93 protein-coding genes and 2 pseudogenes are annotated in these 105,308 nt (G+C 59.9%); 52 read left to right on the top strand and 43 right to left on the bottom strand.

Going from position 1 to position 105,308, the window contains the following annotated elements:
• The 10 genes and pseudogenes from GZ093_RS01115 to GZ093_RS01070 all read left to right on the top strand — a co-directional run.
• Window positions 1-975, top strand: a pseudogene (locus tag GZ093_RS01115) (hypothetical protein); the annotation flags it as partial.
• 66 nt (window positions 976-1,041) lie between these two features.
• The gene (locus GZ093_RS01110; RefSeq protein WP_296480874.1) at window positions 1,042-2,256 is read left to right on the top strand and encodes a hypothetical protein; all 1,215 of its coding nucleotides are present in this window, start codon (window positions 1,042-1,044) and stop codon (window positions 2,254-2,256) included.
• 3 nt (window positions 2,257-2,259) lie between these two features.
• Window positions 2,260-3,333 (top strand): hypothetical protein, encoded by a 1,074-nt coding sequence (locus GZ093_RS01105; protein ID WP_296480871.1) that lies wholly within the window; start codon window positions 2,260-2,262, stop codon window positions 3,331-3,333.
• Window positions 3,330-3,725 (top strand): hypothetical protein, encoded by a 396-nt coding sequence (locus tag GZ093_RS01100; RefSeq protein WP_296480868.1) that lies wholly within the window; start codon window positions 3,330-3,332, stop codon window positions 3,723-3,725. Before GZ093_RS01105 ends, GZ093_RS01100 begins: the two co-directional genes overlap by 4 nt.
• Window positions 3,726-3,739: 14 nt before the next feature.
• A complete protein-coding gene (locus tag GZ093_RS01095) occupies window positions 3,740-5,629 on the top strand; it encodes a hypothetical protein (RefSeq protein WP_296480867.1) in 1,890 nt (629 codons plus the stop codon).
• Window positions 5,622-5,852 carry a hypothetical protein gene (locus tag GZ093_RS01090; RefSeq protein WP_296480864.1) on the top strand — a complete coding sequence of 77 codons (231 nt, stop codon included), beginning with the start codon at window positions 5,622-5,624 and terminating at the stop codon, window positions 5,850-5,852. Before GZ093_RS01095 ends, GZ093_RS01090 begins: the two co-directional genes overlap by 8 nt.
• 99 nt (window positions 5,853-5,951) lie before the next feature.
• The gene (locus tag GZ093_RS01085) at window positions 5,952-6,251 is read left to right on the top strand and encodes a DUF6127 family protein (protein ID WP_296480861.1); all 300 of its coding nucleotides are present in this window, start codon (window positions 5,952-5,954) and stop codon (window positions 6,249-6,251) included.
• Window positions 6,248-6,724: a hypothetical protein gene (locus tag GZ093_RS01080; protein WP_296480858.1), complete on the top strand. Its 477-nt coding sequence runs from the start codon at window positions 6,248-6,250 to the stop codon at window positions 6,722-6,724. The genes GZ093_RS01085 and GZ093_RS01080 overlap by 4 nt, the downstream gene beginning before the upstream one ends.
• Window positions 6,721-7,191: a lysozyme gene (locus tag GZ093_RS01075; protein ID WP_296480855.1), complete on the top strand. Its 471-nt coding sequence runs from the start codon at window positions 6,721-6,723 to the stop codon at window positions 7,189-7,191. Before GZ093_RS01080 ends, GZ093_RS01075 begins: the two co-directional genes overlap by 4 nt.
• A gap of 79 nt (window positions 7,192-7,270) precedes the next feature.
• Window positions 7,271-7,561 (top strand): hypothetical protein, encoded by a 291-nt coding sequence (locus tag GZ093_RS01070; RefSeq protein WP_296480851.1) that lies wholly within the window; start codon window positions 7,271-7,273, stop codon window positions 7,559-7,561.
• A 6-nt stretch (window positions 7,562-7,567) separates the two neighbouring features.
• Here GZ093_RS01070 and GZ093_RS01065 read toward each other — a convergent pair whose 3' ends face one another.
• Genes GZ093_RS01065 through GZ093_RS01030 form a run of 8 tightly spaced genes read right to left on the bottom strand, consistent with a single transcriptional unit; the run spans window position 7,568 to window position 19,318 of the window.
• Entirely contained in the window at window positions 7,568-8,509 is a 942-nt protein-coding gene (locus GZ093_RS01065; RefSeq protein WP_296480849.1) for a COG2958 family protein, read from the bottom strand.
• 11 nt (window positions 8,510-8,520) lie between these two features.
• Window positions 8,521-9,297: a nucleotidyltransferase gene (locus tag GZ093_RS01060; protein ID WP_296480848.1), complete on the bottom strand. Its 777-nt coding sequence runs from the start codon at window positions 9,295-9,297 to the stop codon at window positions 8,521-8,523.
• 4 nt (window positions 9,298-9,301) lie between these two features.
• Window positions 9,302-9,823: an SLATT domain-containing protein gene (locus tag GZ093_RS01055; RefSeq protein WP_296480846.1), complete on the bottom strand. Its 522-nt coding sequence runs from the start codon at window positions 9,821-9,823 to the stop codon at window positions 9,302-9,304.
• 25 nt (window positions 9,824-9,848) lie between these two features.
• Window positions 9,849-12,845, bottom strand: a complete 2,997-nt coding sequence (locus GZ093_RS01050) for a type I restriction endonuclease subunit R (RefSeq protein WP_296480843.1) — start codon at window positions 12,843-12,845, stop codon at window positions 9,849-9,851.
• Window positions 12,832-14,211, bottom strand: a complete 1,380-nt coding sequence (locus tag GZ093_RS01045) for a restriction endonuclease subunit S (RefSeq protein WP_296480840.1) — start codon at window positions 14,209-14,211, stop codon at window positions 12,832-12,834. Before GZ093_RS01045 ends, GZ093_RS01050 begins: the two co-directional genes overlap by 14 nt.
• Window positions 14,212-14,246: 35 nt before the next feature.
• A complete protein-coding gene (locus tag GZ093_RS01040) occupies window positions 14,247-16,640 on the bottom strand; it encodes a class I SAM-dependent DNA methyltransferase (protein WP_296480838.1) in 2,394 nt (797 codons plus the stop codon).
• Complete coding sequence (locus GZ093_RS01035; RefSeq protein WP_296480834.1) at window positions 16,640-18,400, bottom strand: DUF262 domain-containing HNH endonuclease family protein; 1,761 nt, start codon at window positions 18,398-18,400, stop codon at window positions 16,640-16,642. Before GZ093_RS01035 ends, GZ093_RS01040 begins: the two co-directional genes overlap by 1 nt.
• 18 nt (window positions 18,401-18,418) lie before the next feature.
• On the bottom strand, window positions 18,419-19,318 hold the full coding sequence (locus GZ093_RS01030; RefSeq protein WP_296480831.1) for a WYL domain-containing protein: 900 nt from the start codon (window positions 19,316-19,318) through the stop codon (window positions 18,419-18,421).
• Between the two features lie 220 nt (window positions 19,319-19,538).
• Here GZ093_RS01030 and GZ093_RS01025 point away from each other — a divergent pair, with 220 nt between their 5' ends.
• The 4 genes from GZ093_RS01025 to GZ093_RS01010 are packed head-to-tail and all read left to right on the top strand — an operon-like array spanning window position 19,539 to window position 25,939.
• Complete coding sequence (locus GZ093_RS01025; protein ID WP_296480828.1) at window positions 19,539-23,249, top strand: ATP-binding protein; 3,711 nt, start codon at window positions 19,539-19,541, stop codon at window positions 23,247-23,249.
• Window positions 23,236-23,904 carry a hypothetical protein gene (locus GZ093_RS01020; RefSeq protein WP_296480825.1) on the top strand — a complete coding sequence of 223 codons (669 nt, stop codon included), beginning with the start codon at window positions 23,236-23,238 and terminating at the stop codon, window positions 23,902-23,904. The genes GZ093_RS01025 and GZ093_RS01020 overlap by 14 nt, the downstream gene beginning before the upstream one ends.
• Window positions 23,901-25,145, top strand: a complete 1,245-nt coding sequence (locus tag GZ093_RS01015) for a hypothetical protein (RefSeq protein WP_296480823.1) — start codon at window positions 23,901-23,903, stop codon at window positions 25,143-25,145. The genes GZ093_RS01020 and GZ093_RS01015 overlap by 4 nt, the downstream gene beginning before the upstream one ends.
• Complete coding sequence (locus GZ093_RS01010) at window positions 25,142-25,939, top strand: hypothetical protein (RefSeq protein WP_296480821.1); 798 nt, start codon at window positions 25,142-25,144, stop codon at window positions 25,937-25,939. Before GZ093_RS01015 ends, GZ093_RS01010 begins: the two co-directional genes overlap by 4 nt.
• Window positions 25,940-26,177: 238 nt before the next feature.
• Here GZ093_RS01010 and GZ093_RS01005 read toward each other — a convergent pair whose 3' ends face one another.
• The 3 genes and pseudogenes from GZ093_RS01005 to GZ093_RS00995 all read right to left on the bottom strand — a co-directional run.
• Window positions 26,178-27,149, bottom strand: coding sequence for a DUF3987 domain-containing protein (locus GZ093_RS01005; RefSeq protein WP_296480817.1), 972 nt, complete (start codon window positions 27,147-27,149; stop codon window positions 26,178-26,180).
• Between the two features lie 448 nt (window positions 27,150-27,597).
• Window positions 27,598-27,828: a plasmid partitioning protein RepB C-terminal domain-containing protein gene (locus GZ093_RS01000; protein ID WP_296480814.1), complete on the bottom strand. Its 231-nt coding sequence runs from the start codon at window positions 27,826-27,828 to the stop codon at window positions 27,598-27,600.
• A 68-nt stretch (window positions 27,829-27,896) separates the two neighbouring features.
• Window positions 27,897-28,907 (bottom strand): annotated as a pseudogene (locus tag GZ093_RS00995) (recombinase family protein); the annotation flags it as partial.
• A gap of 692 nt (window positions 28,908-29,599) precedes the next feature.
• Here GZ093_RS00995 and GZ093_RS00990 point away from each other — a divergent pair.
• From GZ093_RS00990 to GZ093_RS00980, 3 genes are read left to right on the top strand one after another with little or no spacing between them, the layout of a single operon-like run.
• Complete coding sequence (locus GZ093_RS00990) at window positions 29,600-30,769, top strand: hypothetical protein (RefSeq protein ID WP_296480812.1); 1,170 nt, start codon at window positions 29,600-29,602, stop codon at window positions 30,767-30,769.
• Window positions 30,766-31,098, top strand: a complete 333-nt coding sequence (locus tag GZ093_RS00985; RefSeq protein ID WP_296480810.1) for an STAS-like domain-containing protein — start codon at window positions 30,766-30,768, stop codon at window positions 31,096-31,098. The genes GZ093_RS00990 and GZ093_RS00985 overlap by 4 nt, the downstream gene beginning before the upstream one ends.
• Complete coding sequence (locus GZ093_RS00980) at window positions 31,095-31,583, top strand: hypothetical protein (protein WP_296480807.1); 489 nt, start codon at window positions 31,095-31,097, stop codon at window positions 31,581-31,583. The genes GZ093_RS00985 and GZ093_RS00980 overlap by 4 nt, the downstream gene beginning before the upstream one ends.
• Window positions 31,584-31,883: 300 nt before the next feature.
• On the opposite strand, the gene GZ093_RS00975 is transcribed toward GZ093_RS00980, so the two are convergent.
• From GZ093_RS00975 to GZ093_RS00960, 4 genes are read right to left on the bottom strand one after another with little or no spacing between them, the layout of a single operon-like run.
• Complete coding sequence (locus GZ093_RS00975; RefSeq protein WP_296480805.1) at window positions 31,884-32,255, bottom strand: transcriptional regulator; 372 nt, start codon at window positions 32,253-32,255, stop codon at window positions 31,884-31,886.
• A gap of 43 nt (window positions 32,256-32,298) precedes the next feature.
• A complete protein-coding gene (locus GZ093_RS00970) occupies window positions 32,299-32,958 on the bottom strand; it encodes a helix-turn-helix domain-containing protein (protein WP_296480800.1) in 660 nt (219 codons plus the stop codon).
• A 13-nt stretch (window positions 32,959-32,971) separates the two neighbouring features.
• Window positions 32,972-33,487: a type II toxin-antitoxin system YhaV family toxin gene (locus tag GZ093_RS00965; RefSeq protein WP_296480798.1), complete on the bottom strand. Its 516-nt coding sequence runs from the start codon at window positions 33,485-33,487 to the stop codon at window positions 32,972-32,974.
• Window positions 33,484-33,813, bottom strand: coding sequence for a type II toxin-antitoxin system PrlF family antitoxin (locus tag GZ093_RS00960; RefSeq protein WP_296480795.1), 330 nt, complete (start codon window positions 33,811-33,813; stop codon window positions 33,484-33,486). Before GZ093_RS00960 ends, GZ093_RS00965 begins: the two co-directional genes overlap by 4 nt.
• A 501-nt stretch (window positions 33,814-34,314) precedes the next feature.
• On the opposite strand from GZ093_RS00960, the gene GZ093_RS00955 reads away from it, so the two are divergent.
• The gene (locus tag GZ093_RS00955) at window positions 34,315-35,028 is read left to right on the top strand and encodes a YebC/PmpR family DNA-binding transcriptional regulator (protein WP_296480792.1); all 714 of its coding nucleotides are present in this window, start codon (window positions 34,315-34,317) and stop codon (window positions 35,026-35,028) included.
• Window positions 35,029-35,105: 77 nt separating this feature from the next.
• Here the strand turns inward: GZ093_RS00955 and GZ093_RS00950 are convergent, their stop codons facing one another.
• The 3 genes from GZ093_RS00950 to selD all read right to left on the bottom strand — a co-directional run bounded on the left by GZ093_RS00950 (window position 35,106) and on the right by selD (window position 37,992).
• Window positions 35,106-35,618: a hypothetical protein gene (locus GZ093_RS00950; protein ID WP_296480789.1), complete on the bottom strand. Its 513-nt coding sequence runs from the start codon at window positions 35,616-35,618 to the stop codon at window positions 35,106-35,108.
• A 116-nt stretch (window positions 35,619-35,734) separates the two neighbouring features.
• The gene (locus GZ093_RS00945) at window positions 35,735-36,667 is read right to left on the bottom strand and encodes an ice-binding family protein (protein ID WP_296480786.1); all 933 of its coding nucleotides are present in this window, start codon (window positions 36,665-36,667) and stop codon (window positions 35,735-35,737) included.
• Window positions 36,668-36,894: 227 nt separating this feature from the next.
• A complete protein-coding gene (gene selD, locus GZ093_RS00940) occupies window positions 36,895-37,992 on the bottom strand; it encodes a selenide, water dikinase SelD (protein WP_296480778.1) in 1,098 nt (365 codons plus the stop codon).
• A 191-nt stretch (window positions 37,993-38,183) separates the two neighbouring features.
• Between selD and GZ093_RS00935 the strand changes: the two genes are divergently transcribed.
• Window positions 38,184-38,318 carry a hypothetical protein gene (locus tag GZ093_RS00935; RefSeq protein ID WP_296480775.1) on the top strand — a complete coding sequence of 45 codons (135 nt, stop codon included), beginning with the start codon at window positions 38,184-38,186 and terminating at the stop codon, window positions 38,316-38,318.
• Between the two features lie 175 nt (window positions 38,319-38,493).
• Here the strand turns inward: GZ093_RS00935 and GZ093_RS00930 are convergent, their stop codons facing one another.
• The 8 genes from GZ093_RS00930 to GZ093_RS00895 form a co-directional block, all read right to left on the bottom strand.
• Window positions 38,494-38,793, bottom strand: coding sequence for a hypothetical protein (locus GZ093_RS00930; RefSeq protein WP_296480773.1), 300 nt, complete (start codon window positions 38,791-38,793; stop codon window positions 38,494-38,496).
• Window positions 38,794-38,807: 14 nt separating this feature from the next.
• Window positions 38,808-39,062, bottom strand: a complete 255-nt coding sequence (locus GZ093_RS00925) for a MoaD/ThiS family protein (RefSeq protein ID WP_296480770.1) — start codon at window positions 39,060-39,062, stop codon at window positions 38,808-38,810.
• Between the two features lie 11 nt (window positions 39,063-39,073).
• On the bottom strand, window positions 39,074-40,369 hold the full coding sequence (locus GZ093_RS00920) for an FAD-dependent oxidoreductase (RefSeq protein WP_296480767.1): 1,296 nt from the start codon (window positions 40,367-40,369) through the stop codon (window positions 39,074-39,076).
• A gap of 65 nt (window positions 40,370-40,434) precedes the next feature.
• Entirely contained in the window at window positions 40,435-42,282 is a 1,848-nt protein-coding gene (locus tag GZ093_RS00915) for an aldehyde ferredoxin oxidoreductase family protein (RefSeq protein WP_296480764.1), read from the bottom strand.
• A gap of 11 nt (window positions 42,283-42,293) precedes the next feature.
• A complete protein-coding gene (locus tag GZ093_RS00910; RefSeq protein ID WP_296480762.1) occupies window positions 42,294-42,770 on the bottom strand; it encodes a 4Fe-4S dicluster domain-containing protein in 477 nt (158 codons plus the stop codon).
• A gap of 215 nt (window positions 42,771-42,985) precedes the next feature.
• Window positions 42,986-44,296 (bottom strand): ethylbenzene dehydrogenase-related protein, encoded by a 1,311-nt coding sequence (locus tag GZ093_RS00905; RefSeq protein WP_296480761.1) that lies wholly within the window; start codon window positions 44,294-44,296, stop codon window positions 42,986-42,988.
• Between the two features lie 196 nt (window positions 44,297-44,492).
• Window positions 44,493-45,866, bottom strand: coding sequence for a sigma-54 dependent transcriptional regulator (locus GZ093_RS00900; RefSeq protein WP_296480757.1), 1,374 nt, complete (start codon window positions 45,864-45,866; stop codon window positions 44,493-44,495).
• Window positions 45,856-47,655: an ATP-binding protein gene (locus tag GZ093_RS00895; protein WP_296480755.1), complete on the bottom strand. Its 1,800-nt coding sequence runs from the start codon at window positions 47,653-47,655 to the stop codon at window positions 45,856-45,858. Before GZ093_RS00895 ends, GZ093_RS00900 begins: the two co-directional genes overlap by 11 nt.
• A gap of 89 nt (window positions 47,656-47,744) precedes the next feature.
• Here GZ093_RS00895 and GZ093_RS00890 point away from each other — a divergent pair, with 89 nt between their 5' ends.
• On the top strand, window positions 47,745-48,887 hold the full coding sequence (locus tag GZ093_RS00890) for a helix-turn-helix domain-containing protein (protein WP_296480752.1): 1,143 nt from the start codon (window positions 47,745-47,747) through the stop codon (window positions 48,885-48,887).
• 21 nt (window positions 48,888-48,908) lie between these two features.
• On the opposite strand, the gene GZ093_RS00885 is transcribed toward GZ093_RS00890, so the two are convergent.
• Window positions 48,909-49,670: a TOBE domain-containing protein gene (locus GZ093_RS00885; protein WP_296480750.1), complete on the bottom strand. Its 762-nt coding sequence runs from the start codon at window positions 49,668-49,670 to the stop codon at window positions 48,909-48,911.
• Window positions 49,671-49,823: 153 nt separating this feature from the next.
• Here GZ093_RS00885 and modA point away from each other — a divergent pair, with 153 nt between their 5' ends.
• The 3 genes from modA to modC all read left to right on the top strand — a co-directional run bounded on the left by modA (window position 49,824) and on the right by modC (window position 52,437).
• Window positions 49,824-50,579, top strand: a complete 756-nt coding sequence (gene modA, locus GZ093_RS00880; protein ID WP_296480748.1) for a molybdate ABC transporter substrate-binding protein — start codon at window positions 49,824-49,826, stop codon at window positions 50,577-50,579.
• A gap of 20 nt (window positions 50,580-50,599) precedes the next feature.
• Window positions 50,600-51,289, top strand: coding sequence for a molybdate ABC transporter permease subunit (gene modB, locus GZ093_RS00875; protein ID WP_296480746.1), 690 nt, complete (start codon window positions 50,600-50,602; stop codon window positions 51,287-51,289).
• A 65-nt stretch (window positions 51,290-51,354) separates the two neighbouring features.
• A complete protein-coding gene (gene modC, locus GZ093_RS00870) occupies window positions 51,355-52,437 on the top strand; it encodes a molybdenum ABC transporter ATP-binding protein (protein WP_296480744.1) in 1,083 nt (360 codons plus the stop codon).
• Window positions 52,438-52,590: 153 nt separating this feature from the next.
• Here modC and elbB read toward each other — a convergent pair whose 3' ends face one another.
• Window positions 52,591-53,271, bottom strand: a complete 681-nt coding sequence (elbB, locus tag GZ093_RS00865; protein WP_296480741.1) for an isoprenoid biosynthesis glyoxalase ElbB — start codon at window positions 53,269-53,271, stop codon at window positions 52,591-52,593.
• 137 nt (window positions 53,272-53,408) lie between these two features.
• Here elbB and GZ093_RS00860 point away from each other — a divergent pair, with 137 nt between their 5' ends.
• The 3 genes from GZ093_RS00860 to GZ093_RS00850 are packed head-to-tail and all read left to right on the top strand — an operon-like array spanning window position 53,409 to window position 55,401.
• Window positions 53,409-54,116 (top strand): AzlC family ABC transporter permease, encoded by a 708-nt coding sequence (locus GZ093_RS00860; RefSeq protein ID WP_296480736.1) that lies wholly within the window; start codon window positions 53,409-53,411, stop codon window positions 54,114-54,116.
• Entirely contained in the window at window positions 54,113-54,445 is a 333-nt protein-coding gene (locus GZ093_RS00855; RefSeq protein WP_296480733.1) for an AzlD domain-containing protein, read from the top strand. Before GZ093_RS00860 ends, GZ093_RS00855 begins: the two co-directional genes overlap by 4 nt.
• 17 nt (window positions 54,446-54,462) lie before the next feature.
• The gene (locus GZ093_RS00850; RefSeq protein ID WP_296480730.1) at window positions 54,463-55,401 is read left to right on the top strand and encodes a delta(1)-pyrroline-2-carboxylate reductase family protein; all 939 of its coding nucleotides are present in this window, start codon (window positions 54,463-54,465) and stop codon (window positions 55,399-55,401) included.
• Between the two features lie 41 nt (window positions 55,402-55,442).
• On the opposite strand, the gene GZ093_RS00845 is transcribed toward GZ093_RS00850, so the two are convergent.
• From GZ093_RS00845 to GZ093_RS00835, 3 genes are all read right to left on the bottom strand, one after another.
• Complete coding sequence (locus tag GZ093_RS00845) at window positions 55,443-56,291, bottom strand: extracellular solute-binding protein (protein ID WP_296480727.1); 849 nt, start codon at window positions 56,289-56,291, stop codon at window positions 55,443-55,445.
• Window positions 56,288-56,938: a phosphate ABC transporter ATP-binding protein gene (locus GZ093_RS00840; protein WP_296480880.1), complete on the bottom strand. Its 651-nt coding sequence runs from the start codon at window positions 56,936-56,938 to the stop codon at window positions 56,288-56,290. Before GZ093_RS00840 ends, GZ093_RS00845 begins: the two co-directional genes overlap by 4 nt.
• Window positions 56,939-57,111: 173 nt before the next feature.
• Window positions 57,112-57,852 (bottom strand): ABC transporter permease, encoded by a 741-nt coding sequence (locus tag GZ093_RS00835; RefSeq protein WP_296480725.1) that lies wholly within the window; start codon window positions 57,850-57,852, stop codon window positions 57,112-57,114.
• A gap of 50 nt (window positions 57,853-57,902) precedes the next feature.
• Here GZ093_RS00835 and GZ093_RS00830 point away from each other — a divergent pair, with 50 nt between their 5' ends.
• From GZ093_RS00830 to GZ093_RS00820, 3 genes are all read left to right on the top strand, one after another.
• Complete coding sequence (locus GZ093_RS00830; protein ID WP_296480722.1) at window positions 57,903-59,051, top strand: substrate-binding domain-containing protein; 1,149 nt, start codon at window positions 57,903-57,905, stop codon at window positions 59,049-59,051.
• A 148-nt stretch (window positions 59,052-59,199) separates the two neighbouring features.
• Entirely contained in the window at window positions 59,200-59,808 is a 609-nt protein-coding gene (locus GZ093_RS00825; RefSeq protein ID WP_296480719.1) for a TRAP transporter small permease subunit, read from the top strand.
• A 14-nt stretch (window positions 59,809-59,822) separates the two neighbouring features.
• Window positions 59,823-61,619 (top strand): TRAP transporter large permease subunit, encoded by a 1,797-nt coding sequence (locus GZ093_RS00820; protein ID WP_296480716.1) that lies wholly within the window; start codon window positions 59,823-59,825, stop codon window positions 61,617-61,619.
• 87 nt (window positions 61,620-61,706) lie between these two features.
• Here GZ093_RS00820 and dctP read toward each other — a convergent pair whose 3' ends face one another.
• The 5 genes from dctP to xseB form a co-directional block, all read right to left on the bottom strand.
• The gene (gene dctP, locus GZ093_RS00815; RefSeq protein WP_296480713.1) at window positions 61,707-62,786 is read right to left on the bottom strand and encodes a TRAP transporter substrate-binding protein DctP; all 1,080 of its coding nucleotides are present in this window, start codon (window positions 62,784-62,786) and stop codon (window positions 61,707-61,709) included.
• 388 nt (window positions 62,787-63,174) lie between these two features.
• Complete coding sequence (locus tag GZ093_RS00810; protein WP_296480711.1) at window positions 63,175-64,260, bottom strand: TRAP transporter substrate-binding protein; 1,086 nt, start codon at window positions 64,258-64,260, stop codon at window positions 63,175-63,177.
• A 181-nt stretch (window positions 64,261-64,441) separates the two neighbouring features.
• On the bottom strand, window positions 64,442-66,340 hold the full coding sequence (dxs, locus tag GZ093_RS00805) for a 1-deoxy-D-xylulose-5-phosphate synthase (protein ID WP_296480708.1): 1,899 nt from the start codon (window positions 66,338-66,340) through the stop codon (window positions 64,442-64,444).
• Between the two features lie 74 nt (window positions 66,341-66,414).
• On the bottom strand, window positions 66,415-67,380 hold the full coding sequence (locus GZ093_RS00800; protein WP_296480704.1) for a polyprenyl synthetase family protein: 966 nt from the start codon (window positions 67,378-67,380) through the stop codon (window positions 66,415-66,417).
• Complete coding sequence (gene xseB / locus GZ093_RS00795) at window positions 67,365-67,601, bottom strand: exodeoxyribonuclease VII small subunit (protein WP_296480700.1); 237 nt, start codon at window positions 67,599-67,601, stop codon at window positions 67,365-67,367. The genes GZ093_RS00800 and xseB overlap by 16 nt, the downstream gene beginning before the upstream one ends.
• Window positions 67,602-67,836: 235 nt before the next feature.
• Between xseB and GZ093_RS00790 the strand changes: the two genes are divergently transcribed.
• From GZ093_RS00790 to GZ093_RS00745, 10 genes are all read left to right on the top strand, one after another.
• Window positions 67,837-68,994, top strand: a complete 1,158-nt coding sequence (locus GZ093_RS00790; RefSeq protein WP_296480697.1) for an aromatic ring-hydroxylating dioxygenase subunit alpha — start codon at window positions 67,837-67,839, stop codon at window positions 68,992-68,994.
• A gap of 74 nt (window positions 68,995-69,068) precedes the next feature.
• The gene (locus GZ093_RS00785) at window positions 69,069-69,956 is read left to right on the top strand and encodes a DMT family transporter (RefSeq protein ID WP_296480694.1); all 888 of its coding nucleotides are present in this window, start codon (window positions 69,069-69,071) and stop codon (window positions 69,954-69,956) included.
• A 130-nt stretch (window positions 69,957-70,086) separates the two neighbouring features.
• Entirely contained in the window at window positions 70,087-70,956 is an 870-nt protein-coding gene (locus GZ093_RS00780; RefSeq protein ID WP_296480691.1) for a sulfurtransferase, read from the top strand.
• Between the two features lie 213 nt (window positions 70,957-71,169).
• On the top strand, window positions 71,170-72,366 hold the full coding sequence (locus GZ093_RS00775; RefSeq protein ID WP_296480688.1) for a GGDEF domain-containing protein: 1,197 nt from the start codon (window positions 71,170-71,172) through the stop codon (window positions 72,364-72,366).
• A 53-nt stretch (window positions 72,367-72,419) separates the two neighbouring features.
• Entirely contained in the window at window positions 72,420-73,334 is a 915-nt protein-coding gene (ybiB, locus tag GZ093_RS00770; protein WP_296480685.1) for a DNA-binding protein YbiB, read from the top strand.
• Entirely contained in the window at window positions 73,331-74,197 is an 867-nt protein-coding gene (gene cobA / locus GZ093_RS00765) for a uroporphyrinogen-III C-methyltransferase (protein ID WP_296480683.1), read from the top strand. Before ybiB ends, cobA begins: the two co-directional genes overlap by 4 nt.
• A 54-nt stretch (window positions 74,198-74,251) precedes the next feature.
• A complete protein-coding gene (locus GZ093_RS00760; protein WP_296480877.1) occupies window positions 74,252-75,505 on the top strand; it encodes an NAD(P)/FAD-dependent oxidoreductase in 1,254 nt (417 codons plus the stop codon).
• A gap of 107 nt (window positions 75,506-75,612) precedes the next feature.
• The gene (locus GZ093_RS00755; RefSeq protein ID WP_296480681.1) at window positions 75,613-77,181 is read left to right on the top strand and encodes a PAS domain-containing methyl-accepting chemotaxis protein; all 1,569 of its coding nucleotides are present in this window, start codon (window positions 75,613-75,615) and stop codon (window positions 77,179-77,181) included.
• A gap of 170 nt (window positions 77,182-77,351) precedes the next feature.
• The gene (rpsU, locus tag GZ093_RS00750) at window positions 77,352-77,564 is read left to right on the top strand and encodes a 30S ribosomal protein S21 (RefSeq protein ID WP_011465162.1); all 213 of its coding nucleotides are present in this window, start codon (window positions 77,352-77,354) and stop codon (window positions 77,562-77,564) included.
• A gap of 187 nt (window positions 77,565-77,751) precedes the next feature.
• A complete protein-coding gene (locus tag GZ093_RS00745) occupies window positions 77,752-78,198 on the top strand; it encodes a GatB/YqeY domain-containing protein (protein WP_296480678.1) in 447 nt (148 codons plus the stop codon).
• Window positions 78,199-78,215: 17 nt separating this feature from the next.
• Here GZ093_RS00745 and pmbA read toward each other — a convergent pair whose 3' ends face one another.
• Window positions 78,216-79,622 (bottom strand): metalloprotease PmbA, encoded by a 1,407-nt coding sequence (pmbA, locus tag GZ093_RS00740; protein ID WP_296480672.1) that lies wholly within the window; start codon window positions 79,620-79,622, stop codon window positions 78,216-78,218.
• Window positions 79,623-79,645: 23 nt separating this feature from the next.
• Between pmbA and yjgA the strand changes: the two genes are divergently transcribed.
• Both yjgA and mog read left to right on the top strand, forming a co-directional pair.
• Window positions 79,646-80,260 (top strand): ribosome biogenesis factor YjgA, encoded by a 615-nt coding sequence (yjgA, locus tag GZ093_RS00735; RefSeq protein ID WP_296480669.1) that lies wholly within the window; start codon window positions 79,646-79,648, stop codon window positions 80,258-80,260.
• On the top strand, window positions 80,257-80,862 hold the full coding sequence (mog, locus tag GZ093_RS00730) for a molybdopterin adenylyltransferase (protein WP_296480666.1): 606 nt from the start codon (window positions 80,257-80,259) through the stop codon (window positions 80,860-80,862). The genes yjgA and mog overlap by 4 nt, the downstream gene beginning before the upstream one ends.
• 65 nt (window positions 80,863-80,927) lie before the next feature.
• Here the strand turns inward: mog and cysE are convergent, their stop codons facing one another.
• Window positions 80,928-81,701 carry a serine O-acetyltransferase gene (gene cysE, locus GZ093_RS00725; protein ID WP_296480663.1) on the bottom strand — a complete coding sequence of 258 codons (774 nt, stop codon included), beginning with the start codon at window positions 81,699-81,701 and terminating at the stop codon, window positions 80,928-80,930.
• A gap of 9 nt (window positions 81,702-81,710) precedes the next feature.
• Window positions 81,711-82,574: an RNA methyltransferase gene (locus tag GZ093_RS00720; RefSeq protein WP_296480659.1), complete on the bottom strand. Its 864-nt coding sequence runs from the start codon at window positions 82,572-82,574 to the stop codon at window positions 81,711-81,713.
• Window positions 82,575-82,710: 136 nt separating this feature from the next.
• Between GZ093_RS00720 and GZ093_RS00715 the strand changes: the two genes are divergently transcribed.
• Window positions 82,711-83,640 (top strand): inositol monophosphatase family protein, encoded by a 930-nt coding sequence (locus GZ093_RS00715; protein WP_296480656.1) that lies wholly within the window; start codon window positions 82,711-82,713, stop codon window positions 83,638-83,640.
• Between the two features lie 537 nt (window positions 83,641-84,177).
• Here the strand turns inward: GZ093_RS00715 and GZ093_RS00710 are convergent.
• The 4 genes from GZ093_RS00710 to GZ093_RS00695 all read right to left on the bottom strand — a co-directional run bounded on the left by GZ093_RS00710 (window position 84,178) and on the right by GZ093_RS00695 (window position 95,334).
• Window positions 84,178-87,468, bottom strand: coding sequence for an EAL domain-containing protein (locus GZ093_RS00710; protein ID WP_296480651.1), 3,291 nt, complete (start codon window positions 87,466-87,468; stop codon window positions 84,178-84,180).
• Window position 87,469: 1 nt separating this feature from the next.
• The gene (locus tag GZ093_RS00705) at window positions 87,470-88,828 is read right to left on the bottom strand and encodes a TIGR03862 family flavoprotein (RefSeq protein ID WP_296480646.1); all 1,359 of its coding nucleotides are present in this window, start codon (window positions 88,826-88,828) and stop codon (window positions 87,470-87,472) included.
• On the bottom strand, window positions 88,825-92,322 hold the full coding sequence (locus GZ093_RS00700; protein WP_296480641.1) for a UvrD-helicase domain-containing protein: 3,498 nt from the start codon (window positions 92,320-92,322) through the stop codon (window positions 88,825-88,827). Before GZ093_RS00700 ends, GZ093_RS00705 begins: the two co-directional genes overlap by 4 nt.
• Window positions 92,323-92,844: 522 nt before the next feature.
• Window positions 92,845-95,334 carry a PD-(D/E)XK nuclease family protein gene (locus GZ093_RS00695; RefSeq protein WP_296480637.1) on the bottom strand — a complete coding sequence of 830 codons (2,490 nt, stop codon included), beginning with the start codon at window positions 95,332-95,334 and terminating at the stop codon, window positions 92,845-92,847.
• A gap of 136 nt (window positions 95,335-95,470) precedes the next feature.
• Between GZ093_RS00695 and trxA the strand changes: the two genes are divergently transcribed.
• The 10 genes from trxA (at window position 95,471) to GZ093_RS00645 (ending at window position 105,200) form a co-directional block, all read left to right on the top strand.
• A complete protein-coding gene (gene trxA / locus GZ093_RS00690; protein ID WP_296480634.1) occupies window positions 95,471-95,803 on the top strand; it encodes a thioredoxin TrxA in 333 nt (110 codons plus the stop codon).
• Between the two features lie 309 nt (window positions 95,804-96,112).
• A complete protein-coding gene (rho, locus tag GZ093_RS00685; RefSeq protein WP_296480632.1) occupies window positions 96,113-97,375 on the top strand; it encodes a transcription termination factor Rho in 1,263 nt (420 codons plus the stop codon).
• A gap of 188 nt (window positions 97,376-97,563) precedes the next feature.
• The gene (locus GZ093_RS00680; RefSeq protein WP_296480629.1) at window positions 97,564-97,857 is read left to right on the top strand and encodes a type B 50S ribosomal protein L31; all 294 of its coding nucleotides are present in this window, start codon (window positions 97,564-97,566) and stop codon (window positions 97,855-97,857) included.
• A gap of 68 nt (window positions 97,858-97,925) precedes the next feature.
• Window positions 97,926-99,641, top strand: a complete 1,716-nt coding sequence (locus GZ093_RS00675) for a hypothetical protein (protein ID WP_296480626.1) — start codon at window positions 97,926-97,928, stop codon at window positions 99,639-99,641.
• A 123-nt stretch (window positions 99,642-99,764) separates the two neighbouring features.
• Complete coding sequence (gene pilB / locus GZ093_RS00670) at window positions 99,765-101,498, top strand: type IV-A pilus assembly ATPase PilB (protein WP_296480622.1); 1,734 nt, start codon at window positions 99,765-99,767, stop codon at window positions 101,496-101,498.
• Window positions 101,499-101,518: 20 nt separating this feature from the next.
• Window positions 101,519-102,736 carry a type II secretion system F family protein gene (locus tag GZ093_RS00665; RefSeq protein ID WP_296480619.1) on the top strand — a complete coding sequence of 406 codons (1,218 nt, stop codon included), beginning with the start codon at window positions 101,519-101,521 and terminating at the stop codon, window positions 102,734-102,736.
• Window positions 102,736-103,578 (top strand): A24 family peptidase, encoded by an 843-nt coding sequence (locus GZ093_RS00660; protein WP_296480617.1) that lies wholly within the window; start codon window positions 102,736-102,738, stop codon window positions 103,576-103,578. Before GZ093_RS00665 ends, GZ093_RS00660 begins: the two co-directional genes overlap by 1 nt.
• Window positions 103,579-103,582: 4 nt before the next feature.
• Window positions 103,583-104,221 carry a dephospho-CoA kinase gene (gene coaE, locus GZ093_RS00655; RefSeq protein ID WP_296480615.1) on the top strand — a complete coding sequence of 213 codons (639 nt, stop codon included), beginning with the start codon at window positions 103,583-103,585 and terminating at the stop codon, window positions 104,219-104,221.
• Window positions 104,222-104,226: 5 nt separating this feature from the next.
• Complete coding sequence (gene zapD / locus GZ093_RS00650) at window positions 104,227-104,985, top strand: cell division protein ZapD (protein WP_296480613.1); 759 nt, start codon at window positions 104,227-104,229, stop codon at window positions 104,983-104,985.
• Window positions 104,982-105,200 carry a DNA gyrase inhibitor YacG gene (locus tag GZ093_RS00645; protein ID WP_296480610.1) on the top strand — a complete coding sequence of 73 codons (219 nt, stop codon included), beginning with the start codon at window positions 104,982-104,984 and terminating at the stop codon, window positions 105,198-105,200. The genes zapD and GZ093_RS00645 overlap by 4 nt, the downstream gene beginning before the upstream one ends.
• Window positions 105,201-105,308 lie beyond the last annotated feature (108 nt).

The raw sequence follows: 105,308 nt of genomic DNA, 5'->3' as shown, positions 1-105,308 counted from the left end.
ACGCAAGTTTGGTACTCGGCCGCGAATGTGGGCACCGACGGCAAGGTATTCAAACCCGCACCAGTTTTCGCCAACACCATTCGCTTCAATGCGGTGGGCTTCACCTATCTGCCGCTGGACGCTGACATCCTGGGATTGGACCCTGTCCGGCTGCCCCAGGACGGCAAGGTGTCCATCTTTCGGCCCGGTGGGTTTGCCGTGCTGGGCCACACCGCCAGCGTCACGGCCACCGTGTCAAACGGTCAAGTCGTCAACTGCGCACGCGTGCGCCTCAGTCGTGTGCGTGTCATCGGCGCAGATGGCCAAGTCATCAATACTGGCTACAGCGCCGACCTGGAGGCTGGCAAGGTTACGTTCACATCGGTCAGCGGCTACGTCCAGCCGGTGACCATTGAGCATCGCATCGAGGACATGGTGCAGGTTTCTGACGTTCAGATCAACGGACAGTTGGCGTTCACCCGGCAAGTCACCCACACCTATCCGTTTCCTGGCAGCTTCATCTCCAGTGCCTTGGTCGGGCAAGACTTAAAAGCCCGGGTCTCCGTCCTATTCGATCAGGCCACCTGGGATGCCGTCACCTACGCCGATACGGTGGTGGGCTCAGTCGCCCCGGGCACTTACAACGACATTCTGGCTCCCTTGGCCGTGACCAACAAAGGGGCCGTCACAGAAAAGTGGGCGCTGCGTTTCACCAACACCACAACTTTTGATGTCATCGGTGAGCACGTCGGCACCATTTCTAGCGCCACGATTGCGACCGACACATCGCCACTTAACCCGGCCACGGGTAGCCCGTATTTCACGATCAGAGGCATTGGCTGGGGCAGCGGTTGGGCGGTGGGCAATGTGCTGCGCTTTAACACCGTGGGCGCGCTGTTTCCAGTGTGGATTGTTCGCACGATTCAGCAGGGCCCCGAGAGCGTGATCAATGACAAATTCACCATCCTCGTCCGTGGCGACGTGGACCGTCCGTAATAAGGAAAGATCATGGCAACACTTCCAGTTAAATATTTCACATCAGGCATGCAGGGCGCGCCGCAATTGACCAACACCATCGGTGCCATGACAGCGCTGCTCGATGCCTGTTTGATTGATGGCTTCAACCTCAAGCCGATTGACACCTTGACGTTTGCAGACGGTGTGGCCACCGCCCGCATTAATGCGGGGCACCTTTACCAGGTCGACCAAGTCGTCGTTATTGCCGGAGCCAACCAGTCTGAGTACAACGGCGAGGTCAGGGTGTTGACCACAACCGCCAACAACTTCACGTTTGCGGTGTCCGGTATGCCCGTCACCCCGGCCACCGGCACGATCAGCGCCAAAGTGGCCCCACTGAACTTTGATAAACCGTTCAGCGCCACCAACAAAAGGGTCTATCGCAGCAAGAGCATTCTGAGCAACCGAGCCTACCTGCGCGTGGACGACGCGCTGGATCCGGCTTGGACGGGCACCTACGCCAAGAAGGCCAAGGTGCTAATGGCAGAAGGCATGTCAGATGTCGACACCGTCGTGGGCGCGCAGGCCCCATTTGATCCCGCTCGGCCGCTGCAAAATACGGCCGGATCGGGCTCAGGCGGCAACGCATACGACGGTTGGTACAAGTGGTACTACGCAAGGCGCACTGATGGCAACGCGGACAACGTGCCGCCTGAGGAGTTCAACCGGGACTGGGTGCTGGTCGGGGACGACCGTGGTTTTTACTTATTTAACGAGGTTGGGGCGTCCTACCGGTCGCGCAGTGGTTACTGCTTCACCGACTTCGAGAGCTTTCGCCAAGGGGACGCGTACAACACACTGCTGATGGCCACAGATGCCTACACGCCAGCCAGCACGTATCCGGGAGGCTACTACCCCGATGCAAACAACTACTGCAACAGGTCGTTGAACCACACCGGAAAAGTGCTGATGCGCGACCATCTGCAGGTGGGCGGGAACGCGCGTGCAGGCTTTCTCGGGCTGAATACGAACAATGCAGAACAGATCAGCGGCTACCGCACTGGCGTGCCATGGCCGAACGGTCCGGACTATGGCCTGATTCTGCATCCTACTTACCTGCGGCAAGAGTCCGGTGGTCACTTGCGCGGCAAGATGCCCGGCATCTTTTGGGTCCACAACGAACAGCCACTTGTTGACTTGGCTGTTGTCAGTAATGTCACTGGTTATGCGGGTCGGAAGTTCCTGATGGTCAACAGTGCTGTTGACTACTTTGGCAACGTGGCCCGCTTCGCTTTCGACATCACCGGCCCTTGGCGGTAAGTCATGGCATTGGTTTTAGATGAAACCTTTGCCAACGGCATACCTGCCAGCTTTGCCACCTTGCGGCAGCAGAGCGGCACGCTAACGGCCACCTACAACAGCACGTTGCAAGCGGTTGATCTGAGCAACAGCGCGGCAGCGCAATCCATCTGGGATGTCACCTCGCAGCAACTCAGAGTGGCCGGGGAGATGGAGCTTGACCTGGAACTAGTGGCCGATCTGAGTGGGGGTAGCAACCTTCGACATGCAGGGGCGTGGGCTGTAGCTGGCCAGGCTAGTCAGAGCAATGGTTTTCGCTTCTCCCACCTGCGCACTGATTGGCAACTGAACCAGTGGGCGGGTGCCACAACCTGGTCAGGGGACTTGGCAGGCAACTCATCCCCCCAATACTTGAGCGACCCATTCACCATGGTGGGGGATAGACGCGTACTTAATTTACGGTGGGACATGGGCAGTAAGGCCAATGCCTCCAACGTAGCGATAGAGGCCAGGGTTGATGGCGTCCTGCGCTTGGTTTGTGCATCCACATTTCCTTCGCTGCGCCCTGGCATTTTCATCTACCAGTCAACCGCACGCATTCACAGCATCAAGGTGTGGGACGCACCACAAGAGTCTCTCGCTGATCTGAGCTTTCGCGCGTTTGAGTCGACCCAAGGTCGGCGAGTTTTGATGTCCCCAGAAGCAGCCGCAACTGGTGGGCCATCATCTCGCTTGCTCACGGAAGATATTGGACGACGGGATGCTACCGTCCTGCGAGCTCGCGCAAGCGGCGGACCAGTCGTTTACAACCTGGGGCTTCCTCTGGCCCGCCGCAACCAGTATCAAGGAGGCGACGGGAGAGTTATGGGCACCGTGAAAATCAAAGGTGCACCTGACACCCCTGCACAGCGACGGGTTTGCTTGATTGACGAGACAACCCGCCTGCTGGTGTGCGAGGTATTCAGCGACCCAATTACTGGTGCTTATGCGTTCTTGGGCGTCAGCAGGGACCACAAATACACCGTGGCCAGCTATGACCACGCGAACAACTATCGGGCTGTTCTGGCCGACAACATCACAGCGGAGTATGTCGCATGACTTTGTCGGTGTCATTTGACCTTAAAAACGCCCGACTGAGTGCCGTAGTGGCGTTTCTGGATACCGGTGCGGGAGTGGCCCGGGTGCGCATCTATCCCGGCGCGCGGCCACTGGTGACTGCCGCTGCAGCCAGCGGGTTTCTGGCAGAACTTCCTTTGAGCAAGCCAAGTGGCTCCGTGCTTGATGGGATCCTGACCTTGGCCCCGGGCGAGCCGGTACTGAACGCCAACAGTGGCGTGGCGGTGTGGGCCCGCGTTGTGAATGGCAATGGAGAAACCGCCTTTGACTGTGACGTGTCTGATTTGACTGGCACTGGCGAGATCAAGATTCAAAACACGGTTCTCTTTGAAGGGGGCGAAACCCGAATGGTTAGCGGCATCCTGGGGGGCTGATTCGAAAGTGCATCATGGCTGGCGTTGATCTGTTCTTTGAGCGCACCCCTGCTGCCGGTCCACCCTGGGCGCTACTGTTTGGTGACCTGTCCGGTCCAGCACCATCCCGGACATTGGAGTTTGCGGCCAGTTTTACTGAACTGAGCTTTGTCGCCCGGGCGCGGTCCATCATTCCTTGCACTGCATCGGCCATCTTTCCCGCGATGACCTTTGCCTCCAGTGCGCTGTACCAGTCAAAAACCCAGCGACCAACAGTAGCGCGTGTCATTGCTACGTGGGAAAAAGCTTCGATTGGCGAGTTCGGCGTTGACGGACCACACCGGATGGCGGTCCGTTCACCGCTGGGCACGCAGGACAAGTGGACTGCAGGGGACAGGCTTCTATTGAAGACATCGGCTGCGCAATTCTCTGCGGTCAAGATCGATAACCGCACTGCGTCCTGGTTTGACGGTGCATTGAGCCGACACCCTGAATCGAACTCGCTGGCGTTTCAGAGCGCCGACCACGCGGTGCGCCCGAATCTGCAGTCCGACTATCAGGTTGCAGTCAGGCTGGGTGCCGCGCGCGTACGTGATTTTGTGAGTACGGGTGTCGGTCACCAAACCATGCTGGTCGTACGCTGGGAGCAACCATTTACCCGCCGATTGGGAACGGTCAACAGTGCGGGCCGTGCTTTGACGCGCGATCGTGGCTGGCAGGTGGCGTTCCAAGAGGGGATGCGCCCCAGGGCAGGGCGCTCTGCTGCAAACGTGCTGTCAATACCACCGGCGCCAGCCCCGTGCTACCTGCCCGATACCAGACTTTTATTTGATGCCGCCTGGTCAAGTTCCACAGGGCTCATTTTTATTTGCGAACGACACCCAGAGTCTGTGCCAACCGGCCAGACCGTGGTGGTGCCCATACGGAGGATTTACATGATCATCAATAACGCCAGCCTGCGCCGAGTGGATGGCAATATTCTGCTGCCCACCTTCAGCATGACTCTCGGACTGGATGCCGACTCGTGGGCCTGGAGCTTTAGCGCCACGCTTCCCGGTCGCGCATTGCTGGACCTGGAGAGCGCATCCAACGGCGCGCCAGTCGAGGTCGAGGCCCTTATCAATGGGGTTGCCTACCGCGCTTTGGTCGAGAGTATTGAGCGCAGTCGGGAGTTTGGGAGCAACGATTTACGGATTGCAGGCAGGGGAAAGACGGCATTGCTGGACGCACCCTATGCGCCGACGCTCAATTTGACCAACACCCAGGCACGCACTGCCCAACAGATCATGGGCGACGTGCTCACGGTCAACGGGGTGCCTTTGGGCTGGGACGTGCAGTGGGGACTGGTGGATTGGCTGATTCCTGCCGGTGTGTTCAGCCACCAGGGCTCTTACATCGGCGCGATCAACAAAATAGCGGCGGCTGCCGGTGGCTATGTGCAACCCCATCCATCCACCCAGACGATCAAGGTCTTGCCGCGCTATCCCAAAGCACCGTGGGACTGGCACACGATGACGCCAGACTTTCAACTGCCTGCCGACGCCACATCGCGCGAATCCCTGCGCTGGCTGGAAAAGCCAGCCTACAACCGGGTGTTCGTGTCGGGTCAGGATGTTGGCGTGCTTGGGCAGGTGACCCGTGCAGGCACAGCAGGTAATGTACTGGCCCCGATGGTGGTGGATGCCTTGATTACAGACGCGGTTGCGGCGCGCCAGCGTGGCATTGCGGTGCTGAGTGACACCGGACGCCAAATTGAGGTCAGTCTGCGTCTGCCAGTGCTGCCGGAAACCGGAATTATTGAGCCCGGTGCCATCGTGGATTACTTGGATGGCAGCCTCACTCGCCGAGGCCTGGTGCGCAGTACCAGTGTGCAGGCGGGGTTACCTGAGATTTGGCAGACATTGGGAGTGCAGACCTATGCGTAACCTGTACAGCGAGTTTCGCGCATTGATCCCCGAAGCACCCTTGCAGGTGGGGACTGTGATGCAAGTGACCGGCGGTGTCGTCACCTTGCAACTGCCTGGCGGCGGCTTGCTCAAGGCACGCGCAAATGTGGGCAGCGCCGCAGTCGGCCAGAAGGTGTTTGTGCGCGACGCAGTGATTGAAGCCATTGCCCCGAATCTGACGCTGGAACTGATCGAAATTTGATGCGCCAATCTCGCCCCTGAACTAACCCACTGATTTAACCCCGTACCCGTCCCGAGGCTGACCGCCTTTGGGCGGGTTTTTTACTTCTGGAGATTACCCATGACTGATCCTGAAAAAACCGCCCTGATTGAGAACATGCTGCTCTTTCGAAAAGAGGACTTCGATGACCTGCTGGATCGCGCTGCAGAGCGCGGCGCTGAGCGTGTGCTGGCCCACCTTGGGCTGGAGAATGGCCACGCCGCGCGGGATATTCGCGAACTGCGCGGTCTTATCGAAGCCTGGCGTGATGCCCGTCGCACCGCCTGGCAGACAGCCGTCAAGGTTGTCACCACCGGCATCTTGGCTGCACTGCTGGTGGGCGCGGCCATCAAGCTCAAGTTGGTGGGAGGTGGTCCATGATTGAAACTTTACTCGGTGGCCTCCTGGGTGGTGCGTTTCGGCTGGCCCCTGAAATACTGAAATGGCTTGATCGCAAAGGCGAGCGTGGACACGAACTTTCCATGCAAGACAAGGCCATCGAATTCGAGAAGATTCGAGGGGCTCAGCGCATGTCTGAGATTGGGGCCAGTGCTGATGCGGCCTGGAATTCCGGGGCGATTGATGCGTTCAAGGATGCCATCGCAGCGCAGGGCAGGCCAACGGGTGTGCCATGGGCGGATGCGCTGTCCTCTAGCGTGCGGCCCGTCATCACATATTGGCTGATGGGACTGTACTGCGCGGGAAAGACCGTCGCGTTTGTTGCTGCGCTCAACGCCGGAGCCGGATGGGGCGCTGCAGTGCTGGCTGCTTGGAGCGAGGCTGATCAGGCGCTCTGGGCTGGGGTACTGAATTTCTGGTTTCTCGGCCGAGTGTTTGATCGGGTTAAGTCGTGACTGTGCAGCTTCCGCAGGTCGCTGCCGAACTGGCCAAGCGCTTCGAAGGGTTTGAACGCAAGGTGAAGCGCGGGACGCAGGTTTCCGCCGTTCCATATGTTTGCCCGGCTGGATTCTGGACGATTGGCTACGGCCATCTTTGCAAACCAGACCATCAGCCAATCACAGAGAAGGAGGCCGAAGCCTATCTGGCACAAGACCTCGTGAAGGCATTGAACGCCACACTGCGTTACTGCCCGATGCTGGCCACCGAGCCAGAGGGGCGACTCGCGGCCATCGTGGACTTCACGTTCAACCTTGGCGCGGGGCGGTTGCAGACCTCGACGTTGAGGCGGCGGATAAATCAACGGGACTGGCTGAGCGCTGCGCAGGAATTGCGCAGATGGGTCTATGGCGGCGGAAAAGTGCTGCCGGGACTTGTCACACGGCGCGAGGCTGAGGCAGTTTGGCTGCTTCGCAACGCCTGATCCCGAACCACGCGGAAGAGCTTGGCTTTACCGCCGAACAGCGCGTTCATGTCATCCACGCCAACACGGAGCACAACCAATGAGCAATCAATTCAAAAAAGCAGTCATCGACGACTTATCGTCCCGCAGCATCGACGGAGCCTTGCAGGCGGGCCTGCTGGATTTTTTTGAGTACGCCATGAAAACGGTCGCGACGTCGCTTATTCGCGAGGCCAAGTTCGATACGTCCGATTTCGCTACCGCCAAAGAGCGAGGCTGCGAGGGCTTTGCCTTACTCGTGAGTCGGGCTCGAGCCGACTCACGCAACGAATGGTTTGGCGCGTTTCAGCGAGGCGAGCAGCGCCTCGATGTGATCGGCCACCTCGAGTAGCCTTCCTCAGTCCGTCGTCTCGGGTATATCCCAATCGGACAGCCTGGCTTCGCCGGTTTGATAGAACTGCTTCACCAGCTTCACGTACTCCAGAAAATCCTGGTTCTCGGTTGCCAGCCGGTTGGCCATGTCCCAATCAATCTCGTCCCGTTCACGAGCTGGAATCAAGACCTGGCTTTCTGCCGGGTTGTCGGCATCCAGTTTTATCAGGCCGATGCCATGGGCGGCGAACAGCATTCGCAGCTCCTTGAGCGTGTCCTGGCCCTCGATCTCCGCAGCAACCAGATAGCCAAAATTGGCCCATGACGAGTTTGAAACTGCCTGGAAAAAGCATTCACGTACGTTCGACCGGTTGATCAGCAACTTGGCCTCGAACGACCACAGCTTGGTGCGCTTGTCGGAATACTGATTCACGCAGTCCCGCACCTCCTGGTGCCACTCAGCGCCCAAATCCTCCATCCCGACCACGTCCGGGTACAGCCAGCGGTTGCCGTTCGGCCCTCGCTTGTTCGATGAGCGCTTCTCGTCAATGCGCTTCGAATAGACCCCGAACTCTTCCCACAGATACAGCGAGAGCAGCGGGTACATCGCGTGTTCCCCGAGCTTGGCATCGCTACTGTCTGCCATAGGAGCGGCAACCACGCCCTCAGCCGCCGCAACTTCGGCGACGTCAGATTTCTCCGAGTAGTAATACTTGCGTGGCCGACCCTCGGTGGTCTTCAACTCTGGGTGACGTTTCTGCAAGCGCGGGCGCTGCGAGCTGATTTCCGCGACAAGCTGCTGCACCAGCTCAGCGTCCGTGCTCACGTACTGGCTGCTCTGCTTCTTCGCTTGGCATTCATCAGGGAACGTGACGAAGATCCATTCGGCAATCTGCCGCGCAGTCAGCTTCTCATCAGGCCGTTCCTTCAAGTAACCAAGTACGGCCTTCGCCAGATTTAATGCCATAGAAATTCCCCTCAGAGCCTGAACAACTTCTTGATCTCGTTCTCAGCCGTTACCGGCATCTCATCCTTCTCGTACTGCCTGACATTGGCCACGATATTCTTTGCACGCGTGATCTCGTTATTCACCCGCTGTGAGTACGACGTGCTGGTATCGAGGGTTTCGATGACCGCAAGGAAGTAGTCCTTCTGATTTGCCAGGAACCAAAAGCTCAGGCCGCAGACCCATTTCTCCATCTCGTAGGATTGAAACGGGAATCCAGCGGTTGCATTCCAGTACTTGAACAGACGTACGGTGGGCTTGATCAGCGATTTGTGCTCCTTGTTTTTTGCATCAAGGGTCGCGTTGAAATCGTTCGGGTTCGTGGTCATCCAGCCACCCGCCCCGTTGGGAATCTGAAGCTCTCCAAGCCACGTTTTCGTCGCGGGCACCAAGTCGAACTTGATGTGGTTCAGTTCGAGAACGATGGTCGGGTTGGACTGGTAGATCTCCGATGAGCCATACCGCTTTTCGACGAAGGATTTCAATCGATTCAGGTAGGTCTGAGGGGTGGCGCTACCGTCGCTGAAGACCACCATGTAGTCAATGTCGGACTGCTCATCCATCGAGCGAGGCAGAATCGTGCCCCGCGTCGACGATCCAAATCGGAAATGCTGCGCGATTGCACTGCTGTCGAAGTGCAGCGCCATCCTGGATTGAAGCGTTGTGATCGAGGTCGTAATGGATGATTGCTCGGTTGCAGAAAGCACAGCACTGCTGGCCGTGTTCGTCAGAAAACTCAATACAGACATCCTGTCATTCCTCCTTGTCCACTTTGTGGGTGGCTTCGCCTTCTTCGATTCCTTTTCGCGCAGCAACAAATGCTCGACGCGGAATACTTGGGCTCTTCAAGTTCAACTCATTGCGCGCTGCCGAAAGCGCCTTCAGCCGTTCCGGAAGCTCGTCTAGTCGATCTGACTGAAGCAGTTCGATCTCCCGGAAAAACCGTGCCTCGTTCCGAAGGGCAAGGAACTGGCCAGCGGCAGCCCGGTGCAATGCCGCGCGCTCATTGGGCTTGAGAAAAGTCATCAACCCAGTGAGCAACGATGCCAGAAGGGTGAACGCTGTGGCCCATTCAGGTTGGCTCTTGATCAGCGTCGCGCCTGCGACGGCTCCGAGCACTGTTGCCGGAACACCCAACCAGTAGTTGCGTCGCACCCATGTGTCTTCGGCGTTGAAATGTCCCTTGCTCGAATAGAGGGTGTCTTCTTCCAGTCGCTCCGCCTCTCTGCGAAGTGCTGAAGTCTTGCCCTGGTCGGCTGTGGCTATTCCTGTCATTGCGTCCTCTCCCATTTGCCCCTCCTCACGCCGACGCGCCCGTCTGTGGCGGGGTCTTTGGCGGTATTGCACCCGGGTGGTAGGTCGAGTCGAAGACCATATCGGTCAGCCAGCGTTTGAAACTGGGGTTATCGCTGAACTGTTTGAACAGCTCGGTGTGGTCGGAGATTAGCTCAAGCACTACGCGATTCAGCGCCTTGTCGTGCTCCAGCTTGGCGTTCTGCTTGTCGGAGTTGGCCTGCGCGTTTTGGTAGGCCTTGTCCTGAGCCACGCGCGCCGGAATCTCCTCGGTGATGACCTTGCGAATCTTGTCGCCGTCCTTCCATTCGATGTTGCCGAACATGTCATTGAAGGCTCTGATGATGTTCGACAACTTGTCGATTTCCGGCGTACCGCCACCACCGCCGCCGCCGGGCGGGGGCGGTTCGATGAAGGCGTCGGCATCGTCCATCGACATCTTCAGTGACGCCTGCGCTTCTACCCGATAGCTGTCCATGTCGATGGCTTCCAGCACGCCCTTGGAGAGGTCTTCCTCCTTCGGGGCCGGTAGCTTCGGGATCAGGAAGTTCAGGAAGATCGACAGCTTTTCCCAAGCCGGGTGGCCGTAGGTCAGGATCGCAGCAAGAAAGCCGTAGCTGCGCACGAAAGCCTTGGCCTTGCCCTTGAACTCGACTTGACCCTCTTCGTCCAGGTTGTCGATGTACTCGGCCACACAGGTATCGAGAATGGGGTCGAGCTTGTCGCGGTCTGCGCCGGTGACATAGAGCGCAACCAAATCTTCAACCTGCTGCCAGCTGTACACCTGCTTGGCATCGAGGTCGTTCTTCAAGTCGTGCAACTTGTTGGGGTCTGTTTCGCCGACCTGCACCGTCGCGCGGTAATAGTCCTGAAATGCGGCTTTCACGGCCTCGGCGTTGTCCGCGAAATCGAGCACGAAGGTGTCGCGCTTTTGCGGGTGAGCTCGGTTCAGTCGAGACAGCGTTTGCACCGCCATCACGCCACCCAGTGGTTTGTCCACGTACATCGTGTGCAGCAGCGGCTCGTCGAAGCCGGTGACGAACTTGTTGGCGACGATCAGGAAGCGATACGGGTCTTGCTTGAGCTTGGACGGAATGTCCTTGCTCGGGAACTCGTTGAGATCGGCTTCGGTCTTCCTCACCCCGCCAATTTCAAAGTCGCCCGAGTACGCCACGATGGCCTTGAACGGGCTCTTGATCGAGGCGAGGTAGTCCGACACCTCGCGGTAGTAGTCGACGGCCCGTGCGATGCCGTTGCAAACGATCATCGCTCGCGCCTTGCCACCGATCTTTTGCTTGCCCGCCACCTGCGCCACGAAGTGGTCGACCATGATCTCGGCCTTCTTGCGGATGGCCTTATCGTGGGATTCGACGTAGTGCCGAATCTTTTTCAGCGCCTTCACCTTGTCGAAGTCGGGATCGTCCTCCACCGTCTTGGCGACGTGATAGAAGCTGTCCACCGACGTGTAGTTCGCAATCACGTCGAGGATGAAACCCTCCTGAATCGCCTGCTTGGTGGTGTAGGTCAGTTCCTCCGGCGAGCGGTAACGCGCCTCACCGCCCTCGATGAACCGCTCTCCGAACAACTCCAGCGTCCGGTTTTTCGGCGTGGCCGTGAACGCGAAGTAGCTGGCGTTCGACAGCATCTTGCGCGACTCGATCAGCTTGTTGACGGCGTCCTCAACCGAGTCTTCGTCGTCCTCATCGTCACCAGGAGCGCCCGACAAGGCCATGTGCATCTTGGCCGTCGTCTTGCCACCCTGGCTGGAATGCGCCTCGTCGATCAGTAGCGCGAACTTCTTGCCACCGAGGTCGCCCAGCTCATCCAGGATGAAAGGAAACTTCTGCACCGTCGTCACGATGATTTTCTTGCCCTTGCGCAGGAAGGTGCGCAACTCGGCGGCATCCTCGGAATGCCCAAAGATCGATGCCACGTGGTCGTAGCTCTTGATGGTGCGGGCAATCTGGGTATCCAGTGCGCGCCGGTCGGTGATGACGATGACCGAGTCGAATTGAGCCAACATCGCGTCGGCGGCGGTTTTGAGTTCGACCAACTGATGAGCCAGCCACGCGATGGTGTTGCTCTTGCCGCTGCCTGCCGAATGCTGGATGAGATAGCGCTTGCCAACCCCTTCCTCGCGGGAACGGCGCAGCAAGGCACGGACGGTACGCAGTTGGTGAAAACGCGGGAACACCTGCTTGCGCCGCTTTTTGCCCTTTTCGTCTTCCTCTTCCACCACCTGCGTGAAGTTCTCGATGATGTTGGCCAGCGAGTCCTTGACCAGCACCTGCTTCCACAGATAGTCGGTCTTTAAGCCATGCGGGTTTGGCGGATTGCCTGCGCCGCTGTTCCATCCCTGGTTGAATGGCAGAAACCACGACGTCTTACCGGTGAGATGCGGAGAGAACCGCACCTCGGCATCGTCCACCGCCATGTGCGCCACGCAGCGCCCCAGCTGGAACAGCAGCTCGCCCGGGTTGCGGTCGGTCTGGTACTGGGTGATGGCGTCGGCGACGGTCTGTTTGGTCAACGAGTTCTTCAACTCGAAGGTCATCACCGGCAGGCCATTGATGAAGATGGCCACGTCCAGCGAACGCTGAGCCTCGTCATTGCTGTAGCGCAGCTGCCGGGTGACGCTGAAGATGTTCTTGCCGAAGTTCTCGGCAGCGCTGACGTTGCCCGGTGTCGGTAGCAGCTTGTACAAATCAATGTGAACCGGGCCGTGGCCCACGCCCTTGCGCAGCACATCGACCACACCCCGCTTGGCGATCTCGCCCTGGATGCGGTGCAAGAACTGAGTGCGCTTGATGCCCTCGCTTGCCAGTTCCAGTGTCTCGACCGCCTTGGGCTGGGTGGCCTGCAGAAACGCCAGCAACTGCACTACGTCCACCGCCACGTCGCGGTTGTAGTCGCTGGGGTTGCCCTGCACATAGCCGCCGCTGGTGCAGAGATCTCGCACGATCAAGGCCTCCAGGCCTTTTTCGCTGGTGTCAGTCGTCGCCATCATCTTCCTCCCCATCGGTATCCAGTTCGTCGTCGCCGCCGAGCACTACCAAGTCTTCCTCGGCCACCACGTCATCTGGGCCGGGCACCCAGCCACGCACATCCACTTGGCCGGTGACGACATCGGCGATTTGCCGTTCGCGGTATTCGCGGATCAGCTTGATTTCGTCTTCCGCCCGCAGGATGGCTTCTTCGAGTGGCTTGCACTCATCGGCAATCCACTTGCAGATGACCTTCTGTTCTTCGATCGGCGGTAGCGGGATGACAGCGTTCTTGACATCGTGCTTGCCGAGGGCGAATCGCGTGACGCCGGTTGCCAGCACGTGAAATTGCTCGGCGATGCGCGCAGACCCGATGGCGCGAAATAGGAACTCACCCTCGATTCGACCGGGCTCTGGTCTCAGCAATCCAAGGTGGTAGGCGCAGACCACACCAGTAAGCCCGACCGGCACCCATGCGGGCACCGCAATGTCGTCCGGCGTTTCGGAATCCTTAGTGATGATGACGTCGCCTGCTTTGAGCGTGAGCCGGGCGATTTCTCCCGCCGTCGCAGTGGCTTGCATCAAATCCATGTCGCCGGTGATCTTGTCGTTCTTGTAGACGTCTGTGTAGTTGCACAGGCGAACTGGCATTTCGTGATCATGCGAATGCTTGTCCACACCACTGAAGCGCACATCCGTGACGTGCTTCACCAGGGCAATGTCCCAGTGCAGGGGTACATCCCCCAACCACTCGATTCCAGAAGGCTTCAACCCGACAGAAGAATCGATGCCTCGCGTGACCACTTGATCAATGATGCGCAGCTTCTGCTCGGTGAGCAGGCCGATGAGATCGCGCTTGGCCTTGATCAACCGGGCGATGTGGACGTCCTGCGCCCGCAGGTACGCGACGATCTGGTCTTGCTCGGTGTGAGGCGGTTGAATCAGCGCGATGTCGAGAAACTGGTTCGGGTACAGGCGCAGTCGCGAGGATCGGATGCCGGTTGAGCGACCGATGTATTCAGCAACGTAGGCACGCGTGCGCAGCAGGTAGTCTAGATACGCTGGGTTGAAGCTATCGGCATGATGCGGCCGATACACGCCATAGGCCGGACTGACGATGCCCACGTGCCTGCTCGCACCAAGCGCTGCCATCCACGCCCAAAGCGTGTTGATCACGATGTCTCCTGGACGGCACAGCTTGGAGCCAACATAGCTCGCAGACTTGAACATCGTCACGTTCTTCTGGCTGCGCGGCGTAACCCCGGTCAGGTGCGATACCGACAGTAGCTCTTCCTCGCCGGTGCGCGAGCGCTCATCCACCTCACGAAAGAAGACCTTGGCGCGCTGCTCGTCCCAGTGCTCGGGCACCGGCGGAAGCCATTGCATCTTGGATGTCCGGTATGACTGGTATGTACCGCCCATCACGCCGCCCCCACGATCTTGTGCAGCAAGCCTTCTGTCTGCTCCTCCAGCTTGAGGATGTCAGCGCGAATCTGATCGAGCGTCCGCAGCGGGGTCGGCTTGTAGAAATAGCGGGCGAATGAAATTTCGTAGCCGATCTTGGTCGCGTCCATCGCGATCCAGGCATCTGGCGCGTGCATCAGAACCTCGCGGACAAAGAAGGCCTCGATGCCGCCTGGCTCCTTGAGTGGTACTTGCTCGGTGTCGCGCAGGTCGCTGTCTGCCTCGTACTCGACCATGAAGCGATCTTTGCCCACGGTTTCCAGGTAGGCACCGTCGTGGCCGGGCTCGAAATGCTCACCCGCTTTTAGCTTGCTGCGCTTGGCGATAACGGGCGGTGCCGTTTCGTCGCGCCAGCTCACCGATTTGTAAATGGCCTTTTTCTCGGGCGCGCCGAGTTTCTTGCCGTGCGCCTTCATCGTGGCGTCAAAGCGCGTGCGGAACTCGTTGTGGTCGTCGAAAACGCCATCGCCAAGTTCCTGCTGCGCCAGCTTGGCCAGTTCCACCAGGGTCTTGTCGCGCAACCACGTCGCGGGGTCGAGTAGCTTCTTGCGCCGTTTTTCCGGCACGGCCTTCTTGGTGGTCTTCGCGTCTTCGTCGTCCGACTCGTCGTCGGCGTCCTCGTCGCCATCGTCACCCTTCAGCCACGCTTCGATTTCGGGCTTGACCTTCGCGAATTCCGTGTACAGCTTGTCGCTGTACTTGGTGTAAATCTCGGTGCGCAGGGCCTCGTCGCCGGCGGCAAAGCGCAGGCTTTCAATGGCGTTGCGTTTGAGCTGACTTTTGAGGCGTAGCGGGCGTTCGACCGTGATCTTCCAATAGCCGAAGTCGGCGTTGTCGAACCACTTGCTTTCAGGCGTTGCCTTCGCGGATTCAGCATCGGCGGGCGGCTGGTCTAGGTAATTCTGGAGGATGCGTTCAATGTCCGCATCCGCCAGTTCGCAGTTTTTCTTGCCGAGGTTGCGCCGCATCGGCAGGAACCACTGCGAGGCGTCGATCAGCTGCACCTTGCCGCGTCGGTGTTCGGCCTTGCGGTTGGCTAACACCCAGATGTAGGTGGCGATGCCGGTGTTGTAAAAGATGTTGAGCGGCAGGGCGATGATGGCCTCGAGCCAGTCGTTCTCCAGCACCCAGCGACGCACATTGCTTTCACCCTGGCCCGCGTCGCCCGTGAACAGCGCGGAGCCGTTATGCACCAGCGCGATGCGGCTGCCCAGCGGTGTGTTGTGCTTCATCTTCTGCAGCTTGTTCACCAGGAACATCAGCTGCCCGTCGCTGGAACGGGTGATGAGCTTGAATTCGGCATCGCCGCCGTGATTGACGATGAAGCGCGGGTCGCTGAATTCCTTCTTGCCGCCCATCCGGTCAAGGTCGGTCTTCCAACTCTTGCCGTATGGCGGATTGGAGATCATGAAGTCGAACTCGCGCGACCGGAATTGGTCGGCTGACAACGTGGACTTATCCGCGCCACCAACGATGTTCTCTGCCTCGTCACCTTCGCCCTTGAGCAACAGATCGGCCTTGCAGATGGCGTAGGTCTCGGGGTTGATCTCCTGCCCAAACAGGTGAATCGAGACTTCCTTGTCGTGGCTGGCGGCCAGTTCGTGCAGCGCCTCTTCAGCCACAGTCAGCATGCCGCCCGTGCCGCAACTGCCGTCGTACAGCAGGTAGGTGCCTGACTGGATTTGGTCGGCCACTGGCATGAACAGCAACTTGGCCATCAGTTTGACCACGTCACGCGGGGTGAAGTGCTCGCCAGCTTCTTCGTTGTTCTCTTCGTTGAAGCGGCGGATCAATTCCTCGAACACCGTGCCCATGCCGTGGTTGTCCAGCGCGGGCAGCTTGATCCGCCCGTCCGCATCCTTGACTGGAAGCGGCGCGAGGTTGACCTCCGGGTCAAGGAAGTCGTTGATCAAGTGACCGAGGATGTCGGCCTCGACCATCGTTTGGATCTGGTCTCGAAATTTGAATTTTGCCAAGATGTCCTGAACGTTCGGCGAGAAGCCGTCCAGGTAATCAATGAAGTTGTCGCGAAGGCGCTGCCCTTGTCCACTGGCAGTGAGAGTGGCGAGGGTGAATTCCGACGTGTTGTAGAACGCCTGCCCGGCAGCCATCCGCAGCGCGCCGTCCTGCTCGGCTACCTTATGGGTGTCAAGGAACTTCTTACGTTCCAGTACGGCCTGCTTAGTCGACTCCAGCACGGCATCGAGCCGCCGCAGCACGGTGAACGGAAGGATGACGTCACGGTACTTGCCGCGCACGTAGACGTCGCGCAGGCGGTCGTCAGCAATATTCCAGATAAAGTCGGCGACCCACTTCAGGTTGCTTTGATCTTGTTGTTTTACGGGTTTCATTAAGCCTGCCCTTGCGTAGCTGTTGTTGTGTCAGGCGCTTTGCTGACTGATTCGGTCGGCGGCACCTCAATTTCCCAGTGCTTTTTAAGAACGTCGACGAGACGTTTCTGCCGGTCATCCAGCATCGTCGGTGTCCACGTGGCTTCCGACCGGGCTTCCTGCGTCAGGATGAAGGGCGAGGCCGTGCCTTTGCCCTTGAAGTACACGTTCTTCTTAGTGGCGAAGTCGTAGTTGCTGGCGGCCGGGTTCTTGCGAACGTGCAGCGGCACCAGATTGGCCAGCCTGTGCGTCCACGTGTCGCGCTCGTCCTCGTCTGGGAACCACTTGATCCAATCAGAGCCTGCCGGTGGCGTCTGTGGCAGTACGTGTTCCAGCGACAGGTGGTCAAACGCCTGCTTCTTGCTGCCGTCGCTGACCAAGGCTTCGAGGCGCAGCAGCAGCGCCATTCGCGCCTTTGGCAATCGGCGGTAGATGTCGCCATCGAGCGCAGCCAGAAACTCACGCTTTTGCTTGTCGGTGAGAGCGAGCGTTGTCAACGCGGTGAGATCGCCGTCGAAAGCCTCCGGTTGGATCTCCTTGGTGAGAGCGGCGTAGTTCTCGATGCGCTCGTTGATCCCTACCTTGGTGACCAGCATGAAATAGGTCAACCGTTCGAGTGCCTTGAAAAACTCAGCCAGCAATTTGGGCTGCTGACGGAAGCGCTTGAAATAGACCAGAGCCGGGGGTACCCAATCTTTGAAGTCGACACGGTTCAACCACGACAGGTAGTCGTTGACGGTCTCGGCCAGCTCGGTGGCTTCGAAGTCGGCACTGCGCACAAAGTCCCAGACCTCGGCATAGGGCTTGATGACCTTGTCGACCAAGTCAATCGGCGTCTTGTACTCGGTCACGTGATCCTGAAATTCCTTGACCAGCGTGGCCCGCTGCTTTTGCTTGGCGTAGATCGTGCGAATGTGGACGAATAAGTCGCCGAAGGCATCCCGGCCGAGCGTGCTCTCGATGCGGCTCCACTCTTTGGCATAGACGCGGCTCTTGGCGTCACCTGCAATGGTGCGGATAGAACCCAGCACAGCGGCTTTGATGATGTCGATGGGTGCGAGGTCGAGGCCTCGGTTGTTCAGCACCGAGAAAATGCGGTACGCCACCTCGAGGTCGGGCGTGGAAATCACAACTAGCGAGCAGTCGTTAGCCAGAAACTTCCACAGGGCGTCGCGCTCAGCACTGGACAAGGCAGTCGTCTTTTCCAGTAGCAGGGTGGCGTTCTCGCGGAAGCGCAGTCGGCTGTCTTCCAGCTTGTCCGTGCTGGCGACCAAGCGAGCAATGCCACTGGGCTCCTGGATGAAAGTGCGGAAGAAATCAGCGTCTTCCTCGCGGGCAATCAGCCGGTACTCGTTCGTTTCGCCCAGACTGACCTTGCCCTTTTTGTAGAGGAAGTCCGTGATGTCGTCGGCTGCATCAGGCATCACTGCGCGCAGCACAGCGAACAGCATCGTCAGCGTACTCAGGCGCTGCTGGCCATCGACCACCGATGACTTCGGCTCCCTGTCGTTCTTGATGAGAACGATGCTGCCCAAGAAATACTGGCTGGTTGTGCCGGAGGTGCGCGCATCCTGCATCGCCGAAGCAAGGTCATTGAACAGCTCCTCAGCTTGCTCCGTCGTCCAGGCGTAGGGGCGCTGGTAGTCCGGAATTTCGAACTGGTAGCTGCCCTCGAAGATCTCCCGGATCAGCTTGTCGTTCGCTTCAAGTGTCTTGGCCATCGTGTTCTGTCTTTCCCATCATTTCTTTGTTTGCGCCACCGGCGATCGATACCCCGGTGCCAGCTTTGCGTTCTCCACCCCATACAAGGCGAGCGGGTCGCTGAGCCAGAGGCGGTATTGCTCTTCTTTCAAGCTGTGGTCTGGAGACGCATCGACGCTCCAACGCAGCAGCATGTAGCCAGCTACCGCCGCGCGAACGCGCATCTGTATCGAACTACCCTTCATCCCGTAATCCATCTTGATGATTTCAGGATGACTCAAACGTGGATGGGGCACAAAGTCCAACTCCACGATCCGCGTCCATTGGATGTCGTTGTCCGGGCGCTCGTTCGCATTGGGTTCTTCATCAAGCAACGTCGGCGCTTCAATGCGCGTCAAGACGAAGTCACGGAACTCACCACTCTTGCGATCAAAGGCACGGGCGTGCCAGCGCAGTCCAGTGTCAACCAAAGCGAAAGGCACAATCACACGCTCGGACTCGCCGCTGCTCATTGAGTGGTAACGGATGGCCACTGGACGTTTGGCATGGATGGCGCGGCAGATCGGAGCCAAAATATCCATCCGTGCGCTACTCAAGACGGCGGGTGACTCGCAAGGCAACAGCGACTGTGAGTCGACGTTCACACCATCGCCAAATCCCAAGGCAAGCGCTGACAGCACGCGCGGCGATGCGTGCTCAAACAGCGGCACGAAGGCCTTGCCGATGCGATAAATCTTGCTGCTACCGTCGAACTCGATGTTCTGCGGCGCGACTTCTCGGTACAGCGCCAGATCACGGGTTGCACCGGCAGGGGCCACCCCAAAGCGATTCGCCAAGTCTGGCCGACCAATCTCTCCCATGAAGTAGAGGCGAAAGTCGATATAGGCTAGTCGTTCGCGCTGGGCGTGACTCAAGCTCTCTGCCCGTTGGGGATGCATACGTACCATACCCTAATCTTAAATTGATTGATATGAGTCTCTAAAAGTTTAATTATATAGGTCAAAAATGCGTCTGTTATATCATCAATATGATGATATATTGCGGTCAACCCTGTCATTGGATGTGTCCAAGGTAATGTGATTTTCTTGTTTGACTATGTGTGGGGCACAAAGTGAGTCGTGACAGTTTGAGAGCGAATAGAACTACTGGGGGAGTACCGTGCCATATCAATTGCGGCGCATTGTCGCCATCAACATTAAAAATTCCATCACACGACTGCCTTCAGGTCGTGTTGCGGAGCTTGATCCGCGCGGTGGGGTGCTCGTCATCGGCGAAAACGGCGTGGGAAAGACGACGTTTTTGCGCCTCTTGCCAGTGTTCTACGGTGCAACCACATCCCAAATCCTGCGTGGAAGCGGACGTGACTCATTGATTGCCTACTTGCTGCCGGACCCGAGCAGCTGTGTCGTCTATGAATATGAGCGTGAAACTGAGACTGACCTGCGTTGCGTTGTGATGCACTGTCAAAGCAATGCAGATGCTCCGGAGTTTCGAATCATCCACTCAGGATTTCGGGAAGATTTTTTCTACGACGAAAACAACCAGTTTGTGCTGCGCGATGAATACCCGCGTCGCGTGGAAGAAATGGGATTCGAGGTCACTCGCAAGCTGATGCTTAATCAGTACCGCAGTGTCATACTGAATGAGCGCTTGTCCACCAAGGAAGCCGCTGACCTGCGACGTCTTGCTGCGGTGCACTCGTTGGGACCTAAGCCGCTGACTAACTTGGAGCAGATCGCGGCTGCGATGGCCAATGAAAAGATCAACTTTCGCGATCTTCAGAACATTGTCATTGACCGGGTTTCGGATTCACACGGAGATGCGACGGGCCCTGAACACAGCCGACGGGAGCTTAAGAAAAGTCGAAATGACGTTATCCAGTGGTTGGAGGCCCATGACCACATGGTTGCGGTTTCTACGGCTGCACCAGAAGCGAAAAAGCTCAAAGAAAAAGTCGATCTTGTCAAGGGGTTGCACATGGAGCTCAGTGCTCTGAAGGTAGCAGTGAAAGCCGCGATCAGTCAGATCGAGAGAGAGCAAGGCGAGTTGAAGGAGCGCAAGGAAAAACGCACGGAGGAGGTTTCCACTCAGACGCAGGAAATAGAAGAAGCTATCGCCCTACTGGAAGCCTTGCTGCCTCCGCTGCAGGAAGCTGCGGCAGCAACTCAGTCGAAAGTGGCTACCGCTGCATCCCGCACCGCGTATTTCACCAAAATCAATGTCGAGCTACTTGCTGATCAAGAGGCGGCGGAGGCGAGTCACAAGTCGGCGAAGTCATCCAAAGAGGCAGAATTGGCCCAGCTGAACCAAGCTGGCGGCGATGTTGCGGCGCGTAAGTTCGCGCGCAGCCAGGAAATTGAGATTGCGTACACCAATGAGCTGAACCGTATCAGTACTGCGCGACAAACGGAAGTTGTGCAGCTGACGACTCTACAGAGCGCGTTGGCAGAACAGCAAAGTCAGGAGGAGGACGCGCTACAGGCGCCTGTGCGCCTGACCGATATTCCGAATGAGATCAATGATCTCAATGTCCGGGCGGGATCGCTTCAAGCGGCATTCGAGCACCCGGTTGCCAGTCAAAAGGCGAAGACTGAGCTGGTCAATGCCCGGTCCGAAGTGGGAACGATACGAACCGAACATGGTACGGCTGGAAAAAAGCTTCTTGATGCGCAAGCGGAGGAACGAAGGTGCCAGCTTGAGGCTACGAAAGCCGGAGAGCGGCTCGCCGTTCATGGTCAGCAGATCCAAGCCATCGATGCAGAGATTGCGGATTTAAAGGCCAGGTTGGACCCGCCGACTGGATCCTTGCTAGCATTTTTGCGCAGCGTCGACACCCAGTTGTGGTTGGACACGGCCAAGGTCATCGATCCGGTGTTGCTCGGGCGACAGGATCTTGCACCGTATCTCGCCCTGAATGACCCAGGTACTTCGGCGCAAGCTGGGCACTCGGGCGTGGGCGGTATTGCCTTGCGTGTGTCGCAATTGGAAGTGCCATCCTGGGTGGACATGAAGGAATTGCGCGAGCAGATCGGAAGAGCGCAGGATGTCCTTGTCGAAAAACAACGCGCGCTGGCCGAGACGCAAGATATTGCTCAGAAGGCTGGCAAGGCTCTTGGTGCCGCAGAAACCACCAGGGCGCAAACGGATGCGACCCTGGCCTTGGCTGGGACAGCCTTGGGAAATGCCGAGAGCAACGTTACGCGATTTGAAAATGTTGTGATCCAGGAAGAGCAGGCCTGCAAGTCGCAGGCAGAGAAGCAGCTTGTCATCGTCAAGAAGAGCTTGGAAGCCTTGGCAGAAGAAAAGAGCAGCTTGGAGGGCGAGGCTGTCGGTCGACTGCGAGCCCTGAAAGCGGAGTTCAAATCCCAGGGTGATCGATTGAGCGGGGAGTACAACGCGGCGGTGTTGCGACTGAGCGGTGAGCAGGAGTTGGCAGAAAAGCGCAGAACTGACCAACTAACGGCGCTCGAAGCTGACGTTGCACGTGAACTCGAAGGACTTGGTGTCGATCCGGTCCGGGTGGGGCAACTGGAAGGTGAGATCCAAGCACTGGGTGGTCTCCTTAATTCAATTGCCGCTAATCGGCATGAGGTCGCTTCCTGGCGTAAGTTCCGAGCTGAGATCGAGCCGAACCTGCCAGCTTGGCGGCGTGTGGCGCAACAGGCAAAGGAACTGCTGGACAGTGAAACGAATGCCCATGCGGAGCATGGGCGGGTCCTGACGAGCCTAGAAAATTCCGTCCGACTGGAATTCCAGGCGATAGACAACAAGATATTCACCCGGGACCAAGAGATATCGTCTCTGAAGCTTTTGCGTGACGGACCACTGTCCATATTCGATGCGCATGTGCCGTCAAAGCTGCACGTTGATTGGGACGTGGAAACGCTCAAGCTGAAAGTAGATGCACAGAGGGAGCAACTTCGCATTGAGGCACTGGATCTTCAAGCCAAATCCCGTGCACTGCGCAACCTAATGCTCAGCAAGGCGGGTGGCGTGCAGCAGTGGGTGGAATTGCGTGAGAAGGAGCTGCCTGATGAACAGACACTGTACGAACACGAGTGGTTCTGCGAAAAGGCTCGTGTACTGGTGGGCTGGTTCGAGCCGATGGAGTATGGACCTTACGTGGATCAGCTCAACAAGGAAATGGTCGGATTCATGGACCTGGCCAGCACCTTCGTCGGTGACCTGGACCTGTTTGACCGTCGCATACAGACTTTCAACACTCAGCTGCAGAACGCTTTGTCTGATACGGCCAAATTTGAGCGCTTCCGCGACCTGTCGGTCACTGTAAGGTCTGGGGTGAGCCAGCTTGAGTATCTCAATGTGTTGCGCAAGATGCGAGACGTGTCCTTGAGTCGGCATTCGAGCTGGCGCACGCATTCGGTGCAGGAACGCGAACTGCCGTCCCTTGACGATGTGATGCTAGTGCGCCAGTTCAAGGATATCTTGCCAGTCGACGGTCGGGTGCAAGTGAATCTGAGCGAACATGTGCGGCTTGAGTGTTCGCTGGTGGAAAACGGTCAGACACGTCGCATTAGCAACCAGGAGGAGTTCCAAGCGGTTTCCTCCAATGGAAATACGGCGCTTATCACGGCCATGTTCCTGATGGGCTTCGTCCAGATGATCCGGGGAACCGACTCTGGGGTTCGACTAACTTGGGTGACAGACGAAGTGGGGCGGTTCGACGCGGGGAACCTGGAGTCCTTTATGCGTACTCTCAATGATCACCAGATCGACGTGATCAGCGCTTCACCCAGTGTTGATCCAGCTCTTGCGCGGCAATTCAGTCGGTTGAGTTATTTCGAGAACACCGGGGCCATCGCCACCACCCATATCAACGCAGAGGAGGATTTCTATGTCGAGGATTGAATCCGCTCTCAAACGCCTGGCCGAGGGCTGTTTTGTCTGTGCATATCACTACCCGGATGAATTTGAGATTTTGCAGGAAACGTCGGGAAGAAGTCAGGCTGAGGAATGGCTGGAGCGCATTGGCTATCGGTTGGCGCGACTTGGAGACGATGGAGCATTCTTCATGGCCCATGCGATCGTGACGAACGAGATGCGCGCCAGTCTGCGCGAGGAAATGCGGCTTGTGCGTAGCAAACTGGATCCGATTGTTCATTTTCTTGAGGTGATGCGTGAGACCCAGGGTCGCGATCCACACATCCATCCTGGGGACATGATCTGGGAGTCGGAGATCAGCGAGGCCGTGCGCTCCAACTCTCGGCTGGAGAGGACGTTGAGCGAAATGCGGGAGATCAGCGGTGCTCGGGTCGTCGATTCCTCAATCGATCGGGTTAGGCGTGTGCTTGAGCAGCTAGTGAAGACGGGTTATATCGTCGAGACTAATGTCGCCAGCAAAGGCTACCAGGTCACCGGCAAGGTCCAGTACCTTTACCAGCTACTCAATTTCATCAACGAGAACACACCGCTGCTGTCAGATGATGGGGTGGTGGATTCGATTGACACGCAGCTCCGGCTGGACGCACCAGACGATGCACGTGGTGGGTTAAAAGCCTCATGAGCACACCGATCAAGGATGTCCTGCAGACGCTGAGCCGCCATGCAGACTTGGTGGCGCAGGCCTTGTCCGGCGTGGTTACGGTCGGAGATGACGCATCGCATATGGACATCCTTGCTTTGCGCCAGGTCGGCGCCTTGCGCCCGGTGGATGAGGATGGCTACCGTCTGCATCCCCGGCTGCGTGAGTACCTACAGGATCACCTGCAACTCTTCCCTGCATTTCAAAGCCTGGCCGACATTGGAGCCAAGATTACGCTGTTGAAATCGCTCTGGGATGAGGTCGAGATTCTGCGCGGTGATCGCGAGTCTGTGGTCGGCATGGTCGATGAATTGCAGACAACAGTGCTCGACATTGGCGACACGATGAATCGCAACATGCTGCAGTTGCAGATCCTGATGAGCACACGCTATGGAAACGTGCGCTCGCTGGAGGCCAAAAAGAGCCAAAACCGTTTCTATCAGAAGCAGACCAGTGTTCTCAGCGGCGACGTGCAGCGCCTTGCGCGCGAGGTTGAACGAATCGAGCGAGAAGCTAGCATCCGTGGTCGAGATGACCTGGCCCGCTTCATTCGCCGTCAACTTCTAACGCGCATGATGTTCTGGCAGCATGGGCTGTCGGACATGCAGACCTTCCTGCGTAATGAAATCTACCGGCTGAGGGTGCTGGAGCAGGATTTGAAACTGCTCGCACGCACCGACATGCTGTTGCGCCAACAGCCGGGCTGGCGCGGCTTCGAAGCAGACCTTTCTGGCGAGATTCCGGCCTTCCTGCTAGCCACCCGCCTACCGGCGCTGGTTGCGCACATCGAACCGATGGAGAGCGACCGTGGGATGGCCGACGAGATGGCGGCATTGGCGCGTGATTTGCCCACCAAGGCCGCACTCCCCATACCAGTGGAACCACCCAAGCGCTACACCCGGATCGTCGATCCGCCTGTCACGAAACCGATTACCCCGGCGATGAAGGCCCTTGGCAAGCTGTTGCGAGACGTCAAGACGGCTGACGGTGGTCTGTCCCTGATTGAGTGGCGCAAGGACGACGTGGATGCTCAGACCATGCCGCCCACCATCTGGTTGGTGCTGGCTCTGGCCGCCCTGCGCGCCGGACAGTATGAGGTCGCCCTGGTCCGCAATATGCCACGTGAGGGTGAGCGATTTGCTCACACCTTCCGAGATGCCAAGGCCTTTCCCAAGAAGAAGGGACGGCCAACAACTGCGTCCTCTCAAGGAGTTGCTGTTTGAAAAACATAGAAGTCGAGTTCCTGCGCCGACTCGCGAATGAGCGTCCCGCTGATCGGCGCAGTGACTTGGCGAGCCAGTTCGCGAGAGCCGAGGGACTCGGGCTAGTGCGTGGCGCCCGGGTGGCGTATGGCGATGCGGACTACGAACGCGCGGCCAGCCTGCTCGCCACGCGTGGCTTTGCCCTGCAGTCGCCGGAGCCTGGATTCACCCGCAGCCAAGCTCCGCCTGGCGGTTCCGAGAAGAGTGGCGCGCGGGCAGTCGCCCAGGATCTCGTGGCAGTGGCTCCCATTGGGATGGGGGTGCACGCTCCCAATGATGGTTTTCTGGCCATGCCTTGGCAGAACGCCATGTTGCTGCCTTATCACGTGCTGCTGGTGTGCGAGAACCTTGAGACCTTCTTGCAACTCAGAGAGTACCTGTGGCTATTAGACCTGATCAAGGGTCGGCCAACATTGGGGATGTTCCGGGGTATGGTGCATACTTTCGGCACCGATGGCGCGGCGCGGCTAATCGCACATGATCATCGACCGACGCTGGCCTTCTTCGATTTCGACCCAAGAGGCCTTGCGATGGCCGCCTCCTTACCCCGGCGCGAGGCTGTGTGCCTTCCGCCCTGGGAACTGCTGGAGCCTGCAGTTCACGAGGCGCGGCGTGACCACCTGTTCACAAACTCCTACCATGGTAGCCGGGCTCAACTTGACAAAGTGCAGGATCCGGAGATTGCATTGGCCTGGCAGCGTCTCAAGTTGCTTACCAAGGGGCTGAATCAGGAATCGTTTCCCCGAGGACATTGATTTGTGTCGCCAACAAGTCTGGCAGTGTCTTTTGTCCTTCGACATCGAGAACCGTATTTGCCGTACTAGTGGACACCACTGATCGCTACCAAACTTCACGTCGAAATTGGCTACTGATCACATTTTTTACGCGAAGTGTGCGAAGAGTTTTTTCTATTTTCAATTCAACAGCTTATGGCCGAATAATTCTTCGCAGTAGTTGCGAAGAGTGCGAAGTATTTCGGGTTTGGTGAGGCGACTATTTTGTTGTTGCGGGTAGTGGCCGACCATCTGACAAAGCGTAGATGTTGGTCAGGGGCCCATGCGCACCTCGGGTTCGCGGTTGATTCTGAACCGTGATTTGAGCAGGAGACGCCAGCAGCAACCTTTCGAGAGCAGCATCAATGATGGACTTGGATGCATGCCCCTGAAAGCACTCGGAGGTGATTTTCCAACGGGAGGCTGGACCCTTAACGCGCAGAAAGTCCACAATTTTCTTGACCGCTGCGTTGGTTCGGACCGAGTCCGCCGCGTCGGTGGCTTTGACGAACACAAATTTGGCTGACTCGACACCATGGCGAATCCATCCCATGGCGGCTCGAATGTGTTGCACGTCAATCTGCGTTTGCAGATCGGTTAAGGCAAAAATCATGGCCAACCGGAGCAGCATCGGCGCACGACGCTCCAGCAAAGCCGTGACACGCTCGCCAGCGCTATCGTCAATCAGTTCCCCGCGATACAACTGAGCGTAGATACTTTGAGCCTGTGCGCTGAGCCCAACTTGCAGGTGATCTCGCTCCGTAACATGCTCGGCCTGGACAAAGTCCAGAACGCCAAGAATTCTGGACGCCAAAGCGTCCACCGTTTCCTGGGGCGTGGCTGTCGGAAACGGCACGATCTTTTCACGCTCAGCCCAAATCATCAAGAATCGGTTGGCAAAGCCGTTCGTCAGTTCACGTGCGCGCATTAAAGCTAAGAGTTCACTGGGCGAAATAGTACCGCTCAAACACAGGTGGGGATGGCTTGCATAAAGGCGGTTGGACTTGGTGGCAGGTTTCAGACAAACGCCGTCCCAGCAGTCGCGCAGGGCCGCCGACAAGGTATTGCCTTCGCGTCGCCCTTGGTGCAGAACATTGGCGAACTCGGATTCAACGACCCACAAACGCTTGTCTTGAATGGCCGGGATTTCCAGCTTGCCAGTTTTGTAGCCGTCGTGGAATAGGGAGACCAATCCTTCACGGCTGGACAGACCACCACGGTGGATGGGTGGTGCTGCAGCTTCCCTCAACTGGCGCAGTGCGGTGTCCAGGCGGTTGACCAGTGAAACTGCATCCCCTTTTCGACCGCGACCAGATCGACTAATGTGCAGGACATAAAGCCGCGCATGGTGCCAAGTGTTGCCAATTGGCAGTTAGGGGCCACGGCCGATGGCGCACGACAAGTACGCCATGAAATTGGCCGCTATCGCGTAGGGGTTGGCTTCCGTGCCTTCACTTCCAGCCCTGGCCACGTCGCCAACCAGGCCGTACAGACAGACGGGATCCGGCTTCGGCGCGTTTCGATGGGTGTCGGGTGCGTCATCTTCGGAATGATCATCAACAAAAATCGGTTGGGCATTTGCTCCGCCATGCAAGCCATGACCGGTCGGCGAATGCAAGAATTGGTGGCTTGGCATTCATCTATGCGTCGAGTGACTCGGATTCAACGATGGATTTGAGTTCCGTCAGAATCTCGGGGTAGTGCTGCTGCAAGTACCGGTCAATCTCGACGTTTTTCAGCAATTTGGACAGGTAGGTACTGGCAAGACACAAATTGAGAACATCCTGGCTGAAGTTTTGTTCCACAAGTTTGTATTGCTCCTGCAGACTTCCCATCTCGCGTTCCATGTTGGCCATTTGCGCCGGACTCACACCAGCGACTTTTTTGGGCTTGCCAGCATCGACCAGCTGAGTGACCGGTGTCGCCGCAATCCACGGTCTTGGAACAAGGATCGCAGGCGCTCGATCAGTTCGACGTTGGAAAACCGGTACGCCCTGGCGCGCACGATGCCTTGGGCGGTGTAAAACAGTTCAGGCGTGACGACAGACTCAAACGCCCCTTCTTTTTTGATCCACATGTCGGGCGTGTTTTCCACCCGGAGCTTTTTCAGCTTGAATGAGCGGCGGTTGTAGACGTTGTTGCCAATGTACTTCTCGTTGGTGAGGACCTCTCGAATGGTGGCACGGGTCCAGTCGCGGCAAAGGTCGGTGCGGACGCCTTTTTCGTTGAGACGAAACGCAATTTCTGACTCGGTCAGGCCGTCATCCGTAAACCAGCGATAGATCTGGATCACCAGTTCTACCTCGGCGTCAGGCCCAGGCATCAGGATGACACGGTCGGTTTGCAGGCTTTTATGCTCGCCTCGCGCCAGTTCCGCCTTCACGGATCCGGTCTGGTCTAGGAGCACGCGACGCAGTCCGTAACCGGCTGGACCACCCTGGCGATAGCCCAACTCGATCAGCCGACACTGACCGGTGAACACCTTGGCCGAGAGTTCCCTGCTGTATTCACCGGCCATCGCGCGCTTGACCCCTTTGACGATGGTGGCTACTGGCGAGCCGTCGTTTTCGAACTGCTCCGCAACATACGCGACGTGAACGTTCTTGCGCTTGCAGATGTATTCGTAATAGGCCGATTCGTCGGCATCCTGAAAGCGCCTCCAGCGGCTAACGTCATAGACCAAAATGATGGAGAAGTCTGCTGAGTCCGACTCCTTATCTTTGATCAACTGTTGCAAGGCCTGCCGACCGTCGATTCGCAGACCACTTTTGCCTGCATCGGCATAGGTGCGGACGATGTCAATGTTCCGATGGGCGGCGTACTCCCTGATTTTGCCAGCCTGATTTTCAGTCGAGTATTGCTGGTGCTCCGTCGACATGCGGACATACTCGACAGCACGGAGCCGTTTAGGCAGTTCCGGCTCGTCTGCCGTTACCTCGATTGACTGCATAGGTCCCGATCACTCATGTTGGAAGGACATGGGCTCTCCGGACACCGTCAGATTGCGAGCCTAACGTGGCCAATCACGGTCAGGACGTAAGTTCAAATCAATGATCGAGAGCTCATTTGGGTTCCACGTTAACGCCGGTGTCACAGAACTTCCAACACGTCCTATCTTTACAGTCGTTCTCTTTACATGGACAGGAATTGCAAACCGGGGTGATTTCCACGACCCAGGTGCCATTTTTCGTGGTGCCGTTCCCAGCTACTGGCCGTATTCGGTACACGCCAGCAGGAATTCCCTTGAGGACTGCCAACTCGTCCATCTTTACAAACGGGGGGCGGTTGCTCGACTCACTTTCACGGCTTATGGCGCTTGTGGCGGATTCGGAATTTGACTTGCGGTACTCGCGCCAGTAATCTGGATTGCGGTCAATCCATGCGCGCTGGACTCGGCGTTGGTTGTCGCGGTAGTCTGGGTCACTTTGTTGCTTGTCGCGTTGCCAGTTTTGGCGCCGAGCCTTTTGGCACACTGGTGATGAGCAGTATGTTTGGGTTGGGACTTTGAAATGCGGTTGAAAGGCTTGGCCGCACGCTGCACAGGTTTTGTTTTCCATAAAAATTTCCATACAAAAGGGGTATGGAAAGTGGCACGGCCAGAGGGAATAGTGCAGTTGGCAGCAATTGGGTGTACGAGTGCTGGTGAAACTGGTGGGCGAAGAAGTTCCCGTCCTCAATGGGAAAGACCGCGTTGCCATAATGGAGCTTGTGCGCGATAGATTGGGCACGGGGAATTTCTTAATGAAAAAAATCAGTTTCGGGCGTCGGTCATGGCTACTTCGGCGGCAGAAAATCGGACAAAGCAGCGCCGTCCTGCGAGCAAATGTTGCGAATATTCGGCCCAGACGCCAGCGTGATGCCATCGTGGCCCCAGCGTATTTCTGCATCCTCCCATTTGCAGACCGAAATACCAAAGCCGTTGGCGAGTTTTTTGCCTTTTTGCGGCAAGTGCGTGGCTACAAGGGCTCACACCTTTCCATTGACATGAGTCAAGTTACGCGTCTTGTGGCCACTGCCACATTGGCTTTTAAGGCCGAGCTAAGTTACCTGCGAGCCAGGGGCGTGAATATTTCTGGCACCCTGCCCAAGAAGGCGCGCATTCATCAGGTTCTAACTCAAACAGGCTTGTGTGACCTCTTGGGTCTCCCCAAAGCCAAAGTTCTGGACCGCGAAGATATCGTGCATTGGACGCACGCCAGCGGTACCTGGACACTGGCAGAGCCCGACAAGTTGGAAGCCTTTTTGCGCATTGCTGATAATCCGCACTCGCAGGAGCTTTTTCGCGGCATGATCGAGTCTGTGAGCAATTGCGTTGAGCATGCTTACCAGGTGCATCCGCAACGCAGGCATTTGGGTAGCCACTTTGACGGCTGGTGGGGCTTTCAGCAGCTGCGTAACGGGGAATTGACTACATGTATCTTTGATATTGGCATCGGTATCGCGAACGCTCTGCCCATCAAGTTACGCGATGAGCCTGGCCTTTTGAACAAGCTGATGGCAGCATTCAGGCGCATCAGGGGGAAAGATGTGCAGTCCATCTCTGCCGCTATCGAATACGGGCGCACCAGCACTGGCCTGAAAGAACGAGGGAAGGGTTTGCGCGACGCCCACAAGGTGATTGATAGTGCAGGCAATGGGCAGCTGATGATCATCAGTAACCGGGGGCTGTACGCGTACACGCGAGAAAGAGGGAAAATCGTGGGCAGCGCTGTCACGCGCGCCTTGCAAGGCTCTATGCACGGCACCATGTACCTTTGGCGTTACCCACTACTACAATCAAGTCCAACCTCTGCCTCTGGAGACCCATCATGACCACGTTGCGCATAGCAGACTTTACCCGGTATCCCGGCGGACGGTATAAGCGGATCAGTAAATTCAGCGGCGAGGAGTACCGGGACGATCACCTGGCTCCAGCTCTCAAAGATGGCGAGGTGGTCGTCGTGGAGCTGGACGGCACAGTGGGTTACGGCAGCAGCTTTTTAGACGAGTTGTTTGGTGGCATTGTTCGCAAAATGCGTTGGCATTCGGTGAATGACTTCGATTCGCACATTTTGCTGCAATCCAAAAACCGCAGTTTCATCGACGAAGCGCGGCAGTACGTGGCCGAGGCGGTCACTTCGAACAACGCTGTCCGTCCATGACATCTGATGCTTGGGATGCGCTTGCCAAGATATTTTCCCCCATACTAATTATTTCAGGCTGGTACGTGGTGGTGTCAAACCAGTCGCGCCAGTCTCGACGAAAGATCATTCGCGATGAGCTGGAAATCTTGCGTACCATCGTTGGTGAACTGGGTGAGGCTGCGATAAAGTTTCACACTCAGTCCTACAACGATGAGCTGCGCCGAAGCATTGTGGGTCAATTGACGTTGATCTCGCAGCGGGCCACTTTATTGCCCCGTATTGCCCGAACGGGATGGATGACGTGGGATGCCATTCCCGCGAAGCGTATTCCTGATCCGGGTCCTTGCATCATTGCGCTACGTCAGGCGATCACACTTCATCACTTTGATGATCCTGCGCAATTAGCTCTGAGCGGGGATTCCAGTGAAATCGATGCGATTGAGGGTGCCCGCCGCGACGTTCTGACATCTCTTGACGAGATGATGATTGCGGCGCTCGATTGAGCTTATCAGTTGCCTGCTTCAGCGAAGATGAGCACTCATTTCGGCAGGGCCCTTTTGGTGTGGCGGAACAAAAGTGAATCGCAAGAGCACATCGCAGGATGCGAAATGGACAAACTCCGCAAAATCAGGACAAATTACCTAATCTATACTCATCACGTTAGAAGTCGGATTTGAACCGTGGTCCGCAGTCCACCCTCTGGAACAAACGTCCGAAACGGTGGACTTTGGGCTAAAAGCAGGAACATCTGTTCAGATAAGAGTACGGAATCGAAACGTTCTGTGTTTTGCTCCAGTCAGTGATCACCCCGCCGCCGTCTCCGCAATCAGCACGTCGGCCGGGATGCCCAGGCTCTGGTGCAGTCTGCGGATCATGGCAAGTGTCAGCGGACGCTTGCGATTCAGAACTTCATAGACGCGGTTGCTCTTGCCAATGATCGGCTCGAGATCTTTAACGGTCAGGCCGCATTGATCCATCCGGAATTTGATTGCCTCCACCGGATCAGGTGCAGTTACGGGCACGTACTTGGCTTCATAGGTTTGCACCAGCGTTGCCAAGATGTCCAGACGATTACCCTCCGGTGTGCCCAGATCAGGGTCGGAGTCCATCAGGGCCAAAATCTCTTTGAGAGTGGCCTTGTAGGCTGCTTCGGTGTGAATAGGGTGAATGTCCATGTTTTCCTCCATGGCCGGTCAGGCCGCATCAATGGTTTCTGTGTCAACGGCGTCGTAATCCTTGTGGGTGGCGACAAACTTCTCCAGCCTGTGCATCGATGATTTCGTGCCAGCGAGGAATGCGAGGTGGAGTACTCGCCTGCGTCTCACATGTGGTGATGCCGGGACTTGGATTCACAGGGTCGGGCGTAATGCCCGGCGTGCTATTTGCCATTTCCCATCGCAAAATTTCCTCAAGGGTGTACCGCACGTTGCCCACCAGGGACATGTAGGGAACTTGCTTGCTTTCGCGCTCTTCTCGATCCGCAAAAAGATGGGCGGGCAGACCGGTGATTGCCGCAACCTCCTTGCCGGTCAAGTACTTCGATTTCGACTCGGAATCAGAATCCTGATCGACCTTGCCGGAATCACCGTCTATGGTCGCGGGTGTCAGAATAATCGGCGTGCCTTCGTCACGGCCAAGAAAGCCCATCCAGTTCTGAGCACTCTGATGCTCGAAGTCCAGAACGTCACTATCGTGGTAACGAACGTGTCGAAACAGCCTTCTCCATACAGGACCCACCTTGTTCTGTCGCCAGCGTCGAAGTGTTTTCACGCTAACTTTCCAGCGCGAGGCCAGTTGCTTCTCGGTCATCACGGAGTAGTGCATTTTTTTCTCCATGTTAAACGTCACCATGACAACGCTGTTGGTCGAAGAAGCCAAGCGTTTTCTCAATTCAAGTCTGTACCTGCGAAAACCCTGCCTCCACCTGTTGCAAGCGGGCACCTTCAGAACGCGCCTCCACCAGCAATTGATGCCAATCATCAGGTGGATGCCCACTTTCCAGCATTTTGCGAAATATCCGATAGGCGTCATCGCTGCTCTCGTAGGCCCGTTTGGTGTCCTCATCATTGACCCAAGCAAATACGATCACCTTGCTTGTCATGTGGTAGCGAAAAAAAAGCCGGTATTGCTGAAAGAACTTGGCGCGGAACCAGTGCTTGTAGTCGTCACCCAAGGTGTTGCCTTGTCGGTACTCTGGTCGAGCCGGGTTTTGAGGAATCACTTCAAACGCCAGCTTGGTTATCGCTGCTAGCCGCTTGCTGGCGTTTTTCTTTGTGTATCCGGCCGGGTCTCTCTGTCTGAGCGCTTCGACCTGCCGAGTGAGCGCTTCAACCTGTGCAAGAAACAGTGGATGGGCAAAGATTGTCCAGCCGTTAATGACCAGGAGCGGTGGCTTGCCAGGGGTCATTCATCATCTGCCAACAAGGCGGCGTCGAGATCGACCTCAATGCCGCCGACCAGCGACTGGATGCGCTGCAAGAAGTGGGAATCGACAGCCTGAAGCCGTTGCGGATGGCTGGAGATATCGCGCGCCAAAAACCCCAGAAACTGTCCAAGCACTGGGTCATCGACCTCCAGCGGCTCAACTCGCGTGAGTACAACTTCACCGCCAGGGCGAATGGTGTAGTGGATCTTGTCACGCTTGCCCAAGCTCAGGGCGCGGCGAACAGTTTCCGGCACCGTAGTCTGATAACGGTCAGTCAGGGTAGATTCGACTTCAAGGGTGGCGACCATGTGGCACTCCATTCAAACGGGTGAATATTGTTCATGGTAATGCAGTTGAATTACCGTGTCAATGCAGTTGCATTGTTTTTCGTTCTTTCTGTCCGTTCGCAGTTTGGACTGGCGACTGACTACCAATTTCAATATAAACCGTGGTTTTTTGGCTGACCTTAAGTATTGGAGGGTGTCTACAAAAATGGCTGTTTGTCTCAAAATTTGGACTGTAGACTGGCCGATGGCCTTTTGTCTGACGCGTGGATTTGAACCCAGGTCCGCACTGCACCACCATACCCCTAAAGCCCAACTGTTTTCAGTTGGGCTTTTCTTTTGCTCAAAAGTGCGATGGTGGCGCGCACCTACGGCGCTGGTGTTTTGACTACCCGCGTTCTAATTTTGGCTATTTTGAACAAGTATTGCCGAGTTTTTCAGCACATCTTCTCTCTGCTGTGTGACCGGTTAACCCCTAATATCAACAGTACCATTCGAGACCAATAACACCAAGGAACATCAGAAATGGGCGCACAGTGGAAAGCAAAACACAAGGATCTGGCCGCAAATATCAGGGGCAGGATATTTGGAAAATTGGCCAAAGACATCATGATTGCGGCGCGCAGCGGCGCAGACCCGGCTTCAAACGCACACCTTCGACTGGTTATTGAACAGGCCCGAAAGGTCTCCATGCCGAAGGACACCCTGGACAGAGCCATCAAGAAAGGTGCGGGGCTCACCGGCGAGATCGTCAATTTTGAACGTGTCATTTACGAGGGCTTTGCACCGCATCGCGTGCCTGTGATGGTCGAATGTTTAACCGACAACGTGAACCGCACTGCGCCTGAAATGCGTGTGCTGTTCCGCAAGGGTCAGTTGGGCACCTCCGGTTCAGTGGCTTGGGATTTTGACCATGTGGGCATGATCGAGGCCGAGCCTGCCGCAGAAGGTGCCGATCCCGAGTTGGCAGCCATTGAAGCAGGTGCTCAGGACTTCGAACCGGCCGAGGACGACGGCGTCACGCTGTTCCTGACGGATCCCTCTGATGTCGACTTGGTTAGCCGCGCGCTGCCAAGCCATGGCTTCAGCGTCTTGTCCGCCAAACTGGGCTACAAGGCCAAGAACCCCGTCGATCCAGCCAGCTTGACTGCGGAGAGTCTGGAAGAGGTAGAAGCATTCCTGACCGCCATTGATGCAAATGACGATGTTCAAAAGGTATTTGTGGGCCTGGCGGGCTAAGACCCGAGGCTATCCATCACCAGTTGTCCAGAGCGTATAGGGTAGTAAAAAAACCGCTTTGCCGGCAATTCCATTGATCAGCGCGGGTCGTGACGCCGAATCTTGAATTCCCGCTCTTTGCATTCGGACGGTTCGCCGTAGCCAGCCAATCGCACCTGTTTTTGCAGGGACAGTTCCACCTGGAACCAGCGGCAGAAAGGACTTTCATAGCGATAGCTCCAAACCTCGCCACGCTGGCGCCCGAGTCGCTGGACCTCGTTGGGTCTACCCAGCAGTTGGCGCACTTCTTCCTGCGCCATGCCAGGGTTGATGCGCATGAAATTCTGCTCAGTCAAGACTTGTTCGGCGCGAGTGGCCAGACCGACGGCGTCGAAATAAACAAACCAGGTCTGCTTGCCATAGGGTCCACGCGGGAATTCCAGTCGAGTGCCTGCGTCCACCCGGCGCTCCATGTCGGGCTGACCCATTCTGGCCACCACCACATCCCGGCTCAATCCAGCCAACTGCTCGAATGGTCGATAGCCGCTGCATGCGGGCAGAAACGTCAACACCACCAACAACAAGTTCCAGAGTGACAAACGCTGATGCATCAAGGCTTCTCCAGATCAAGACTCGCCCGAGAGGGCGCTGACCAGCATTATATTTTCTGGTCAACAATAGCTGTCGGCAATGGCAGAAAATCGGCGCAGCGATGTGTTTTTTGACCTCAACCGCGGCGGCGACGAGCTATGCCAAGCCCCGCGAGTCCGAGTCCCAGCAGCGCGAGCGTCGTTGGCTCGGGCACGGTACCACCAACGGGGGCGTATGGAAGGAAGGTGACCTCCGTACCTGTAACCTCAAGGCCGCCGCTCAAGCCGTTGCTGCCAGCCAGTTCGCCCGAGCAAACGCCGGAGAGGCTGTTTTGAATCAACGTCACCTCACCGGTATCCGCCAAGGCCCTACCGCAAAGATCTGTTGCTTTGGTATCCATCCAGATGCTAGTGAGCGCAAGGATGTTCCCCATGAATGCGGTGGTTGTACCGATGGTCGCGGAGCTACGGACATTCCAATACACGCCGGCGCCTGCACCGGTATTGATCACGTTCACGGACGAGCCGGACGATGTGATCAGGTCTGCATCCATCTGAAAAACCCAGGCTGCGTTGGCGTTGCTCTGGCCGTCGAGCGTGAGCGCGCCCGACAAATTGGTGGTTCCCGCATGAACGGTATAAACGCCCGGAAAGAGCGTGAGTCCAACCAGGTCAGCCAGTGTTAGGGTAGTACCCGTCCCAAGAGAATCAAGATTCAGTCTGGCGGTAGTGAGTTGAGCCTGGGCCGACGCCGCGAGTGCCGTGTTGGAGTGCACCAGTCCTCCCGTCACCTGCCCGTCTGCCGTCGCAGTGCCTGAAACCCAGTTGAAGCCCGGAAGTGCATCCCCTGGCGAGACACCCACATTTCCGACAATGGTACTTGTGGGAACATTGGTCACAGTTTCGGCACCCAGAACCGTGAAGCTCGCCAAATCCGGACCCAGCAAGGGCGTCGCCGATGCCGAAGCCGCGGCGTAAAGCGCTCCAATCACGGCCAATAGCAGTACGGATAGCGATTTGGGTGAACTGGGCTTGCGTGCACTGGCGGCACATCTGGATGCGATTTTCATATGGGTCTCCCTGGGTCTAAACAAAAATAATTAAGTTCGACGAACCCTTATGGGGCTCTACCAAGAATCCAAGCACGATTCATGCCCAATACAAATTGTACTTTTGAATCAATTAGTTACGTTTTCACGACTGGTATCTGCGTCAGAAACTGTAAAGATTGTCGACACCAAAAATGTGGAAGACAGCTGGGCTCGGAGCCAAGCGCGTGATGCCATCCTCAGATCCCTCAACGTAACTGTAGTTTAGACAGGCCCGCCTCGGCCGTGATCTCGCCGATCTCGCAGGCCGCATCAAACCCATGCTGCCTGAAAATCTCCAGCACAGCGGCCACCGCCGCAGGGGCGCACGACACGAGCAGGCCACCACTGGTTTGCGGGTCGCTCAGCAGCGCTTGGTCAACCTCAGCAAAGCCAGCAGGCAAGACAATGTCCTTCCCGTAAGCGGTCCAGTTGCGCCCGGAGGCACCGGTCACAATGCCTTGCAGCGCGAGCTCACGTACGCCAGCCAGCAGCGGCACCCGGGACCAGTCGATTTGCACCGTGCAATGGGCACCACGTGCAATTTCCAAAGCGTGGCCCGCCAGGCCAAAGCCGGTCACGTCGGTCATGGCGTGCACGCCGCCCAGCGCGGCCAGCTCGGGACCAGGCGTGTTCAACTGCGTGGTGACGGCGATCATCTGCGCGTAGCCAGGCCCATCCAGTTGTTCTTTTTTTAGCGCCGCCGACAAAATACCCACACCCAGCGGTTTGCCCAAAATCAGCTTGTCGCCCACTTGGGCATCGGCGTTGCGCTTCACGCGGCTGGGGTGCACCAGACCGAGCGCCACCAAACCATAAATTGGCTCGACCGAGTCAATGGTATGACCACCCGCAATCGGGATGCCGGCCGTGCGGCACACGCTGGCACCGCCTTCGAGAATCTTGGCAATCGTGTCAGTGGACAGCACGTTGATCGGCATGCCGACCAGCGCCAACGCCAGAATCGGTTTGCCACCCATGGCATAGACGTCCGAGATAGCGTTGGTGGCCGCAATGCGACCAAAGTCAAAGGGATCATCGACGATTGGCATGAAAAAGTCGGTGGTGGCGATCAGGGCCTGCTCGTCGTTAAGCTGGTACACGGCCGCGTCATCTGATGTCTCGATGCCCACCAGAAGCTCCTTCGGGATCGGCATGGTCGTGATGCCTTTCAGGATTTCAGACAGGACGCCAGGCGCAATCTTGCAACCGCAGCCGCCGCCATGGGACAGGCTGGTGAGGCGCGGCTGAATGGGTGTCGTGGTCGCGGAGCTTGGGGTGAGTGAAGTGATCGAGTTGTTTTTCATGTCGCGTTCCATTGAGTTGCCAAGTAAGGTGCTGCAAAAGCCAGCGCCCTGAACTGGGCTGGAAAGCATTCAAATCAGGACGGGGGCTGCAGTTTGGCACAGAGCATTATCTGATGCGCCGCTTCTGCAACCAGCCGACGTACCCTTCCTACTGCCCCGCCGGGTCGCCGCCAAGCGGGTTCAGGCGCGACATGGCCGCAGCCGCCGCGATGATACGCATGGTGCCCGGCGTTGCTCTGGTGGTAGTTTTGCTGCTCAGGCTCAGCCGGGTAGAAGTCTTCCGCCATCAATATCTGGTTGGCGGCGGCAGTCCGAGCGACAAATGACGCAACGGCCTGACGTCTGATCCAGCATCCAAATGTACGGGCCACGGGCATTGCGTACCGGGTGCGATTAATGCTATATTATTTATAGCTAATTATACATGACTGACGAGGGATACAGCCAGATTCGTCATAAATTTAAAGCGGAGCTGTCCATCATAAGGCTGGGTTGAAGAACCTAACCCCCACCGCGCTGCATGTACAGGTCAAAGCGCTTCATGAACGTGTAGCGCTGCGCCTCGTCCAGCCCGGCAAAACGAAAGTTCACCAGCAGACGGGGGATGCGCATGAGTGCAATCACGCGCGGCTCGCCTGCTTGCCAGGTCAACCCCAAGGCACCGTCGCCGATGCGCACGCCGGCCGAGTGCTCTTGCAGTTTCCAGAAATGGTCGCCAATGGCGTTGGGCAGCCACATCAGCCACTCGGCCTCGGTGCAGCCCATGTCGCGCTCAAAGCGCTCGGCGTAAAAGGATTGCATGCTTGAGGCGCTTCTCAGCCGCCAGCAATGGGCGGCCAGATCGCCAGCACATCGCCCTCGCTGAGGGTTTGCGTCAGGCGCTTCTCGGGCTCAATGTATTTGCCGTTGATCAGCACCAGATGCACCATCTTCGGCGGCAGGGCGAAGGGCTCGATGATCTGGCTGATGCTGGCATCGGGCGCCACATCGAGCTCAAGCACGTTGCTGTAGCGCGACTGGGCTGGCAGGTAGTCGGTCAGCGATGCAAACAGTTTGAAGGTGATCTTCATCGTCAAGCGTGCTAGCGCCGCCGCTCATCCTGCGCGCCGGACCAGCTGCCTTGTGCCTGGGCGCTGTCCAGGTAGGCTTGCATCAGCTGGGTCGGGTCGTTCATCAGCGTGTCCTTCCAGGCCCCTAGTTTGACTTGGCCCTCGACCAAGCCACGCATCACACCCACGTGTTCGGTCCAGCCCACGCTGTTGCAACCGATCAGCACGTCGTCCTTGAACTGCAGACTGAGGTGGCGCCCCTGGGCCTTGTCGGTGAGTTCCACATGTTCACCGCCAGCCACGCCTTGCCAGTCGCCAAAGCTCGTGGAGATGAGCCCCAGCGTGTCGAGCACATTGATTTGCGTCACGCCTTTGAGTTCGGCCATGAGCGCCTGGCCGCGGGCATAAGCCACCATATTCAGGGCGGCCACCCGGGCCTGCTCGGCGGCATTGGGTTGAATGGCACTGACCACCGCCTTGCCCGACACCTTGTCAAAGGCTTCGGCGCAATCCCCGGCGGCGTAAATGCCAGGCACATTGGTTTGCAGGTGCTCGTCGGTCAACACCCCCAGCAGGCAGGTGACGCCCGAGTCTTTCATGAACCCGATGGCGGGGCGCACACCGGCAGCGCTGATCACCAAATCGGCCTGCATCACCCGGCCATTGGACAGTCGCACATTCAAGGGGGTGCCCGCTTCGATCGACTCGACCCGGGTCCCTGTAAACACCTCCACACCCTTGGCATCCACCCAGTCGCGAATCATGCCGCCCGCCGTGGGCCCCATCATGCGCGGCACCATGCGGTCGCCCATCTCCACTACGCTGAGCTTCACGCCGCAGCTGCTTAGCGCTTCCATGATGATGCAGCCGATGAAGCCGGCGCCGAGTTGCAGCACGCGCGCGCCGGGCTTGGCCAGGGCCATGATGGCGCGGGCGTCCGCCAAGGTCCAGCAGGTATGCACGCCAGCCGAATCAATGCCAGGAATCGGTGGATGCACCGGATGGGCGCCGGTGGCGATCAGTAGCGTGTCAAACGCAATCGACTCACCCCCCTCAAGCACTACTTTTTTTGTAGCTACCTGCACTGTATTGACGGGGGCTACAAGCACATTTATCTTCAAGTCTTCGAAGTGCTTCGGACTCTTGCGCAAGTAGGTGCCGCGCTCGTCAATATTGCCCATCAGCAGATAGGGAATGGCCATGCGCGAGTAAGACGGCTCTGGCTCGTCGCCGATCACGGTGATCGTGTCTTGGGGCGCGTGCTTGCGGATGGTCTCAGCCGCAATGACACCGGCCGGGCCGGCGCCGAGGATGACGTGATGGATCATGAATTTTCCTTTCAGTAAAAACGGCTCCTTTCAGAGCCGCTTTGTTGTCATGGAACGCGTGGAACCTACAGGCTCAGGCGTTCACGCGTGGCAGCGGTCGGGCGGCCCTCAGTGTCCCAGCCGCGAGCGGCGTAGTACTTGGGCATCATTTCGGCCAGCATATTGACCTTGCCGGTGGCTGGACCGGTCTTGCAGGCTTCGGTGAGCAGACGCTTGGGCAGGCTGTCGTCCTTGGCGGTGAAACCGGCGCGGTTGTTGAACTCACGCTCCATGTTCCAGATGCGCTCACCGATCTTTTCCAGCTCTTCGGTGGTGTACTGGTCGCCACAGGCGGCTGAAATTTGCGGCGCCAGATCAGCCAGGCCCCAGGCGAAGGTGGTGAAAACGCACAGGCCGGACGAGTCAAAGGCAGCGGTGGCGTCCTGAAAGGCTTTGACCAGTTCGGGCTTGCCTTCATGCTCCAGCGGGTCGGTCTTAACCGGAATGCCCAGCACTTCGGATGCAATGGTGTAGCCACGCAAATGGCAGCCGCCCCGGTTGCTGGTGGCGTAAGCCAGGCCAATCCCTTGAATTGCGCGGCCGTCATAGGCAGGGAACTCCTGACCCTTGCTGGTCATGCTCAGGTCGGGCTGGCCGTACTTGGCGGTCAGGCGCTTGGAGCCCTGGCCGATTTCCTTGCCAAAGCCCCGGCTGTAGATGGTTTCTTCGGTCAGAAAGGCCAGCGCCTGCGCCGAACCAAACGGGGCTTCGATACCAATCTGCTCCTTGGTCAGCACGCCCATTTCATACATTTCCATGACCGCGCCCACGGTGGCGCCAAAGCTGATGGGGTCAATGCCTTCTTCGTTGCACAGCATGGTGGCGTACTGCAGCGCTTCGAGGTCTTTGACCCCGTTGGCAGCACCCAGTGCCCATGCCGCTTCGTATTCGAGGCCGCCGGATGCCCCCCAATACTGGGGTTTGTTGGCCACGGTAAAGTGGCTCTCGTCCATCTTGCTGATCCGCCCGCAGGCGATGGTGCAGCCAAAGCAAGCCTGATTCGTCACCAGTTGCTTTTTGCCGTCGGTCTTGCGTGGCGTCGCCATGGCTTCGGCCGAGATATCTTTGGCGCTTTCGAACTGGTTGTCGCGGTGGTTGCGAGTAGGCAGCGCCCCCATTTCGTTGATAACGTTCATCAGCACCTGCGTGCCATAGGCGGGCAAGCCCTGACCGGTGACGGCGTTGTCGGCCAAAATCTTTTTCTTCTCGGCAATCGCCTTCATGAAGGCCTTGGGGTTGTGGATATTGCCCACGCCCAACGTGCCGCGCACGGCAATCGCCTTGAGGTTCTTGCTGCCCATGACCGTGCCCACGCCGGAGCGGCCCGCCGCGCGGTGCAGGTCATTGACCACGGCGGCGTACAGCACACCGTTTTCGCCCGCCTTGCCAATGCTCGACACGCGCGTCAGCGGATCCTGCAAGCTCTTCTTGAGCATCTCTTCGGTCTGCCACACGCTCTTACCCCACAGGTGAGCAGCATCGCGCAACTCGGCAAAATCATCGTTGACATAAAGATAAACCGGCTTGTCACTCTTGCCTTCAAAAATGACCATATCCCAACCGGCCATCTTGAGCTCCGCGCCCCAGTAGCCGCCCGAGTTGGAGCAGGCAATGGCACCGGTGAGCGGGCTCTTGGTGATGACGGTGTAACGGCCACCGGTGGCGGCCATGGTGCCAGTCAGCGGGCCAGTGGCCCAGATGATCTTGTTGGCGGGTGACAAGGGCTCAACGGTGGCGTCGACCTCTTCGACCAGGTACTTGGAGCCCAAGCCCCTTGAGCCGATGTAGCTTCTGGCCCATTCCATATTAAGGGGTTCTGACTTGACGGTGCCGGCGCTCAAGTTAACGCGAAGGATTTTTCCTGCCCATGACATGTTCGTTCTCCTTAGGCTACTGTAGGTTGATTGCCAAGCTTGTCGGCCCACTGCGCCATCTTGCCCAAGCCGGTCCAGTTGGCATCAATGAAGGTGATGGCACCGGTGGGGCAGGCATCGGCGCAAGCCGGCTCGCCGCCGCACAGGTCGCACTTTTGAACTTTGCCGGTCTCCTGCACGTAGTTGATGGTGCCAAACGGGCAGGCAATGGTGCAGACCTTGCAGCCAACGCAGGTGGCTTCGTTCACGACTTTCGCGCCGGTGAGTTTGTCCACCGTGATGGCTTCCACCGGGCAGGCATGCAGGCACCAGGCTTCATCGCACTGGGTGCAGGTGTAGGGCACTTTTTTGCCGGTGTGGTGAAAGTCAAATACCTTGATGCGTGACTTGGCCGTGGCGAAAATGCCGTAGTTCTCGAAAGAACAGGCCATTTCGCACTGCAGACAACCGGTGCACTTGTCTGCGTTGATGTGCAACACCTTTTGCATGTGTGTGTCTCCTTGGGTAGCGGCACTTGTGAAGTGCCTTGCCTATGAATTGAAATACATAGCCATTGTTCGACCTTCAGGACTCTTCTCGCCTAGGGATAACCCTCATCACAAGTGCCGGATATTGAAAATTCTCAAATTGAAACAGTTCAGGGCAAAAAAAGGCCGCCGCAGGGAGATCCCCTGCGGCGGCGCTCAGGCGCTATCTGAAGGTATTACTTCAGCTTGACAGCCTGAATATCAACCTTTTGCTTGGAGCCCAACCCCAGGGTCTTCACAAACGACACCTGGTGGCCACGGGTGGTGATGTTGTCATCATGGACGGCAAAACCCACGTTGTACACACCGCCCGCTTTCAAGGTCTTGTCGTCTGCGTTCGTCAAGCCCAATGGACGCACCAGCACCACGGTCCACTTGCCGTCGTTCCATGACGCCATGGCGTTGTTATCGGCTGCTGAGCCCTTGGCATCTTCACGACTGACGATGTAATCAGGAATCATGTCTCCTTCTTTCCAGCCAGCGTTCGGGGCAAAGGGCACAGCGTTTTGCTCACGCACCAGAAACAGGTTGCCCTTGCGGGCCTGGCTATCAGCCGTGATCGACTTGAAGCCCATCTTCTTTTCATCGAACATGAACTTGGGCGCATGGGTTTGGGCGTCAGAATTGCCGCCAAACATGTCCTTTCCAGCATCACCCAGGCGCCACTCCAGTACATAGGCGTCATCGGCCATGGCCACAGGGTTGCTGCGGTGGGCACGCCACTGGACGAGATCAACAAATTTGCCATCGGCTTTGAGCTTGGCGAGCTCTTCCACGCTCTTGCCAGTCTTCCAATCCAGTGGATCGGTGCGACTGTCTGGCAGGTATTTGCGCACGTCGCGCTTTTTGATCGCCGTCAGCATCGGGTTGGCAGCGACTTCTTCTTTGGTGAACTGCTTGGGCATGTCGCGCTGGCCGTCGTGGCAGGTCAGCCAGCAGCCTTGTTTGCCAAAATCAGCCACTTTACCGTCGTCGATGATGATGGACATGCGGTCTTCATAGATGCCGGGCTGTTTGCCGTCCTGCACCACTTTGTCAAGCTTCGGAAAACCCCAGACTTTCCAATCTTTGCCATCAAAACGCAGGTATTGGTGCTCGGTGCCAGGATAGGGGTTGTCAGTCTTCCATTCATAACGCAGGTACATGTTTTTTGCGTCGTAAGCGGCCTGAACGCTCAGGTCTTTGTAGCCGCTCTTGCCCTTGATGGGCGTCGGCTCCAGCGCTCCACCTTTGACAATCTTGTTGCCAAGGTCCTGTTCAGCGGTGTCTTCGTCATGGCACGACACGCATGAATCACCGCGCGCAACTTCCTTGCTCCCCCCCTTGTGGCCGTCACTGCGCAACCATTCATAGGAAGATTGGCCTGGGTAGAACAATGGAATGTTGGTGGCTTTGATCTTGGTCCAGTCAATCTTGGCTGGATCGGCGGCCACCGCATAACCGGCAGTCAGGGCGGCAATCGCCAGGAGCAATACGCTTTTTTTCATGATGCTACTTTCTGTAAATAACTAAGACTAAGCAAGCGGCGTGCCAACACACGCGGAACCTTCGTGACTGCCATGGCGGTGCAGGCAGTCACCGTGGGAAAAGATCATTGCCTAAATCAGAGAAAACTGAACTTGGATCCCCGCGCCCTGGCAAGAATCATCAAACGAAACTGTCACTAATGAATGACATGCGTCGCTAATCGGTGACAAAACCCCAGCGCTTCATCCGCACGTATAAGTTTTGGCGCGGAATGCCGCTGAGGCGGGCCGCCTCGGAGATATTTCCCTTAGCCGCGTCAAGCACGCAGCGCAGATAATCCCGCTCGAACTCGGCGCGGGCCTCCTGATAAGCCGGCGTCTGCGAAGGTGTGCCGCTGTTCGTCAGGTCAGGCTCCGACCGGCAATCGCAGGTCGACCCAAGGTGATTGACATCGATGATTCCGCCAGGCTCCAGGGCGACCACGCGTTCGATGCAATGCTGAAGCTGGCGGACGTTGCCCGGCCAGGGGCAAGCCTCCAGAGCGCGCACAGCTTGCGGCGTGAACGGGCCACATTGTTTGCCAAATTTGATGTTGTAGCGATCCAGAAAATGCACCGCCAACCGGATGATGTCGCCCGCTCGTTCGCGCAGGGGTGGCAGACTGAGCGCCACCACGTTGATGCGGTAATACAAGTCCTCGCGAAAGCGGCCGGCCTTGACCTCGCCAACCAGCGCGCGGTTGGTGGCACAGATCAGACGGAAATCAGTGCTGCGCGGCTGGGTGCTGCCAATGCGGCAAAAGCTGTGATCCTGCAACACACGTAGCAAGCTACTTTGCAGCTTGGGGCTCATGTCGGCAATCTCGTCGAGGAACAGGTTGCCGTTGTGCGCCTTCTCAAAATAACCGGGCGTGGCCTGGCTGGCGCCGGTAAACGCGCCCTTCTCGTAGCCAAACAACAGGCTCTCCAGCAAGGATTCCGGCAAGCCGCCGCAGTTGACCTCCAGGTAGGGCTGGGATGCGCGCTGGCTCCAGGCGTGGATGAGTTTCGCAATGACATCCTTGCCGGTACCGCTTTCGCCCTCCAGCAGCACCGTGGTGTCGAGCCCGGCCACTTCACGAATCTGCCCCAACAGCCGCTCCATGGTCGGCGACTGGCCGATGATGTGGGGCGCACCCGATTCAACCGCCAGGCGGCTACGCAGGCTGTCAATTTCACGGTAGGCACGGTCCAGCTCAAGCGCCTTCCCAATAACCGCTTCCAGCGCCTCCAGGTCCTCAAACGGTTTGGTCAGGTAATCAAACAATCCTTCGCGCACGGCCGCCACCGCATCGCGCACGTCAGCAAACCCCGTGATCAGAATGGCCACCAGCTTGGGGCGCTGCAAGCGCAATTCACGCAGCAGGTCAAGCCCTTTGTCTTGGGGCAGGCGCTGATCCATCAGCACCAGATTGAAGTCAATCGCAGCGAATAATTGCCGCGCAGCCTGCCCGCTCTCAGCCAGATGCACTTCAGCGCTTTGGCGCATCAGTTGCTCAATCAGCGTGCGGGTGTAGCGGTCGTCGTCAACGACCAGAATTTTAGGCAGCATGTTCAAACTGATCCGATCTGGTGTCTTCCCATAACTTAGTCTCTTGTGGCAACCAGATCGCAAATTGCGTGCCACCACCAGACTGGCTGCTGGCACGCACATACCCGCCGTGCAGCAGTGCCACGTGCTGCACCACCGGCAACCCCAGGCCGGTGCCGTCACGGCGGGTCGTGAAGAAAGGCAAGAATATCTTTTCCAGAATATCCGGGGCAACACCCTGGCCGTGGTCTGTCACCGAGAGCAGCCATCCTGGCGCGCCGCCGTCCGGATGCACGGCGCGCTCAAGCGCAATGACAATCGCACCTTCGCCGACAGTCGCCTGAGCAGCATTGAGCAGCAGATTGAACAGCGCGTGCCGGATCAGGATCGGATCCACCGTGAGGAGCACCGCCTGCGCGGGCAAGCGCAGTTCCACGGACAACTGTCGAGGCTCGGTCTGACGAAACAGCAGCACCGTTTCCTCAATCACCTGCGCCATTGACGTGGGCCGACTCACACAACTCGACACCTTGGCAAAACGCAACATGGACTGAATCAGGGCATGGCAGTCCGCACCTGCGCGGTGGATCTCGGTGAGCAGCTCACGTGTTCTCTGGGGGTCATCCGCCTCTCGCTTGGCCAGCTGCGCCAAGTTGACCACGCCCACCAGCGGGTTGTTGAGTTGGTGCGCAATCTCGCCCACCATCGTGCCCAAGGCCGACAGCTTTTCAATTTGCAGAATGCGCTGGTGTTCGCTGCCCACGCGCAGCAGCTGGTGTTCCAGATCGTGCTGGCGCTGGTAATCACGCTCGACCCGGTCCAGGGCGAAATAGAACAATCCCAACACGCCAACACCGGCCACCAAACTCAGCATGGTCGCCGCCAGGATCGACATTTGAAAGGTCTTCTGCAGCCCGGAAATGTCGAGCATCACCACCAAGTCGCTGATGCGGCGCCCACGCGCGTCCGCCATCGGCAACATCGCCAGATGCAATATCCGCTTGCCATCTTCGAATACTGCAGTGCGCCCCGCTCGCAGGCTGGCAAGAACACTGTCGTTCAGGGCGGCAGGAACTTGACTCGCGGTCTGCGCCACCAGCACTTGGGCGCCAAACCGGTCCCAGTTTCCCTGGCGATTGAACAGAGCCAAGCCATGTTGCCATTGTTGTGGCTGCATTAGATTTTTATCCACCATCACCAACAAGTCGACCGACAGGCTGTCGCGGATTTCGTCCACCAGATAGCCAACCTCTTCGCCAATCTCGACGTAACCAAGCAGGCGGTCTTGGCTCCGCCATGGCACGACCAGCCGCAGGGTAAGCGTCCCGAGTGGCCCCAGCTCAATGCCATGCACGGCAATGCCCTGGTCCCGCGCCTTGATCGAGGTTTCCCGGTCAATCAAATCACCAAATTGGCCGGGGCTATGCAGGCGCAGCGCGTTGACCAGATCAGGGCCATTGAAATAAAGGTGAGTGATGCGATGGTCAGCGCGCAAGGTTTCAAACAGAGGCCCCGCTTCGCGCACCAGCGCGCCGCGGTCAAGGCTGGCGAAGGCCAGCTCGATGGCACGATTGCCCATCATCGTGCTCAGCACCGCCTGCATCAAACTTGTATCCTTGCTGAGCTTTTGGTCCACCAGTTTCGCCACAGCCGCCACGCGGGCAGCCAGCGCCCGGTCGCGAACCTGCACCTGCAGGTAATAGGCCGTCGCCACGAACGCAGCCAAAATAAAGGTGAGCACGATCGCGAACGGCCAGATGAAGGTGGCCTTGACCCGCCGAGGTTTTGTGCTGAGGGCGATTGATTTCACGGCAGAGAGTGTGCACGAGTCTGGATCGGTTTCCGGACAACGCCGCAAGAACCCAAAAATGCGATAAATTTGGTCACTTGCTGAAAACCATGAATCACTCATCCCGTCCTGCGGTCGCCAGCCCCCCCAACACCAGTCAGGCCCTGCGCCTGGCGGGCATTGAGCAAGCGCGGCGCGCGGCGCTGCGGGAACACGCAGCGCTGCCCGCCGGCTCGATTGCACCCTGGATTGAACGCTCCTGGCAGCGCTGCATCGGCCTCGGGCTGCAACACCAGGAGGCCGTCACATTCAGCCAGGTGTCCATGCCGCAGATGCGCCAGGCGCTGGAAGCCAACCAGCGATTGGTGCAGACTGCCAAACCGGTTTTAGAACACCTCGCACGTGCCATTGTCAATACCCGCTACTTCGCCATTCTGACCAACGCTTGTGGCGTGGTGGTCGATGCGAGCGGCGCTATTGACCACTCCGACCCACGTGCCCACCTGATCACTCGGGTGGGCACCGATTTGTCCGAACGCAGCATTGGCACCACCGCCATTGGCACGGCCTTGACTGAACTCCAGCCGGTCTGGTTGCACCGGGGTGAACATTTTTTTGAGGCCACCTCGGTCTACAGTTGTGCCGGCGCCCCGCTTTTTGGGCCAGACGGCGCATGCGTTGGCATGCTGGATGTGACTGGCATTGACGCACAGGAGCGGCCCGAGCTCAAGCACCTGGTCGTGCAATCAGCCCGCAAAATAGAAAACGCGCTGGTCAGCGCTCAAGCCCACGCCTTGCTGCTGCGGCTGAACTGGCCGGGCAACACCTTGGGCACGGATGCCGATGGCATCCTCAGCCTGGACGCGGACGGCTGGGTGATCGGGGCCAACCCGGTGGCGCGTCAGATGGTGCCCTGTTTGGCAATAGCCGGGATGGCCACCGTGCATGTCAGTGAGGTGTTTGGCATCCCCTATGAGCAACTTTTCGATGCGGCCAAACGACCTGGCAGCGCGGTGGAACTGCCGCTGTGGAGCGGACTGCGCCTGCAGGCGCAAGCCATCGCACGGGCCGACGAGGCACACCCGCTGCAAACCAGCCCCAGCGCTGCGCCAACGCTGGCGTTGCGCGAGGTAGAGGCCGCCATGATCCGCCAGGCGCTCGTCGACGCACGCGGCAACGTCGGGCAGGCCGCCCGCGCTTTGGGCATTAGCCGCGCCACGGTGTACCGCAAGCTGGGACAAAAAGCCACCTGACCGGGCGGGCTTGACGAGCACTCAAACCCGCGCCAGCACCACCGCGTTTTCTTCCACACTGGCTGTCACCGCGCTGCCAGCGCGCAGGCGGTTGGGGTGGTCCGCAAAGCCTACCAGTAGTTGCAGTTCACCCGGCAAGGTCATCACCACTTCGTCGCGCACGCCGCCGCGCGACAAACGGGTCACTTTGCCTGCGATCAGGTTGACATGGTCACGCGCGGGCACAGCACCCGCCGTGATTCGCACTGCCGTCGCCTTGCACAGCGCCAACACCGCCAGCCCTGGCTGCAAGCCCAGCAACTCGGCACTTTCACGGGTGATGGATGAGGTGATTTGCCCGCCTCGCGACAAAGCCAAAACAACGCGCACCATCGGGTCACCGGGTGTTGACGTCATCAATTGCGTCACCCGGCACGGCAGGTTGTTGCGCATGCTGGTGCGCAACCCCGCGCCTGGAAGCGCTTGCGCAGCGCCGCCGCTAAAACGCGCCAGCACGTCGCGCCGCGCCGCGTCCATCTGCCTCGCAGCATCGAGCAACTGCTCGCCTGCCGCCGTCAATTTCGCCCCGCCGCCACCCGCTCCACCAACCGCCCGGTCCACCAGTGCCACACCGGCCAGATTGGTCAAGGTATGAACCGCCTGCCAGGCAGCCTTGTAACTCACCCCACCCTGGCGGGCTGCCTCCGAGATGGACCCGGTGCTGCCGATCAAGCGAAGGATATCCATGCGTTTGTCGGCCGGCTCGTGGCCCAGAGCCTCGATAGAAAAAACGTCTTTACTCATCAGCTGCATTGTGCCGGGCAACAGCCGGTTAGAGATACGACTCCCATTTCCATTACACTTTCGCTATTCCAAAAAAGAATAACGAAGCCATCCAATGGCAACTCGTCTCGTCTTTTAGAACTCATTTTTCAAATTATCAGCTGGAGTTTTTTAGTGAGATCTCGCGTCAACGATTTGACACTCGCCGCTGTTGCACTGGTGTTTTCAGCCAGTAGTCTGGCCGACCAGGCGCAGGTGGCGGTAGCTGCCAACTTTGCCGAGCCCATCAAGGCTATCGCCACCGTGCTGGAGAAAACAACTGGCCACACCATCCAGGTCACGCTCGGTGCCACCGGCAAGCTGTATGCCCAGATCAAAAACGGCGCGCCGTTTGATGTGCTGCTGGCGTCCAACACCGCCACCCCCGCTGCGCTGGAGAGCGACGGTCTGACCACGCCCGGGAGCCGCTTCACCTACGCCACCGGCAAGTTGGTGCTGTGGTCGGCTGATGCCGCCAAGGTGGATGCCAAGGGCGACGTACTCAAGAACGGCAACTTTCGCAAGTTGGCTTACGCTGCGCCCAAAGTGGCACCGTATGGCGCAGCGGCGTTGCAGACGATGGACAAACTGGGCCTGACCCTTGCCCTGACCCCCAAGCTGGTGCAGGGCGAAAGCATTGGCCAGACCTTCAACTTTGTGCACACCGGCAATGCCGAGATCGGCTTTGTAGCCATGTCGCAAGTCTTGCAGGGCGGCAAGCTCAAGAGCGGCTCTATGTGGGTGGTGCCGAAAAATCTCTACAGTCCGATTCGGCAAGATGCCGTGCTGCTGCAACGCGGTGCCAACAACCTGGCAGCGCAAGCGCTGGTCAAAATGCTGCAAAGCCCCACCATCAAAGACCTGATCCGCTCTTATGGTTACGACATTTGACATTTAACGCACCTACTTTCATGGCCCTGCTCACCCCCTCTGACCTGCAAGCGATCGGTTTGACACTGCAAGTGGCTGCGCTCACGACCGTCATCTTGCTGCTGCTGGGCACGCCGCTGGCCTGGTGGCTGGCGCGCACCCGGTCGTGGTTGAGAAAACCCATAGGCGCCCTGGTGGCCATGCCGATCGTGCTACCCCCGTCGGTGCTGGGCTTTTATCTGCTCGTGGCCATGGGGCCACACGGGACGGTGGGGCAATGGACGCAGGCGCTGGGCCTGGGTCTGCTGCCATTCAGCTTCGCCGGGCTGGTGGTGGCATCGAGCTTTTACTCACTACCGTTCATGGTGCAGCCGATCCAGAACGCCATGGAAGCCATGGGCACGCGCCCGCTGGAAGTAGCGGCCAGCCTGCGGGCCTCACCGTTGGATGCTTTTTTTAGCGTGGTAATGCCGCTGTGCAAACCCGGCTTTGTGACCGGAGCCATCATGTGTTTTGCCCACACGGTGGGTGAGTTTGGCGTGGTGCTGATGGTGGGCGGCAACATTCCCGGCGTGACGCGCGTGGTGTCGGTGCAGATTTACGACCACGTCGAGGCCATGGAGTATTCAGACGCGCACCGGCTGGCGGCAGTCATGCTGGGCTTTAGCTTTGTCGTACTGTTGGCGCTGCACATTTACAACGGCGCGCGGCGCAAAGGTGCGGGTGCATGAACGCCAGACCAGGGCTTGAAACGGCGCAGGCCAGACCGAGCGGGAGCCATCAAACTCCGCGCGCAGTGGACACATCAGGATTGACCCTGCAAGTGGCACTGCAGCGCCCGGACTTTCGCCTGGACATGGACCTGGAGCTGCCCGGGCGTGGCATCACCGCCCTGTTTGGCCCCTCCGGCGCAGGCAAAACCACCGCCTTGCGGGTGCTCGCTGGCTTGGAGCCCATGGCGCAGGGCCGCGTCTGCGTGCAAGGCGAGGTGTGGCAAGACAGCGCGCAAAGGTTCTTCAAACCCATCCACCAGCGCGCCCTGGGCTATGTGTTTCAGGAAGCCAGCCTCTTTGACCACCTCACAGTGCAACACAACCTGCAGTACGGCTTCAAGCGCACGCCCCTGTCAGAGCGCTTCAGAGGCTGGGATCACACCCTGGACCTGCTGGGCATTGCGCACCTGCTCAAGCGCTGGCCGCACGAACTCTCGGGCGGAGAGCGTCAACGTGTGGCCATCGCCCGCGCGCTCGCTGCGAGCCCGCGCCTGCTGCTGCTGGACGAGCCCATGGCCGCGTTGGATGCGCCGCGCAAGGCCGAGATACTGCCCTACCTGGAGCGGCTGCAGCGCACACTGGATATCCCCGTCATTTACGTCACCCATGCGATTGACGAAGTAGCGCGTCTGGCCGACCACCTGGCGCTGATGGACAGGGGCCGGGTCACGGCGCACGGGCCGACGGCTGAGCTATTGACGCGGCTGGACTTGTCATTGGCGCACGGCGACAGCGCCGGGGCCGTGCTGCACGTCAGCGTGGTCTCCCATGATGAAGCCGACCACCTCACACTGACCCGTTTTGACGGTATTGATCTGGTGGTGCCGCGTCAAAACGCCGCCGTCGGCCAAACCTTGCGCGTGCGGGTCGCTGCGCGTGATGCCAGCCTGACTTTGCAACGCCAAACCGACACCAGCATTTTGAACATCCTGCCCGCCTCGGTGCTTGCTCTTTCGGCTGACGGCCCAGGCCAGGTGATGGTCGCACTGGAAGTGGGTGGCAGCGCCCTGCTGGCACGCATCACGGCTCGTTCGGCGCACACGCTGGGGCTCGTGCCCGGCCTGGCGGTGTACGCGCAGATCAAGGGTGTGGCAATTCTGGGTTAGCCCGGCCGGCTTCAGGCAGACAGAAAACAAATATCAAATTAATAGCTACAAACGCTTATTACATGCGGGCTAGAGGCCGATTTACTATAAATAAATCGAGTAACGCGCATTCATGCAGGAGGCTCTGGAGCCAGGAGCATGATGCACTGGACCTCAGATGCGCTTGAGCACCTCAGCCACACAGCGCTCGATACCGACAAACACGTCGCTCAGGCGCGCGTCGTCAAACATGTAGGCGGGCGTGGTGATGAGCTTGTGCGCCTCATCAATCACAATCTCGCGCGCGTTTGGCGTGTTCTGGTGCTTCTGGCCCAACTGCTGCATGGCGGCGGCGACACCCGCATCGTTCCCCAGGGTCAGCGTCGCGCTGTCATCCGCTTGACGCAAGGCCAGCGCCACCAGTGCAGGGGCAATACAGATGGCCCCCACCGGTTTTTTGGCGTCAAAAAAGCCACGCACAAAGGCCGCCACGTCAGGGCGTACTTCGGCATCTGCGCCCTTGAAGGCAAACGAGCAATGGTTTTTGGCCACACCGTAGCCACCCGGCATCACCAGCGCGTCATAGTCCGCCACCTTGGCCTTGGCCAAATCCAGACACTGACCCAAGCGGGCGATGCGGCTGGACTCTTCCAGAATGTTGCGCTGCGCACCTGCCACCGGCTCACCGGTGATGTGGTTGATCACATGGAATTGCGGCGCGTTGGGCGCGATGCACTGAAACGCCGCGCCATGCTGATCCAGCGCCAGCAGGGTCAGCACCGCCTCGCGCACCTCAGAGCCATCAAGGTGGCCGCAGCCCGCGAGCAAAACGGCGATTTTCGGGGTCTTTGACATCAGGTTCTCCAGTAGTTTGAAATGATTATCCTGCGCACCACATCGACTCTACAAGGGATGCGCTAGCAGCCAGGGTGATCCAGACGCAGGCAGTCACAATATCCAACCTGGCCACCCCACTCAATTGTTCCTGTTTCATGCCCACCGCTTCTGACAATACGCAAGCCCCCCAGCCGCCACCCATCTCCGTGCTGTCGCTCTCCATCCCCGTGGCCATGGGCTATGTCCCACTGGGCATGGTGTTTGGGTTCTTATTTGTGCAAGCGGGGGCTAGCTGGTGGCTGGCGCTGCTGGCCAGCATCTTCGTCTTTGCCGGTGCCGCGCAATTCATGATGATCCCGATGCTTAGCCTAGGCCTGCCGGTGGCGAGCATCGCGCTGGCCACCTTGGTGGTGAACCTGCGCCATGTGTTCTACGGCCTGTCGCTGCTGGACAGACTGCCCGCTCAACCCTGGGCGCGCTGGTACCTGGTGTTTGCCCTGACGGACGAAACCTACTCGGTACTGACCACCTTGCCGAGCGGCACCAGCACGCGCCAGATGGTTGCGGTGGCGTTGCTGAACCAGGGCTGGTGGGTGCTGGGCACGCTGCTGGGGGCGCTGATCGGCACCCAAGCCCAAGTGCCACTGGTGGGGCTGGACTTTGCCCTGGCGGCTCTGTTTGCCGTACTGGCGGTGGAGCAATGGCGCAGCGCCGACACGCCCGCGCCACTGTGGGTGGCGGTGCTGAGCTACGCTGTGGCCCAGGCCGTGGTCCCGCAACAGGCGCTGCTGGTTGCCATCGCCTTAAGCGTGCTGGCCGGACTGTTCTGGCGCCCATCTGCACCCAAAGAGGTGGCACCGTGATCGACACAACTTACGCGCTGGGTGTTCTGGCGGCCATGACCGTTGTTACCTTTGGTCTGCGCGCCTTGCCGTTTCTGGCGGCGCGCTGGCTGCAAAGTCACCCCGTGGTGCAAAAGCTGGGTCGTTTTTTGCCGCTGGCTATCATGACGCTGCTGCTGTTGCACACGCTGGTCGGCAGCGCCCGCCAAAACCCGTCTGGCCCGTGGGCTGAACTGGCGGCAGTCGCTACCGTGGTGGCCCTGCAATGGTGGCGTCGGCACGCGCTCTTGAGCATTTTGGCCGGCACGGCGCTGTATGTGCTGCTGCGCAATCCGGGCTTGGTGGCCTGAAGCACTACAGTTCACCCATGCAAACGTCTTACCCAACACCCACCGCAACGACCCTGCTTGACGCCGCCCAGACGGCGGCCCGTCTGCCCTACCCGCAGCTGGTCAGAGAACTGGCTCTGCTTCTCGCCGACCCTTCAGTGCAGGTGCCGCCGCGCTTGGTGCAACCCCTACCCGGCGGCGGCTGCCTGTTTGTCATGCCCGCGATTGATGCCCGCACCGCCATCACCAAGCTCATCACCTTCACACCGGCCAACGCAGCGCGAGGCCTGGCGACGATTCAGGGCGACGTGGTGGTGTTTGACGTGGCAACGGGCCAGCGCAAATTGATCCTGGATGGCCCAACGGTGACCGCGCGGCGCACCGCCGCCGTGTCCTTGCTGGCGGCCCAACGGCTCGCGCCCAACACCCACGGGCCCCTGCTGATCGTGGGCGCAGGCGTGCAAGGCAAGGCCCATCTGGAAGCCTTTGCCGAAGGCTTGGCCGTCAAGGAGGTCGTGATTGCCTCACGCAGCGCGGCCAGTGCGCACGCGCTGGCAACGCACGCGCAATCGCTGAGCCTGCAGGCGCGCGTGGTCACGAACGCCAATGCGGCGCTGAGTGAGTGCCCGCTGGTTGTCACCTGCACCCCGGCCAGCGGCGTGGTGCTCAGCGCCCTGCCGCGCATCGACGCCTTTATTGCCGCCGTGGGCGCGTTCACGCCAAAGATGGTGGAGTTGGCGCCAGAGCTGTGCCGCTATGTGGCCGAGCAAGGCACGCTGGTGGTGGACACGACGGATGCCGCACACGAGGCTGGCGACCTGCTGCAGGCCGGGCTCGATGTGGCCCGGTTTGCCAATCTGGCTGACGTGATTCGATCTGAGGCCTTTGCGGTCAAGGGCCCGGTGCTGTTCAAAAGTTGCGGCTGGGCCGGCTGGGATCTGGCCGCTGCCAGGACAGCGCTGGCTGTGTCGCCCTGAGCAGCATCGCGCCCAGCCCGTCAGCTGGGCTTAAACTGCCCTCACTTCACCGCATTCGGGAAAAACAGTTGCTCGCCGCCAATCTTGTAGCTGGCGATCACGCCTTGCCCGGCGGGTGATGTCAGCCAGTCGACAAATTTCTGGCCGTCAGCCGCCTTGACGTGCGGGTGTTTCGCCGGATTGACCAGCATCACGCCGTATTGGTTGAACAAACGCTTGTCACCCTCCACCAGCACTTTCAGGTCACCCCGGTTCTTGAAATTGAGCCAGGTGCCACGGTCGGTCAGCGCATAGGCGTTGCTGCTGGAGGCCATATTGAGCGCCGGGCCCATACCGCAGCCGCAAGACTGGTAGCCGCTACCTGGCTTGTCGGCCAGATCGGCCATCTTCCAGAAGCGCAGTTCAGCCGCGTGGGTGCCGCTCTTGTCGCCGCGCGAGATGAAGGCGCCATTGGCGGCGGAGATCTTTTTGAGCGCTTCGACCACATCGTTACCTTTGACTTTGATGGGATCGCTGGCGGGTCCAACCAGCACAAAGTCGTTGTACATCACTTCCAAGCGCTTGACGGCAAAGCCCTCAGCCACCGCTTTTTCTTCAGCCACCTTGTCATGCACAAACAGCACATCGGCATCACCCCGGCGGCCCAGGTCGATGGCCTGGCCAGTGCCCAGTGCCACCACTTTCACGTCGATGCCGCTGGCCCTTTTGAACTCAGGCAGCAGGTACGCAAACAGACCCGACTGCTCGGTCGAGGTGGTGGAGGCCACCACAATCGATGGCGATTGAGCCCTCACAGGCAAACTCACGGACGCTACGAAAATAGTAGCTGTAAGCGCATAATGCACGAGGGCCAGAGGCCTAAAAGACTTAAAATATTCTACGGTTTTCATACCAATTCTCCTTTGACAAACAAATGGGCCGCCGGGTACTGCTGTTGCAGCAACGGTCCGCTAAAAAAATCTTCCACCGGTAAATCAGCCAGCACCCGGCCCTGCTCCAGGTAAATCACCCGGCTCGCCAGCCGCTTGACCTGGCCCAGGTTGTGGCTGGCAAAAATGAGCGTCATGGCACCTGACCCGCTGGCAAACTCTTCAATCAGCGCCTCCACTTCGCGCTTGGCGTGCGGGTCCAGGCTGGCGGTAGGCTCATCAAGCAACAACACCTGCGGTCTCAAAGCCCAGGCCCGCGCCATGGCGACACGCTGCTGCTGGCCGCCTGACAATTGGCGGGCGTTGCGCCCCGCCAGCTCGGCCAAGCCGACCCGCGTCAGCGCCGCCAGGGCAGCCACTTTGGCCTCGCGCCACGAGGCGCCGCGCAGCCACAGACCCAGGGCAACATTGCTTTGCACTGACAGGCGCAACAGATGCGGTTTTTGAAACAGCATGGCTTGGCGCATGTCGCCGCCACAGAACACCTGGCCCGCTGTCGGCGTCGCCAAGCCATGCAGCAAACGCAGCAGCGTGCTTTTGCCGCAGCCGTTGGCCCCCACCAGCGCCACACGCTCACCCGGGTGGATCATCAAAGTGACCTCCGACAGGGCCCGAACTGCGTTGGCGGGACGGCCAAAATGCACGCTGGCCGCGGCCAAACCGAACACCGGGGGCAGCAGTTCTTTCCGATCAACTTGTCGGTCAGGTTTCAGCTTGACATGTCGGCCAGAAGCCTGACCGACAGCGGCAGGCGTTTCGTTGACCGATAGAAAATCCAATTTCAAACGGCCACCCCCAGCGGCGCTACCGGTGCGGCGCCGGCCTCTTGCACTTCGCGCCACCGACGCAGCAGCGCAATCAGCACATTGAGCAGCAGCACCACGCTGATCAAAATCAGCCCCAGGCCCAGCGCCAGCGGCAGATCGCCCTTGCTGGTTTCCAGGGCAATGGCGGTCGTCATGACACGGGTAAAGCCATCGATATTGCCGCCCACAATCATCACCGCGCCCACTTCAGAGACCGCCCGGCCAAAGGACGCAATCAGCACCGTGAGCAAGGCATAGCGCTCGTCCCAGGCCAGCAGCAGGCTGCGCATCAAGGGCCGCGCACCCAGCGACTGCAGTTGCTCGCCATGCAAGCTCTGGGCATCTTCCACCGCCTGTCGCGTCAGAGCCGTCACGATGGGCAGCACCAACACGGCTTGCGCCAGCACCATCGCCTTGAAACTGAACAGCCAGCCCAAGTAGCCCAGTGGTCCGGTGCGCGACAACAGCAGGTAAATCACCAAGCCCACCACCACGGAGGGCACGGCCAAAAAAGTGTTCAGCAGCGTCAGCAGCGCGCCCCGCCCGGCAAAGCGGGCGACGCCCAGCCAGGCGCCCAACACCAACCCAAAGCAGCAGGCAATGGCGCAAGCGGTGGCACTGACGGACAAGGACCGGCCCACAATAGTGAGCAGTTCCGAATCCAATGAAGTGATCAGTTGCAGCGCCGTCGCCGCGCTGTCGGTGAAGGTGGTCATAAGTTGCGGTATCGTAGCCACCGAATCATTCACTGACGATATGAACCACCGTGCATAGGCTTCAATTCCACTACACCCTGTCACGCGACAGCAGCCCGGCACTGGTGCGCAACCCTTTGATCGATTTGCTGCAAGCGGTGAGCAACCAAGGCTCGATCTCTGGCGGCGCCCGCGCGCTGGGCTTGAGTTACCGCCACGTCTGGGGCGAACTCAAGCGCTGGGAAAACGAACTGGGCAATGAACTGGTGGTCTGGGAAAAAGGCCAATCAGCCCGCCTCACCGACTTTGGCAACAAACTGATGTGGGCCGAGCGCCAGGCACAGGCACGGCTGGCACCACAGATCGAGGCCCTGCGCGCCGAGCTGGAGCGCAGCTACGCGCTGGCCTTTGATGACAGCGTGCATGTGGTGACGCTTTACGCCAGCCATGATGACGCGCTGTCCGCCTTGCGCGAGCATGCCCTGCGCGGCCCGTCAGATGCCAGCGCACGGCCTGATGCCCGCCGCCTGCACCTGGACATCCGCTTCACCGGCAGTGTCGATGCGATCCGGGCCCTGAACGAAGGCCGCTGCGTGATGGCGGGTTTTCACACCCTGCTGGGGACCGGCAAAAAAACATTGACCGAGCGAACCTACAAGCCGTTGCTGCAACCGGGTCAACACAAAATCATCGGCTTTGCGCAGCGCACCCAGGGGTTGATGGTCGCCAAGGGCAATCCGCTGGGTCTGCGCTCGCTGCAAGACCTGGCCGACCAGCGCGCCCGCTTTGCCGCCCGCAGTTTAGGCAGCGGCACCCGCGTGGTGCTGGATGAACTGCTCATCCAAGCCCGGCTGATGGCCGTTGACATCATCAGCAATGACCACACCGAGCCGTCCCATGCAGCAGTCGCGCAGGCCGTGGCTGCCGGTCAATGTGATGCCGGGCTCGGCATCGCCGCAGCGGCGCAGCGAGCGGGCTTGGATTTTGTTCCCCTGGCCGATGAACGCTACCACCTGGTGTGCCTCAAGTCCGCGCTGTTACAACCCGGCATTCAGGCCTTATTGCATCTGTTGCAAACACCCGCCTGGAAAAGTGAGGTGGCCACGATTACCGGCTACGCGGCCCTGCAAAGTGGCGAGGTGTTGTCGATGCGCCGGGTATTGCCCTGGTGGGACTATCGCCAGGATAAGTCTCACCCGACTGACCAGCCAAATCGCTAGTGTTTACCCTATGTAAAAATAGGCAAAATCGTCAGGTTTATTTCAGTTTCAGCACGTTACGCTCTAACGTTGAAATTGATCATTCTGCAAGACCTTGCTTTGCATGGCTGCAGGCTGTCTTTTTTATTTTTCTAATGATGGGGACCCCATGCGTGCGCTTCTAAAACTCTCGAAAGCCGTCGACTGGCTGAACGGCCTGATTGGCAGAAATGTGATCTGGCTAATTTTCGCCGCCACAGTCATCAGCGCCATCAACGCCATTGTCCGCAAGGCGTTCAACATGAGCTCCAATGCCTATCTTGAAGTGCAGTGGTACTTGTTTGCAGCGGCATTTCTGCTGGCCGCAGGCTACACACTGCTCAGCGGCGAACACGTCAAGATCGACGTCATCTATAGCCGCTGGTCCAAGCGCACGCAAATGTGGATCGATGTGTTCGGTCTGGTTTTTTTCCTGACGCCATTTTGTGTTGCCATTCTGTGGTTCGGTTTTCCCTTCTTTCTCAACGGCTATCAATCAGGCGAAATATCCTCCAACGCCGGTGGCCTGATTCGCTGGCCGGTGTACGCCATGATTCCACTTGGCTTTGGTTTGCTGCTGCTGCAAGGCTGGTCCGAGCTGATCAAGCGCCTGGCTTTCTTGCAGGGCCTGATTGAAGATCCCACGCACAAAAAAGTGGAAAAGACCGCAGAAGAAGAGTTGGCTGAGGCGATTCAAAAGCTGGCTGAAGAAAAAGCTGCCAAAGCCAACGCGGCCTGACCCCGGAGAGACACATGGAATTTCTAACCAACAATTTTGCCCCCATCATGTTCGGGGGGCTCATTGTCTTCTTGCTGCTGGGTTTTCCGGTGGCGTTCAGCCTGGGCGCCTGTGGTCTGTTCTTTGGCTTTGTGGGGATCGAACTGGGCCTCCTGCCCGAGGCGCTACTGCAGGCCCTGCCGCTACGCATCTTCGGCATCATGCAAAACGACACGCTGCTGGCCATTCCGTTCTTCACGCTGATGGGGCTGATACTGGAGCGAAGTGGCATGGCCGAGGACTTGCTCGACACCATTGGCCAGTTGTTTGGCCCGCTGCGCGGTGGCTTGGCCTTTGCCGTGATTTTTGTCGGTGCCCTGCTGGCCGCAACCACCGGTGTGGTGGCCGCTTCCGTGATTTCGATGGGCCTGATTTCCTTACCGATCATGTTGCGCTATGGCTATGACCGCCGGGTCGCCGCCGGCGCGATTGCGGCATCGGGCACGCTGGCACAGATCATCCCGCCCTCGCTGGTGCTGATCATTCTGGCGGACCAGCTCGGTCGCAGCGTTGGTGACATGTACAAAGGTGCGTTCATCCCCGGCTTTGCCCTCACCGCCCTTTATTTCGGCTATGTGGTCCTTTTGACCTTCATTCGACCGAACTGGGTACCCGCATTACCGCTTGAGGCCCGCACGATCCGCGAAGACAATGGCGGCAGCGGCATGCGCTCTCTGTTGATTCTGACCATCGTGTCGACAGCGGTGGCGGTGTACCTCGGGCAACACTACGCGCAAGTCTTAAGCTGGTTCAAGGGCGAAACCGCGCTGAACGTGGCGACGGACGAAACCATTGTGGTGTCGCTTTGCGCTGGCGTGATGCTGGCATTTGTGATCGCGATCATCAACAAGGTCACCCGCATGGGCCTGCTCTCACGCATGGCGGAGCGCGTGACTTTTGTGCTGATCCCCCCGCTGCTGCTGATTTTTCTGGTGCTGGGCACGATTTTTCTGGGCGTGGCCACCCCCACCGAAGGCGGGGCCATGGGGGCGATGGGCGCATTGCTCATGGCCATGAGCCGGGGGCGTCTGAGCATGAAACTGCTCAAACAAGCCCTGAGCGCCACCACCAAACTCTCCAGCTTTGTGCTGTTCATCCTGGTCGGCTCCACCGTCTTCAGCCTGGTGTTTCAAGGGGTCGATGGCTCCAGATGGGTGGAACACCTGTTGACCTCGGTTCCCGGTGGACAGTTAGGCTTTCTGATTGTGGTCAACCTGCTGATTTTCTTTCTGGCGTTTTTCTTGGATTTCTTTGAACTCTCTTTCATCGTCGTGCCCTTGCTGGCTCCAGTGGCCGAGAAGATGGGCATTGACCTGATCTGGTTCGGCGTGTTGCTGGCCGTGAACATGCAGACCTCATTTATGCATCCGCCCTTTGGCTTTGCCTTGTTCTTCCTGCGCAGCGTGGCGCCCGCCAAAGAATACACCGACAAGCTCACCAAGAAGCTGATCCAGCCGGTCACCACCATGCAAATCTACTGGGGTGCCATTCCGTTCGTGATCATCCAGATCATCATGGTCGGCACCATCATTGCCTTCCCCGGCATCGTCTCAAGCGGCCTCGACAAGAAGGTGGTGTACGACCTCGACAAGATCCGCCTGCAAATGGAAGCAAGCATGCCGGACGCAATGGAGCAGCTCGACCCGACCGCCGGCATGACAGGCGCAACCGGTGGCGAGACGCCGACCGAAAGCAGCGATCCGGCACCCGCCGACGATCCGATGAAAGCGCTGCAGGACTCGCTCGGCGACACGCCAGAGAAGAAAAACTGAAACGCCGGGGCCCCAAGCGAAAAAAAACCCGCCGGACGAACCTGGCGGGTCGATCAGATCGACAGCGCGCGTGGCGCCATCATCCGCTCAAAGCTTCTTGGAGGCCATGAAGCTGTCGAAGCGTCCCTCGGCAAAACGGAACCAGAGGATCTCGTCACGCTGGAAGTTGCGGTAATCGTCGTAAATTTTCTTCCAATCCGGGTTGGTCTTTTCCAGGTCCGCGTACAGTTCCATTGCTGTCTTGAACGACGCATCCAGCACGGTTTGCGGGAACGGCAGCACCTTGGTTTTGGCGGCGACGAGCTGTTTGAGCGCACCGGGGTTGCGTGCGTCGTAGCGGGCCTGCGTGGTGACATGTGCCTCGTAGGTCGCTGCCTGCACAATGGCCTTGTTTTCGCTCGACAAGGCATTGAAGGCTTTTTGATTCACATAGAACTCGAGGTTCAGGCTCCCCTCCCACCAGCCGGGGTAATAGTAGAACGGCGCCACCTTGTTGAAGCCCAGCTTCTGGTCATCGTACGGACCGATCCATTCGGCCGCATCAATGGTGCCCTTTTCCAGCGCCTGATAAATCTCTCCGCCAGGAATGTTCTGTGGCACACCGCCCATGCGCTCGATCACCTTGCCGGCAAAGCCACCTACACGGAATTTCAGACCCTTGATGTCAGCCGGCGATTTGATCTCCTTACGGAACCAGCCCCCCATCTGCGCGCCCGTGTTGCCACCCATGAAGTTGACAATGTTGTACTTGGCGTAGAACTCGCGCATCAACTTGCCGCCGTTGCCGTCGACCACCCATGCCGTGAGCTGGCGCGAGTTCATGCCGAAAGGAATGGCACCGCCGATGGCAAAGGCCTCGTTCTTGCCGAAGAAGTAGTACGGCGCCGTGTGCGACATTTCCACCGTGCCGTTTTGCACGCCATCGACCACGCCAAACGCCGGCATCAACTCGCCAGCCGCATGCACCGACACTTCGAACTTGCCACCAGACATGTCCCTGACCGCCTTGGAAAACACTTCGGCCGAGCCATAAATAGTGTCCAGCGATTTCGGAAAGCTCGAAGCCAGACGCCAGCGAACGGTGGCCTGTGCGTGCACAGCCGGCGCCACACCGGCGGCCAGTACACCGGCGATGCCGGCGTGTTTAATTAGAGAACGACGATCCATAAGGTTCACTCCTGGAGTATTGAGAAAGTATGCCGACGTGCCGGTAAGCACAGCGACGACCGATGAGAGTCAATGAAAATTGTAGAAAGATGCGCGACAAGCGGTGCGGGGGTTTTCCCTCCTTTTGCTGTCAACAAGCTGTCAACTTGGAGCTCACCGGGGCTGACTGCCCCGACTGATGAACCCGTTCGCCCTGAGCCTGTCGAAGGGGTGGTTCGACGAGCTCACCAGGAACGGTATTTGACGTCAACTGTGTGCCGTTGTCAGCACAGCTGTGATGTCATGGTCCGAAAACAGAAATGTCCGGTGACATGCATTGCACATGTCATCGGACAAAATAAGAATCAAAGCAACCAGTGCGCGAAGCGCGCGGCCTGGTCGTCCAGACTTACAGCTTCACCGTGGTCATGTAGCTGTCGTAACGGAACTCAGAAAAACGCAGCCACAACAGCTGGTCACGCTGGAAGGCACGCATGTCCTGGTGAATCTTCTTGAACTCGGGCGATTTGGCTTCGTGCTCAGCAAACACTGCCATTGACGCCTTGAAGCCGGCATCCATGATGTCCTTCGAAAATGCCTTGAGTTGTGTCTTTTCGGCAACCAACTTCTTCAAAGCAATCGGGTTGAATGCATCGTACTTGGCCGTCATGTCGCGGGCTGCCACGGCAGTTGCCGCTTCAACGATCGCCTGATTTTCCGGCGACAGTGCCGCAAAGGCCTTGCTATTGATGAAGAACTCCAGCTCGGCGCCACCTTCCCACCAACCGGGATAGTAATAGTAAGGCGCGACCTTGTTGAAGCCGAGCTTCTGATCATCGTAGGGGCCTACGAATTCAGTGGCGTCCAGCGTGCCTTTTTCAAGGGCCTGGTACACGTCACCGCCAGGCATGTTCTGCGGCACCACACCCAGCTTTTGCATGGCCTCGCCGAAGAGTCCGCCGCCCAAGCGCATTTTGAGACCCTGCAGATCCTTGACCGTCTTGATTTCCTTGCGGTACCAGCCGCCCATCTGCGTGCCGGTGTTGCCCGCGCTGCGGCTCTTGATGTTGTACTTGGCGTAAAACTCGTCCATGAGTTTGCGGCCATTGCCGTGCTCCATCCAGGCATCCATCTGGCGCGCGGTCAGGCCAAAGGGAACGGCACAGCCAAAGGCAAAGATGGGGTCTTTGCCGGTGAAATAGTAAGAGGCCGTCTGAGCCATCTCGACCGTGCCATTCTGGATGGCATCCACGACGCCAAACGCCGGCATCAGTTCGCCAGCCGCATGCACGGACACTTCAAACTTGCCGCCGGACAGGGCCTTGACGGTCTTGGCAAACATTTCTGCGCTGCCATAGATCGTGTCAAGCGACTTCGGAAAGCTCGAAGCCAGACGCCAGCGAACATTGGCCCCTTGTGCATGCACGGCCGGCGCAGCACCAACGGCCAGCACGCCGGCAATGCCTGCGTGCTTGATTACGGAACGACGATCCATTTGGTTCACTCCTAGAGTTGTGAATTGAAATTATCGCGATGCGGGTATGCATGGCAATGACCCATTACAGTCAACAGCTATTGTAGGAACATGCGTGACCAGAAATGGCAGGGGTTTCCCCTTGCGTGCATCAATTCACACGCGACTCGTTGGCGCGCAGCCGGCCAGCCGGCCGAGCGGGTCAGGCGACGGCTTTGAGCGCCGGGCGCGCCGGCAGCAGCAGCGGCCCAAAACGCTGGGCAACAGAGGCCTGAATACCGACCGCGTCGAGCCCCTGCAGCGCCAGCAGTTTGGCCGGGTCGCCATGTTCAATGAACTCATCGCGCAGGCCCAGTTGCAGCACAGGCTTGATAACGCCCGCTGCGTGCAGGGCTTCGAGCACCGCACTGCCAGCGCCACCCATGATGGCGCCCTCTTCCACTGTCACCAGCGCGTCATGGCCGGCGGCCACCTGTAGCAGCAACGCCACATCCAGCGGTTTGGCCCAGCGCATGTTGACCACCGTGGCGTTGAGCTTTTCAGCCGCCTGCAACGCCGGGTACAGGAGCGTGCCAAAGGCCAAAATAGCGACACCGCTGCCCATGCGCCGGATTTCACCTTGGCCAAACGGCAAGGGGTCCAAGCCCGCCTGGACGGCTGTACCGGCACCGGCACCGCGCGGATAACGCACGGCTACCGGGCTATTCTGCGAAAACGCAGTGCTGAGCAACTGCCGGCATTCGTTCTCATCGGCCGGACAGGCCACGCTGACGTTGGGAATGCAGCGCAAAAATGGGATGTCATAAGCGCCGGCATGGGTGGCCCCATCGGCCCCCACCAGGCCAGCGCGATCCAGCGCAAAGACCACTGGCAGGTTTTGAATCGCCACGTCGTGGATCAGCTGGTCGTAGCCGCGCTGCAAAAAGGTGGAATAAATCGCCACCACCGGCTTCAAACCCTCACAGGCCAGTCCCGCGGCAAAGGTCACCGCATGCTGCTCGGCAATGCCCACGTCAAAGAAACGCTGCGGAAATCGCTGCTCAAACTCCACCATACCGGAACCCTCGCGCATGGCGGGCGTGATGCCCACCAGCCGCGAATCAAAGGCCGCCATGTCGCACAGCCACTGACCAAACACCTGGGTGAAGGTTTGCTTCGGGCTGGTAGCAGGCGCCTGCAGACCAACCGCCGGGTCAAACTTGCCGGGGCCGTGGTAGGCCACCGGGTCGGCTTCGGCCAGCTTGTAGCCCTGCCCTTTTTTGGTCACCACATGCAAAAACTGCGGACCTTTGAGGTGCTTGATGTTCTCCAGCGTGGGGACCAAGGCGTCGAGGTCATGGCCATCGATCGGGCCGATGTAATTGAAGCCAAATTTCTCGAACAGGGTCGCTGGCACCACCATGCCTTTGGCGCTTTCTTCCAGGCGCTTGGCCAGCTCAAACAGCGGCGGCGCCCCTTTGAGTACGGTCTTGCCCACATTTTTGGCGGCAGCATAAAACTGGCCGCTCATGAGCTTGGCCAGGTGCCTGTTGAGCGCGCCCACCGGTGGGCTGATGCTCATGTCGTTGTCGTTCAGGATGACCAGCAAGTTGCAGTCGGCGACCCCGGCGTTGTTGAGCGCTTCAAACGCCATACCGGCGGTCAGCGCGCCGTCGCCAATCACGGCAATGGCGTGGCGATCTTCACCCTTTATTTTGGCCGCCAGCGCCATGCCCAAAGCGGCTGATATCGACGTGCTGGAATGCGCGGTGCCAAAGTCGTCGTATTCACTCTCACCGCGCTGCGGGAAACCACTCAAACCACCGAACTGACGCAGCGTGGCCATGCGCTCGCGCCGACCGGTCAAAATTTTGTGGGGGTAGGTCTGGTGGCCCACATCCCACACCACCCGGTCATGCGGCGTGTTGAACACATAGTGCAACGCCACTGTCAGCTCAACCGTGCCCAGGTTGGAGCTCAGGTGCCCCCCGGTTTTGGCAACGCTGTCAAGCAAGTAAGCCCGCAACTCGTCGGCCAGCGCGCCCAACTGTGCGCGCGGCACGAGCCGCAGGTCAGCGGGGTCATTGATGGTGTGCAGCAAGGGATACGAATTATGTGACATATGCTCTGTTTTTAATAGCTATTAGCGCTTATTACATAAGGGCCAGGGGCTAATTTACCTAATATTTATTATAATCAACACGATCGGTTGACCAGCCGCTGGGCCAGACCCTGCAGTGCCTGCGTCTCAGGCAAGCCACTGCGGGCCAGCGCCGCCAGCGCCTGGGCCAGCAACTCCTGGGCATAAACGCCAGCACGCTCCAAGCCCAACAGTGACACAAAGGTCGGCTTGTCCTGATCGGCGTCCTTGCCGGCCGTTTTGCCCAGCGTTGCCGAGTCGGCGGTCACATCGAGCATGTCGTCCACCACCTGAAACGCCAGGCCGATCGCGGCGCCATACGACATCAGCGCGTCCTTGGCCTGGCTTGATACATCGCCGCACGCAGCGCCCATCATCACGCTGGCCTGCAACAAGGCACCGGTCTTGAGGCGGTGCATCTGGCGCAACTGGCGCTCCGTGAGTGCCACGCCGACGCTGGCCAGATCAATCGCCTGGCCACCGGCCATGCCAGAGCTGCCTGCCGCGCGCGCCAGCAAACGGCACAGGGCGGCCTGCTGGCGGTCCGGGATGGCGTCATCGTCAGGCGTCAACAACTCAAAGGCCATCGCCTGCAAGGCGTCTCCGGCGAGCAGGGCGCTGGCCTCGCCAAATTTGACGTGCACCGTGGCTTTGCCCCGGCGCAACACATCGTTGTCCATGCACGGCAGGTCGTCATGCACCAGCGAATAGGCGTGAATCAGTTCCACCGCACAGGCGGCGCGCAGTGCCACTTCAGGCGTGCTCGTGGCGTCCGATCGCTCGCCACTGGCCGACTGCGCCGCTTGCGCCGCCGCCAGTACCAGCAAGGGACGCAGACGTTTGCCGCCGTCCAGCACCGCGTAGCGCATGGCGGCAATGAGCTCAGCCGGGGCGCCACCTTCGGCATCAGTGGCGGCATCGGCGCTGACCCAGCGCTCCAGCGCCTGCTCAACGCGCTGCAGATGCGCCGCGCTCCAGACGCCCAGGTCAAAGGTGGCGCGGCCGCTCACTCGGGCGTCCATGATTTAAGCGTGCCTTGATCAAGTACCTTGATCTGGCTTTCAACCGCTTCCAGCCGGTCCCGGCAAAACTTGAGCAACTCGGCGCCGCGCTGGTACTGGCTCAACAGCTGGTCCAGCGGCAATTCGCCCGACTCCAGCCGGGCCACCAGCTGCTCCAGTTCTTGCTGGGCGGCCTCAAAACTGGCCGGGGCACTTGAAACGGGTTTGGGAGTCGACGCCATGAGGTCAGGGTAATTTCGTAGATAAAACGACCGATTTTAGGCGTTTGGCCGTTGTGGGGGCTTCCCATGCCGACAAAACCGCTCAGACAAGACTCTAAAACCGCGCTGAGCGGTCCGGCCATGGCCGGTCAAAAATTGCTCGGCAGGTACAATTTGTATTCTCAACCGGCCCTTGCCGGTTTATTTTTACCGCGCTTTGGCGCATCTCCCTGTGGGGAGTCTTTAGGTCCGACGGATGTCTGATTTAAGTCTTCAACTGCAGCAGGCCACCGGCCAACTACCAGTTTCAAGCTACTTTGACGAAGCGCTGTACCAGCGCGAACTGCAAACCTTGTTCCAGCCGGGCCCACGCTATGTCGGGCACCGGCTGAGTGTGCCCGAGGTGGGCGACTATGCCACGCTGGCGCACGAGGGGCAGGGGCGTGCCCTGATCCACACGCCGCAAGGCATTGAGCTCATTTCCAACGTCTGCCGACATCGGCAGGCCGTGATGCTGCAAGGGCGCGGTTCGGTGGACGTGACGCATCCGGGTGCAGCCGCCGGCAACATCGTGTGTCCCTTGCACCGTTGGACCTACAGCGCCAGCGGCGCACAACCGGCCGGCACGTTGCTGGGCGCGCCGCACTTCCCGCACGACCCGTGCCTGAACCTGAACAACTACCCGCTCAAAGAATGGAACGGTCTGCTGTTTGAAGACAACGGCCGCGACATTGCTGCCGACCTGGCCGGCATGGGCCCGCGCGCCGACCTGGACTTCGCGGGTTTTGTGCTCGACAAAGTGGAGTTGCACGAGTGCAACTACAACTGGAAAACCTTCATCGAGGTCTATCTGGAGGACTACCACGTTGGCCCGTTCCACCCCGGTCTGGGTGGTTTTGTCACCTGCGATGACTTGCGCTGGGAGTTCAAGGAAAACTACTCGGTGCAGACCGTCGGCCTGGGCGCCGGCGTGACCACCCCGCGCAGCAAGGCCGGCAGCCCGGTCTACCAGCGCTGGCAAGATGCCCTCAACGCCTACCGCAACGGCGCGCTGCCCAAACAAGGCGCGATCTGGCTCACCTACTACCCGCACATCATGGTCGAGTGGTATCCGCATGTGCTGACGGTCTCGACCCTGCACCCGATGGGGGTCGGCAAGACCCTGAACAAGGTCGAGTTCTATTACCCGGAAGAAATCCAGGCCTTTGAGCGCGAGTTTGTCGAGGCGCAGCAGGCCGCCTACATGGAAACCTGCCTGGAAGACGACGAGATTGGCGAACGCATGGACGCTGGCCGGCGGGCCCTGATGCAGCGCGGCGACAACGAGGTTGGTCCGTACCAGAGCCCGATGGAAGACGGCATGCAGCAGTTCCACGACTGGTACCGGCGTCGCATGAGCGCTCAGCCTGATTAGATAGTTACTATTATTTTTATAGCTACTTGCGCCCATTACACGGGGGCTAGAGCCCTATTTTAAAACATCACGCTATGCAAGCACTCTGGATGATTTGGGGGTCGTTCTTTTTTGCCACCATGGCGGTGGGCATCAAGATCGCATCAAATGACTTCAACCTGTTTGAACTGGTGTTTTACCGCGGCGTCGTGAGCGTAGTTTTCATGGCGCTGGTGATGCGGGCGCGTGGCACGCCACTGCGCACGCCGGTACCGATGATGCACGCCTGGCGCAGCTTCATTGGGGTGTTGTCGCTGGGCGCCTGGTTTTATGCCATCGCGCACCTGCCGCTGGCCACCGCCATGACGCTCAACTACATGAGCGGGGTCTGGGTAGCGGCGTTCATTGTGGGTGGCGCACTGCTGTACGGCCAGGCGCAGCGCCAGGGGTCTCTCATGGCGACCGTGCTGTTGGGATTCGTCGGCGTCGTGATGATGCTCAGGCCCACGCTGGATCAAAACCAGTTGTTTGCCGGCTTGATTGGCCTGCTCTCGGGGCTCGGTGCTGCGCTGGCTTACATGCAAGTCACGGCGCTCGGCAAAATCGGCGAACCGGAGGGGCGCACGGTGTTCTATTTTTCCCTCGGCTCGGCCCTGGTGGGCCTGGTCGGCATCGCCTTCACAGGACTGACCCCCTGGACGGCGGTGCGTTGGCAAAGCACCATCTGGCTGATCCCGATTGGCGTGCTCGGTGCCCTGGGCCAGTGGTGCATGACACGCGCTTACAGCCGCGGCTCGACGCTGCTGGTGGCGAATTTGCAGTATTCCGGCATTGTGTTCGGCGCCTTCTACAGCCTGGTGCTGTTTGGTGACCAGATCCCGTTGTTGGGCTGGGCCGGCATGGGCGTGATCGTGGCCAGCGGCCTGCTCGCCACCATGCTGCGTACCCGGACTCTGCCCAACACACCGGCCGAAGAACATTGAAACCTTGCGGGACAGACCGCAGCCACACGAAGTGGGCCAGCTCTGTCCCCAACCAAATTGAAATCTTGTGGGACAGACCGCCGTTACACGAAGTGAACAAGCTCTGTCCCCAACTATTTAGGATTGACCCATGTACCAGACCCTGATCTCCGTCCCCCAACTGCAGACCTTGCTGGCCAGCGGACAGCCGGCGATGGTGTTTGACTGCAGCTTTGAGCTGATGCAGCCTGAGGCGGGCGATGCCCAGTACAGCCAGGCGCACATCCCGGGTGCCGTGCGCGCTGACCTGGACCGGCACTTGAGTGCCAAGGGCGCAGCGGACGCGGCCTCGGGCGGGCGCCATCCGCTGCCCTCACGTGAAAGCTTTGCCGCCTGGCTCGGCAGCATCGGCTTTGACAACGGCATGCAGGCCGTGGTCTACGACCGCCAGGGCGTCAATTACTGCGGGCGCTTGTGGTGGCTGCTGAAATGGGTAGGGCAGGACAACGTGGCGGTGCTCGATGGCGGCTGGCAGGCGTGGCAAGCCAGTGGCGGCGGCGCGCAGAGCGGCCCCTGCGAGCGGTCCGAGGCCAAAACACTTAGATCAAATTACGCCCCAGCCCCCGCCAACACCACGTTAGTAACTACCGAAACAGTAGCAAAACAATTGGGACGACCGACGCAAACCGTCATCGATGCGCGCGGCGCACCGCGCTTTCGCGGTGAAGTCGAGCCGCTCGACCCGGTGGCCGGCCACATCCCCGGCGCCCTGAACCGGCCCTTCAGCCTCAACCTGGACGCCAACGGGCACTTCAAGCGGGCAGATCAGCTGCGTGCCGAGTTTGAAGCCCTGCTCGCCGGTCGCGACCCGGCGACGGTGGTGCACCACTGTGGCAGCGGCGTGAGCGCCGTGCCCAACCTCCTTGCGATGGAAGTCGCGGGGCTGGGCCGCAGCGCGCTCTATGCGGGCAGCTGGAGCGAATGGTGCAGTGACCCGGCGCGGCCTTGCGCCCAGGGTTGACCCAGGATCACGCGTTGCACGGCGCCTGACGGCCCGCACGCACAGTGCACCGCCGACGCGCTAGCACCGGGAGCGGTCCTTGCACGCACCGTGCAACTCTGGGGTCGGCGTGCGCGCCATGTCTGAATCGGAGACTAAATTTATTTCCATTTGATACTTCGCATGGCGCAGTGACGCAACGGTCGGAAAATCTGGCGGTCGCTGTGACCCTCGATGAAACCCTCTCCCGCCCCTTCAAAACTCCTGTGGCTGGCTTTGCTCGCCCTGATATTGGTGTTGACGTCTGAAACAGCGGCCTGGTGGTGGGACAGCCAAATTCGCGGCGCCACGTCCCCGCATGGCCTGAGTTGGCTTGGGCTGGTCGCCGGGTTGTTCGCCTTGGGCGTCGCTGCCTGGCTGTGGCTTGCCCTCGCGCGGGCCAGGCATGCAACACGACAGGTCAGCCAATTGCTGGCCTCCAGCCTGGACACGCTGGACGTCGGACTGGAAATCTGGGACGAGCGTGATCGCATCGTGCTGTACAACAAGAAGATCAACAAAATTTACCCTAAATTTCATACGCCGGCAGACATCGGACAAAGCTTCGAGGCCCTGATCCGCGCCAAGCTGAAACGACAGGCGATACCGGCGGCCATCGGGCGTGAGCAAGCGTGGCTGGCGCAGCGCCTGGCATCGCGTGGGACGCACCAGGCGCACGAGTTGAAAGAGCTGGGGGACAACCGCTGGGTCGATTACTGCGAAACCCGCACGCCCGAAGGCTACTTGGTGGCCGCGTGGGTCGATGTCACCGAACTGGTGCGCAGAGAAAAGGTACTGGAGGCCAGCAACCAGCGCTTGTCCCAGCAGACCCATATGGATGAGTTGACCAGCCTGGCCAATCGCCGGCGTTTTTACCAGGCCCTGACCAACGAATGGCAGCGCGCCGCTCGCAGCGCGCTGCCATTGAGCCTCTTGATGGTGGATATTGATCACTTCAAGAATTACAACGACAACTATGGACACCTGGCCGGCGATGAATGCCTGCGGCGGGTGGCCAGCGTGCTGAGCCGGTGCGTGCGACGCGCCGGCGAGCTGGTCGCGCGCTATGGCGGTGAGGAGTTTGTGCTGTTGCTGCCCGGCGCCGACAGGGCCCATGCGTGCGAGGTGGCCCAAATGTGCCTGGACCTGATGCACGAGGAGGCCGTGGCGCATGCCGCCTCGCCCACGGCGGCGCAACTGACCTTGAGCATTGGCGTGGCATGCGCGCTGCCCAACGCCCTGCTGGACGACCCCACCAGCTTGGTCAATGCCGCCGACGCCGCCATGTACCGTGCCAAGTCCAGCGGACGGGCGCACTTTGAGGTCGCCGGCCAGTCCGACTGGGAGATCGACAAGGATACCCCTCGAACCCGGCCATCCCCCTTGAGCTGACAGCGGCATAAGCTCATAGCCCAAAGTAGGCATGATTCACAGACAATCAGCCGATGGGCATTGGCAACTTCATCAAGATCATTGGGCGTGGCAAGGACGGCGCGCGCGCACTCACGCGTGAGCAGGCGGCAGATCTGTTTGGCCAGGTGCTCGACGGAGCCGTCACCGAGCTGGAAATTGGCGCGTTTTGCCTGGCCATGCGCATCAAGGGCGAAACGCCGCAGGAGATGGCGGGCTTTCTGGACGCCACCGCCGCCCGGCTGCAGCCAATTCCCAGCCACGGCCGCACGGTCGTGGTGCTGCCGAGCTACAACGGTGCGCGCAAGCTGCCGGTGCTCACGCCCTTGCTGGCGCTGCTGCTGGCACGCGAGGGCCTGCCCGTGGTGATGCACGGTGCCAGCACCGAGAGCACCCGGGTTTCAGCACAAAATGTACTCGCAGCCCTTGCGGTGCCTACAAAAGAAGCTATTGATTCAATAGCAGATGGCGAATTGCAGTTTATCCCGACCGCGCTCTTGTGCCCCGGCCTGCAGCGCCTGCTGGACGTGCGCCGCGTCGTGGGCTTGCGCAACCCGGCGCACAGTCTGGTCAAGCTGATGAACCCCTGCGACGGCCCGGCGCTGATCGTCAGCAGCTACACCCATCCCGAGTACGCAGCGGCCATGACAGCCACGTTTCAACTGGTGCAGGCCCAGGCCCTGCTGCTGCGCGGCACCGAGGGCGAGCCGGTCGCCGACCCCCGGCGCACACCGGCCATGGACGCCATCGCCCGCGGCCAGGTCACGCGGGTGCAAGAGGCGCAAGGCGGCACACTGGCCAGCGTTCCCGGCCTGCCAGCGCCTGACGTGGCCAGCACTGCCGCATGGATACAAGCGGTGCTGGACGGTGAGCAACCGGTGCCAACGCCGATCGCCCTGCAGGTGGCACACATCGTGCGTCTAGTGGAAGCAACGAGGACGACTGCATGACACACACCCCAACGCCGCCACCCAGCCCTGGCAAGCCCGACTTGCCAACCCACAGCGACCATCAACTGTCGGCAACCGACTTCAGCGCCCTGTCGGGTGCGGGCCGCTGCACGCTGGTCGGCGCTGGCCCGGGCGATCCCGAGTTGCTGACCGTCAAGGCTTTGAAAGCGATTCAGGCCGCCACCTTGCTGCTGGTGGATGACCTGGTGAGCGACGCGATCGTGGCGCTGGCCACACCGGGCGCCCGCGTCGTGCACGTCGGCAAACGCGGGGGTTGCCAGTCCACGCCGCAGGCCTTTATTGAAAAACTCACGATCATGGCGGTGCGCGAGGGCGAAACCGTGGTGCGCCTCAAGGGCGGCGACCCGTTTGTCTTTGGCCGTGGCGGCGAAGAGATGGAGCACCTGCAGGCCGCAGGCGTCCGGGTTGACGTCGTCAACGGCATCACGGCCGGTCTGGCCGCCGCGACCTCGCTGGGTGTGCCGCTGACCCACCGCGAACATGCACACGGCGTGGTGTTCATCACCGGGCACGCCAAGCCGGGTGACAGCGGCACCGACTGGCGCGCGCTCGCCGCCACGGCGCACAGCGCCCGCCTGACCCTGGTCATTTACATGGGCGTCAGCGGTGCCCGGCGCATTCAGGACGAGTTGCTCAGCGGCCTGCCCGCCCAAACGCCCGTGGCCGTGATCCAGAACGCCAGTTTGCCCGGCCAGCGCCAAGCCGTCTGCACCCTGGGCGAACTGCAGTGCACCCTTGAGCGGGAAGATCTGGCAAGTCCCAGCGTGATTGTGGTGGGCGACGTGCTGCAGGGGCTGCTGGCACTGCAGCAGCCGCTGTCACAACAGTCTTTGCGGGCTTGACCCGGGAAGCCACGGCGGGCAGCTCACCGCACCCGACCCTGGGCGGCGCCTACACTGCGGCCCATGCAAAATTTTGACGTCGTGGTGGTGGGCGCTGGCGCCGCAGGCCTGTTCTGTGCTGGCGTGGCGGGCCAACTGGGCCTCAAGGTGCTGGTGATCGACCACAGTGACAAAGTCGCCGAAAAAATCCGCATCTCCGGCGGTGGACGCTGCAACTTCACCAACCGCGACACCACCCCAGCCAACTTTCTGAGCAACAACCCGAATTTTTGCCGCTCGGCCCTCTCAAGCTACACGCCACGCCAGTTCACCGACTTGCTGCAGCGCCATGGCATCGCCTTCCATGAAAAGCACAAGGGACAGCTGTTTTGCGACCGGTCGTCCGAGGACATCATCCAGATGTTGCTGGCCGAGTGCGACGCCGGTCACGTCACGCGCTGGCAGCCCTGCAGTTTAAAAAATATAGTGTTTTCAGCCTCTAGCCCTGATGCATCAAGCATAAGTAGCTATGAAATAGAGAGTGACCGGGGCACCATCCGGTGTGCTGCGGTCGTCATCGCCACCGGCGGCCTGTCGATTCCCAAAATTGGCGCCACCGATCTGGGCTACCGCATCGCCCGCCAGTTTGGTCTGCGCCTGATCGAGCCGCGTCCCGCCCTGGTGCCGCTGACTTTTGACGGTGAAGCCTGGGCCCCCTACGCCGCCCTGTCCGGCCTGTCGCTGCCGGTACAAATAGAAACTGGCAGCAAGAAAACAAAAATCAGTTTCCTGGAAGACCTGTTGTTCACGCACCGCGGCCTGAGCGGTCCGGCCGTGCTTCAGATTTCGAGCTACTGGCAGACTGGCATGCCGATCCGGATCAACCTGGCACCCGGCACCGAGGTGCTGCAGGCGCTCATGCACGCCAAGGCCAGCTCGCGCAAACTGATCGCCAATGAGCTGGCCCATCTGGTGCCCTCGCGTCTGGCCGACGCCTGGGTGCAAGCGGGCGCCAGCGCCGGCCACGACGGGCAACGTCCGATCAACGAGGCCAGCGACAAGGCGCTGGCAGCCCTGGCCGAGCGCCTCACACGCTGGGAACTCACCCCGACCGGCACCGAAGCCTATAAAAAGGCCGAGGTCACCGCAGGCGGCGTGGACACCCGGGATTTGTCCTCGCAAACGATGGAGTCGAAGCAACCCGGCCTGTATTTCATCGGCGAAGTGGTGGACGTGACCGGCTGGCTGGGCGGCTACAACTTCCAGTGGGCCTGGGCCAGCGCCTTTGCCTGCGCGCAAGGTCTGGCCGCCAAGCTGCTGGAACATTGACACAGATCAACCAACTTCCTTGAAGCAGTACGGTAAATGCTTCTTTCTTTGAGACTATGCAACAAACGGTAACAATTTAACGATCCATCCCCTGGGCAGAACACCTGATGCGCAACAACCAACCCGTCACGCAACGCGAGTACATCCTGCGCGACAACCAGTCGCCGATTTCACGCACCGACGCCAAGGGCCGCATCACCTTTGTCAATGCCGACTTTTGCGAGGCCAGTGGCTTCACTGAAGACGAGCTGATCGGAAAGGCGCACAACCTGGTGCGCCACCCCGACATGCCCGAAGAAGCCTTTGCCGACATGTGGCGCGACCTGCCCACCGGCAAGACCTGGACCGGTTTGGTGAAAAACCGCTGCAAGAACGGCGATTTCTACTGGGTACTGGCCAATGTGTCCCCGATGTGGCAGAACGGCCAGATTGTCGGCTACGCCTCGGTGCGCATGAAGCCCGAGCGCGAGAGCCTGCCGCCGGTCGATGCCATCTACCGCCGTTTTCGCAACGGCCAGGCCAAAGGTTTGCGCATTGAGCACGGGCAAGTGGTGCGCAGCAGCTGGCCGGGTCAAATTGACCGTCTGCTGCACCCCGGCATTCGGGGCCGCCTGACGCTGCTGATGCTGCTGGCCGTCACCATCATTTGCGTCGTCGGCGCGCTTGGCATCGCGAACGTGCGTACGACCGACGAGAGCCTGCAAATTGTGCTCGCGATGTTGGCGGGCACGACAACCATGCTGGTGATCGGTTGGCGCTTGCAGCGCGGCATCACCGGCCCGATCAACGAGGCTGTGGCGATCGCCAAGCAAATTGCCGCCGGCTTCCTGGCCAACAAGATCGACCGTGCGGGCAGCGACGAAGTCGGTCAGTTGATGAACGCGCTGTACGCCATGCAAAAGGCGCTGGCCTCCATGGCCGAGACCATTCTCGTGAGCGCGCAGGCGGTCAGCGCTGAAGCGCAGGAAATCAGCCAAAGCAACGAAGCCCTGGCCGGGCGCACCGAGCAGCAGGCTTCTTCCTTGCAGGAAACAGCGTCCAACATGGAAGAAGTGTCAGTCACCGTCAAGAATAGCGTCGACAACGCCAGAACCGCCAACCAGCTGGTGCAGGACGCCGGCACCGTGGTCTCCCACGGCGGCACCGCCATTGGCAAGGTGGTCGGCACCATGGACACGATCGCCAGCAGTTCGCGCCGGATCACCGACATCATTGGCGTCATCGACGGCATCGCGTTCCAGACCAATATTCTGGCGCTCAATGCGGCCGTCGAGGCGGCAAGGGCCGGTGAGCAGGGCCGCGGTTTTGCGGTGGTCGCCAGCGAGGTGCGCTTGCTGGCCGGGCGCAGCGCGGCGGCGGCCAAGGAAATCAAAGGCCTGATCGAGGACTCGGTCCATCAGGTCGAAAACGGTCTGTCCCAGGTGACCGACGCACGCCACACCATCGACTCGTCGATTGAGGCGGTGCACCGGGTGGCGGCCTTGATGGCTGATATCCTGAATGCCTCGGGCGAGCAAGGGATCGCCATCAACCGGGTGGCACAGTTGGTCGTGCAGATTGACGAGGCCACCCAGCAAAACGTGCCGATGGCTGAGAGCGCCGCAACCTCGGCACGCAGCCTGCAAGAGCAGGGCCGCGGCCTGGTGCGCACCGCCGGGGTTTTCCGCTTGCGCTGAAGACTGCTGCGCCGGGCTTGAAATCGCTCGCAACCCCGCTATAATCCTAGGCTTTGCTGGCAAACCCCCGCTGCCTGATCAACTTTAAAGCGGGGAACAAACGCACGACAACCGTCAAATGGCCCGATCTCCTTTGGCGCACGTCTGCATATTTTGGACAACTTCATTTAATGACAACCATCCGTGTAAAAGAGAACGAACCCTTTGACGTAGCGCTGCGTCGCTTCAAGCGCACCATTGAAAAACTCGGCCTTTTGACTGACTTGCGTGCTCGCGAGTTCTACGAAAAGCCCACCGCCGAGCGCAAGCGCAAGAAGGCAGCCGCCGTCAAACGCAACTACAAGCGCATTCGCGCCATGCAGTTGCCCAAGAAGATGTATTAAGCCAATACATTTTCAAATAAGGCTCGCCGGGGACGCTCAGGCGGGCTTTTTTTTGTGTTTTTTTTGGCATTGATTAAAGTCCTGTTTCGTTTCCAATTCGGTGCGAGACTAGGCGGACCATCGCAGACAGTGCTTTAGCACGGCAAGATGGGGCAACAACGTATCGAATCGAATTGGAGACGAAACCATGACACTCAAAGACCAAATCACCGAAGACATGAAAAACGCCATGCGCGCGCATGACAGCGAACGCTTGGGCACCATCCGTCTGCTGCTCGCAGCCTGCAAGCAAAAGGAAGTCGATGAACGCATCGTGCTCGATGACGCCGCCGTCATTGCCATCGTCGACAAGCTGATCAAGCAGCGCAACGATTCGGTGACTGCCTTTACTCAGGCCAAGCGCATGGACCTGGCTGACAAGGAAGCGGCCGAGATCAAGGTGCTGCAAGCCTACCTGCCCCAGCGTCTTTCGCTTGAGGAAGTGACGGCTGCAGTGCAGGCGATCGTCGCCCAGTTGGGTGCCACCGGCCCCGGCGACATGGGCAAGGTCATGGGTGCTGTCAAAGCGCAACTGGCCGGCAAGGCCGACATGGGACAAGTGTCTACGGCTGTCAAAGCCGCGCTGGCCGGCTAATTGCCCGGGCTGGCACTTCAGCTTCCTGCCAGCTTCATCCGGTTCACCAGCACGGAACCGATGGTTTTGGCGCCGTAGTTGTAGGTGTCCGCGCCCACGGCAGTGATGCCTTTGAGCATGGTTTTCATGTTGCCCGCGATGGTGATCTCGTGCACCGGATAGGCAATGCGGCCTTTTTCGACCCAGAAGCCACTGGCGCCGCGGGAATAGTCACCGGTCACATAGTTCACGCCACTGCCCATCAACTCGGTCACAAACAAGCCGGTGCCGAGCTTTTCAAGCATCGCCTCCAGATCATCCCCGGGGCGGGTCAGGCGCGAGGTCAAGCTCAGGTTGTGCGAGCCGCCTGCATTGCCGGTGGTCTTCATGCCGAGCTTACGGGCCGAATAGCTGCCCAGAAAATAACCCTGCACCCGCCCGGCTTCCACCACTTGGCGCGCCTTGACGCGTACGCCCTCGTCATCAAAGGGCGAGCTGCCTTTGCCACGTTTGACAAACGGGTCTTCCATGATGTCAATGTGTTTGGGCAGCACCTGCTTGCCCAGCGAGTCGAGCAAATAAGAACTCTTGCGGTAAAGCGCGCCGCCGCTGATGGCCTGGACAAAGCTGCCCAGCAGGCCGGCGGCCAGCGGTGACTCGAACAGGACCGGGCACTCGGTGGTGGCAATCTTGCGTGAATTCAAACGACTCAAAGCCCGCTCGGCGGCGTAGCGACCCACGTCCTCGGGCGAGGCCAGCTCGTCGGCATCGCGCTGCGAGCTGTACCAGGCATCGCGCTGCATGCCGCTGCCCTTGCCCGCTATCGGCGACACCGACAGCGAGTGGCGCGAACTGGCATAGCCGCCTCGAAAACCGTGGGTGTGCGCGCTGAAAAAATGCGATTGCTGCGCCGACACCGCGGCGCCCTCGCTGTTGGTGATGCGCCTGTCGGTCTTTAGCGCTTGCGCCTCGCAGGCCATGGCGATTGCGGCTGCCTGCTCACTGCTGATCACCCAAGGGAAGAACAAATCCAGGTCGGTGCGCTGCTCCGAAGGCTCGGCAATGTCTTGCGCATCGGGCAAGGCGGCAAACGGGTCTTCGGCCGTGAAACGCGCAATGTCGTACGCGGCCTGCACGGTTTGTTCGATCGCGGCTTGCGAGAAGTCAGAGGTGCTGGCGTTGCCCCGGCGCTGCCCCGCATAGACCGTGACGCCAAGCGATTTGTCGCGGTTGCGCTCCACGTTTTCAAGCTCGCCTTTGCGCACCGACACGCTCAGGCCGCAGCCTTCCGACGCTTCGGCGCCTGCGTCAGTGGCGCCGAGCTTCTTGGCGTGTGCCAGGGCGCTGTCGACCAGGCCTTCAAAAAAAGGACGGCTGTAGCTGAATCCCCTGTCAGGATTGAGTTGAGCGGGGGCGGCTGTCTGGGTGGTGTTGGGTTTCTTCATACGGACGGCTATGATACTTGGCTATGTCACGTAAACTAAAAAAAGGCTATTTCGTTCGCGGTGAGTTTGTCGCCGAAGGCAGCGAACGCGACCTCGAACTCAAGCGCGAACTCAAGGGCACCGACGATCAGAGCCGCACCGACCTCAAACGCGAAAGCCTTGAACTGCAAAAAGTCGGTGAAGACCTGCTGACGTTGCGTGCGGACCTGATGGCGCGGCTCGATTTGTCCGAAAAGCTCAAGGACGCGGTGGTCGAGGCCAAACGCATCACCAACTTTGAGGGCAAGCGCCGCCAGATGCAGTACATCGGCAAGATGATGCGCCGGCTCGACCCAGCCACGCTGGAGACGGTGCGCACCACCTTGCATGAGCAAGACAACGGTTCTGCCCAGGACAATCTCGTGCTGCACCTGGCCGAGACCTGGCGCGACCGGCTGGTGGCCGACGAGGACGCCTTTGGCGAGTGGATCAACCAATACCCCGGCACCGACAGCCAGCAACTGCGCGCCCTCGCCCGCCAGGCGCGCAAGGACGCCAAACCCGAGAAGCCCGGTGAGGCCCTGCGCCACGGCCGCGCCTACCGCGATATTTTTCTGATCGTGCGCGAGCAGCTCGGCCGGCCCCAGGAATCGGCATGAACGCGGCAGCTTCTTCGCCCTATGACGTCATCAAGATCGGCATCGTCTCCATCAGCGACCGCGCCAGCGGCGGTGTTTATGTCGACAAAGGCCTGCCCGCACTGCAAGACTGGTTGACCCGCGCCTTGAAGAACCCGCTGCAATTTGAGCCGCGCCTGATTCCTGATGAAGAAGCCACCATCAGCGCCACGCTGATTGAATTGGTGGATGCCGGCTGCGCCTTGGTATTGACCACCGGCGGCACCGGCCCGGCACTGCGCGACGTCACGCCCGAGGCAACGCTGGCCGTGGCGCACAAAGAAATGCCGGGCTTTGGCGAACAAATGCGCCAAATCAGCCTGCGTTTTGTGCCAACGGCCATTTTGTCGCGGCAAGTGGCGGTGATTCGCAAGCAAACCCTGATCATCAACCTGCCGGGTCAACCCAAGGCAATTGCGGAAACACTCGAAGGTCTGCGCGGCAGCGATGGCGCGCTTTTGATGGCCGGCATTTTTGCGGCTGTGCCCTATTGCATCGACCTGATTGGCGGGCCGTACCTGGAGACCGATGCAGCCGTGTGCCAGGCCTTTAGGCCCAAGGCAGCGATTCGCACATTTTCTTGATAAAAAAGCCTTCTAGCCCCCGTATATATTGCGCAGATAGCTATTTAATAAATAGCAGATAGAGTCTACTTGCCGACCAGCTGATTGAGTTTTTCCGCCTCAAAATGTTCGCTGACCGCAGCGTCGCCCGGCACCACACTGGCGTCATGGCGCTGCGCGCTCAGTTGCTCGATCGCCTTCCACAGCATTGAAATTTGATGCTCCTGCGTGGACGCGTTGTCGATCAGGCCGCGCATGGCCTGGCTCAAGGGATCGTCATTTTGCGTGACACCGTAAGCTGAAAAACCCATCTTGGAGGCGATCTCTTCACGCTTGACGTCGAGCTCGGCCTGAATGATGCGCGCCGGGTTGCCCACAGCCGTCGCACCCGCCGGCACCGGCTTGGTCACCACCGCGTTCGACCCCACTTTGGCGCCATCGCCGACCGTGAAGCCGCCCAGCACTTGCGCACCCGCGCCGACCACCACATTGCGCCCCAGCGTAGGATGGCGCTTGACGCCCTTGTAAAGCGAGGTGCCGCCCAGCGTGACGCCCTGGTAGATGGTGCAACCGTCGCCGATCTCGGCGGTCTCGCCCACCACCACGCCCATCGCGTGGTCAAAAAACACGCGCTCGCCAATCTTGGCGCCGGGGTGGATTTCAATGCCGGTCAAAAAGCGCGCGATGTGGGAGGTGAAGCGACCCAGCCACTTGAGTCCGTGTTGCCAGCACCAGTGCGCCAGCCGATGCAAAACCACGGCGTGCAAGCCCGGGTAGCAGGTGAGCACCTCCCAAGCGGTGCGCGCGGCCGGGTCGCGTTCAAGAATGCATTGAATGTCGGAGCGAAGTCGGGAAAACATGCCTCAAGTCTAGCCTTGGACGCAAGCCGTCGCAGGCGCCAGGGCGTCGGGCCGCGCCGCGTTCTGCAATATCGCTTTGGCAATGCCGCGCAGAATGTGAACCTCTTCCTGCGTGACACCGGCCCGGTTGAACAACTGATTGAGCCGCGGCATCAATTTTTTGGGCGCTTGCGGGTCCAGAAAGCCAATGGCCTGCAGCGACTGCTCCAGATGCCCGAGCATGCCCGCCACTTGGGCCGCGTCGGCCAGCACCGGCTCAAGGGTCGCCGCTTGAACCGCAAATGCACCCAAAGCCAGCCGCCATTCGTAGGCAATCACCTGCACCGCCGCCCCCAGATTGAGCGAACCAAATTGGGGGTCGCTCGGAATGCTCAGTGCCACGTGGCAGCGGTAGACATCTTCATTGCGCATGCCAAAGCGCTCGCAGCCAAACAGGAAGCCCATGCCACGCTGTGGCGGCGCGCCAGCGGATGCTTGATCAGTTTCAGCCGTGGCCGGCAGAATTTTATTCTTACAAGCTAAATCAGCCTCTAGCCCGCGTGCACTATGCGTGAGCAGCTCTTTTTTTATGAGTGATTCAAAATGCTCGCGCGGCGTCACCGTGGGCGGGCCAAAGTCACGTGGGGTCATGGCCGTGGCACACAAATGCGTCATGCCGTCCAGTGCCTCATCGAGCGTGGCCACGATGCGGGCGTTTTTCAATACATCCAGGGCGCCACTGGCGCGTTGAATGGTTTCTTCACGGTTGAGCACATTGGCCCAGCGCGGGGCCACCAGCACCATGTCAGAAAAACCCATGGTTTTCATGGCGCGGGCAGCAGCCCCGACATTGCCGGCGTGACTGGTGTTGATCAGGATGAAACGTGTTTGCATGGACTCGAAGGAAAGCAATGGACTGGGACGGCTAAAATCGCACTATTGTCGCCGCCCGCATCGCCGGGCAGCGCGCCCGTTCTTAAGTCATGCGGGCAGCGCTTGAGCTCTGTCCCACAAACATCAAACAATCTATATGGCCTCCCCCAATCTGCATCCCATGATCAATGTGGCCGTCAAGGCCGCCCGCGCCGCCGGCTCCATCATCAACCGCGCGGCGCTTGACGTCGAAGCCCTTCGCATCTCGCAAAAACAGGTGAACGACTTCGTCACCGACGTGGATCAGGCAGCGGAGGCGGCCATTATTGAAATCCTGCTCACCGCCTACCCGGGCCACGGCATCTGGGCCGAAGAATCAGGCCGCGAGCACGGCGCCAAAGATTCCGAATTCGTCTGGATCATCGACCCGTTGGACGGCACCACCAATTTCATCCACGGCTTTCCGGTCTATTGCGTCAGCATCGCGTTGGCGGTTAAGGGCAAGGTCGAGCAGGCCGTCATTTACGACCCCAGCCGCAACGACCTCTTTACGGCCACCAAGGGACGCGGCGCCTACCTGAACGACCGGCGCCTGCGTGTTTCCAAACGCATCCGCCTGCAGGAATGCCTGATCTCCACCGGCTTTCCGTTTCGCCCCGGTGATGATTTTCCGAGCTACCTGCGCATGATGACTGACCTCATGCCGCGCTGCGCCGGCCTGCGCCGCCCCGGTGCGGCGGCGCTGGACCTGGCCTATGTGGCGGCCGGTTACACCGACGGTTTTTTCGAGTCCGGCTTGCAGCCCTGGGACGTGGCAGCGGGCTCCTTGATGGTGACCGAGGCCGGCGGCCTGGTCGGCAATTTCACCGGTGAGCCCGACTTTCTGGAGCACAGCGAATGCATGGCGGGCAACCCGAAGGTCTACGGCCAGCTCGTGGGCATCCTGGGCAAGTACAGCAAATTTGCCAGCGCTGGCGAAAAAGCGGCGCTGCGCCAAAGCAATGCGAGTGCTCCCAGCGCCCCAGAGACCCCAGATGCAGGGGATGCGAACGACACTCCGTCGGCATCAACTGACGCACCGTTTTAAACCTGCGCCCGGGTGCGATTCAAAGTGATGTGGCACGCTGAAGAAATCAAGGCCTCACGTCAAACCCGGCTTTGCGTATTAAACCCGGCCCGGCGACTGGGCCATGCGCATGCGGTTTTGGGGTGAAAACACACGCGAAATTGAAGCTGGGGTATGCAAGCGCTTGTCGTCGCGCGCCTTTCACCCCAAAGCCCGGTCGCATAGCCCAATCACCGTGCCTGACGCCGTCGAAGTCAGAATTTCTGCAGTGAAAGGCTCACACCAATACGCGCCATCTTCAACGCAGGCAGCTTGTGACTTCCCCTTGCCAGCGTACCAAAACGCTCGCAGACTCAGTCGGGTGATACGCTTTGCGGAGGTAAAGGAGGAGAACGCGAAGCGGGCGGGGGACACGTAGCAAAGCGTATCGCCCGGCTGATTCACCCACCAACGTAATGTCTGCCCCGATCCAATAGACGCACCTGAGTGCTTCGGAAATGAACCCTTGATCTGAAGCCCACATCACTCACTTTGAATCGCACCCCCTGCGCCCTAGCGCTAAGGGCCCGGCAGCCGCAACTGCTCAACCGGCACCGGCTTGCCAAACAGATAGCCCTGAAACCGGATGCAGCCGTGCTGCAGCAAGAAATCACGCTGGCCCACCGTCTCCACCCCCTCGGCCACCACGCCCAGCCCCAGGCTTTGCCCCAGCGCCAGCACGGTGCGCGCAATGGCGGCGTCGTTCGGGTCAGTCAACACGTCACGCACAAAGGACTGGTCAATCTTGAGCTGCTGCAGCGGCAGCAGCTTGAGGTACGACAGCGAGGAATAGCCGGTGCCAAAGTCATCGAGCGAAAAGCGCACACCGGCGTCGCGCAGTTCGGTCATCTTGGCGATGGCGTCCTGGGTGTCGGTCAGCAGCAAGCTCTCGGTCAGCTCCAGTTTGAGGCGTTGCGGGTTGGCGCCGCTCTGCTGCAACAGGGCCAGTACCTGCCGCACAAACTCCGGCTGACGGAACTGGCGCGCACTCACATTGACGGCAATGGTCAAGGCCTCGGTGCCCGCCTGTGCCGCCCAGCGCGCCAGTTGCACGCAGGCCATCTGTAATACCCACTGGCCCAGCGGCAGAATCAGCCCGGTCTGCTCGGCCATCGGGATGAATTCGAGTGGTGGCACCAAGCCGCGCTGCGGGTGCTGCCAGCGCACCAGCGCCTCGACCCCGACGATGCGCGCGTCCTGATCCACCACCGGTTGGTAATACAACACCAGCTCGTCACGCGCCAGGCCCTGGCGCAACTCCTGCTCCAGGGCCGTGCGCTGGGTCACCAGCGCCTGCATGGTCGGGTCGAAAAAGCGCAGGGTGTTGCGCCCGGCGGCCTTGGCCTCGTACATCGCCAGATCGGCCTGCTTGAGCAATTCCTCCAGCCGCTGCTGCTGGTTGCCAAACAGCGTGGCGCCGATACTGGGCGTGCTGTGGTGCTCCGCGCTGCCCAGGCGATAGGCCTGATTGAGCTGCTCCATGATTTTCTTGCCCACCTGCTCCACCTGCGCGGTGGCTTGCGCCAGGTCGCGATCGAGGCCATGCAGCATCACCACAAACTCGTCGCCACCCAGGCGCGCCACCGTGTCGGTCTCGCGCACACTGGCCAACAGGCGCTTGGCCACCTGCTGCAAGAGCGCGTCGCCCACGTCGTGGCCCTGCGTGTCGTTGAGGTCCTTGAAGTTATCCAGATCAATGAACAGCAGGGCACCGGTGCCGTGTTCGCGTGCACTGCTCACCAGCGCCTGCTGCAGCCGGTCCATCAGCAAACGGCGATTGGGCAGATCGGTCAGCACGTCATAAAACGCCAGCCGTTCGATTTTTTCCTCCGCGCGCTTGCGTTCAGAAATGTCACGCCCAATGCCCCGGTAACCTGTGAACTGACCCTGCCCATCAAAAATCGGCGTGCCACTGATGGCCGCCCAGGTCAGGCGTCCGGCCGCGTCGATACGCTGCATCTCGAAATCGTGAAAGGTTTCATGCGCCTGCAGCGCCGCCCGGTGCGCCGCCCATTGCGCCTGACTGACGCCTTGCACAGGGGTGTCCCAGCGTGTGAGGCCCAAATAACTTTCCACGGGCATGAGGAGGGCGGGCTGTGCTCTGCTATCCACTCGGATAAATCGAAACTGCGCGTCCTGCTCCCAATACCAGTCCGACGAGAGTTCGGTCAGGGCCCGAAAACGGGCTTCGCTTTCACGCAGGCGCTCCTCAGACTGCTTGCGCGCGGTGATGTCGCTGATCAAGCCGTTCCACAGCACGGTGCCGTCAAGCTCGCGCTCCGGCATGGCCTGTCCCAGCAGCCAACGCACCTCGCCATCGTCAAAGCGCAGACGGTATTCGTGACGCCAAGGGCTGATGTCCCGCGCAGAAGCCTTGATGGAGGCGACAAAGCCGTGCACGTCCTCGGGATGGTGCAGCTTGAGGGTGCCAGCCGCATCCTGCATGATTTGTTCGGGCGAGACCCGGTAAATCACACGCACCAGCTCGCTGACATAGGCAAACTGAAACTGGCCATCATTCTTGAGCCGTAGCTGAAACACCATACCGGGCACCCGGCTGGTGATCTTTTGAATGAAGCCGAGTCTCTCCTGCAGCGCCAGGGTCGCGGTGCGCTCGTCCGTGATGTCCTGCACCACCCCGAAGTCGATCGCGTCCGCATCCTCGCCTGCCCAACGCTGCATGCGCGAACGCAACCAGCGCACCCGACCGTCCAGGTGCTGCCATCGGTACTCGACCGTCCTGCCATCTATGCTGGCCCGCGCCTCTTCAAACTGCGGCAGATCGTCGACATGGATACAACTGCGTCCGGTCACCCGATCCATCAATGTGCCGGGTGCCAACCCGGCCAAACGGTACAAGCCATTGGACCAGCGCAGGCTGGCCGGGTCAGCGCCAGAGGTCCAGTAGCCCACCGAGGCCAGACTCTCCATCGACTCAAACAGACGAATCTGCTGATTGAGCCGACGATTGGTGGCTGTCAAAAGCTGCTCGCTGGCCAGCAACTCGGCTTGCATGGCACGCTCGGCGCTGACGTCTTTGAGATAGCTCAAAAAATAGGCGGTATGGCCGATCTCGATGCGGGCGGCATTGAGTTGCAGGGTGAGCCGTTGCCCATCCCGGCGCATGAACGGCACATCCAGATTGCGCAGACGCCCGGATGCGCACGCCGAAGCCAGCGCTGCCTCACGCTGATGGGAGTCGGCCCAAATACCGATATCGACCGAGGTCCGGCCCAGCACATCCTGCAAGGACAGACCGGTCAGCAGCGTCCATTGTTCATTCACGTCCACATAGACGCCATCCATTTCACGGCTGAGTGAAATGGCCACCGGACTCTGGCTGAACACGGCGGCCAGTTGCTGCTGCGCGCGCATGCGCAGTGCCTGGGTTTCCAGCGCACCCGCGCTGTCCCAGAACTTCACCACCGCCCGCGCCGGAGCCGGTCGGAACGCAAAAGACGTGAAAGATTTACCTGACAACAAACCCTCGCCGAGCAGGCTGCGCGGCTCGATCACGCCGCCGCGCAGCGCCACCTCCAACAAGGCGGCCGGTAGCTCCGTGACGGACAAGCCCGGCAACAGCGTCAACAAGGGCTGACCCAAGAAAGGCGCACAGGTTCTGCCCAGCAGCTGGTCGGCCATGGCATCAAAGCTGACCAGCACCAGGCTGTCGTCCTGACCCAGCTCGAACTCAAGCTTGCCCACCAGCCCCCCGGCGGCATCGGCCACTGCCTGCAACTGGCGCTGCGCATCCTGCAGCGCCGCTTGCAGGCGCTGGACGTCCTGCGACAGACTAATCAGCGTTGACATGCTATTTGACCCCAAGGTACGACAACACCCCGGCGCCCGCCTGGTGCCCGCTGGCCAGACATGCCGTCAACAAATAGCCCCCCGTCGGCGCCTCCCAGTCCAGCATCTCCCCGGCGCAAAACACGCCGGGCAGCTGCTCCAGCATCAGGTGGTCATCCATCACCTCAAACAACACGCCACCGGCCGAACTGATGGCTTCATCGAGCGGGCGCGCCGCCACCAGCGTGATCGGCAAAGCCTTGATGGCGCTGGCCAGCGCGGCGGGGTCATTCACCTGCTCTTTGCTCAGCAGTTCGTGCAGCAAGGCGGCCTTGATGCCGTCAAGGTGCAAGCGGCTCTTCAGGTGACTCGAAAGCGAGCGCGAGCCGCGCGGGTGTGTGACCTCGGCCAGCACCTGCTCGGGCGTCCGGTCGGGCAGCAAATCAAGATAGAACGTTGCGTGGCCCTGCTTGATGATCTCGTCGCGCAGCAGGCTGGACGCCGCGTAGATCAGGCTGCCCTCGACCCCGGTGGCGGTGGCGACAAATTCACCCTTGCGCCCAAAGCTGACACCCTGTGAATTGGTGAAGTGAATCGCCACCGACTTGAACGGTTGCCCGGCGAATCGGCTGGCGAAATGCGCGCTCCAGCCGGGTGGCGCTGCTGGGCTTTGGCCGATCAGTTCCTGCAGAAATGCGCGGCGGGTTTCACCCGGCGTCGTGACATCCGCAGCGGCTGGCTGCGCTTGACGGGCCGGGCTGGCGGCCACGTCAAAGCCGCAATTGGCGGGCAGCAGCGGCGCCACCGCCACGCCACGGGCCTGCAGCCACGGCACCCAAGCGCCGTTGGAGCCCAAGCGGGCCCAACTGCCGCCGCCCAGGGCCAGCACCACGGCATCGGCGGCGACCTGGCTCGATCCGTTCGGGCCGTCAAAGGTGAGCGTGGTGCTTACCTGGTCATTGGCCCAACCGGTCCAGCGCTGGCGCATGTGAAACTGCACGGCCGGCCCGGCTACCGGATGGCGCAGGCGGTGCAACCAGGCGCGCAGCAGCGGGGCGGCCTTCATGTCCACCGGAAACACCATCCCCGAGCTGCCGACAAAGGTATCCACGCCCAAGCCTTTGGCCCAGGCGCGCACCTGCGTGGCGTCAAAACCCCGCAACAAGGCCTCAATCTGCGTGCGCCGCGCGCCATAGCGGGAGGCAAAAATAGTGGCCGGCTCGGCGTGCGTCAGGTTCAAACCACCCTTGCCTGCGAGCAAAAACTTGCGCCCCACCGAAGGCATGGCGTCATACACATGCACCTCAACCCCGGCCGCCGACAACACGTCAGCGGCCATCAAACCGGCGGGGCCGCCCCCGACCACAATCACTTTTTTCATGCACTGTTCCAATTCACTTCATTCACTTCATTCACTTCGATCAACGCGCCGTGCGCGGTCAGAAATGCGGCCTTGACCACCGCATCCGGATAAATGGCCTGCACGGCCGCCCGGTAGTCGCGCAGCTGCGCCAGCAGTTCCGGTTGTTCATGGGGCGCCGGGGCCGACTTGTAGTCCAGCACCCACCAGTGGCCCGCGTGCTGTGCGTGCGTGCGCTGCACCAGGCGATCCAGGCGCAGGCATTGGCCCTGGTACAGCAGCTCAATCTCATTGCCCTGCCAAGCCAGCCCTGTATTGTCCCAGGCCCAGGCACCCTCGCCCTGCAGGATACGCGCGGCCATGGCGGCGGCCTGCGCGCCCTGCTCGGGCGTGAGCGCAAATTCACGCGCACAGGCGGCCGTATTGGCTAGCGTCGCGTCGCCCCATTCCAGCAGCCGGTGCATGGCCTTGCCCAGGCGGGCGCTGAGCGCGTCAGCGTCAGCATCAACGTCATCGGCGCTAAGAACCTCGCCGAAATATGCTTCTTTTTTTATAGCTTCTTGCGTATATTCCACGGGGGCTACAGGCAGTTCTTTTATATAAAACACAGCATCCGCCACGGTCACCGGCACCGCATCGGGAGACGCCGCCGCCAAGTCGGCTGCAACTGCGGGCGCCGCCGGCTGGGCCAAGTCGCTCAGGCGCTGCCACCAGCTGCGCTCGGCGCTGCGGTAGGGCGCAATGCTGGAAATAGCCAGCGTGCGGCGCGCCCGCGTTAGCGCGACGTACAGGGCATTGAGTTCTTCGCGTTGGCGCTCCAGCCGCTCGGCCTCCAGCGTGGGCACGGCGCAGGCGGGCGGCTGGCTCTCACTGGCCAGAAACACAAATTTGCTCGGCCACGCGGCCTCCCCCGGCCAGTCAATCAGCACGCCCATGGTGTCGGCGTTTCGCTCGGGCGTGTCGGTGTCAAGCAAGAGCACCGCCTGCGCCTCCAGCCCTTTGGCGCCGTGCACGGTGAGCAGGCGCACGGCCTGCGGGTTGACGGCAGCGGGCGCCAGCAGGCCGCCACTTTTAAGGGCGCGCACAAACGCATAAGGCGTCGCAAACCGTCCGCCGTCGAGCTGCAGCGACATCCCCAGCAAGGCTGTCAGGTTGGCCAGCACGGCGTCGCGCTGACTGGCCGGTGCTGCCGCCGCAAAGCGGGCCAGCACGTCGCCGTCAAAGTAAATGGCCTGCAGCGCATCGTGCGGTGGCAATTGATCCAGCCAGCCTTTCCATCGCATCAAACAAGCCGCCAGCCCCCGTCCGTCCTGCGTAGATAGCTCTGATTTTTGCAGCACATCAAACCAGGACAAATCGGCGGGCGACTGCGCCCGCACCCCTTGCGCCAGTTGCACCAGCGCCGCGTCGGGCATGTCAAACAGGGGCGACTTGAGTACCCGCGCCAGCGACAGGTCGTGCCGGGGCGACACCAGCACGTCCAGCAGGGCCACCAGGTCCTGCACTTCGCAGCAGTCAATGAGATTGGTTTTCTCGCCAATCTGGGCCGCGATGTGCAACTTGCGCAACTCCAACTGCAAGGGCAGCAAGCCCGCGCGCTTGCGTGACAGCACAATCACGTCAGCGGCCTGCAGGCTTGGCCCCGGCGTTTCGGCGTTGGCCAACTGCTGCGCGATCCAGTGCGCCGCCTGACGCGCCTCCAGGGTGCGCAGGGCTTCCTCCGGCAGTTCGCGCGGGGTGCTCAGGCTGTCGCGCCACTGGGCTCTGGCCGTCCCGCACCCATCGGTCTCATCGCCGCTGGATGCGGCCCCCGCCAGACGCTCTGGCCTAGCAATCGGTGGCAGCTTGCAGACCAGTCCCAGCTCGGAGGCGCTGGTGGTATGCGCCCGGAACCCCTCGTAGCCATCGGCCCGTGCCGCCTGCGTCATGACGGTGTTCACGACGGCGATGACCCCGGTGGCGTTGCGCCGGGTGTGGTCGCAACTCAGCAGGTCGCCGTTCAAACCGTCGCGCACAAAGGCTTTGGCCGCCTTGAACACTTGCGGCTCGGCGCGGCGAAAGCGGTAAATGCTCTGCTTGGGGTCCCCCACGATGAACACACGGGGCGCCGTGGCGCCCGCGCCACCGCTGGGACCGCCGCCGGCGCCGGCGTAGCCGCTGAGCCACGACTTGAGCGCCTGCCACTGCAGCGGGTTGGTGTCCTGAAACTCGTCGATCAGCAGGTGTTTGATGCGCGCGTCGAGCCGCTCCTGCACCCAGCCGCAAAGCACCGGGTCACTGAGCATCACCAGCGCGGCGCGCTCCACGTCGTTCATGTCGACCCAGCCGTGCTCACGCTTGAGGGCCGCGAACTCTATCAAAAGCGCCCGGGTCAGGCGCGCCATGCGTTGCTGGTAGACCCAAGCCGCGTGCTGCAGGCGGGCCGCCAGCAGGCGCAGCACCAGGTCCTGGGCCTCACGCACGGCCTCAATACCGGCAATCTTCTCGCTGAACTTGCGCGGCGCGTCCTTGTCGGTCAGCAAGGCGGCAAACGCGGCCGACAGATCACCGGTCGAGAGCGCCATCTCAAGCGCCACTCCTTTGGCAGAAAACGTCTTGGCACTGGCGCCGCCCAGGGCGCGTGCCGCAGCCAGCAGGATTTGCCAGCGCTGCGGCTGGTCGCGCAAAAAATCATCAGGCGTGCCTAAGCCAGCAAACTCGGGGAATTGCCTGCCAAACGGCAACACGGAGCGCAGTACCACCCCTTGCGCATCGGCCAGGGCAAATTCAGTGCGCTTGTCGAGCGCGGTTTGCAGGGCTTTGTCGGTCTGCGCGCGACCGTAGTCAAACACCACCGCCTCGTAATCAAACTGCAGCGTCACACCGGATGAATCATCTGGCCCACCACCACCCCACTCGGCGCCCTCGACCGGGGCTTGCGCCGGGCGCAACAGCGCGGCATAAAAACGCCGCCAGACCAAGGCTTTGGCCGGCGCGTCGTCTTCGAGCAGCTGGTAGTTGGCCGGCAGTTCCATCTGTTGCAAAACCGCCAGCGGCGCACTGCGCAGCAAGGCGGCAAACCAGCTATGGAAAGTGCGCACCTGCACCTGGCGCCCGCTGCGCAAGATATTTTGATACAACTTTGATAGCTGCTCAGGCAATAGGGACGGGGGCTGGAGCTCGTTTTTATCTAAAACGCCACGCAGCTTGAGTTCCTGGCGCAGGGTGGCGTGGTCGGCCACGGCAAACTCCGCCAGCCATTGGTACAGCCGCTCGCGCATCTCGCTGGCCGCCCGCTTGGTGAAGGTGATGGCCAAAATCTCATGCGGCTGCACCCGCAGCTCGCCCGTCTGGGCATCCACCCCGTCGAGCAGAGCGCGCACGATGCGCGACACCAGCATCCAGGTCTTGCCGGCCCCGGCGCAAGCCTCCACCGCGACACTGCGGCGCGGGTCGCAGGCAATTGCGTAGAAAGCCTCGGCGCTGATGAGCTGGCCGTTGTGCTCGTAGGCAGGGGCGGGTTGAGGACTAGTCATTTTTTGGGTCGCCTTTGCATGGTTCCGATGCAATTTGGTCTGCATGGCTTGATCCATTGACCCGGTTACTTACGACGTTCTTGATTTTTATGCGTTGTATTCCCCCCCTCACCCCAACCCTCTCCACCCCCGCCGGGGCGGAAAGGGAGCTAACAGCCACATGTGGCCGCGTCTTTGAAGGTGGGAAAAAGGTACACAGGGGCGCGTTGCCATCAAACTGAATGGGCGGGCTTTCGATTTGCTGCAAGCCGCTTGAGGCCAATTGGCGTTGAGGCAGCGCTTGCTCTGATTGGGCGGCTGGTGGGTGGTTCCCCGAGAAATCCAGGGCAGGCGAGCTGCTGCGACGCCGAATTTGGCTAGAGCGACCGGTCGCTGTTCTGCCTTCACTTTGAGGCCAGCGCGCCGTGAAGCGTAAAGTTCCCGCCTTAAAAAACGCGGCCACATGAAGCCCCCCTCTTTCGCCCGGCGGGGCGAGAGAGGGGTCGGGGGAGTGAGTGGGGGAAAGATCACAAAAAAATACAGTCACGCCAAATCCCAAAAATCTTTCCGACACATCCCCCGCGCAGCGCAAAACTCGCACGCCTTGCCCTCCCCCATCGCCGCCATCGGCGCACCATCGGCAATCCGCGCCATGTCCGTGGCAATCCCCGCCAGCAGCAGGTCGCGCAAGGCCACCACGTCGGACTGCTCGTACGTTTTGGTGCCGTCTTTTTCACCCACATTCACATAAGCCGCCGCCAGGGTGTCATCACCCAGCAGCGCGGCATAAAACGCGAGTTGGGTGTCTTCCGGCGCGTCCTTGATGCGCTGGGCGGTGCTGGCACGCGGCTCGGTTTTGTAGTCGATCACCAGGGCGCTGCCGTCCTGCAGGCGATCGATACGGTCAATCTTGCCCACCAGGGTCAGGTGGCCGAGCGCGGTTTCCCGCCAGCGCTCGGCGGCAACAAAGGCGGCGCCGCTGGCCTCGTGCCCGGCCAGCCACTCCAGGTAGCCCGCGCGCACCCGCGGCCAGGCGGCGGCGAACGGCAGAAATTCGCTGCTGGACAAACCCAGCGCCGCTGTCGCCTGTTCAGCCGCTCTGTTAATCAGAGCTACTCGCCCAACAAAATCGGGGGCTGGAGACTCGTTTAATGCTTCATGAAAGAGCTTGAGCACGGTGTGCAGCCAGTTGCCGAAGTCGCGCTTGCCAAGTTCGGTGTCGAGTTCATCCGACTCTTGCAGCTTGAGTTGGCGCAAGGCAAAGAACCGGTACGGGCAGCGGCGCAGGTCTTCATAAGCCGTGCTGGAGAGCCGGGTCAAGGCCAGCGCATCGCCCTTCGGGCGCGGCATGGCGCCAGGCTTCGCTGTGAGCGGCCGCAGCAGCCGCGGATCCGGCGCCATGACACCGATCTGGCTGAGCTGCAGTTCCTGCACAAAGCCGCTGGCCATCAGGTGCTCGCCGCCTTCGCTCTGGCGCCACAACACGTCCACATAGGGAAACTGCAAGGCGTACTGCCAGGCCGCGCGGCTGGCGGCGGCCAGTTGCGCGCGCGCGGGCAGACCGAGCAGCGCGCGTTGGGTTGGGGTCCACGGGCCGGTCGGTTCGGGTGACATCGGCAAGCGCACGTCGTCGCAGCCAGGCAGCACCACCGCCGCCAGCGGGCGACCCAGTAGCTGGCTCAAGGGCAGGATCACGACCTGACCCGGCGCTGATTTCTCCGGATGTTCTGGCAAAAAACTGGCCGCCTCCAACGCCTGGCTGACCCACGCCGTGAACTCGCTCTGACTCATGGACACGGCCACATCCGCAAACTCGGTATGCGCGCCCTCATGCAAGCGCAGGGCCTGCAGCACCGCTTGCCCGGCAGCGTCTTGCGTCAAGCCCGTCCATTGGCCCGCGCTTTGCAACACGGCGCGCAGATCGACCAGCCAGCGCACCAGCGGCCGCCCGGATTGCAGACTGTCGCGCAGCGCCTGGACCGGGCGCTGCAAGGCGTCACCGAGCGGCACCGCGCGCCACTCGCGCACCGCGCCGCGGCGCCAACCGGCCTCGGCCTGCATCACCAGCTGCGGGTCAAACGCCGGCGCGTTTTTCAGCCAGTCAAGCACCCCGTCGGTGCTGGCGTCCCAGGCGCAGGCGCGCATCAGACTCATCAGTGCGGCGGCGGCGCGGGTGGTAGACAGCGTCCAGCCGGTTTCGTCGCGCACGGCCACGCCGCGCTCTCCCAGCATGGCGCGGACCCGGCGCGTCAGCACCCGATCCTGCGCCACCAGCGCCACCGGCGAGCGCCCCGCCGCCAGATGCGCCAGCACGCAGGCAGCCGCGCGCTGCGCTTCGTCTTCGGCGTCCTGGGCCGCGTGCAGCGCCACCGTGTCCGCGTCTGCGGTAGCGCCTGTTGGGGCGCCTTCCTGCTGCAGCGCCAACACGAAGACCCGCTCACCCAAGCCGTGCTGCAAGGCCAGCGCCAGCGGTTCGCTCTGGAAACCTTGCAGCACCACCAGCAAGTCAGGGCGCGCCGCGAACAGCCGATCGGACGGATAACTTGAGCTGGCCACCCAGGCCAGCGCGACGCGTGCCAGCGCACCCTCCATGGCCAGCACCGGCGCGTCCAGGCCGCTGGCCAACAGACTGTCCAGGCGCAGGCCCCACTGCGCGCGCGCCGCGGGCGCAACAGAAGCGGCAAGCCGGGCCAGACTCCAGGCAGCTTCCATCAGGCGCGCCGCCAACAGGTTTTGATACGGGGCCAAGCCCGCCCGGGCCAGCAAAGAAGCCGCCGTCAGCACATCGCGGGCGCAATCGAGCTGCAGATCGTCCGGGCCGGGCTCAAAGCCACCCAGGCTGCGGGTCCAGTTCATACTGGTCTCGAAACGGGGCAAAAAATGTGCGGGCGCGTTGACGCCAGGCTGGGCGCACTCCAACCCGCGCAGCCAGGCGCTGCGCGCTTCCTGCATCAGTTGGGCGTACGGCAACAGCACCACCGTGCGTGACGCATGCACCCCGCGCGCCGCCATTTCGGCGCGGATTTGACCCATGACACGGTCCCATGCCTGGTCAACAGGATGGTTTATTGCTATTTCGGTCATAGGGATTTGGCGGGCGAGGCCAGCTCTTGGTTTCTGTCACAATTTCCCCACTTTACCCTTAGCCACGATCTAACAAGGAGCCCTCATGGCCAGCGAACTTATTAAACATGTGTCCGACGCGTCTTTTGAAGCCGATGTGCTGCAATCCACACAACCCGTGCTGGTGGACTACTGGGCCGAGTGGTGTGGCCCGTGCAAGATGATCGCGCCCATTCTGGAAGAAATAGCGACCAGTTACGAAGGCAAGTTGCAAATTGCCAAGATGAACGTCGATGAAAACCGCGATATCCCGGCCAAATTCGGCATTCGCGGCATCCCCACCCTCATGCTGTTCAAGGATGGCCAGCTCGCCGCGACCAAAGTCGGCGCCATGAGCAAGTCCCAGATGACGGCTTTCATTAATCAGCAACTCGCCTGAAGCTTTGCGGGGCAGAGCGCGACCACTTGCTGTGGGCACAAGCTCTGTCTCCAACTGACTGGTGTTGCGAGACAAACCGCAGCCACCCAAAGCGGGTCAGCGCCATCTCCACCGGTTTGAGCTTTTCCAGATCAGCCTTGGCAGCGCTTTTAGGCTGCGTCTAATTCCTGTCATAATTACACCCAGTTCATTGACTCGCACCCCTGAGTCAGTTCGAGTTCCCGGTTTAGAACATTGAGGTTATGGATTGCCATCCACCTCACCCAAACCCCCCTTGTATTTCGTTCCATTCCCCTACCTGGCCATTCCATGCATTTAAACGAACTCAAGGCACTGCACGTGTCAGAAGTCCTCAAGCAAGCTGAAGATCTTGAGATTGAAAACACGGGACGCATGCGCAAGCAAGAATTGATGTTTGCCATAATCAAAAAGCGCGCCCGCGCCGGCGAGCAGATTTTTGCCGATGGCGTACTGGAAATCCTGCCCGATGGTTTTGGTTTTTTGCGCAGCCCCGACACCAGCTACACCGCCAGCACGGACGACATTTACATCAGCCCGAGCCAGGTGCGCCGCTTCAACCTGCACACCGGTGACATGATTGAAGGCGAGGTGCGCACGCCCAAAGACGGCGAGCGCTACTTTGCCCTGAACAAGCTGGAAAAAGTCAACGGCGGTGGGCCCGAAGAAAACAAACACAAGGTGATGTTTGAGAACCTCACGCCGCTGTTTCCCAACAAGCAGATGCGGCTCGAACAAGACATCAAGACCGACGAGAACATCACCGGTCGCATCATCGACATCATCGCCCCCATCGGCAAAGGCCAACGCGCCCTGCTGGTGGCGCCACCCAAGAGCGGCAAAACGGTGATGATGCAGCACATCGCCCATGCGATTTCTGCCAATTACCCTGAAATTCACATGATGGTGTTGCTGGTCGATGAGCGGCCCGAAGAAGTGACCGAGATGCAGCGCACCGTCAAGGGCGAAGTGATTGCCTCCACCTTTGATGAGCCCGCCGCCCGTCACGTGCACGTGGCCGAGATGGTGATCGAGCGCGCCAAGCGCCTGGTCGAACTGAAAAAAGACGTGGTGATCCTGCTGGACTCGATCACGCGGCTGGCGCGCGCCTACAACAATGTGGTGCCATCCTCTGGCAAGGTGCTGACCGGTGGCGTCGACTCCAACGCGCTGCAGCGGCCCAAGCGCTTCCTCGGCGCGGCGCGCAATGTGGAGGAAGGCGGTTCGCTGACGATCATCGCCACCGCCCTGATCGATACCGGCAGCCGCATGGACGAAGTGATTTTTGAAGAATTCAAGGGCACCGGCAACAGTGAAATTCACCTGGACCGCCGTTTGTACGAAAAGCGCGTGTTCCCGTCGATCCAGCTCAACCGCAGCGGCACCCGCCGTGAAGAGCTCTTGTTGGCTCCTGAGATTCTGCAAAAAACCCGCATCTTGCGTCAGTTTCTCTACAACATGGACGAAATCGAGTCGATGGAAATGGTGCTCAAGCAAATGCGCGCCACCAAAAACAACAGCGAATTCTTTGACATGATGCGCCGGGGCGGCTAAGGAGACAGCCCGCACGTTTGGCCACTGCGTGTGCTGAGCACCCCCCAATGGGCACCGCCTTGCCTGGGGTGGCCCAGCGCAGCGGCTAGGCTATAATTTGCGGTTTTACGCGACAAGTACGACGAGCTTTTTATTGCGCAATGGTTTGCACAAGGGCTGACGCGGCTAACGCAACTGATGGAGAAAATATGAAAGCAGACATTCACCCCAATTACCGCGAAATTTGTTTCCTGGACACGTCCAATGGCTTCAAATTCGTCACCCGCTCCTGCGCCAACGCCAAAGAGATGATCAAGATGGAAGACGGCCGCGAGCTGCCGCTGTACAAGATTGATACCTCCAGCGAATCGCATCCTTTCTACACCGGCACACAAAAATCCGTCGACAACATGGGTGGCCGTGTCGAGCGCTTCCGCAACCGTTTTGGCAAAACCAAAGCAGCCAGCGCCGAAGTCGCCGCAGCAGTCCCAGCAGCAGAATAAACTGGCAAGCACTCCTTCAAAAAGGCAGCCCGGGTCACCCGCGCTGCTTTTTTTTGCGTCAAACCAGCGTGAATCAAACCACCCCCGCCATCGTCGCCCAAGGCGCTGTCCAGCGCCTGCCGCGCATGGCTTTGTTTTTGTTTTGCGTCGCCTACGTCTTGCCGGGATTGATCGGGCGCGGACCCTGGAAGACGGATGACATATCCGCCTTTGGCTACATGGCGGAACTGGCGCGTGGAGGCACCGCATGGCTGTCGCCGCAACTGATGGGATTGCCACCCGAGGTCGATGCACTGCTGCCATATTGGCTTGGCGCCTGGGCCATGCAACTCGCGCCGGCCTGGATCACGCCCGATCTTGCGGCGCGCATCCCATTTGGCTTCTTGCTGACGCTGGCTCTGGTCGCCACCTGGTATGGCACTTATTACCTGGCCCGCAACCCCGAGGCGCAACCGGTGGCCTTTGCGTTCGGCGGGGAGGCCAAGCCGACCGATTATGCGAGGGCCATGGCCGACGGCGGCTTGCTGGCTTTCATCGCCTGTCTGGGCCTGGCCCAGTTGTCCCACGAAACCACGCCTGCGTTGGCGCAGCTATGTTTCACGGCTCTCTTCCTCTATGGTTTGGCCGCCCTGCCCTACCGCACGTTGGCGCCGGCCATCGCCGGCGTGCTCGGAATGACAGGACTCGCCCTGTCGGGTGCGCCCAGCATGGCCGCGCTCCTGGGCGGCGGTGCCGCCCTGATTCAACTACTGGATCGCTCCAACGAACAAATTGCTGCGCGGCGCACAACGATTTGGGCCGGGGCAATAGGGCTACTCACGCTGCTGGTCGCCCTGCTCGCCGCCTGGCTGGACCTGTGGGCCTGGCGCATTGCGTTGCCCCAGGCCAACTGGACGACGTGGCGAAGCCTGGGCCGCCTGCTGTTGTGGTTCACCTGGCCCGCGTGGCCGCTGGCCTTGTGGACCGTGTGGCGCTGGCGCCATCAACTGATTCGTGGCGCCATGCCCAGCCGCCATTTGGCGCTGCCGCTGTGGTTCGCAGGCGTTGCCATTGGCGCCACACTGACCACCGGCTCGGCGGACCGATCCTTGTTGCTGGCCCTACCCGCGCTGGCGGCACTGGCGGCGTTTGCCCTGCCCACGCTGCGCCGCAGCGTGGCGTCTTTAATTGACTGGTTCACCCTGCTCTTTTTTTCGGGCTGCGCTTTGACCATCTGGGTCGTGTGGATCGCCATGCAGACTGGCGTGCCAAGGCAACCTGCCGCCAACGTCGCGCGACTGGTGCCCGGTTTTGAACACAGCTTCTCTCTTGCCGATTTTCTCATAGCGCTTGTCGCAACATTGGCGTGGGCCTGGCTGGTGAAATGGCGAGTCGGCCGACACCGCGCTGCCATCTGGAAGAGCCTGGTTTTACCAGCGGGTGGCGCCGCGCTGTGCTGGCTGCTGCTGCTGACCTTGTGGCTGCCCTTGCTCGATTTTGCCCGCAGCTACGCCCCGTTGGTGCGTCGCACCCTTGTCATCTTTCAGCATCAGCCACCGTGCGTGGAAATATATGGACTGAGTCGCAGCCAGATCGCCGCTTTTCAATTTCATGGCCACCTGGCGCTGCGACCGACCGGCCCGGACAGCCGTTGCCCCTGGCTGATCGTGGACAAGGATGCCGAACGTTCTCTGTCCAGCGTCGTCAACCTGAACGACTGGTATCGGCACAGCACCATGCGCCACCCAGCTGACCGGTACGAAGACGTCCTCATCTACCGACGCAAAGTCGACTCGGCTCTGTAGTCAGCCGTCATTCCTGAAAATAGCCCGCGTCACCGCCTGCGCTGCCTGCGTTTCGACTTGCATCGAACTATCGTTGAGTGCCGGGTCAAGGAATCGCATCCTGACGTAGTACATTCTTGATCTATGACTGCCGCCGACACCTCGCCTCGTGACCCCCCCGCCACGGCCCTTCCGGGCTTGGGCCGTGCCCTCATCCTGGCGGGGAAGCTCGGGCAGAAGTCAGCTGAAGAAATCTACCGCAAAGCCCAGATCAGCCGCACCAGCTTCATCGCCGAGCTCACCGGCTCGGGGGCCGTGTCGGCCTCGGACCTGGCACACACCATGTCGTCAGCCTATGCGGCACCGCTGGTGGACATGGCGGCCATCGACCGGCAACGTCTGCCCAAGGGCCTGCTGGACGGGAAAATCTGCCATGACTACCGCGTGGTGGTCTTGAGCAAACGAAATAACCGGCTGATCGTTGCGACCGCAGATCCCTCCGACAGCCAGGCTGCCGAAAAAATAAAATTTGCCACGCAACTGGGCGTTGATTGGGTCGTCGCCGAATACGACAAGCTGCTGCAGCTGGTCGCCGCCAACGCAACGAGCGCGTCGGAAACGATTGACCATATCATTGGCGATGAGTTCGAGTTCGATGAGGCTTCGGCAGAAGCCTTGACGGAAAGCGCGGACACGTCCAGCTCCGAAGTGGACGACGCGCCGGTTGTCAAGTTTCTGCACAAGATGCTGCTGGACGCTTTCAGCATGCGGGCATCCGATCTGCACTTTGAACCGTATGAGCATAACTACCGTGTCCGTTTCCGCGTCGATGGAGAGCTCAGAGAGATCGCCTCTCCCCCGATTGCCATCAAGGACAAGCTGGCCTCGCGCATCAAGGTGATTTCGAGAATGGACATCTCCGAAAAACGCGTGCCGCAAGACGGCAAGATGAAGCTCAAGATCGGGCCGGACCGGGTGATCGACTTTCGGGTCAGCACCTTGCCCACGCTGTTCGGCGAGAAAATTGTGATTCGAATCCTGGACCCCAGCAGCGCCAAGCTGGGCATCGAAGCACTGGGGTACGAGCCCGAAGAAAAAGAAAGACTGGTGCAAGCCATTGGGCGACCATACGGCATGATCTTGGTCACCGGGCCAACCGGTTCGGGCAAGACGGTGTCCCTGTATACCTGCCTGAACATGTTGAACAAGCCGGGCGTCAACATCGCCACCGCTGAAGATCCATGCGAAATCAATCTGCCGGGCGTCAACCAGGTCAACGTCAACGACAAGGCCGGGCTCACTTTTGCGGTCGCGCTCAAATCATTTCTGCGGCAGGACCCTGACATCATCATGGTCGGCGAAATTCGCGATCTTGAAACGGCAGACATCTCCATCAAGGCGGCCCAGACCGGTCACTTGGTACTCTCCACGCTGCATACCAACGATGCCCCCACCACACTGACGCGCATGCGCAACATGGGCATCGCCCCGTTCAACATTGCGTCCAGCGTGATCCTCATCACGGCGCAGCGGCTGGCGCGGCGCCTGTGCCCCAATTGCAAAGCGCCGATTGAGATTCCCCAAAAGGCCTTGCTGGACGCAGGCTACCAGGAGGATGAGTTCCGGACACCCTGGGTCAGCTACCGAGCAGTGGGTTGCTCCATGTGCAACAGCGGTTACAAAGGACGCATCGGTCTTTACCAGGTCATGCCCATCACCGAAGAGATTCAACGCATCATTCTGCGTGATGGCAGCGCACTGGAGATCGCCGAGCAATCCAAACGCGAAGGTGTGCGGTCGCTGCGGCAAGCCGGGCTGCACAAAGCCAAATTGGGCCTGACTTCGCTCGAAGAAGTGCTCGCCGTGACCAACGAATGATCCCTTAATTAAAGCGACCTATGGCAACTGAAAAATCAAAGAAAATCAAAGATTTTGTCTTTGAATGGGAAGGCAAAGACCGCAACGGCAAGCAGGTTCGAGGGGAGACCCGGGCAGTCGGCGAGCACCAGGTTCAGGCGATGCTGCGTCGCCAAGGCGTCCTGCCAGCCAAAATCAAGAAGCGCCGGATGCGCGCCGGGAAATCCATCAAACCGAAGGATCTCGCCATCTTCACGCGTCAACTCGCCACCATGATGAAGGCCGGCGTACCGCTTCTGCAAGCGTTTGATATCGTCGGGCGCGGCAACCCCAACCCCAGCGTCACCAAGCTGCTCAACGATATTCGGACCGATGTTGAAACCGGGACATCGTTGAGCACGGCCTTTCGCAAGTTCCCGCTGTATTTCGACAACCTCTACTGCAATTTGATCGAGGCCGGGGAATCAGCCGGCATCCTCGACCAGTTGCTGGACCGATTGGCGGTTTACATGGAGAAAACCGAAGCCATCAAGTCAAAAATCAAGTCAGCCTTGATGTATCCGATTTCGGTCCTGATCGTCGCTTTTGTGGTCACGGCCGTGATCATGATTTTTGTGGTGCCCGCCTTCAAGGAGGTGTTCTCTAATTTTGGGGCTGATCTGCCCGCTCCCACGCTGGCCGTGATTGCCATCAGCGAGATATTCGTCAGCTACTGGTGGCTGATTTTTGGCGGACTGTTTGGTGGCTTCTACTTCTTCATGCAGGCCTGGCGTCGCAACGAAACGATGCAACACGTGATGGACCGCATCATGCTCAAGATGCCAATTTTTGGCGTATTGGTCGACAAATCATGCATTGCCCGCTGGACGCGGACCTTGTCAACGATGTTCGCGGCCGGTGTACCCTTGGTGGAAGCCCTCGATTCCGTGGGAGGTGCCGCCGGCAATTCGGTGTATGAGATTGCCACCAAAAAAATCCAGCAAGAAGTCTCAACCGGTACGGCACTCACTGTGGCCATGACCAATACCAATCTCTTTCCGTCCATGGTCCTGCAGATGTGTTCCATTGGTGAAGAATCGGGTTCGATTGATCACATGCTCGGCAAGGCAGCCGATTTTTACGAAGCCGAGGTCGATGACATGGTGGCGGGCATCTCCAGCCTGATGGAACCCATCATCATCGTGATCCTGGGTGTCGTGATTGGCGGCATTGTGGTGGCCATGTACCTGCCGATCTTCAAACTGGGTCAGGTGGTTTGATGATGGTGTCAACGTGGTTCGACGCCACCGTTCTGGGCATTCTGGGCTTGTTGGTCGGCAGCTTTCTCAATGTCCTGATCTACCGGCTGCCGGTCATGATGGAAGCGCAATGGAAAGCCGAGTGCGCCGAACAGGCTGGGAAAGAGGCCACGACCACCGAGAAATTCAATCTGGCGGTGCCGCGTTCGCGCTGCCTCAAATGCGGCCATCAAATTCGTTGGTATGAGAACATTCCGGTTTTCAGTTACCTCTTTTTGCGGGGAAAGTGTTCCAACTGCGCCGTAGCCATCAGCTTGCGCTACCCCTTGGTAGAACTGGCAACCGGCGCGTTGTTTCTCTATTGCGGCTTGACGTGGGGTGCCACGCCCACGGCCCTGCTGTGGTGCGGTTTCGGCGCCACCCTGCTGGCCTTGGGCTGCATCGACTGGGATACCACGCTGCTGCCCGATGACATCACCTTGCCGTTGCTGTGGGCAGGCCTGATTGCCGCCGCGCTGCAATGGACGCCCGTGGCCCTGCCAGCCGCGCTGTGGGGCGCCGTGGTGGGCTATATGTCGTTGTGGCTGGTCTATTGGGCCTTCAAGCTCGTGACCGGCAAGGAAGGCATGGGTTTTGGCGACTTCAAGCTGTTTGCGGCCCTGGGCGCCTGGTTTGGCTGGCAGGCGCTGGTGCCCATCATTCTGATGGCGTCGGTGATTGGCGCCGTGATTGGCATCGCCATGAAGTTCTCGAGCGGGCTGCGAGAAGGCGGCTACATTCCCTTTGGGCCTTTTCTGGTCGGCGCTGGCTTGACGGCGATGATTTTTGGCCCCAGCGCAATTCTTCGCCCGTTCGGGTTCTAGGGCGATGCCTGTTCCGGTCCGGCTCGGTCTCACCGGCGGCATTGGCAGCGGCAAAAGCACCGTGGCGCACCTGCTGGCTGAGCGTGGTGCCGCTGTGGTCGATGCCGATGCGATTGCCCGAGAACTGACGGCGCCGGGCGGCCCGGCGATTCCCCTGATTGCCGCAGATTTTGGCTTGGATTTCATCACCTCAGCGGGTGCCATGGACCGGGAAAAAATGCGTGCGTTGGCTTTCTTTGATGCCAGCGCCCGACAGCGCCTCGAAGCCATCATCCACCCGCTGGTTCGACAGGAGACACAACGACAGGCGCTGCTGGCGGCAAGCCAGGGCCACCCCTGCATCGTGTTTGATGTTCCGCTGCTGGTTGAATCCATGACCTGGCGCGAAAAACTCGATTGGGTGCTGGTGGTGGATTGCACCCCTGCCACCCAGATCAGGCGCGTCATGGCGCGCAGTGCCTTGACCCGTGCCGACGTGGAGAAAATCATGGCCACGCAAGCCAGCCGAGCGCAGCGCCTGGGTGCTGCCGATGCAGTTATTTTCAATGACAGTCTGTCACTTGGGGCTTTGGTCGCTGAGGTCGATGAAGTCGCAGGTCACTTCGGGCTATCATGCCAACCGTTAAGCCTTAACCCAAAATAATCAGCGTGATCCTTTACGAATACCCTTTTAACGAGCGCATCCGCACCTATTTACGGCTCGAACATCTGTTCCTTAGGCTGCGCGAGCTGGTCTCGCGCGAGTCAGCGCTGGATCATCACTTTGCGCTCTCTACCCTGTTCGAGATCATGGATGTTGGCGCCCGTGCGGACCTCAAGTCCGATGTACTCAAAGACCTGGACAAGCAGAAACACATTCTGGATGGGTTTCGGGGCAATCCTGCCATTGCCGAAGATGTTCTCAACGAAATTGTCACGCAGTTGGACAACAGATTTCAGGCCATGAATAGCCTGCCCGGCAAACCTGGGCAATCGCTGAACGACAACGACTGGCTCATGAGCATCCGCAGCCGCATCAATATTCCTGGCGGCACCTGCGAGTTCGACCTGCCAGCCTACTATGCCTGGCAACACAAGCCGGCGGCCCAGCGTCAGCAGGATCTGGCGCGGTGGATCACCACGTTAACGCCGCTGGCCGACTCGATTCAATTGTTGCTCAAGCTACTGCGCGACTCGGGGACGCCACAAAAAGTGGCGGCCAATGGCGGGCAGTTTCAGCAGAACTTGCCCCAGGGACGCACTTTTCAACTGCTGCGACTGGCGCTGGATGAGACGCTGGATTCGATTCCGGAGATCAGCGGCAATCGTCTCATGGTGTCGATCCGACTGATGCGCCAGGGTGACGATGACCGACTGCACGCCTGCAGCGAAGATGCCACTTTTGAAGTGGCCTTGTGCTCGTCATGAAGTCCACTGACAAAACGCCGCCACCGCGGCCAAAAATTGTGCTGTGCCCAAGTTGCGGCGGCGAGAGTGTTTACGCACCCTCGAACCCATTCCGGCCTTTTTGCAGCGAGCGCTGCAAGAATACTGATTTTGGTGCCTGGGCCAGTGAAAGCTTTCGCGTGCCAGCCAACGACCTGCCAACAGATCAACCGGGTGGTGCTGAACCATTGCAGTGAATTTATAACAAATAAGGCTGTAGCCCTCTACAGGGACTTCCCACCAAATCAAGAGGTATTGGATTTATTTTTTGATAGGCGGTATTCATTGCATTGATGTAAACGAAA

It is taken from the genome of Rhodoferax sp., assembly GCF_010365055.1.
Classification (GTDB): domain Bacteria; phylum Pseudomonadota; class Gammaproteobacteria; order Burkholderiales; family Burkholderiaceae_C; genus Rhodoferax.
This window is presented reverse-complemented; position numbering and strand designations above follow the sequence as displayed.

Bases quoted from the DNA above. Each gene is read 5' to 3' on its own strand.
- GZ093_RS01105 (WP_296480871.1), top strand. From the start codon at position 2,260: ATGGCATTGGTTTTAGATGAAACCTTTGCCAACGGCATACCTGCCAGC.
- GZ093_RS01100 (WP_296480868.1), top strand. From the start codon at position 3,330: ATGACTTTGTCGGTGTCATTTGACCTTAAAAACGCCCGACTGAGTGCC.
- GZ093_RS01095 (WP_296480867.1), top strand. From the start codon at position 3,740: ATGGCTGGCGTTGATCTGTTCTTTGAGCGCACCCCTGCTGCCGGTCCA.
- GZ093_RS01090 (WP_296480864.1), top strand. From the start codon at position 5,622: ATGCGTAACCTGTACAGCGAGTTTCGCGCATTGATCCCCGAAGCACCC.
- GZ093_RS01085 (WP_296480861.1), top strand. From the start codon at position 5,952: ATGACTGATCCTGAAAAAACCGCCCTGATTGAGAACATGCTGCTCTTT.
- GZ093_RS01080 (WP_296480858.1), top strand. From the start codon at position 6,248: ATGATTGAAACTTTACTCGGTGGCCTCCTGGGTGGTGCGTTTCGGCTG.
- GZ093_RS01070 (WP_296480851.1), top strand. From the start codon at position 7,271: ATGAGCAATCAATTCAAAAAAGCAGTCATCGACGACTTATCGTCCCGC.
- GZ093_RS01065 (WP_296480849.1), bottom strand. From the start codon at position 8,509: ATGGCATTAAATCTGGCGAAGGCCGTACTTGGTTACTTGAAGGAACGG.
- GZ093_RS01060 (WP_296480848.1), bottom strand. From the start codon at position 9,297: ATGTCTGTATTGAGTTTTCTGACGAACACGGCCAGCAGTGCTGTGCTT.
- GZ093_RS01055 (WP_296480846.1), bottom strand. From the start codon at position 9,823: ATGACAGGAATAGCCACAGCCGACCAGGGCAAGACTTCAGCACTTCGC.
- GZ093_RS01050 (WP_296480843.1), bottom strand. From the start codon at position 12,845: ATGGCGACGACTGACACCAGCGAAAAAGGCCTGGAGGCCTTGATCGTG.
- GZ093_RS01045 (WP_296480840.1), bottom strand. From the start codon at position 14,211: ATGCAATGGCTTCCGCCGGTGCCCGAGCACTGGGACGAGCAGCGCGCC.
- GZ093_RS01040 (WP_296480838.1), bottom strand. From the start codon at position 16,640: ATGAAACCCGTAAAACAACAAGATCAAAGCAACCTGAAGTGGGTCGCC.
- GZ093_RS01035 (WP_296480834.1), bottom strand. From the start codon at position 18,400: ATGGCCAAGACACTTGAAGCGAACGACAAGCTGATCCGGGAGATCTTC.
- GZ093_RS01030 (WP_296480831.1), bottom strand. From the start codon at position 19,318: ATGCATCCCCAACGGGCAGAGAGCTTGAGTCACGCCCAGCGCGAACGA.
- GZ093_RS01020 (WP_296480825.1), top strand. From the start codon at position 23,236: ATGTCGAGGATTGAATCCGCTCTCAAACGCCTGGCCGAGGGCTGTTTT.
- GZ093_RS01015 (WP_296480823.1), top strand. From the start codon at position 23,901: ATGAGCACACCGATCAAGGATGTCCTGCAGACGCTGAGCCGCCATGCA.
- GZ093_RS00985 (WP_296480810.1), top strand. From the start codon at position 30,766: ATGACCACGTTGCGCATAGCAGACTTTACCCGGTATCCCGGCGGACGG.
- GZ093_RS00980 (WP_296480807.1), top strand. From the start codon at position 31,095: ATGACATCTGATGCTTGGGATGCGCTTGCCAAGATATTTTCCCCCATA.
- GZ093_RS00975 (WP_296480805.1), bottom strand. From the start codon at position 32,255: ATGGACATTCACCCTATTCACACCGAAGCAGCCTACAAGGCCACTCTC.
- GZ093_RS00965 (WP_296480798.1), bottom strand. From the start codon at position 33,487: ATGACCCCTGGCAAGCCACCGCTCCTGGTCATTAACGGCTGGACAATC.
- GZ093_RS00960 (WP_296480795.1), bottom strand. From the start codon at position 33,813: ATGGTCGCCACCCTTGAAGTCGAATCTACCCTGACTGACCGTTATCAG.
- GZ093_RS00955 (WP_296480792.1), top strand. From the start codon at position 34,315: ATGGGCGCACAGTGGAAAGCAAAACACAAGGATCTGGCCGCAAATATC.
- GZ093_RS00950 (WP_296480789.1), bottom strand. From the start codon at position 35,618: ATGCATCAGCGTTTGTCACTCTGGAACTTGTTGTTGGTGGTGTTGACG.
- GZ093_RS00945 (WP_296480786.1), bottom strand. From the start codon at position 36,667: ATGAAAATCGCATCCAGATGTGCCGCCAGTGCACGCAAGCCCAGTTCA.
- selD (WP_296480778.1), bottom strand. From the start codon at position 37,992: ATGAAAAACAACTCGATCACTTCACTCACCCCAAGCTCCGCGACCACG.
- GZ093_RS00935 (WP_296480775.1), top strand. From the start codon at position 38,184: ATGGCCGCAGCCGCCGCGATGATACGCATGGTGCCCGGCGTTGCTCTG.
- GZ093_RS00930 (WP_296480773.1), bottom strand. From the start codon at position 38,793: ATGCAATCCTTTTACGCCGAGCGCTTTGAGCGCGACATGGGCTGCACC.
- GZ093_RS00925 (WP_296480770.1), bottom strand. From the start codon at position 39,062: ATGAAGATCACCTTCAAACTGTTTGCATCGCTGACCGACTACCTGCCA.
- GZ093_RS00920 (WP_296480767.1), bottom strand. From the start codon at position 40,369: ATGATCCATCACGTCATCCTCGGCGCCGGCCCGGCCGGTGTCATTGCG.
- GZ093_RS00915 (WP_296480764.1), bottom strand. From the start codon at position 42,282: ATGTCATGGGCAGGAAAAATCCTTCGCGTTAACTTGAGCGCCGGCACC.
- GZ093_RS00910 (WP_296480762.1), bottom strand. From the start codon at position 42,770: ATGCAAAAGGTGTTGCACATCAACGCAGACAAGTGCACCGGTTGTCTG.
- GZ093_RS00905 (WP_296480761.1), bottom strand. From the start codon at position 44,296: ATGAAAAAAAGCGTATTGCTCCTGGCGATTGCCGCCCTGACTGCCGGT.
- GZ093_RS00900 (WP_296480757.1), bottom strand. From the start codon at position 45,866: ATGCTGCCTAAAATTCTGGTCGTTGACGACGACCGCTACACCCGCACG.
- GZ093_RS00890 (WP_296480752.1), top strand. From the start codon at position 47,745: ATGAATCACTCATCCCGTCCTGCGGTCGCCAGCCCCCCCAACACCAGT.
- GZ093_RS00885 (WP_296480750.1), bottom strand. From the start codon at position 49,670: ATGAGTAAAGACGTTTTTTCTATCGAGGCTCTGGGCCACGAGCCGGCC.
- modB (WP_296480746.1), top strand. From the start codon at position 50,600: ATGGCCCTGCTCACCCCCTCTGACCTGCAAGCGATCGGTTTGACACTG.
- elbB (WP_296480741.1), bottom strand. From the start codon at position 53,271: ATGTCAAAGACCCCGAAAATCGCCGTTTTGCTCGCGGGCTGCGGCCAC.
- GZ093_RS00860 (WP_296480736.1), top strand. From the start codon at position 53,409: ATGCCCACCGCTTCTGACAATACGCAAGCCCCCCAGCCGCCACCCATC.
- GZ093_RS00850 (WP_296480730.1), top strand. From the start codon at position 54,463: ATGCAAACGTCTTACCCAACACCCACCGCAACGACCCTGCTTGACGCC.
- GZ093_RS00845 (WP_296480727.1), bottom strand. From the start codon at position 56,291: ATGAAAACCGTAGAATATTTTAAGTCTTTTAGGCCTCTGGCCCTCGTG.
- GZ093_RS00835 (WP_296480725.1), bottom strand. From the start codon at position 57,852: ATGACCACCTTCACCGACAGCGCGGCGACGGCGCTGCAACTGATCACT.
- GZ093_RS00825 (WP_296480719.1), top strand. From the start codon at position 59,200: ATGCGTGCGCTTCTAAAACTCTCGAAAGCCGTCGACTGGCTGAACGGC.
- GZ093_RS00820 (WP_296480716.1), top strand. From the start codon at position 59,823: ATGGAATTTCTAACCAACAATTTTGCCCCCATCATGTTCGGGGGGCTC.
- dctP (WP_296480713.1), bottom strand. From the start codon at position 62,786: ATGGATCGTCGTTCTCTAATTAAACACGCCGGCATCGCCGGTGTACTG.
- GZ093_RS00810 (WP_296480711.1), bottom strand. From the start codon at position 64,260: ATGGATCGTCGTTCCGTAATCAAGCACGCAGGCATTGCCGGCGTGCTG.
- dxs (WP_296480708.1), bottom strand. From the start codon at position 66,340: ATGTCACATAATTCGTATCCCTTGCTGCACACCATCAATGACCCCGCT.
- GZ093_RS00800 (WP_296480704.1), bottom strand. From the start codon at position 67,380: ATGGACGCCCGAGTGAGCGGCCGCGCCACCTTTGACCTGGGCGTCTGG.
- xseB (WP_296480700.1), bottom strand. From the start codon at position 67,601: ATGGCGTCGACTCCCAAACCCGTTTCAAGTGCCCCGGCCAGTTTTGAG.
- GZ093_RS00790 (WP_296480697.1), top strand. From the start codon at position 67,837: ATGTCTGATTTAAGTCTTCAACTGCAGCAGGCCACCGGCCAACTACCA.
- GZ093_RS00785 (WP_296480694.1), top strand. From the start codon at position 69,069: ATGCAAGCACTCTGGATGATTTGGGGGTCGTTCTTTTTTGCCACCATG.
- GZ093_RS00780 (WP_296480691.1), top strand. From the start codon at position 70,087: ATGTACCAGACCCTGATCTCCGTCCCCCAACTGCAGACCTTGCTGGCC.
- GZ093_RS00775 (WP_296480688.1), top strand. From the start codon at position 71,170: ATGAAACCCTCTCCCGCCCCTTCAAAACTCCTGTGGCTGGCTTTGCTC.
- ybiB (WP_296480685.1), top strand. From the start codon at position 72,420: ATGGGCATTGGCAACTTCATCAAGATCATTGGGCGTGGCAAGGACGGC.
- cobA (WP_296480683.1), top strand. From the start codon at position 73,331: ATGACACACACCCCAACGCCGCCACCCAGCCCTGGCAAGCCCGACTTG.
- GZ093_RS00755 (WP_296480681.1), top strand. From the start codon at position 75,613: ATGCGCAACAACCAACCCGTCACGCAACGCGAGTACATCCTGCGCGAC.
- rpsU (WP_011465162.1), top strand. From the start codon at position 77,352: ATGACAACCATCCGTGTAAAAGAGAACGAACCCTTTGACGTAGCGCTG.
- GZ093_RS00745 (WP_296480678.1), top strand. From the start codon at position 77,752: ATGACACTCAAAGACCAAATCACCGAAGACATGAAAAACGCCATGCGC.
- pmbA (WP_296480672.1), bottom strand. From the start codon at position 79,622: ATGAAGAAACCCAACACCACCCAGACAGCCGCCCCCGCTCAACTCAAT.
- yjgA (WP_296480669.1), top strand. From the start codon at position 79,646: ATGTCACGTAAACTAAAAAAAGGCTATTTCGTTCGCGGTGAGTTTGTC.
- mog (WP_296480666.1), top strand. From the start codon at position 80,257: ATGAACGCGGCAGCTTCTTCGCCCTATGACGTCATCAAGATCGGCATC.
- cysE (WP_296480663.1), bottom strand. From the start codon at position 81,701: ATGTTTTCCCGACTTCGCTCCGACATTCAATGCATTCTTGAACGCGAC.
- GZ093_RS00720 (WP_296480659.1), bottom strand. From the start codon at position 82,574: ATGCAAACACGTTTCATCCTGATCAACACCAGTCACGCCGGCAATGTC.
- GZ093_RS00715 (WP_296480656.1), top strand. From the start codon at position 82,711: ATGGCCTCCCCCAATCTGCATCCCATGATCAATGTGGCCGTCAAGGCC.
- GZ093_RS00710 (WP_296480651.1), bottom strand. From the start codon at position 87,468: ATGTCAACGCTGATTAGTCTGTCGCAGGACGTCCAGCGCCTGCAAGCG.
- GZ093_RS00705 (WP_296480646.1), bottom strand. From the start codon at position 88,828: ATGAAAAAAGTGATTGTGGTCGGGGGCGGCCCCGCCGGTTTGATGGCC.
- GZ093_RS00700 (WP_296480641.1), bottom strand. From the start codon at position 92,322: ATGACTAGTCCTCAACCCGCCCCTGCCTACGAGCACAACGGCCAGCTC.
- GZ093_RS00695 (WP_296480637.1), bottom strand. From the start codon at position 95,334: ATGGGTCAAATCCGCGCCGAAATGGCGGCGCGCGGGGTGCATGCGTCA.
- trxA (WP_296480634.1), top strand. From the start codon at position 95,471: ATGGCCAGCGAACTTATTAAACATGTGTCCGACGCGTCTTTTGAAGCC.
- rho (WP_296480632.1), top strand. From the start codon at position 96,113: ATGCATTTAAACGAACTCAAGGCACTGCACGTGTCAGAAGTCCTCAAG.
- GZ093_RS00680 (WP_296480629.1), top strand. From the start codon at position 97,564: ATGAAAGCAGACATTCACCCCAATTACCGCGAAATTTGTTTCCTGGAC.
- pilB (WP_296480622.1), top strand. From the start codon at position 99,765: ATGACTGCCGCCGACACCTCGCCTCGTGACCCCCCCGCCACGGCCCTT.
- GZ093_RS00665 (WP_296480619.1), top strand. From the start codon at position 101,519: ATGGCAACTGAAAAATCAAAGAAAATCAAAGATTTTGTCTTTGAATGG.
- GZ093_RS00660 (WP_296480617.1), top strand. From the start codon at position 102,736: ATGATGGTGTCAACGTGGTTCGACGCCACCGTTCTGGGCATTCTGGGC.
- coaE (WP_296480615.1), top strand. From the start codon at position 103,583: ATGCCTGTTCCGGTCCGGCTCGGTCTCACCGGCGGCATTGGCAGCGGC.
- GZ093_RS00645 (WP_296480610.1), top strand. From the start codon at position 104,982: ATGAAGTCCACTGACAAAACGCCGCCACCGCGGCCAAAAATTGTGCTG.